This window comes from Mesorhizobium sp. CO1-1-8 (genome assembly GCF_020164875.1).
Classification (GTDB): domain Bacteria; phylum Pseudomonadota; class Alphaproteobacteria; order Rhizobiales; family Rhizobiaceae; genus Mesorhizobium.
The window spans coordinates 167507-279161 of record NZ_JAIUGZ010000008.1; the positions used below are offsets into that span (position 1 = coordinate 167507).

Genomic DNA, 111655 nt, shown 5'->3' on the forward strand with positions numbered 1-111655 from the left:
CCAGCCCTTTCAGGTCACGCGCGAAGACCTGACGCGAGAGATAGCCGCTGTCGGAGGCGGCCGGAAACAGGAACGGACTGTCGGCAAAGGCGGGCACCCTGGCACGGGCTGCAAGCCAGGTCTTCATCGCCGCGCGTGCCTTGGCGGAGAGCGGCACCATACGCTCCTTGTCGCCCTTGCCGCGCACCATGAAGAAACGGTCGTCGCGCCGCGCCACCGTCACCGGCAGGCCGACCAGCTCGGAAACGCGCAGGCCGGTGGCGTAAAGCACCTCGACCAGCGCATGCAGGCGCAGTGATGCCAGACTGTCCCCATCGCCCGACGAGACATCGCCGGCCTCAAGCGCCGCACGGTCGATCAGCCGGCCGGCGTCCGCCTCGCTCATCGTCTTGGGCAGCGGGCGGCCCTTTTTCGGGCTGTCCAGCGTGCCGGTCGGGTCATCGCCGCGCAGGCCTTCGGCGTAGAGGAATTTGAAGAACTGGCGGATCGCCGACAATTTGCGCGCCTGCGACGTGGCTGCAAAGCCGCGGGCGGCAATGTCGTCGAGATAGGCTCGGATATCGGCGGCGGCGGCACTGGCCAGCCCGCCATCGATCGCTTCAGAAGCGTCCTCGAGGTCGCGGCGGTAGGAGGAAAGCGTGTTTTCGGCCGCGCCCCGCTCGGCGCTCATCATTTCCAGGAAGGCTTCGATGCGGGCGGCGCTGTTCATTCAGCTTTTCTTGTCATTCAGCTTTTCTTGGGATTGAGCTTTTCGGGAGGGATGCGCACGCTCATTTCCCCCTTCCTTGGCTCGACGAACATCACCAGTGCGAACATCGTACCATAGGCAATGCCAGCCAGAATCGCTGTTACCACGACAAAGCGAAACAGTGTCGGCATCAATTTTCGCCCGTCTTCTTGTTCTGCGTTTCCAAACCCTGTCCCCTTATGGGACGCCAATCCGGCCAATTCAAGGAAGAAGCTGAGGCCTGTTAGCAACTTCTGATGCAGACCCTGCCGGTCCATATCGGGTTCAAGGCACTTGCCATGCTTGACGCAAACGGGCTTTTCATGTCGATACGCCGGCAAAGAGGGCCTTCGAAACATCCGATGAACGCGCTGCCAGCAAATCCTCCAGACGAGACCCACGCCGCGTTGCTTGGCCGGCTGGGTAGCCGTTCCGTCGTCTTCGTCGGATTGATGGGTGCCGGCAAGACGGCGATCGGCCGCAAGGTGGCAACCATGCTGGCGCTGCCCTTCATCGACAGCGACCAGGAGATCGAAAGCGTCTCGCGCATGACCGTTCCGGAACTGTTCGAGCGCTACGGCGAGACCGAATTCAGGGCGCTGGAGCAGCGCGTCATCCTGCGCGTGCTGGAAAACGGCCCGCAGGTGCTGTCGACCGGCGGCGGCGCCTTCATGAATGCGCAGACGCGCGAGGCGATTGCAGCGCACGGCGTGTCGGTGTGGCTGAAGGCAGAGCTCGATCTTCTGATGGACCGCGTCTCCAAGAAACAGAACCGGCCGCTCCTGAAAAGCGCCGACCCCCGCGCCGTGCTGGAGCGGCTGATGGGCGAGCGCTATCCGGTCTACGCGACATCGGACGTCACAGTGCCGACCCGCGACGACCGCAAGGAAGTCATCGCGACCGAGGTGGTGGACGCGCTGTGCCGGCATTTCGGCATCGATCAGGCCGCTGCGACGGGCGAGGTGGAATCGTGAGCATCGATGCACCCGTTGCTGTCGAAGTCGGCCTTGGCGACAGGACCTATGACATTCTGATCGGCTCGGGGTTGCTGGCCCGCGCGGGTGCGGAGATTGCGAGCCGGCTGCCGGGCACGCGCGCCGCGGTCGTCACCGACGCCAATGTCGCGGCGGCGCATCTCGCTGCCCTTCAGGCCAGCCTCGAAACGGGCGGCATCCAGACCGCCGTGATCACGTTGCCGCCCGGCGAGAAAACCAAGAGTTTTGCTCATCTCGAAGAGGTGGTAGACGGTGTGCTGGCTGCGAAACTGGAGCGCGGCGACATCGTCATCGCCTTCGGCGGCGGCGTTATTGGCGACCTTGCCGGCTTTGCCGCCGGCATCGTGCGGCGCGGCATGAATTTCGTGCAGATCCCGACCTCGCTGCTGGCGCAGGTCGATTCCTCGGTCGGCGGTAAGACCGGCATCAACAGCCCACGCGGCAAGAACCTTGTCGGCGTCTTCCATCAGCCGAAATTGGTGCTGGCCGACACCGGGGTGCTCGACACGCTGCCGATCCGGGAATTCCGAGCCGGCTATGCCGAGCTCGCCAAATACGGGCTCATCGACCGGCCGGAATTTTTCGCCTGGCTGGAAAAGAATTGGGTCCAGGTTTTTGCCGGCGGGCCGGAGAGGGCGCAGGCGATCGCCGAAGCCTGCCGCGCCAAGGCCGAAATGGTTGCGCGCGACGAGTTCGAGACCGGCGACCGCGCGCTGCTCAATCTCGGCCACACTTTCGGCCACGCGCTGGAAGCCGCCACGCAGTATGACGGAGCCCGCCTCGTCCATGGCGAGGGCGTCGCTATCGGCATGGCGCTGGCGCACCGGTTCTCGTCGCGGCTCAACCTGGCCAGCCCCGACGATGCCGCGCGCGTCGAGGCGCATCTGCGCGCCGTCGGCCTGCCTTGGCGGATAGCCGACATCCCAGGCGATTTGCCCGATGCCGAAGCACTGCTGGCCTTCATCACCCAGGACAAGAAGGTATCACGCGGCGCGCTGACCTTCATCCTGACGCGCGGCATCGGCCAGGCTTTCATCGCCAAGGATGTTCCGGCATCGGAAGTGCTGTCGTTTCTGACAGAAAACCATCCGGACCAGCAGAAGATGCGGCCGAGATGACCAACGAGCCCGGCTGGATCGTCGTCGCCGTCCTTGCCATCCTCATCGTGCTGCTCGTTGCCGTGCGCACGCGCCTGCTTGCCATGTTCGGATACGAGCTTTCGCGCATCGAGCCGCAGCGTTCCAGCCAGGACGAATTGCGCGGCGCGGTCGACGATTTCCGCCGCGACGGCCAGGTGGTGCGCGAGGATCGCGACCGCGTCGGCGGCCTGTTCGATCTCGCCGAGCTCGAAGTCTCCGACATCATGGTCCACCGCACCAACATGCGCTCGGTCAATGCCGACAATGCACCCGAAGCGGTGGTGCGCGAGATTTTGCAAAGCCCGCACACCCGCATGCCGCTGTGGAAAGGCTCGCTCGACAACATCGTCGGCGTGCTGCATGCAAAGGATCTGCTGCGCGCCTTGAACGAAGTCGGCAACGATTTCTCCCGGATCGACGTGATGAAGATCGCTTCGAAACCCTGGTTCGTGCCCGACACCACGACCTTGCAGGAACAGCTCAACGCCTTCCTGCGCCGCAAGGCGCATTTCGCCGTCGTCGTCGACGAATATGGCGAGGTCGAAGGGCTGGTGACGCTGGAGGACATTATCGAGGAGATCGTCGGCGAGATCGCCGATGAGCACGATGTCGACATCCAGGGCGTCAAGCAGGAGGCCGACGGCTCCGTCGTCGTCGACGGCACGGTGCCGATCCGGGACCTGAACCGGGCTCTCGACTGGAACCTGCCGGATGAGGAGGCCACCACCATTGCCGGCCTCGTCATCCACGAGACGCAATCGATCCCCGATGAGAAGCAGGCTTTTACGTTCCACGGCAAGCGCTTCATCGTCATGAAACGCGACAAGAACCGGATCGCAAGGCTGAGGATCAGGCCGGCCGGCGACGCCTGATGCGCGCCCGGAGACCGGGGTGCCGTCATCCCGCGATCTGGCTCGTCGAGCGTTCGTGAATCGTCGCGCCGGTCTCGGCATCTATGGCGGCCAGGCTGACTTCATAGCCCCAAAGCCTGCGGATGTGACGAAGCGTGGCGTCGCGGCTGGCATCCTCGAGAAGGATGCCGTCATTGACCTTGTGCTGCAGCCGCAAATGGCGGTCGCCGAGCAGATCGACATCCACCACCTGAATGTCCGGCCGGTTCGCGCCGAGATCATAACTGTTGGCGAGCGTGGCGCGTATCTTGGCGTAGCCGCGCTCGTCGTGGATGGACGCGACCAGACAATGCGGTTGGTCGGCAGCGTCGCCGAGCACAAAAAACCGCCATTTCCGGATCAAGGCCGGACTGAGGTACTGGCGGATGAAGGATTCGTCGCGATGATCGGCCCAGGCGTCAAGCAGGACCTCGCGCCAGTTGCCCTGGCCGGCGATGTCGGGGAACCAATCGCGGTCCTCGGCCGTGGGTTTGGTCGAGATGCGCTTGATATCCTGCATCATGTCGAGGCCGAGAGCATAGGGGTTGATGCCTGAAAAACGCGGATCGTCGAAGGCCGGCTGAAAGACCACGTTGGAATGATTGCGCAGGATTTCGAGCATGGCGCCTTCGCTGATCTGGCCGCGGTCAAACAGCATGTTCATCAGCGTATAGTGCACGAAAGTGGCACAGCCTTCGTTCATCACCTGTGTTTGCCGTTGCGGGTAAAAATATTGCGCGATGACGCGAACGATCCTGATGATCTCACGCTGCCAGGGCTCCAGGACCGGGCTGTTCTTTTCCAGGAAATAGAGCAGGTTTTCCTCAGGCAGGTTTAGCGATTTCTTCCGCTCCGGGTCCTTGCCCTTGTCGTTGGCCGCTTGCTGCGAAGGCGGCAGCGTACGCCACAAGTCGTTGTAGGAGCGCTCCTCGTATTCGAGACGCTCGCGAATTCCTTCGCGTTGCCGTTCCGACGACAGCCTCGGCGGCCGGTGATAGCGAAACACGCCCTGATCCATCAGCGCGTGGGCGGAATCGAGAACAGCCTCCACGGCGGCGAGGCCGTGCCGCTCCTCGCAACGGACTATGTAGCCCTTGGCGAAGTCCAGGTAGCTGAGGATCGCACCCGCATCCGTCCACTGTTTGAACAGCTGATTGTTCTTGAAGAAATGATTGTGGCCGAGCGCTGCATGGGCCGTCACCAAGGCCTGCAGGGCCATGGTGTTTTCCTCCATCAGATAGACGATGCAGGGATTGGAATTGATGACCAGTTCATAGGCAAGCCCTCGCCCGCCCTTGCGATAGAGCAGATCCTGGTGGAGGAAATGTTTGCCGAAAGACCAGTGACGGTACATCAGTGGCATGCCGATGGACGAATAAGCGTCGAGCATCTGCTGCGACGAGATGATCTCCATCTGAACGGGATAGGTGTCCAGATGAAGCTCTTCGACCGCAAGTGCCTCGATCGCGTCATAGGCCCGCGACAATGTTTTGAAATCCCAGTCGGACCCTGAGAAAAGCAGGCTGGATTTGCTCGCTTGCCTGGCCATCGGGAACCCTCACGCTCTCTTGAGGGAGGCCGGCTGCCTGCCGAAGAGCTGGCGAAAGACCGGGTAGATATCGGCGGGCGTGGCGATGCGGCTCATCTGGAAATTCGGCCATTTCTGGTCGATGGCGTTATAGGCACGCCACAGCGATGTCCCGTTTTCGGTCGAGCCGAAAATATGGGCTTCACGCTCGTCGATGATCTCGACATAGGCAAAATACTGGCACAGCCGCATGAGCTCGCCGTTGAGAAGCGAAATGCATCGCTCGGAATCGCCGGCGAAATTGTCGCCGTCCGAGGCCTGGGCGGCATAGATGTTCCAGTCGTGGGCCGGGTAGCGGCTGGCGATAATACGGTGCATTTCCTCCAGCGCGGTGGAAACGACGGTGCCGCCGCTTTGGGTGTTGTAGAAAAATGTCTCCTCGTCGACCTCCTGAGCCAGGTGCGTGTGGCGGATGAAGACAATCTCGATGCGGTCGTAGCGTCGTTTCAAGAACAGGTGCAGCAGCACGAAGAAGCGCTTGGCCAAATCCTTCTCGCGCTCGCCCATGGACCCGGACACGTCCATCAGGCAGAACATGACGGCATTGGCGTTCGGCACCGGCCGGGGATCGAAGCGGTTGAAGCGGATGTCGACCGGATCGACATAGGCAATCCGGCGGCGGCGGCGTTCCAGCCGATCAAGCTCTTCGCGCAATGCCGCAATACGCTGGCGCGCCGCGGTGCTGGATGGCGCCTCCTCGAGCGAGGCGATTTCCTCGAGGATTGCATCCAGCTCGACCTGCTTGGGGCGCCTCAGCGCAATGCGGCGGCCGTGGCTGTTGCGCATCGTGCGGCCAACGGCGATGTTGGTCGGCGAACCGGTGGCGGCGAAGCCGGCCCTGCGCGGCTTGAAGGCAAGGATCTCCTTGAGGTTGAGCTTGACCATGTCCGGGAGCTCGAGATCCTCGAAGAAAAGATCGAGCACTTCCTCGCGCGACAGCACGAAACGAAAGTCGTCTTCAGATGCCTTGTCTCCTGGGGACGATGCTCCCGCGCCGCCCCCGGGCTTGGGGATCAGGTCTCCAGCGGAGAAATGCCTGTTGCCCGGCAAGATGTGCTGGCGTTTGCCGCTGTCGCGGGCGTTGTTGAAGCTCGGCTCGCTTGTGCCTCTTTCAGGCATGCGCACGGCGTGCTCGGAATCCGCGTCGGCGATCCTGCCGGTGCGGATCTGGTCGCGTATGCTCCGTTTCAATTCCTCGCGCGCGCGTCGGAGGAAGCGTTGGCGATTGCCGAGACTCTTGTCTTTAGGGTTCAGGCGGCGGTCGATGAAGATCGGCATGGAACCATCCGGGTTGTCTAACCCGCCCTATTCACCCGCATGTACCAGTCCACAAGGCGACGAACCTGCCGATCGGTGTAGCCGCGCTCGACCATCCGCTGCACGAATTCATTGTGCCGCTTTTCCGTGACGCTGTCCTGCTTGGAACCGAAGCTGATCACCGGCAGGAGGTCCTCGACCTGGCCGAACATGCGTTTCTCGATGACTTCCCGCAGCTTTTCGTAACTTGTCCACGCCGGGTTGCGGCCATGGTTTCTTGCGCGGGCGCGCAGCGTGAATTTCACCACCTCATTGCGGAAGTCCTTGGGATTGGCGATGCCGGCCGGTTTTTCGACCTGTGAAAGCTCGTTGTCCAAAACCTCGCGGTTGAGGATCTGGCCTGTGTCAGGATCCTTGTAGTCCTGGTCCTCGATCCAGGCGTCGGCGTAGGCGATGTAGCGGTCGAAAAGATTCTGGCCGTACTCGCTGTACGATTCCAGATAGGCTTTCTGGATCTCATGGCCGATGAATTCGGCATACCGCGCGGCCAGCTCGGACTTGATGAACTCCAGATAGGCGGCTTCCGTCTCCTTCGGAAACTGTTCGCGCTTGATTGCCTCCTCCAGGATGTACATGAGGTGCACGGGGTCGGCGGCCACCTCTTCGGTGTCGTAGTTGAAGGTCTGCGACAGGATCTTGAAGGCAAAGCGCGTGCTGACGCCGGCCATGCCCTCGTCGACGCCGGCGGCGTCCCGATATTCCTGAACCGACTTGGCCTTGGGGTCGACTTCCTTGAGGTTCTCGCCATCATAGGCGCGCATCTTGGTGTAGAGCGGCGAATTGTCGTGCTCGGCCAAGCGGGTCGAGACGGTAAACCTGCTGAGGATGTCGAGGACCTCTGGAGCGCAGGGACTGGCGGCCAATTCGCTCTCCCGCAGCAGTTTCTCGTAGATCTGCCGCTCTTCGGTTATTCGCAGGCAATACGGCACCTTGACCACGAGGATGCGATCGAGAAAGGCCTCATTGTTCTTGTTGTTCTTGAACTGCAGCCATTCCGACTCGTTGGAATGGGCTACAATGATTCCCTGGTAGGGAAAGGAGCCGAAATTTTCGGTGCCGTTGTAGCTGCCTTCCTGGGTGGCGGTCAGCAGCGGATGCAGGACCTTGATAGGCGCCTTGAACATTTCGACGAATTCAAGCAGGCCCTGGGTGGTCCGGTTCAGTCCACCACTATAGGAATAGGCGTCCGGATCGGATTGGCTGAAATTTTCCAATTGCCGGATGTCCACCTTGCCGACCAGGGCCGAGACGTCCTGATTGTTCTCGTCGCCGGGCTCGGTCTTGGCGATGCCGATCTGGCGCAGTCGCGAAGGCATCAGCTTGACGACGCTGAACTTGGAAATGTCGCCGGAAAGTTCGTCGAGGCGCTTGGCCGCCCATGGCGAAATGAGGCCATTCAACCGGCGTCGGGCAATGCCGTATTTATCCTCCAGCAGGTCGCCCATGCGATCGGGATGGAAAAGGCCAAGCGGCGATTCGAAAACCGGGCTGACCTGGTTGCCGACCTTCAGCGTGTAGATCGGGCGCTGTTCCATCAACTTCTTCAGCCGCTCGGCAAGGGAGGATTTGCCGCCGCCCACGGGGCCGAGCAGGTAGAGGATTTGCTTGCGCTCCTCGAGCCCCTGGGACGCATAGCGAAAATAGCCGGCAATGCGCTCGATTGTGTCCTCCATGCCGTAGAAATCGGCAAAGGAGGGGTACACTTTCAGGGTCCGGTTGGAGAAAATACGGCCGAGCCGCTCATCCTTGCTGGTGTCGACCAGGTTCGGCTCGCCGATCGCCTCGACCATCCGTTCAGGCGCCGAGGCATACATCGACTTGTCCTCGCGGCAGGCAAGGAGATACTGCTGGATGCTGATCTCTTCCTGCGCCGCGTTGGTGTAAATTTCCGAAAACAGATCGAAGACGTCAGACTGGTTCTCTCGCATGATGCTTTGCCCTCGGAGCCGCTGTGGCTTCCATTCGGCTCACCTCGCATTCAACTGTCGGGAGGTACCGTTTGTTCCCTTCATGTGAGGAGGTGGCTGCGATCGTAAGGATTGGGGCCGCTCCGAGATCAAGGCGCTCGTTGCGGAGCGGTATTCGTTGCGGGTAGCGGTTGCGAATCCCCGACTGGACGGCTGGGGCAGCCGCGTGCAGTCTTGCCGCCAGGAGACAGTGATGATCGATCGACGAAGCCTGATCATTTCCTCCGTGGCGGCGATGCTGCCATTGGAAGCATCGGCCGCGTGGGAAACACGCCGTCCCATGCCAAAAACCTTCGACTACGGGCCGGCCAAGCTCGACATCTATGCGCCCGATGGTGCAATCGGCCGGCCGGTCGTGTTTTTCGTTCATGGCGGTACCTGGCAGTTTGGCAAACGCAGTCAGGTGGACGCCAAACCGGCCTTCCTGCTCGCCAACGGCTTCTGCTTCGTCTCCATCGATTACCGCATGTTGCCAGAGGCCGATGTCGCCACCCAGGCCGGTGACGTCGAAAAGGCCTTCGCCTATATCAGGGCCAACATCGCCCGGCATGGCGGCGACCCCAACCGCATTGTCGGCATGGGCCATTCGGCCGGCTGCCATCTGATTGCCCTGACCGGCATGCGCGGTGGGCTGCCGGGCATAGCCGCGCTCATCCTCGACGACACCAGGGCCTATGACCTTGCATCGCTTGCCAAGAATGGCGGCATGGTCCGGGCCTATGCCCGCGTCTTTTCCGATCCCGCGCAATGGGCGGCACTTTCGCCGGCCAGCTATGTCGACGGCCGCAAGCACCCGCCGACTTTCATCGCCTATTCGCGGGCATCCGGTCGGAGCGAGGATTCCAAGGCCTTTGCCGAGCGCCTGCGCGCCACGGGCACCCAGGTCACGCTGTTCGACGGCAGCGCCTACACGCATATGTCGATCAATCGCGATTTCGGCGAGGACGGTGACGCGCTGACCGCTGCCGCGCTGGCATTCCTGAAATCGGCGGTCGGCTGATCCTTACGGCGCTGGATCAGATCAAAAGTGGCGGCGGGATATTGCTGTGCGGGCGCCCCGGTGCAAGTGCTCTTCGATCGTGAGCGGGAGGGAATTGCATGAACGGCGCCGATGTCCTGTGTAACGTGCTTCTGGCCAATGATGTGACGGTCTGCTTCGCCAATCCCGGCACCTCCGAAATGCACTTCGTTGCAGCACTTGACCGCAAGCCGAAAATGCGTTGCGTGCTCGGGCTGTTCGAAGGCGTGGTGACTGGTGCTGCCGATGGCTATGCGCGGATGACCGATCGGCCGGCCGCGACGCTGCTGCATACCGGTCCCGGCCTGGCCAATGGGCTAGCCAACATGCACAATGCCCGGCGCGCCTTCAGCCCGATGATCAACATCGTCGGCGACCATGCCTCCTACCATTTGCCGCTCGATGCGCCGCTCACCAGCGATATCGAAGGCCTTGCGCGGCCGATGTCGAACTGGGTGCGCCGCATCGGTGGCCCCGACGATGTCGCGCCGGCGACCGAGGCGGCCTTGCACGCATCGCTGACACCTCCCGGCGTCACGACACTGATCCTGCCGGCGGATGCCGCCTGGGGCGAAGTCGGCGCAGTCTCGGTCAGCAAGGTGAGCCTGGCGCCGCCGCCCGCCGTCGACATGGGCGCGGTAAGAAAAATCGCCGCGGCGATCCGCGCCGCTCCGGGTCGGATCGGCATGGTGGTTCGCGGGAAGGCCGCACGAGCCGATGCGCTCGCCATCGCCGGGCAGATCTCGACGGGCAGCGGTGTCCGCCTGTTCAGCGAGGTCCTGATCGCGCGGATGCAGCGCGGGCGCGGGCGCGTGGCGCCGACACGCATTCCCTATCCGGTCGATGCGGCGACGGCTGTGCTCAGGGATGTCGACGTTCTGATCCTGGTCGGCGCGAAGGAGCCGGTTGCCTTCTTCGCCTATCCGGGAAAACCGGGGCGGCTCGTTCGGGAAGGCTGCGAGGTGCTGACACTGGCCGCCCATGGCGACGATCTGCATGCGGCGCTGGAGGCGCTTCGCGACGAACTTGGCATCAAGCCGTCGCAACAACAGGTGCTCGCGGCCGCTTTTCCCGACGAGGCAACGCCGAACGGCAAGCTGACGGAAGATGCCATCGCGCTCTCGGTGGCGCGCAAACTGCCGGCCGAGGCGATCATTTGCGATGAAGCGATCACCTCGGCCAGGCGTTTCTTCGCGCTGTCGGCCTTTGCCGCGCCGCACGACTACATGATGGGCACGGGCGGATCGATCGGCGGCGGCATCCCCATGGCGACCGGGGCTGCAATCGCCTGTCCGGACCGCAAGGTGATCAATCTCGAAGCCGACGGCAGCGGCATGTACACGGTGCAGGGATTGTGGACGCAGGCGCGGGAAAAGCTCGATGTGGTGACGATCGTGTTTTCCAACCGAACCTATGCGATCCTGCATGGCGAGATGAAGAATGTCGGCGCCGGCGCCATCGGCGAGAGCGCCAGGCGCATGCTCGACATCGACCATCCCTCGCTCGACTGGGTGTCGCTGGCCAAAGGCATGGGCGTGGAAGCGGCTCGCGCCGATACGTGCGAGCGCTTCGACGCGCTGCTGGACAGCGCCTTGTCACGGCGCGGCCCGTTCCTCATCGAAGCGGTGCTCTGAGCGCGGCGAAAACGGCAGGCGGAACCGAGCTACCAGCGCGTCTTTTCGCCGGGAGCCGCCGGTTCGATCGCCAGCGCGTGCACGCCCGCCTGCAATTCGTCGGCAAGCAGTTCATTGACGGCGCGGTGACGGTCGATGCGGCTCATGCCGGCAAAGGCGGAAGCGACGACGCGGACGCGAAAATGCGTCTCGCCGGTGCCGTCGTAAGTGCCGTGGTGGTCGGAGCCGTGATGGTGGTGGCCGGCATGGAGATGGCTTTCATTGATGATGACCAGCCGCTCCGGCGAAAATGCCTTGTTGAGCTTGTCTTCCATGGTCGTCTGTATGGACATCGCCGTTTTCCTTCACCACATATGGCTCGCGCCTCAGCCTGGAAACCAAATCGGTCTTCGCAAAAGCGCTGCCGTGCAACAAAATCCGCCATTCGCCTGCTTTATGCCGCGATTCAGCGGTTAGGGCGATGATCGCGAAAATGTCAATTCTTGTTTCGCATCTGCGAACGCCCCATAAATGGGTAAGATGAAGCCGTACCCCAAATATTTCGAGAAGATTCGCGTCCGCCCCGACAAGGACGCGGAGCTGAAGTCGCACTCGCCGATCTGCCAGTGGGACGGCTGCAAGGAGGCGGGCACCCATCGCGCGCCGGTCGGGCGCATGAAGGAGGGTGAGTATTTCCGCTTCTGCTTCGACCATGTGCGCGAGTACAACAAGGGCTTCAATTATTTTTCCGGCGTGCCGGATACCGAGGTCGCGCGCTTCCAGAAGGAAGCCATGACCGGCCACCGCCCGACCTGGAAGATGGGCGCCACCGGCCCCTCGACGCGGTCGTCCCCGGATATGGCGCAGATGCGCTCCGGCCGCGCCGGCTACTACAACCGCATGCGCGACCCATTCGATCTGTTCAAGGGACCGAAGGATCCGCGCGAGGCGCGCGAGCGCAAGGCCAAGCCGCTTGAGGCCAAGGCGCTGGAAACGCTTGGCCTTGATACAAAGGCGACTGGCAAGGAGATCAAGGCGCGCTATAAGGAACTGGTGAAACTTCACCATCCGGATGCGAATGGTGGCGACAGAGGTTCGGAAGACCGGTTCCGCGATGTGCTGCAGGCCTATCGCGTGCTCAAACAGGCGGGCCTGTGCTGAGCGACCATACGGTTCGTGTCGTTTTCCAACTTTCATAAGGTTGGAAAAGGCTCTAAGACCGCCCCCGGACAAAAACGATTGCCGGCGAAATCAGACGTTTCGCCCGTGGAGACGTTGAGAGATATGAACAAGGTCGATCGCGACATCGCCAACCTGCCCGACACGACGGTGTCGGTGAAGGAGAAATTCGGCTTCGAATCCAAGATGGTGGTGCCGGCCTATTCCGTGACATCGGAGCATGTGCCCGACATCGACCCGGACTATCTGTTCGACAAGAACACGACGATGGCGATCCTTGCGGGCTTTGCCTACAACCGCCGCGTCATGGTGTCGGGCTATCACGGCACCGGCAAGTCGACCCATATCGAGCAGGTCGCCGCCCGCCTCAACTGGCCTTGCGTGCGCGTCAACCTCGACAGCCATGTCAGCCGTATCGATCTCGTCGGCAAGGACGCGATCGTGGTCAAGGACGGCCTGCAGATCACCGAATTCCGCGACGGCATCCTGCCCTGGGCCTACCAGCACAATGTCGCGCTGTGCTTCGACGAGTACGATGCGGGCCGCCCGGATGTGATGTTCGTCATCCAGCGCGTGCTGGAATCGTCGGGCCGGCTGACTTTGCTCGACCAGAGCCGGGTCATCCGCCCGCATCCGGCCTTCCGGCTGTTCTCGACCGCCAACACGGTCGGCCTCGGCGACACCACCGGCCTCTATCACGGCACCCAGCAGATCAACCAGGCGCAGATGGACCGCTGGTCGATCGTCACCACGCTGAATTATTTGCCGCACGACAACGAAGTCGCCATCGTGCTGGCCAAGGCCAAGCACTATCGCGACGGCAAGGGCAAGGACATCGTCAACAAGATGGTGCGCGTCGCCGACATGACGCGCTCGGCCTTCATCAACGGCGATCTGTCGACCGTGATGAGCCCGCGCACGGTGATCACCTGGGCCGAGAATGCCGAGATATTCGGCAATATCGGCATGGCGTTCCGTCTGACCTTCCTCAACAAGTGCGACGAACTGGAGCGCTCGGTGGTGGCCGAGTTCTACCAGCGCGCCTTCGGCGAGGATCTGCCCGAGAGCGCCGCCAACGTGGTGCTGGGCTAAGCAGGGTCTCGATGGCGGGTCCGGGCGACAACACGCGCAACAAGTCGAAGACGGGGTCTGAAGCCGACAGCTTCAAGCGTGCCGTCACTGTCTGCATGCGCGCCATTGCCGGCGACAAGGAACTGGAAGTCGGTTTCGCCAAGGACCGGCCGGCGCTCGCCGGCAGCCGTGCCCGCTTGCCCGAATTGCCGAAGAAGGCGTCGAAAACCGATATTGCGATTACCCGCGGCCTCGGCGACTCCATGGCGCTGAAGCGCGCCTGCCACGATGTGCGCATCCACACCAAGCTGGCGCCGGAAGGCAAAGCCGCCCGCGCTATCTATGACGCGGTCGAGCAGGCCCGTGTCGAGGCGATCGGCTCACGCGCCATGCAGGGCGTCGCCGACAATATCGGCTCGATGCTGGAGGACAAATACGCCAAGGCCAACCTCGTCGACGTCAAGGACAAGGCCGACGCGCCGATCGAGGAAGCGCTCGCGCTGATGGTGCGCGAGAAGCTGACCGGCCGCCCGGTCCCGAAGAGCGGCGAGCGGCTGGTCGAACTCTGGCGCCCCTGGGTGGAGGAAAAGGCCAAGGCCGATCTCGACGGATTGTCGGCCAAGCTCGGCGACCAGCAGGCCTTTGCCCGGGTCGTGCGCGAGATGCTCGCCTCCATGGAAATGGCCGAGGAACTCGGCGATGACCAGGAGACGGAAGACTCCGAGGACAATGACGACAACCAGCCGCAAGGCGAGGAGCAGAGCGAGGAGGGCGGCGAAGAGGATTCCGGCTCCGAGCAGTCGCAGTCCGAGGATGCCGAAGCTTCGGCCGATGACGAGCAGTCGGCCGAAACGGAAGCCTCCGACGCCACCGCCGACGATTTGTCCGACGATGACGACGCCGATGCCGAAACACCCGGCGAGGCGCGCCGCAATGACAATCCCTTCACCAATCTGCCGAAGGAAATCGACTACAAGGTCTTCACCACCGCTTTCGACGAGACGGTCGGCGCCGAGGAGCTTTGCGAAGAAGAAGAGCTCGACCGGTTGCGCGCCTTCCTCGACAAGCAACTGGCCAATCTGTCCGGCGTCGTCGGGCGGCTGGCCAACCGGCTGCAGCGCCGGCTGATGGCGCAGCAGAACCGCTCCTGGGATTTCGACCTGGAAGAAGGTTACCTCGATCCGGCAAGGCTGGTGCGGGTAGTCATCGACCCGATGCAGCCACTGTCGTTCAAGCAGGAGCGCGACACCAAGTTCCGCGACACGGTGGTGACGCTGGTGCTCGACAATTCCGGCTCGATGCGCGGCCGGCCGATCACGGTCGCCGCCACCTGCGCCGACATATTGGCGCGCACGCTGGAACGCTGCGGCGTCTCGGTCGAGATCCTCGGCTTTACCACGCGGGCCTGGAAGGGCGGGCAGGCGCGCGAGAAATGGCTGAAGGACGGCAAGCCGCCGAACCCAGGGCGGCTCAACGATCTGCGCCACATCATCTACAAATCGGCCGACCATCCGTGGCGGCGGGCACGGCGCAATCTCGGCCTTATGATGCGCGAAGGCCTGCTCAAGGAAAATATCGACGGCGAGGCGCTGCTGTGGGCGCACAACCGGCTGATCGCCCGGCCCGAGCAGCGCAAGATCCTGATGATGATCTCGGATGGTGCCCCGGTCGACGATTCGACGCTGTCGGTCAACCCGGGCAATTACCTCGAGCGCCATCTGCGTGCCGTCATCGAGTTGATCGAGACGCGTTCGCCGGTGGAGCTATTGGCCATCGGCATCGGCCATGACGTCACGCGCTATTACCGCCGTGCCGTCACCATCGTCGATGCCGAAGAACTGGCCGGCGCCATGACCGAGCAGCTGGCTTCGCTGTTCGCCGAGGAAAGCGCGAAAGATACGCGACGCGGCGGTGGTATGCGGCGCGCCGGATGATCTCCAGGCGCGGCGGTTCCAGAGCGGTTCATCGTTTCACGGAAATGCCGAACCGCTCTAACTCTTTGTTTTGGCGCAATTCCGGACGGAAAACCGTTTCACACTTTTCCTGGAATTGCTTTCAGCAGACGCTTTTCGCCGCCATCGCCCTGCTTTCCGGCGTCGCTTCGGCGGCAGCCGGTTCGCCCGGCTCAAGTTCGGTCGAACCGGTCGAAATCTCGGCCCGCCCGATCACCGAATTTCACATTGGCCATGCCGACAAGCAGTTCGGCCCGCTTGAATTCGTCGGCGGGCTGGAGATGACCTCGCCGACTCGCGATTTCGGTGCGCTGTCGGCCTTCCGCTTCCTGAAGGCCGGGAGTGACTTCATCGGCGTTGCCGACACCGGCTTCTGGTTCTTCGGCACGGTGGTGCGCGACGCCGACAAGCGGCCGTCCGGCATCCAGAATTTCCGCATGCAGCAGATGGTCGACGAGGCCGGCCGGCCGATCGACAGGAAATGGGAGGTCGATGCGGAAGGCCTCGCGGTCAAGGACGGCATCGCCACCGTCGGCTTCGAGCGCGATCACCATGTCGCCCAGTTCAAGATCGACCCGACCGACATGAAGGCGCCCTTCAAGCAGCTGGATTTCGTGGTTCCGGCCCAGGAATTGCGCCAGAATCGCGGCTTCGAGACTGTCACCCATGCCGATGCCAACGGCCAGCATGAGGGCGGGCTTGTCGTGGTCTCCGAGAAGAGCCTGGACAAGGCCGGCAACATCTATGCCGCCATCATCGAAGGGCCGCACAAGGGCGTCTTCACCGTCAGGCGTAACGGCGATTTCGACATCACCGACGGCGCCTTCCTGCCGGATGGTGACCTATTGCTTCTGGAGCGCAGTTTCTCGATGGCGAGGGGCGTCAAGATGCGGCTGCGGCGCATCTATGGCGAAAGCGTCGAGAAGGGCGCGGTCGCCGACGGGCCGGTGCTTCTGGAGGCCGACATGGGCTACCAGATCGACAATATGGAAGGGCTCGACGTCTGGACCCGCGATGACGGCGCGCTGATGGTGTCGCTGATCTCCGACGACAACCACTCGATCCTGCAGCGCAACCTCTATCTGGAATTTGTTCTCCACCAGGATTGAGCCCGCCGGCTTTACGTCCTGGCGGCGATCCAGATGACATGGCGCGCGCCGCGCTTGCCGTTGGCGCGCGTGCTGACCTCTTCGACCGTGAAGCCTGCCTGCTTCAAACGCCGCGTGAAGCTGCTGTCGGGCCCTTGCGACCAGACCGCCAGCACGCCGCCCGGCTTGAGGGCGTTGCGCGCAGCGCCCAGGCCCTGCAGGCTGTAGAGCGCATCGTTGGATTTGTGGACGATGCCTTCCGGGCCGTTGTCGACATCGAGCAGGATGGCGTCCCAGGCTGCGGGGCGCGAGCGTATAAGATGCCCGACATCGATCTCCTGGACCGTGACCCGGGGATCGTCGAGACAGCCGCCAAACACTTCCGCCATTGGGCCGCGCGCCCAGGCAACGACCGCCGGCACCAGTTCGGCGACGACGATTCCAGCATCATTGGCCAATTCTGCAAGCGCGGCGCGCAAGGTAAAGCCCATGCCAAGCCCACCGATCAGGATTGTTGGCTGCCTATGGCCGGCAATCCGCTCGCAGGACAGTTTTGCCAGCGCTTCCTCCGAACCGCTGAGGCGGCTGTTCATCAGCTCGTTGGTGCCCAGCATGATCGAGAATTCGGTGCCGCGCCGCTTGAGGCGAAGTTCTTGTCCGCCGTTCGGGGTCTTCGCCGAATCGAGTTGGACCCACGGGATCATGATCTTTGTCCGACCATGATCTTTTCCGAAAACCGGGTCCCACTTTTCGAGATCATGGCTTAAGCCGCAACCGCGGGCTGGCTCCAGCGGGCGGCGAGCAGCCGGTAGGGGATGAGTGCGACGACGGCGATGATCAGTTTCACCGAGAGATCGCCAAGCGCCCAGGAAATCCAGCGCATCGCCTCGACATGGAAGACGCCCATCAAGGGTGCGTTTTCCAACGCAAAGCCGTCGTTTGGTCCGGCGAAGGCAAAGGCAGCCGAGAAAGCGACGGTGAAGAACACAGCGGTGTCGAACACCGACCCGACCAGCGTGCCGATGATCGGCGCGCGCCACCAGCTCTGCCGGCGCAGCCGGTTGAACACGGTGACATCGAGCAGTTGCGCGCTGAGGAACGCCGCTCCGGACGCGGCCGCGATGCGCACCAGCCGGCCGGCGGCGGTCTCGAATTCGATCAGGCCGTGGCGGAACAGGAAGGGCGGGACAAGGATCGAGCAGATCACCGCCGTCATGAAGCCGACAAAAACGATCCGACGCGCCACAGTGGGTCCGTAGCGGCGGTTGGCGAGGTCGGTGACCAGGAACGAGAAGGGATAGGTGAAGGCACCCCAGGTCAGAAGGTCGGCCAGCGAGAGGCCGCCGATCTGGCCCCGCATCGGGAATTGCACGAGAATGTTCGATGCCACGACGACAAGCGCCATGGCGGCCACGAATGGCAAATACCGCGAGAAGGAAGTCATTTTTTTATCCTGGGTAATGGAACCAGCCAAGCATCATGCCCATGCGGGCGATACTCGCCTTTGTATGTGGGCACCGGATTGCCGAAACCTTGCGGCTTCGATCCGATGCTCAGGGCCAACAAGAGGTTAGCCAGAGGCCAACAAGATGTTGGCCTGAGGCCAACAAGATGTTGGCCAGGGCGGTCGTCCCCCGCCTTTGAACGAATTAAGCGGCAGCCTGTTCGGCGGTCTTCTTGGCGATCTGCTTCTTCAGGAGACGAGCGCGCTGCGACAATTCCTTGACGTCGGCCTTGGCCAGGAAGGCGTCGAGGCCGCCGCGATGTTCTACCGAACGCAGCGCGTTGGCCGAAATGCGCAGGCGCACGTTCTGGTTCAGCGCTTCCGAAATCAGCGTCACATTGACGAGGTTCGGCAGGAAGCGACGCTTGGTCTTGTTGTTGGCGTGGCTCACATTGTTGCCGGACATGACTGCCTTGGCAGTGAGTTCGCAGGTGCGGGACATTGTTCTAACCTTCAGTTCTCGGGGTCTGCCCAAACACTCAAGCCACGCCAGGTGGCGCGCGGTTCTGGTCAGGCGGCCTTATGGAAAAAGTTGGCGTTCCATAGTTGCATTTCGCCGAGGCGTCAAGCTCCGGCTCGCCCACGAACGCGCCCGGCATTCCATATTAAGGCCGGAATTCATCCTATAAGCGGTCTCATAGGGACATGCCAGACCGGAGTTGCCCGCCTCCGGCCGAAAATCAAGGACCCGATCCCGCCATGCTTCGTTCGTCACATGCCCTTGCCGCCATGCTTGCCATAGCCTTGCCGTCCGCTGCGTCTGCTGCCTCGCCGCAGTCGTTCAAGGGCGAGTACACGGTGTCGTTCCTCGGTCTTTCGATAGCGAGATCAACGTTTTCCAGCCGCTATGAGAACGGCGCCTACGCGATCCAAGGCAGTGTCACCGCGGCCGGCCTCGCCAAGCTGTTCGACGACACGCGCGGCACGATCTCATCCAAGGGCACGATTGCGGGCAAGAAGATGGTGCCGCAGGCATTCCGCGCCGATTACACCTCCGGCAAGAAGGCGTCGGTGGTCGATATCCGCTTTGCCAATGGCCGGGTCACCTCGACGCAGGTCGTGCCGGCACCGGGCAAACGTGATCCCAAGAACTGGGTACCCCTCGGTGCCGGCGACCTGGCATCGGTGCTCGATCCTATGGCCGCCACCGTCATTCATGCCGACAGTCTCGACCAGGTCTGCGGCCGCACGGTGAAGTTCTATGACGGCGAGATGCGTGCCGACCTGACGCTGACCTACGCGTCGAAAGGCACGATCTCGGTGCCGGGCTACAAGGGCGACACCGTCACCTGCCAGATGGGCTTCGAGCCGGTGGCCGGCTATCGCAAGGGCCGCAAGGCGCTCAACTATCTCAAGAACAAAAGCCGCATGATGGTGACGTTTGCACCGCTTGGCCAAACCGGGGTATATGCGCCGATCCATGCCACGGTGGGCACGCAGATCGGCACCTTGACCATCAGCGCCGGGCGTTTCGAAGCCGTACAATAGCCAGGCGCAGAATTGGCGCGCCACTGGAGACAGAATGGGGCGCGCAACACTGATCGGCTTTTCGGCGGTCGCCATGTGGGCGCTGCTCGCACTGCTCACCGATGCGTCGGGCCAGGTGCCGCCGTTCCTCTTGTCGGCGATCACCTTCTCGATCGGCACCGGCGTCGGGCTCGTCGCGCGGCTGTTCATGCCGGCACCCGACAAGAGCCAGAAGATACCGCCGCAGGTGTGGCTGATCGGCATTGCCGGCCTGTTCGGCTACCATTTTTTCTATTTCACCGCGCTGCGCAATGCGCCTGCGGTGGAGGCGAGCCTGATCGCGTATCTGTGGCCGCTGCTGATCGTGCTTGGTTCGGCGCTGATGCCGGGCGAAAAACTGGCGTGGAACCATGTCGTCGGTGCGCTGCTCGGCCTTGCCGGCACCGTGCTGATCGTCACCAAGGGCGGTGGCCTCGCCTTCGACGCCCGCTATGCCTTCGGCTATGCGATGGCCGCCGTTTGTGCTTTGCTGTGGTCGTCCTATTCGCTGTTGTCGCGGCGCTTCCCGTCGGTGCCGACCAGCATCGTCACCTGGTTTTGCGCGGCGACCGCGGTGCTGTCGCTCGCCTGCCATCTGGCGCTGGAACAAACGGTGCTGCCAGACGGCGCCGGCCAGTGGCTGGCCGTGCTCGGCCTTGGCCTGATGCCGGTTGGGGCTGCCTTCTACGCCTGGGATATCGGCGTCAAGCGCGGCAACATCCAGGTGCTGGGTGCTGCAAGCTATGCGGCGCCGCTGTTGTCGACGCTGGTGCTGATCGCGGCCGGTGTCGCCGAGCCGTCGCTGCGCATCCTCGCCGCCTGCGTGCTCATCACCGGCGGCGCGGTGCTCGCCGCAAAATCCTTATTCCTGCGCAAGCCTGCCGCGACCGAGAGCCGAGCTGGGGCATCCGAAGACGGCGCCCGGGCATGACGATGCCGTTTGCGGGCGGCATCGACGCCAATGCCAATGCGACACTGATTTTTTCGTTGGCGGCGGCGGTGATCTACGCCTTCACGCTTGGCATGCCGCCGACGCTCGCCCGCTCGGCGGCAAAGACGCTTGCCGTGGCGATGCTTGCCGTGCTGGCCGGGCTGCAGGGCGGCCCGCAGCTGCTGGTCGCAGCCCTCGCACTCAGCGCCGTTGGCGATGCCTTCCTGTCGCGCGACGGCGAAAAGGCCTTTCTCGGCGGGCTGGCCAGTTTTCTTGTCGCTCACATCGTCTATGTCGCGCTGCTCCTGCGCAGCGGTGGCGGATTGGGAGTGCTTGGCGCCGAGTCGTGGCGCGGAGCGATCGCGCTTGCCCTGGCGGTGTTTGCGATCGTCATGCTGGCGGCGTTGTGGCGGCGCGTCGGTCCCGGCCTGCGTATTCCGATCACCGTCTACGTCGCTGCGATCCTGGCGACGGGCATCTCGGCGCTGACGACAAGCAATATGTGGGTGATCGGCGGCGCCATCCTGTTCATGGCATCGGACGGGCTGCTCGCCACGGAGAAATTCCTGGTGGCCGCCATCTCGCCCCACCGCGCCTGGATGCGCTTCGCCGTCTGGGCGCTCTACTACGCCGCCCAACTCGCGATCACGCTAGGCTTCCTGCTAAATCAAGCTTCTTATTGAGTTAGGACTGTCCAGGCTGCCAGCCGGGTGCCGCCAGCTCAAAAGCGGCAAACTCGAATCCCGGCGCGACGGTGCAGCCGACCAGCGTCCATTCGCCCAGGCTGCGCGCCGATTGCCACCATCCTGCCGGCACGACGATCTGCGGCCGCTCACCGGCTGCGAGATCGATGCCCAGCACCTGTTCCACAACGGTGCTGCCTTCCTCCCACATCGACAGCGCCAGCGGGGCGCCGTCATGGAAATGCCAGACCTCGGCGGCGTCCTTGACCCGGTGCCAGGCCGAAACCTGATGCTCCTCAAGCAGGAAATAAATGGCGGTCGAATGGCCGCGCGCGCCGCCGGTGCTATCGCGGAAGGTCTCGGCATACCAGCCGCCTTCCGGATGCGGCTTCAGCCCGAGCGTCGCGATGATTTCGGCGGAGCTGGTCATGGCGTCGACGATATCACGGGCTCTAGAAGTTGTCCTTGCGCTTGCGGATTTCGGCAAAGACCTCGGCGTCGGAAGCTTTCTCCAGCCCAAGATGCTTGCGGATCGCCGGATCGTGCCAGCGCAGGAAGGGATTGGTCGACAGTTCCTCGCCGATCGTCGTCGGCAGCGTCGGTTTGTCGACGGCGCGCAGCGCCTCGATCCTGGCGGCTCGTTCCTTCAATGCCGAATTGGACGGGTCGACGGTCAGCGCAAAACGGGCGTTGGCGAGGGTGTATTCGTGGCCGCAATAGATGACCGTCTCAGCCGGAAGTGCGGCCAGCTTCTTCAGCGAATCATACATCACCGGCGGCTTGCATTCGAACAGCCGCCCGCATCCCAGAGCAAACAGCGTGTCGGCGGTGAACGCCACACGCGACGCCGGCAAATAATAGGAAACGTGGCCGGCGGTGTGGCCAGGCGTGGCGATGACCTCGATCCTCTCATCGCCAAGATGGAGGACCGAGCCATCTTCGACGGTCTCGTCGATGCCGGGGATCTTGGCCTTTTCGGCCTCCGGGCCGACGATGCGCAGCTTGAAGCGCTCCTTCAGCGCCAGATTGGCCTCAACGTGATCCATGTGATGATGCGTGGTCAGGATCATCGTCGGCGTCCAGCCGGTGCGCTTTATCGCAGCCAGGATAGCCGCTTCCTCGGGCGCGTCGATGATCGCGGTCTGGCCGCTTTTGGGGTCATGCACCAGCACGCCGAAATTGTCGCTGCGGCACATGAACTGTTCGATTTCGACCGGCATCACATCTCTCCGTTATGGCCGCAGACATAGGGCGCTTGCGGGTCGATGTCATCCCGGATGTCGAATGACATTCCCGAAATGTCGGGTCGTCGTGGCCCTTTGTTGAAACCTGGCGGCATCACGGCTACATCCCTGCCATGCATTCCGACATCGTCGATCTTCGCTCCTTCTATTCGACAACGCTCGGCCGGTTCGCCGAGCGTTCGATCACCATGGCGCTGTCGTCGATATGGGCAGCGGTGCCCAACGAGCGGCTGGTTGGTCTGGGTTACACCTTGCCCTGGCTGGAGCGGTTCGGCACCGATGCCGAGCGGGTCTTTGCCTTCATGCCGGCAACGCAAGGCGCGGTGGTGTGGCCGGCGACAGGGCCGTCGGCGACGGCACTGGTCTTCGACGAGGAACTGCCGCTGGTCGATTCCTGCATCGACCGCATGCTGCTCGTCCATTCGCTCGAACATGTCGAGAACCCGCGTGAGACGCTGAACGAGATCTGGCGCGTGCTGTCGCCGGCCGGCCGGGTGGTCATCGTCGTCCCCAACCGGCGCGGCGTCTGGGCACGCTTCGAGCACACCCCATTCGGCAATGGCCGGCCTTTTTCGCGCGGCCAGCTTACGGAACTGCTGCGGGAGGCCAATTTCACGCCCGCCGCCTGGTCCGATGCGCTGTTCTTTCCGCCGTCGCGGCGCCGTTTCATGATGCGGTTCCACAATGTGCTGGAACGCGCCGGCCGGCGGCTGTGGCCGATTTTTTCGGGGGTCATTGTGGTCGAGGCGCAGAAACGGCTCTATCAAGGCGTGCCGGTGGCGCAGCGCGCGTCGCGCCGCGTCTTCGTACCGGTGCTGTCGCCGCATGGCGCCACCCGGCTTGGCCGTCACAAAGCCGATGCCAAGCCCTCGGCCGCGCAGGTGACGGCTTCGTGATCGCGGCAAGCGTGCCTGACGTCGTTTCCCTGCCTATCTGTCGCAAGCGGGCCCACAGCCTATCCGGCAGCCCATACGAACGCCTGTCAAGTTTCTCCATCCGGTTTCAGCACTGACGCAAGGACCTCGGCCATGGCTGATCAACCGGACAATGCCGCCGCCGCTCAGCCAGTTGCCGTGGCGGTCGAAGCCAGCAGCCTGCGCGATCAGGTGGCGACGATCAGGCGGGCGCTGGCGGGATCGCCGGTTCGCAAATGGTTGCTGTGGACATCGGTCGGCATCATGGCCGTGATCATCGCAACGTCGATCGGCCAGGTTCTGCTCAACCGCTGGAACCAGCCTTTCTACGATGCGCTCGCGCGCCGCGATATGGCGGCCTTCCTGCACCAGCTCCTCGTCTTCGCGATGATCGCCGGCGGGCTGCTGGTGCTCAATATCGGCCAGACCTGGCTCAACCAGATGATCAGGCTCAAGCTGCGCGAGGCGCTGACGCTGGACCTGATCGAACAGTGGATGCGGCCGGCGCGCGCCTTCCGGCTGGCCAATGCCGGCGCCATCGGCGTCAATCCCGACCAGCGCATGCAGCAGGACGCCGCGCATCTGTCCGACCTTTCAACCGATCTCGGCGTCGGCCTGCTGCAGTCGTGCATCCTGCTCGTGTCCTTCGTCGGCGTGCTGTGGGAGCTGTCCTCGGGCTTCGTGTTCCACATCGGCGGGACCTCACTGGCCATACCGGGCTACATGGTCTGGGCCGCCATCCTTTACGCCGGTATCGCCTCCTGGCTGAGCTGGCTGGTCGGCCGCCCGCTCATCCGCCTGAACAGCGACCGCTATACACGCGAAGCCGAGCTGCGCTCCTCGATGGTGCGCGTCAACGAGAATGTCGATGCCATTGCGTTGTATCATGGCGAGGCCGACGCCAGGCGGCGGCTCGAACTCGATCTCGGCACGGTGCTGGGCGCTATGCGGCGCATCTACACCGCCCAGATCAATCTGTCCTGGGTGACCGACACCTATGGCTGGATCACCGTCGTGGCGCCCATACTGGTTGCTTCGCCTGTCTATTTCTCAGGTGATATCAGCTTTGGCGGGCTGATGATGGCGGTCGGCGCCTTCAACCAGGTCCACTCTTCCCTGCGCTGGTTCATCAACAACATCGGCAGCATTGCCGATTGGCGCGCCACGCTGATGCGCGTGGCCGATTTCCGCATCGCGCTCGATGAAACCGATGCGCTGCACGACACGGAAAAGCGCATCGCCTTCGGCCAAAACGTCAATGGCAGCCTGACTTTCGAGACGCTCGAAGTGGCCTCGCCTGAGGGCTGCACCAGGCTCGCCGACCCGCATATCGAAATCCGCCCCGGCGAGCGCGTCATGATCACCGGCGACCCTGGTGCGGGCAAGACGCTGTTCTTTCGTGCCATTGCCGGCCTGTGGCCATGGGGAAGCGGCCGGATCGGCCTGCCGGCGGGAGAAACCCCCATATTCGTGCCGCGCGTGCCCTATTTTCCGGTCGGCACGTTGCGCGAAGTCCTCGATCACCCGAACGGACCAGCGCCGGCGAGCGACGCCGACATTTCGGCGGTGCTTGCCGAGGTCGGTCTGGGACGGCTGTCCTCATCGCTCGACCGCGCCGGGCGTTGGGACCATGAGTTGGGCGATGACGAACAACGCTCGCTGGCCTTCGCCAGGCTCGCGTTGCGGCAGCCGAAATGGGTGATCATCGACGAGGCGCTGGATGCGTTCGACGGCCCGTCGCTAAGACGCGTGCTGTCGATGCTCGAGAAGCGTTTGCCGGGGACAGCGATCCTCAACATCGGGCGCGGCCAGCACAACAACCACTTCTTCCCGCGCGCGTTGACGATCGTCAAGGATTCCGGTGCGCCGGCGCTGAAGCCCGCCCGCGTCAGAGCCGGCGCGATCGAACCGCCGCCAGCCGCCGCCCGCCGCAGGAAATGAGCTGATACCCGGACGGGGGGAAGCAAAGCTTTATTTTGCCGCGATCACGAGGGAAGCTCTTCGGGAGAACAATCCTGGCGACGGCCATGCTTGATGCTCTGCGCCTGCTTGCCTGTCTTGCCTGCGCCCTGGCTGCTTCCGCCGCCTCGCCGCGGGATGCGCTCGCCGTCGACGTCGAGCTGGTGCTGGCAGTCGACATCTCGCTGTCGATGGACGAGAAGGAGTTCGCGCTGCAGCGCGCCGGTTATGTCGAGGCGCTGCGGCATCCCGACTTCATCAAGGCTGTCCGCGCCGGCGCCACGGGCCGCATCGCGCTGACCTATTTCGAATGGGCCGGCACGGTGCGCGATGACGCGGTCATCGGCTGGCAGATCATCGACAGCGCCGAGAGCGCCAACAGCTTCGCCGACAAGGTCGCGGCTCGCCCGTTCCGCAGCTTTCGCGGCACTTCGATTTCCGGCGCGCTGGCCTTCGGCACCGAGCTTTTCGACCGCACGTCTTTCCAAGCCGAACGTAGCGTCATCGACATTTCGGGCGACGGACCGAACAATATCGGGCCGCCAGTCACCGCGACGCGTGATGCGGCGATCGCCAAAGGCATTGTCGTCAATGGCCTGCCGATCCTGATCAGCCCGTCGCCCACCTTCAGCCATCTCGACCAGTATTACGCGCAGTGCGTGACCGGCGGACCCGGTTCCTTCGTGCTGCCCATCTATGCCGCCGCGGAGTTTTCGACAGCCATCCGGCGCAAGCTGATCCTCGAAGTGAGCGGCATTCGGGACAGAGCGAGAATGACCCCGGTCGACGCGGCCAGGGCGATAGACTGCCTGCAGGGCGAACGGGACAGGCGGTTTCTATCGGATCCGTATTTTCCCGAACTTGACCGCTGAGCTTTCGATAGAGCGGTTCACGCAATCCGGAGGGAAAACCGTTCGATAATTTTCCTGAAATTGCTCTGGGTTCAGGCGGGCCGGGCGCCAAATTGGTTGCGAAACTCGATGGAGAGATCGCGGCGCCAGCGTCGGCCATGGACATAGCCTTGCATCAATTCCGACAGCGAGTAGCCAAGCGCTTTCGACGAACGGTTGGCCATGTAGCCCTGAAATGCCTCCGGTATCCTGCCTCGCAGGATGTCGGCGATGAGCTGCCGCGAGATCATATAAGGTGGAATGTGCGGGTAGGCATGGGCAATATGCGGATGTTTTCCCATCAGATTCGCATAGGCCTCGACATAGCCGTCACGGCGGCCGGAAATCGAGTTCTCCGAATTGTATTTCGTCCAGTCGAGGTCCCTGGACAGTTGCGCACCGAAGCGCCGGGCAAGGCGCAGCAGCAATTCGCGATCCTGCATGCGGGTGATGTCGCTGTCGTAGCCGCCGATGGCCAGCAAGGCTTCGCGGCGAGCAGTGATCGCGGAACCGGCGATGAAGATGGTCTGCCCAACCAGCGTCCGCTCAAGCATTGCGGGGCTCACGAATGCCTCGGGGTTGACGCAGTTTGTGATGCGACTGCCTTTCAGGGAGACGAACGAACTGATCAGCACCTGCAGTGAAGGATTTTCATCGAACCAGGTCAGGCTTCGTTCAAGCCGGTGCGGCATGTAGATGTCGTCGGAATCGAGGAACGTCACCAACGGTGCCCGCGCCCGCTCGATGCCGGCATTCCTGGCGGCGTTGGCGCCTCGCCATTTCGCCCCGACATAGATCAGCCGCGGGTCCTGGATGCGGGCCAGAGCCGCTTCGGTCCCATCGGTCGAACCATCGTCGACGACAATGTGCTCAAGCCTCGACATGCTCTGGGAGAGTACGCTTTCCACGGCGCGCAACACCGTTTCGCGTCGGTTGTGGGTCGGCGTAATGACCGTGATGAGAGGTGTTGGATCGATCCCGGCCATGTCTGTCAGCTGTTTCCTGCGCTGGGTTGCGCGTCTGTCCAGGACTTTTCGACTTTCAGAACGGTCGAATGGATTGGACTTCCCTTCCTCTACACCGCATCACAGTCGGCGCGACGCTACAAAAAACGACTGCCCCTGTCACCCCACCGTGCCGGTACTCAATCCGCGCGAGACAACGAATCCCCGCTGCTAGCGTTCCAATTGCAACAGCACCGCCACACATAGCATTGCGAATCACGATGGAAGCAACCCATCATGGCAGACAGCATACATCCCATTACCTCAGACGTAATCGCTTGGCGCTCGGCGTTTGGTCAGATTTGCCATGCGAGGCCGGCAACTCGGCTTCGACGACAAGGGAATTCAGTCATGGCCGCTTACGCCGTCGCCCATATGCGCCAAGCCGCAATGGGTCCGCAGATCGTCGAATACCTGCGCAAGATAGATGCCACGCTGGAACCTTTCGGCGGCCGTTTTCTGGTCCATGGCGGCGATGTGGAGGTGATTGAGAACGACTGGCCTGGCCATCTGATCATCATGGAATTTCCCGACAGGCAGCATGTGCATGGCTGGTACAATTCGCCCGCCTACCGGGCGATGCTGGCGCTGCGCACGGACAATTCGGAGGCGGATGTGGTGTTCGTCGACGGCGTCGAACATCCGCACAAGGCCACGGATGTTCTGGAGCAATCGACGGGTCAAGATCAATTGGACGCTGAAGTGCGGTTCAAGGAATGGCGGTAAAGCGTCTAGCTATGCCCAACATAGTCGGGGACAGTTTCGATTTTGTCACGAACCATGCCAGTTGCGAAACTGAACTGGCCCCAAAACGCCAAACCATAAAATGCCTGGCCGACAATCAGAGAAAAGGGAACCTGCCAAAGCGGCATCCCCGTTTCCCGGGCATGGCCTACGATCCGTCGTGTCGTGCGCCATGACATGGTGAGCCACCGGCTGAAAGACTTGATTATCCGTCGCGTGCGGCTCGGCGAATTGAGCGCAACGAACTTCCTGTCAGCGTCGCGACCTGTAACCAGGGCGCGCCAGTAAAAGAACCGCCAGCCCCGCGGCGAATAGTGATAAACGCGTGCGTCGACATTATGAATTTTGTGGCCCTCCCGCAGCAGTTCGCGCATCAGCAAAGTGCAGGAAACCTTGAAGCCGTTATGTTTTGGAAAAGGATGGCTGACGATCCACTCGCGTCGAAACGCTACATTGTTAGCGTTGATCGCTCGCTTTGAGGCAAATCGCATGTCTCCACGGGCCATCGGGAAAAACCAGATCAACGCAAACGTTCTTGAAAAGAAATCGTCGTATGAAAGGTATGTATATCCGTTTACGCAGATAACTTCAGAGTTTTCAAAGGGCTCAAGCAGTCTTGGTAGCCATCCTGGTTCCGCGACCACGTCGGAATCCATAAAGATGACGATATCTCCGTCCGATGCCAGCATGCCGTTGTTCTTCAGGTCGTAATATCGACCGCCAGGGAAAGCCGTGAAGACGAGTTCGGCAACCTGACCGAGTTGCGGGGCCTCATTCGAAATCTCACGACGCAACGCATCTTTGTCCGACTCTGCTCCCCCGTGAGAAATAACGATCCTTGGTCGCGCCAAGCCGGTTGCTGAAACCGATGAGATTTCCCGAGCCAAGGCCTTCATCCCAACGCCGATCTCGTCCCAGTCGATCGATTTTGCATTCTCCATTTCGACGACGAGTGAATACGTTGGACGCTCTTGAGCCATATCTGAACCGATCAGGTTATTAGTGCCGATGTGGCTATAACGCTCCCGGCGGGCTGTCAAACCAGCGGGCAATAACAATTTGTGCTCGTGATCGCCATGGACGGCGATGCGCTTTGATCAATAACATCGCATCTCTGGCGCCCCTGGATGCTTCGTGCTCTCGTACAGTGCCGTTCGATCAGATCGCGAACCTTGCGCTCCTCTTTTTAAGAAAACCGCGACGGTAATTGTTGGCATGGAAGTTCGACGTGTCAGAATATTCCGCCAAGAACCGCTCTCTCCACTCCTCACTGATGGTGTCTCGTTGAATATCGAGGCCCGAACCGAGATCCGACCCGGGTTCCAAGACAAGCTTGGCGTCGACCAGAGATGCAGCCCTTTCAAGGCAGGTCCGTGGATGTTCAAGGAGTTCTTCGTATGTCAGTGATAGGAAGGACAATCCGTTCTTTGCAAACCAGACATCCCAGGCCAGATTTTCCAGGACGATCTTTTCAAGCGAGTCCGCGATTGCTTTGCCGTCGTAGCATGGTCTCTTCTGATCGGCCTCGGTAGAGCGGAACCGACCACTCTGACGAGCGCGGGTCCACGAAACTGCTTGACCAACGAGGTCCCTACGCGTCAGCCGCATATAGCGCAGCTTTGGAAGGCTTGCGGGAAGATCCACGGTTTTGGCAACCTGTGAAAACTGGCTGGCAAACAGTTTGACCGCGTAAATCCCGGAGGAGGACCGCCCGTCCTTCAGTGCACGTAAAACCTGGGAACGGGGATCGCGGGGATAGTTCGGCAATTCTAGAACACGGCGGCCCCCGAACCACTCGAGTGGGTTGCCAAGCCCGGTGGCTGCCATCAATCCGGCGAGGTGGTTGCTGCCACTGCGCGGTGAGGTGCAGATGAGAATTCCGCCTTTTAACCCAGCCAGCATATCCGGTGGGACTTCAACTGGCAGAGGGCGCCTACGAAAGAGATACATGGCGATCAACACTACCGTTTCAGCAAGAACACTGCCTGCTGGCCGAAGAAGTTCCAGAACCACCACGGCATCGACAGGCCGATCTTCTGCCCGGCGGCGTCGAGGGCGGTTGCCTTCTCCACTGTCGCGCCGAGTTCGTCGCACAGATTGACGAAATCGCGGATGGTGCAGAAGTGGATGTTGGGCGTGTCGTACCAGGAATAGGGCAGGTCCTTGGTCACCGGCATGCGGCCATTGATGAACAGCGACAGGCGCACACGCCAATGGCCGAAATTGGGGAAGGAGACGATGGCGCGGTTGCCGATCCTGAGCAGTTCGTCGAGCACCAGCTTCGGGTTGCGGGTGGCTTGCAGCGTCTGCGACAGGACGACGAAGTCAAAGCCCTTGTCGGGATAGAATTCGAGGTCCTTGTCGGCATCGCCCTGGATGACCGAGAGGCCGCGCGCCACGCATTCGTTGACGCCGCGCTGCGACAGCTCAAGTCCACGGCCGTCGACCTGCTTGGTGTCCTGCAGCAATTCGAGCAGCGAGCCGTCGCCCGAGCCGACATCGAGCACGCGCGACTGTGGCGGGATGAGGTTGGCGACGACTTCGAGGTCGACGCGCTGGTCGCGGTTGACGCTCATGGCTTCGCCTCCTGCCTGGCGCATGATCCCGATCCGGAGAGCCTGCAATTTTCTGGGGTCATGCGCTGAGCCCTCTCGCCCGGGCCGCCGAGCCGATGAAGCCGTTTATCGCGGCAAACAGTTCCGGCTCGTCGAGCAGGAAGGCATCGTGGCCCCGGTCGGTCTCGATCTCGACGAAGGATACCGATGCGCCGGCGGCGTTGAGCGCATGCACGATCGAGCGGCTCTCCTCGGTCGGAAACAGCCAGTCCGAGGTGAAAGACACCAGGCAGAAGCGGGTTTTCGTGCCGGCGAAGGCATCGGCCAACCGGCCGCCATGGTCGGCGGCAAGGTCGAAATAGTCCATCGACCGCGTCATGTAGAGGTAGGAATTGGCGTCGAAGCGATCGACGAAGGTCATGCCCTGGTGGCGCAGATAGCTTTCGATCTGGAAGTCGGCGTCGAAGCCGAAGGTCAGCGCTTCGCGATCCTGCAGATTGCGGCCGAATTTGCGATGCAGGGCGGCTTCCGACAGGTAAGTGATGTGGGCGGCCATGCGTGCTACAGCCAGGCCCTTTTCCGGGCGTTTGCCGTGCTCGAAATATTTGCCGCCATGCCAGTCCGGATCGGCCATGACCGCCTGCCGGCCAACCTCATGAAAGGCGATGTTCTGCGAGGAATGGCGCGCGCCGGTGGCGATCGGCAGCGCCGAGAAGACGCGCTCCGGATAGCTCGACGCCCATTCCAGCACCTGCATGCCGCCCATCGAGCCACCGAGCACGCAGAACAACTTTTCGATGCCGAAATGGTCGATCAGCATCTGCTGCGCGCGCACCATGTCGCGGATGGTGATAATGGGCAGGTCAAGCCCATAGGGCTTGCCGGTGGCGGGATTCGTCGAGGCCGGGCCGGTGGACCCAAGGCAACCGCCGATGACGTTGGAGCAGATGACGAAGAAGCGATTGGTGTCGATGATCTTGCCGGGGCCGATCAGCACTTCCCACCAGCCCGGCTTCCCGGTCACCGGATTGGTGCTGGCGACGTGCTGGTCGCCGGTCAGCGCATGGCAGACGAGGATGGCGTTGGAGCGGGCATCGTTCAGCGTGCCGTAGGTCTGGTAGGCGATCTGGAACGGCGACAGCAGCGTGCCCGCGTCCAGTTTGAGCGGCTTGTCGGAGCCAAAACGCAAAACCGGGCTCGACGGCTGGTCGGCCTCGTTGTTGGTTTTGCGGGCGCGCAGAACGGCCATGACATCCATCTCACACTTTGAGCCCACGCATCGCGCTTTTCGAAAATCGATGCCGATATGGGTGTCCGGCCGGCACGGACAACAAAAAACCGGCATTGCAGTCGCAAAGCCGGTTACAGGATGCAAACGGCCCTTTAGCAAGTTGTTTAACGTGGCTGCAAGCCGACCGGCCAAATCACCACGGAAGTTCGCACCCCTTCTAGGGCTGTGGCACGCCGGCGTCAACGGCCAGCCTTGGTCCGGTGGCTGTCACCTCTCGACATTGCGGGCCACGGCTTGTATTTCCGCTGCGGCTTCCCTCAGGAAGCGTTCTCGACGGATTTTGCGACATGAGCCAGACACCGGACCAGGCACGTCCAACCCCGCGCGCGGGCATCATGGACATAGACGCCTATGTGCCGGGCAAGAGCACGGCGCCCGCCGGCGTCGCCAAGGTCCACAAGCTGTCCTCGAACGAGAATCCCCTAGGGCCCTCGCCGAAGGCGATCGAAGCCGCGCGCGAGATTGCCGGAAAGCTCGATGTCTATCCAGACGGCACCGCCAGGCGGCTGCGCGAAGCGATCGCCGAGGTGCATGGCCTCAACCCGCAGAATATCATCTGCTCCAACGGCTCCGACGAGATCCTCGGCCTGCTGGCGCAGACCTATCTGGCGCCCGGCGACGAGGCTGTCATCACCGAACACGCCTTCATGGTCTACAAGATCTACATTCAGTCGGCGGGTGCCGTTCCGGTGACGATCAAGGAAACAGATGAGCGCGCCGACATCGACGCCATCCTGGCCGCCGTCACGCCCGCTACCCGGATCGTGTTCCTGGCCAATCCCAACAATCCGACCGGTACCTATGTGCCGTTCCAGGAGGTGCGCCGCCTGCATGCCGCACTGCCGAAGAACGTGCTTCTGGTGCTCGACGCCGCCTATGCCGAATATGTCCGCCGCAACGACTATGAGGCCGGCATCGAGCTGGTCGGTGCCGCCCAGAACGTGGTGATGACCCGTACCTTCTCCAAGATCGGCCTTGGCGGGGCGCGGATCGGCTGGATGTATGCGCCGATGCACATCGTCGACGCCATCAACCGCGTGCGCGGTCCCTTCAACGTCAATGCGACGGCGATCGAGGCCGGCATCGCAGCGATCCGCGACCGCGCCCATGTCGAGCGCAGCGTGGCGCACAACGAGACCTGGCTGGCCTGGCTGAGCGAGGAATTCACAAAGCTCGGGCTGCGGGTGACGCCCAGCGTCGGCAATTTCATCCTCATTCATTTTCCCGAGGACCAGAAGCATTCGGCGGCGGTGGCGGACGACTATCTGACGGCGCGCGGCTATATATTGCGGCGCGTTTCGGGCTATGGCTTTCCCAACGCGTTGCGCATGACCGTCGGCACCGAAGAGGCCAATCGCGGCGTTGTCGCCGCTCTCACGACATTCCTGAAAAGCTAGAACACCATGACCGCACCGATGTTTGAAAAGATCGCGCTGGTCGGCATCGGCCTGATCGGCTCGTCGCTGGCCCGCGTCATCCGCCGCGAGGGCCTGGCTGGTCACGTCGCCATCTCGACGCGCAGTGCGGCGACGCTGGCGCGGGCTGAGGAGCTTGGGCTGGGCGATAGCTATACCGCCGACGCGAGGGAAGCTGTCCGCGATGCCGACCTAGTCATCATTTCGGTGCCGGTCGGCTCGTCCGGAGCGGTTGCCGAGGAAATCGCGCCGGCGCTGAAGCCAGGTGCGATCCTCACCGATGTTGGTTCGACCAAGGCGTCTGTCATTGCGCAGATGCAGCCTTATGTGCCTGAAGGCGTCCATTTCATTCCCGGCCATCCTCTGGCGGGCACGGAAAAATCCGGCCCCGACGCCGGTTTCGCCAACCTGTTCGACAATCGCTGGTGCATCTTCACGCCGCTGCCCGACACTGCCCCGGACGCGCTGGAGAGGCTGTCGGAATTCTGGCGCCGCTGCGGTGCCAATATCGACACGATGGACCCGCAGCATCACGACATGACGCTGGCCATCGTCTCGCATTTGCCGCACATCATCGCCTACAACATCGTCGGCACCGCCGATGATCTGCAGTCGGTGACCAAATCCGAAGTGATCAAATATTCGGCTTCCGGCTTTCGCGACTTCACCCGCCTTGCCGCCTCCGACCCGACCATGTGGCGCGACGTGTGCCTGCACAACAAGGACGCCATCCTCGAAATGCTGGCACGGTTCTCCGAAGATCTGGCGTCGCTGCAACGCGCAATCCGCTGGGGCGACGGCGAAAAACTCTTCGACCTGTTCACCCGCACCCGCGCCGTACGCCGTTCGATCATCGAGGCCGGCCAGGACATCGACGTGCCCGATTTTGGCCGCCAGGCCGTCGAGCATCCCGCGAAGGGCTAAGTCTGTTTCAGGCAGGCCATGTCGCGGCGACCATGGCCAGCGTCTCGGCCCGGTTCGGCGCACCAAGCCTGCCGCCGAAGCGCAGGCATTTGAGCGCGGCGGCCGCACTGGCAAAGCGCAAAGCCTGCTCGACCGGCATGGCTTCCGCCAGCCCGACGGCGAAGGCGCCATGAAAGACATCGCCGGCGGCGAGCGTATCGACCGCCTTGATCTTCGGCGCCGCGACATGGCGCGCGCAGCCTGCACGACGGTCGTGCCACCAGCTGCCCGCCGCGCCGCCTGTCACTGCGACAAAAGCGTCGGTGCGGCTGGCGAGATCGGCGCAAGCCGTTTCCGGATCGAGCGCCTGGCCGCAGACAATGCGCGCCGCCGGTTCCGAAGCGACGATGTGCGTGGCGAGCGGCACCAGCTGTTCCAGGATCTGCAACGGTGCGGTATCGGCATCGAGGATAGCCGGCCGGCCGATGGCGCGCGCCGCTTTCAGGGCAAGCGCTGCCGCGCCAGGCCAGCGGACATCGACCAGTACGGCGTCGAATGCCATGAGGTCGGCGACCGGCAAGGCTTCGGGATCGGCTTGGGCAAGCCTGTCATAGAAGGGCACGATGATGCGCTCGCCATGCGCGTCGACCAGGATCGAGGCCAGCGCCGAGCGGGCGCCTCTGACGCGCCGCACAAAGGTGCAATCGACGCCTTCGGCCTCGATGCCGGCGATGAGCTGGTCGGCGACGGCATCGTCACCCGCGCTCGCCCATAGCGATACCTCGGCGCCCAGGCGATGCGCGGCGCAGGCGGCACTGGTCGCCATGCCCGAGGCGATCTGGACGCCGTCGGAGGCCATGAACTTGCCCTGATGCACGGGCAGCGCCTCGACGCGCAGGATCGTATCCAGCGTCAATGCGCCAACGCTCAGCAGCTTCACGGGTCTTGCCATGGTTGAGCTATTCGACCGGCTTGATCTTGCCCAGCGGAATGAAGCCGAGCGAGGCCTTGCCCCTGACCACCTTCAGCGGCATCGACGGTTCGTTGCCGAGCACCGCCAGGGCAGAAAAACCCTGCTCGATCTGGCTTTTCTGCTCGGGTATGGCGGCGCCGAGGATGGCCGCCACCGCCTTCGGGTCCTTCAACCTGATCATCAGGTCGGCGTTGACCAAGCCCTCGGCATCGACCGAGAGCGGTCCCGAAACGGTGATGCGCGCCGTCCCCGACGACAGGTCAAGGTTGCGGATTTCGATCGCCTGGCCACGAAGGCTCTTCACCTGCGTGCCGATTAACGCGACACCGTTCTTCAATGTCACGTCGCCACTGGCATCGAGCGGCGGCAGCACGCGCCCACCAATCGCGTCGGGGTCGATCTCGAGATCGCCGAAACTGCCGAGATAGTTGATATCCTCACCGTTGGGCTGCAACTGGCCTGATGCCTTGCCGGCGCTGAACAGTTGCACCGGATCGGTGTCGTCGGCCGGATCGGTCTGGCCGGAAAGGCCCTCTGCCTCCAGCGAAATCCGCTGCGGCAGCGGCCACCACAATTTGAAATTGGCTTGCAGATTGTCCCAGTCGATCCACAGCGGCACCATGTCCGGAATGGCGGTCCTGAGCGGGCCGCGCAGATTGGCAACCGGCGACAGAGGCTGGATTATCTGGGCGACTGCGTTGAAACTGCCGGCTGAGGCTGCAATGTTCTTGGCATCGTCCTCGTAGGCGAGGTTGTCGCAGGAGACGGTAAAGCTCAAGGGATAGCCGCTGACCTGGAGATTGGCGCAGCCGGCCTCGACGCCATTCTTGTTGAGCGTGGCAACCGCCTTGCCGGCCTCGCTCCTGACGCGGTCAGCCAGATACAACCAGCCGCCGCTGTAGAGGGCGAACAGCACGACGATGAATGCCGCAAGCCAGACCAGGCGGCGACGTTTGTTCGGCTGGCGTTCGTCACTTGACGTCATGCTTTGGCTCTCGTTAACGCATGGGTGTTGCGGACGGGTAGTCGATTCCGCCAGGTAGACAGACGAATAGTTAGACGGGACGGGCAGAAAAAACACCGGTCCGGGTGCGGTGTTGGCATCTTTTGCAATCAGGCGCGGCGATATGGGCGATTTTTGGGTGTTTGGCTATGGCTCGCTGATCTGGCGGCCGGGATTCGCGCATGTCGAAACACAGCGTGCCCGCCTGCATGGCTACCGGCGCTCGCTCTGCGTCTATTCCTTCGTGCATCGCGGCACGCGCGAGCGGCCGGGGCTGGTGCTCGGCCTCGACCGTGGCGGGTCCTGCGTCGGCCTCGCATTCCGCGTCCCCGGCGACTTGCGCGACGAGGTCATGGCCTATCTTCGCGAGCGCGAACTGGTCACCAATGTCTATCTGGAGCGCATGCTCAAGATTCGCCTCGACGGGGGCGGTACGGTCGACGCAGTGGTCTACATTGTCGACCGCCAGCACGAGCAATATGCCGGAGCGCTTGACGCTGCGGATGCGGCGGCAGTGGTGCGCGGTGCGGTCGGCCAGTCCGGCAACAACGAGGACTATGTGCTGAGCACGCTGGAGCATCTCGAGGCGCTTGATATCCGCGACCACTGGCTGGAGGATGTCGCCAGGCAGGTCGCGCCTTTGTGAAGCTGGCTCTGCGGAAAAAGACGGCCAGGCCTTTGACCTCGTTCAGGCAAGACCTAGGTTAGGCTCCGAACCTCAGCCTGCGGGCGCCATTTGCCCGCCCCAATCATCCCGGAGATCCGCCTTGCAGAAACGCCGTCTCGGTCGCACCGACCTGTCCATCGCGCCGCTGGTTCTGGGCGGCAACGTCTTCGGCTGGACCGCCGACGAGAAAACCTCGTTCGACCTTCTCGACCGCTTCGTCGGCGCCGGCCTCAACGCCATCGATACGGCGGATGCCTATTCGCGCTGGGTTCCCGGCCACAAGGGCGGTGAATCGGAGACCATCATCGGCAAATGGATGAAAGACCGTGGCAATCGCGACAAGGTCGTGGTGATCACCAAGGTCGGTTCGGATATGGGGCAGGGACACAAGGACCTCTCCGCCGCATACATCGAAAAGGCCGTCGACGCATCGCTGAAGCGGCTGCAGACCGAAGTCATCGACCTCTATCTGTCGCACTGGCCGGATCCGACGACGCCCTATGAGGAAACCCTTGGCGCCTACGAGAAGCTGCTCGCCAAGGGCAAGATCCGCTATGCCGGCTGCTCGAATCTCGACGCCGGCCAGTTGCGTGCCGCACTCGATGTGGCGAGCTTGCGGAGCCTGCCGCGCTACGAGGTGCTGCAGCCGGAATACAATCTTTACGATCGCTCATCCTTCGATGGACCGTTGCGCGATCTGTGCGTGGCCGAGGACATCGGCGTCATCACCTATTTCAGCCTGGCCAAGGGTTTCCTCAGCGGCAAATACCGCAGCGAGGCCGATCTCGGTCAAAGCCCGCGTGGCGGCGGGGTGAAGGACTATCTCAATGCGCGCGGCATGCGCATCCTTGCGGCACTCGACGCGGTTTCATCAAGGCATTCGGCCAAACAGGCGGAAGTCGCGCTTGCCTGGGTTATCGCTCGGCCGGGCGTCACCGCGCCGATCGCCAGCGCGACCAAGCCTGAACAGATGGACAGCCTGATCAGGGCGGCGTCGCTGAAACTGACCGCCGACGACATGGCCGAACTCGACAGAGCGAGCGGCTGAAGTTTTCGGGCAGCCATCGAGTCCGGCTGAATGTTGCGCGAAAGCCTTCGCTTCAGGCTTTCGCGCCGAGTTCCCGCAACCGCTTCACCGCCGTTGACGGCAAGGCCGGCGGATTGGGCGACCGCGAGGCCTCGATGAGGAGCTGGTCGCAGGCAGCCTCGGTCTCGCCGATCAGCCGGGCCATGAATTCGTCCTTGCTCAGTCCCGGTGGGATCGGCGGCAGGAAACGCGCCTTGACGGTGCCGGGATAGCGCAGGAATTTCCGGCGCGGCCAATAGAGACCGGCGACATGGGCAACCGGCACCACAGGAACGCCAAGCTGTGCATAGATTTCGACGATGCCGTATTTGTAGGCCGGCTCGTCGCCCGGGGCGCGTCTTGTCCCTTCGGGGTAGATGATGAGTTGGCGAGGGTTGCGCGCCATCTCCTCCTTGGTCGCGGCGACCACGGCCTTCAGCGCTTTCGAACGGCTGCCGCGATGAACCGGGATCATGCGCATCTTCATGATGTACCAGCCGAAGAACGGAATCCAGGTCAGCTCGCGCTTCAGGATGTAGAGCGGGTCCTGGAGGAAGGGGAAGAAGGCGATGGCGTCCCAGAACGACTGGTGCTTGGGCGCCAGGATGAAGGAGCCTTCGGGAAGGTTTTCCTGGCCGGTGATGTCGCTCCTGGTGCCGGCGATCTTGTCATAGAGCCACATCGAGGTGCGCGACCAGAATTTAGGCACGAACCAGGCGCGGTGACGGGGCGACAGGAAATAATAGGGGGTCCAGAGGATCATCTGGACGATCAGGTTGACGTAGAAGACGAAATTGAACGTCAGCGATCTGAAATAGAGCATTGGGGGGAGGCCCGGTGAGGAGGTGAGCGTTGGTTACACCAAGCGCGGGAAAAAAGGAAATGGCCGCAGGGTGCTTTGGTTGGCGACGAAGAACGTCGCCAATGGGGTTGGCCTGGTTCCGCTACATCAGCCGCGCCAGCCGCTCCTTCAGACGCGGAGCGGCAAAATCGAGGAAGGCGCGCAGCTTGACCGGCAGCAGGCCGTGGCCCGCATGCACCAGGCTTACCGGCCATGGCGCCGGCTCGAATTCCTGCAGCAGGACGCGCAGCGCGCGGGACCGCTGCGCGGCCTCGATTTGGTAGGAAAGCACACGCGTCAGCCCAACGCCGGCAATCGCCGCATCGATGGCCGCTTCGGCGGTGTTGACCTGAAGCCGCGAGCGGACCCGAACCGGGATTTCGGCCTTGCCCTTGATGAAGCTCCAACTGGCGCCGGAGGCAAGCCCCTCGAAGGTGATGCAACTGTGTGTTTCCAGGTCCTCCGGGGTCGTTGGCGTGCCGTATTCGGCCAGATAGGCCGGGCTGGCGCAAACGACGCGGCGGATCGTGCCGACTCCGATGGCGACCAAGCTCGAATCGGGCAACCGGCCGATGCGGATGGCGAGATCGAAATGATCCTCGACCAGCTGGGTGATGCGGTCGGCCAATGTCAGGTGGATGTCCACGTCGGGATAGGCGACGAGAAAGCCGGTGACGACCGGCAGCACGTGCAGGCGGCCAAAGACGACCGGCGCAGTGATGGCCAGTTCGCCGGTCGGCGCGCTGTATTCGCCGGCGGCCGTGCGTTCGGCCTCGCCGACCTCGTCGAGGATGCGGCGGCAGGCGGCAAGATACGCCTGACCGGCATCGGTGGGCGTCACCCGGCGCGTCGAGCGGTTCAGGAGGCGTGTGTTCAGATGGCGCTCCAGATCGGAAATCTTGCGGCTCACCGTCGCCAGCGGAATGCCGAAACGGCGGCTGGCCGCGGAAAGGCTGCCGGCCTCCACCGCGGCGACAAAGAGCGACATGGCTTCGAGACGATCCATAGCTTCTTCCAGAAAATGGAAGGATAGATTACGAATATGGCATCTGCATTTGAATGATGGAAGGCTTTATATTGGGTTTGTCGGCCTGCCTGCAGCACGGCCTCGCAAAGGAGTTGCCATGTCCGAAGCCCGCCCGCCGCTGCCGCCGTTTACCGCCGAGACCGCTGCACAGAAGGCGCGCATGGCCGAGGATGCCTGGAATTCACGCGACCCGGCGCGGGTTGCGCTCGCCTATACGGAGGACAGCCGCTGGCGCAACCGCGCCGAATTCCTGCAGGGCCGCGACGCCATCCAGGCGTTCCTGACGCGCAAATGGAGCAGGGAACTCGACTACCGGCTGATCAAGGAGGTCTGGGCCTTCCACGGCAACCGCATTGCCGTGCGTTTCGCTTACGAGTGGCGCGATGACAGCGGATCATGGTTCCGCAGCTACGGCAACGAGAACTGGGAATTCGACGAACACGGGCTGATGCGTCTGCGCATCGCCAGCATCAACGACCTGCCGATCGGCGAGGCCGATCGTAAGTATCACTGGCCGCTCGGCCGGCGGCCGGACGACCACCCGACACTGTCGGAGCTCGGACTTTAGCATCTTGCCGCAAGGAAGCTTTCTATGAGCGCGCATGCTTTCACCAGCGACGTTGCCTTCACGCCGACCGTCAAGGCGATCCAGGCCCGCAAGGGCTCACGTCAGTCCTATGCCCGCGTCGAGGAGCGTGGCGGCTGGCAGGCCGGCATCACCCCGGACCTTGCCGCCTTCATCGAAATGCAGACCAGCGTCTTCCTGTCGACCGCCAATAGCGAGGGACAGCCCTATGTCCAGCATCGCGGCGGGCCGGCCGGCTTCCTCAAGGTGCTGGATGAACATACGATCGGCTTCGCAGATTTTTCCGGCAACCGGCAGTTCATCACGCAGGGCAATTTGGCCGACAATCCAAGGGCGTTCCTGTTCCTGATCGACTATATGCACCGCCAGCGCATCAAGATCTGGGGCACGGCGCGGGTCCACGAGAGTGACGTCGAGCTGATGGCGAAACTGATGCCGCAAGACTACAAGGCGCGCCCTGAGCAGGTCATCCTATTCACGGTCTCGACCTGGGATGCCAATTGCCCGCAGCACATCCCGCAACGGTTCGAGGCAGCCGACGTGGCGGCGGCACTCGGCGAGCGGGACAAGCGTATCGAACGCCTTGAGCAGGAGATCGCACGGCTCAGGGGAAATTCGGGCGCGGCCGCAGGGGAATAATCGGTAGCAGGTCAGTTTGAAATTACGGCTCCGTAGCGGGCGACCTACTCAAGCCTCGTGCGTTGGCGGGTTGACCGCTGACACGTATTTCTCCTCGATCCAGATCGAATGCATGTAGGCTGGTTCTCCAAAGACCTCACCGACCTTCAACTCCAGCAAGTGTGTCCCTGAATCATTCGTGACGCTGATAACCTCAAATTTTCGCCCGACACATCCGAGGAAAAGCTCTTTGGTGCGCATCTCATCGCCCGGAAGATCATCCTTGAGGTCCTCAGGCACACCTATGACGGTCACTATGGTGCCCGCCGAAATCATTAAGACGCCTCCAACGCTGAGAGCTTAGCACGCGTGCGAATAATCAGCCGCCGGCCGCGGTTTCGGCCAGTGCGATGCCGTTGGGCGTCGGCTTGACCGGCACGATGCCGCGCGCCAGCGCCAGCAGATATTTGTTGTATTCGGTGAACAGCACGCGCAATGCCCGCGGCTTGGTCAGCCAGCCGCCATTGTCGAGGTTGGAATTGACCACCGGATAGGGCTCGAGCTTGGCGCCATGCAGCAGCCTGCCCATTTCCAGCAGGCTGCGCGGCATATGATAATTGTTGGTGACGAGAATCACCGTGCCATAGGCGTGGCTCTCGACCCATTTGGCACTTTCCTCCGCATTGCCGATCGTGTCGAGCGCGGCGCGGTCGATGTCGACGCAACAGGAAAACAGCTTCTTGTCGCCGCCGGTCGCCGCCTGCAGCTGGCGACGGCTGGCTGAAGGGTGGACGCCGCTGATCAGCAGCCGTTCGCCCTTGCCGGACGCCAGCAGTTCCATCGCCGCATCGAGGCGGGACTGGCCGCCGGTCAGCACGATAATCGCGTCCGCCCTAGCCGGATTGGCGGGCGTGGTCAGGTGACTGACCTTGTTGGCGAACCAACCGAAACCGCCGGCAAACAGAGTTGCGAGGATGAGGACGGAGAGAGCGGACAGGCGCAAGGCGGCTCTTAAACGGCTCACAGCTCGGCGGTCATGCGAACGGACAACCACCACTGGCATCTGCCCAGCCGTACCGGTCGAATCCCGCGCGTCCATCGCCATATGGTTAATCCTGAAATGCGACTTTGGGTAGGTAAAAGACGCACTTTGCGTTACGTGAATTCTCCATCCGTGATCACCCTGTTTTCTTCATGTCGTTGTCCCCACTGTTGGGCGACATGAATTAGCCTGCATCCGGTTGGCGGACATCGATGTCGCTGAGATAGGCAACGACGGTGGCGTGGGACGTGGCAGCCGTCAGTCCGCCGATCACCAGCACCATCAACACGACACCCAGATAGCCTGCTGAACCGATGGCGAAATTGCCGAACAGGGCGGTCGCCTGGTCGGCCTGCGGCGTCGCCATATTGCGCGACGACCACCAGGAAAAGACGATGAACACGAGCACTGCGGCGGCACCGCCGGCCGCCGCTCCCTTCATGCCGGTGACCAGGAAATGCCGGCGGAATTCGCGTGCGATGAATTGTGCCTCGGCGCCGACGAAATGCAGCACCTCGATGATGTGGCCGTTACCGGCCATGGCGCCGCGCGTCGCGAACACCACGGTCAGCACGGTTGCCGACAGCATCAGCGCCAGCACAGCGATGCCGATGGTCACCGTGGTGCGGGCCATGGCGACCAGCCGGTCGACCCAGGTGCGGTGATCGTCCAGCGATGCGCTCGGCAGTTTCGGGGTGATCGCGGCGCGTATGGCGGCGAAATCGGGCGGGCTGTTCTCGTCGATGGTGACGATGATCAGGCGCGGGACCGGCAATTCGTCGATGTTGAGGCCTGAGCCCAGCCAGGGCTCAAGGAGCCGCGCGGTCGCCTCGCGATCGATGATCCGGGTCGCCTTGACGCCGGGGAATTCGCCGGCGATCTGGGAGGCCTGGGCAAGGGCTGCTTCCATGTCGAGACCGTCGACCGGCTTGATCTGGATGGTCGCCTCGCGCGAAATCTGGTTCTCCCAGACGGACGCTGTGTCGCGCACCAGCGTCACCGCGCCGAAAGTCAGACAGGACAGGAAGGTCATAATGGCGATGACCAGTACCAGTGCCCGGCCGGCGATGTTCTGCGCCGGCACGATCGGCGCCATCCTGCGCTGGGCGCGCGGCTTTGCCTCGGTCGCCTCGGCGTCCTGCTCCCGTTCCACAAAATGTTCGGCGGACAGTTCAGTCATAGATGTCCAGCCTTCCGCCGGCCAGGATCATGCGGCGCGCGTCGACCTGTTCCATCAGGCCAAGATCGTGGGTGGCGATCACCACTGCGGTGCCGAGACGGTTGAGTTCGATGAACAGCCGCAGCAGACGTCGCGCCAGCGGCGGATCGACATTGCCGGTCGGTTCGTCGGCCAGTAGGATTTCCGGCTGCTCGATCAGGGCGCGGGCGATTGCGGCGCGCTGCTTCTCGCCGCCGGACAGCACCGGCGGCAGCACATGCATGCGCTCGCCCAGCCCGACCCACTTCAACAGCTCGGTGACATCGGTCCGGTAGCTCGCTTCCTCGCGCCCGCGCACGCGCAAGGGCAGCGCGACGTTCTCGTAGGTGGTCATGTGGTCGAGCAGGCGAAAGTCCTGGAACACCACGCCGATGCGGCGGCGCAGATGCGGCAGTTCGGTACGCGAGATGCGTGAGCGATCCTTGCCGAAGATGGTGATCAGCCCGCGCGTCGGTTTCAGCGACATGAACAACAGGCGCAGCAAGGTCGTCTTACCGGCGCCCGAAGGCCCGCTGAGAAACTGGAAGGAGCGCTCCGGAATGTGCAGGGAGATGTCGCGGAGGATTTCCGGACCCATGCCATAGCGGAGGCCGACATTTTCGAAACGAATCAATTTCGGCGACCTGAAATTCGGCACGGCAGCGAGCCGGCCTGTTCTGGGTAAAGACCATCGGCCGGCATGGTTAACCGGCGGTTAATTCCTGGACTCTTTAGGCTCGTCACGAGGGCTCCGGTGGGGAAGCGTTAACCATTTGTGTTTACGCAAAAGAAACGAAAAGCGAACACGTGCTGCAATGCTGGGGCCATGATGGCTGACGATCGAACCGCGCGCCCGGTTTCCGGCGAAATCATGGCCGATCCGGCGGCAATTGCCGCTACGGACCGGTTCATGCGTGGTTCGGTTGCCGACATCGTCGATGCCGACTACGTGGTGATGCCGCGTCTTGCCCCTGCCGTGGAAAGTGTTTCGCCGCTGCCGCGCGCGATCGTCACACCGCCCATCGAGGGCATGGACATGTTGCGCAAGCCCGAGGCCCCGGCGGAACGGCCGCCAGCCTCGCGCGGCGGGCCGATCTTCTGGATCGCCGGCATCGGCGCCGTGCTTGCTGCCTTCTGGGTTTCAGGCGGGCACGCGCTGGTGCGCCAGGCGCCGTTCCTGTCCGGCGCGCAGGCTTCGGCACTCAGCATATCAGGTGTCACGTCACGCATTGACGCTTCCGGGCCGAACCCCGCGCTGTTCGTCGATGGCGAGGCGGCCAATGACGGGGCGAAACCGGTGCAGCTGCCGCCGCTCGAAATCCGGGTGACCGGCAATGACGGGAGCACGACCCGCTATACGTTGGGGACATCCGGCCGCGCGCTGGCGTCCGGCGAAAGATTCGGCTTTGCCAGCCGGCTCGACGTGCCTAAGAACGGCGTAAGGACCGTTTTGGTCACTTTCGCCCGATAGGCGATCACCGGGGAAGACCAGCAATGCCCATCGTACGCGGCAAGGACATCGAAGTCCTGTTTTCGGCATCGGCCATCGCGCGGCGCAATCTTGAGCTCGCCAAGGAGATCGCCGGCCACGACTATCACGATCTGTTGGTGATTTCGGTGCTGAAGGGCTCGTTCATCTTCGCCGCCGATCTCATCCGCGCCATGCACGACGTCGGCCTGTCGCCCGAGGTCGAGTTCATCTTCATCTCCAGCTACGGCGCCGGCACCACCAGTGGTGAGGTAAGGGTGCTGCGCGACATCGACAATGAGGTCGCCGGGCGCGACGTGCTGTTGATCGACGACATTCTCGAATCCGGCAAGACGTTGAGCTTCACCCGCGCCCTGATGATGTCGCGGGGCGCAAAGAGCTGTTCCATCGCCGTGCTGCTCGACAAGCGCATGCGCCGCCAGACCGCGCTCAATGCCGACTATGTCGGCTTCGACTGCCCCGACTATTTCGTCGTCGGCTACGGCATGGACGTTGCCCACGCTTTTCGCGAGCTGCCGTTTGTCGGCGTCGTCAAAGGGGATGTCTGAGCGACTTCAAAAAGGTTTGTTGACACTGCGCGCCTTCAGGAAAAGTCAACTTTTCGGGCCAAATATGCCGGCCATGGCAAAGCTTCTGATCGTCGAGGATGATGAGTCCGTCCGCACCCTGGCGGCCCGCGCGCTTGAACGCGCCGGCCACACAATCGATATCGCGGCGGACGGCGCGCAAGGGCTTTCGCTGATCCAGGCCGCGCGTGGTGGCTACGATCTCGTCGTCTCCGATATCCGCATGCCGGAGATGGACGGCATCGAGATGGCGATCGCAGCGGCAGCGCTGTTTCCGGCGATGAAGATCGTGCTGATGACCGGCTATGCCGACCAGCGCGAGCGCGCCGAGGAATTGAACGGCATCATCCTCGATGTCGTGCAGAAGCCCTTCACGCTGGCCGAAATCCGCTCGCGTGTCGAGCGGGCGCTGATCTGCTTCGCCTGATCAGGCCGGGTCGGCAGCAGTGAGCACCGGTGGAGCGCTCTTGCGCCGTTCGGTGTTGAGCGCCAGCAGGCCAGCGCCGATGATCAAGGCGGCCCCGATCACGGTCGTCGACCGTGGTACTTCGGCGAAGAACAGGAAACCCCACAGCGGCGACCACAGGATGCCGGTGTATTCGAAGGTGGCAACGCGGTTGGCCGGAGCCATCCGGTAGGCCTGCGACAGCAGGATCATGCCGGCCGAAGCGACGAAACCGCAGGCCGCCATCTTGAGAAAATCGGGCAGCGTCGGCCACAGCCAGGGCCGCACCAGGAATTCCAGGCTGGGGTGGGCCGCATGGGTGATGCCGGCAAGGTGAAACGCGCCGGCAACCACGGCGGCGCCGACCAGGTAGGCACCGTTCTGATAGAAGGCCATGACAGTCGACGATTCGGTGTCGCCGATCTTTCGGGCCATCAGCTGCGAAAAACCATAGAGCGCCGCCGAGCCCAGCGACAGCAGCGCCGCCCAGTCGAACAGCCCGGCGCCCGGGCGCAGCATCACGACGACGCCGAACAAGCCGATCAGCACGGTTGTCAGCGTCCGCCAGGAGACGCGCTCGCCAAGATACGGCCCGGCCAGCACCATGATGAACAGCGGCGCCATGAAATAAAGCGCCACCGCATCGGCAAGCGGCAAGGCAGCGATGGCCAGGTAGTACATCGTATAGGAGGTGAACTGGATGAAGGCACGCACCGTCAGCATGCCGAATCGCTTCGACAGGATCGCCCGCAAGCCGACATCGGCATGGACCAGAACGATCAGGATCGGCAGAGCGACGATCGAGCGGATCGCCATCACCTCGGTCACTGGATAACCGCTCGACACGGCTTTGACGAGCGGATCCTGCAGCGAAAAGATCAGCACGCCGAGGCACAGGCTCAGGATGCCGCCTACCATCCGATTCTGCATCTGCATCCAGGCTCCTGCGCGTACGATCCGAAGCTGCCGCCTGCGGGGTAAAAAGAACCCGCCACCGTTTCGGGCAGCGGGCACGAGTGAGGACTCTTGATTGGTCCGCGGCTGATTTCGCAGCCGCATATCCAATGGGTGAGACGACTATCGTGCGCCATTTGACATGTTGCAAACGAATTGGAATGATGCCAGCAATCAAATTCTCTTATGGCGGATTTCATGCGGCCGACCCTCGACAGCGACCTGCTGCGCACCTTCGTGGCGATTGCCGAGACCGGCAATTTCACCAAGGCGGCAGAGCAGGCCGGCCGCACCCAGTCGGCGGTGTCGATGCAGATGAAGAAGCTCGAAGAGCTGATCGGCGACAGCCTGTTCGAGCGCGGTTCGCGCGGCGTCGCGCTGACGCGGCGCGGCGGCGAACTGATCGTCAACGCCCGTCGCATCGTGTCGCTGCTCGACGAGACGTCGGCGTCGATGGCGGCGCCGCCGCTGGGCGGGCCGGTGCGCATCGGCATTCCGGAGGAGTATGGCCACGCCATCCTGTCGCGCGCGCTCGGCGCCTTTTCGAAGCGCCACACGCAGGTCGAGGTCACTGTGCGCTATGCCCATTCCGGGGCGCAGATAACCGCGCTTGCCGCCGGCGAACTCGATCTGTGCGTGGTGTTCGAATGGCAGGATCCTGCCGGCGGCGAAGTGCTGATGCACGATCCGACCGTGTGGGTGACGTCGACCCTGCACCACATGCATGAGGAACAGCCGGTGCCGATCGCGCTCTACAACCGGGCCGGCTGGTGCAAGGACTTCGCCATCAAATCGTTGGAGCAACGCGATCTTGCCTATCGTGTCGCCTATACCAGCGACACCACTGGCGGCCTCAAGCTCGCCGTCACCTCGGGACTGGCGATTGCGCCGATTTCGCGCAGCAATATTCCTGACGGCTGTCGTGAACTGACGACCGCGGACGGGTTCGGCGCCATCGATTCCTCGAATGTGGTGATGCACCGCAACCCGAATACGTCAGGCGAGGCGATCGACGGCATGCAGGAGGCAATCCGCGAAGCGTTCGTCAACAGGCTCAGTCAGCCGGCGGCATCCTCGTAGAAATGCAGCCGATTGCCGAACGGATCGGATACCGATACCTCGCGGGTCTTCCACGGCGTCTCTTGCAGGCCCGGCCTGGCGAAGCGGTATTTTTTGCCGATCAGTTCGCGATGCAGTGAGGCGATGTCCTCGACCTTGATGCGCACGGCAATGCCGGGTGAACCGTCGCCGTGATGTTCGCTGAGATGCAGCACGCAGCCGTCACGGCCGACCGCCATGTAAAGCGGCGCGTCGTCGGCGAAGCGATGCTCCCACTGCACCTCGAAGCCGAGGAAGCCGACGTAGAATTCACGCGTCTTGGCGATGTCGAATATGCGCAAGATGGGCGTGACGGCGCCAAGTCTGGGCATGGTGGTGCAACCGTTCGAGAGGGTTTTCGGGCGGGGTGAGGCGGGGCGGCAAACCTTTGTTTTATCGCAATTCCGGACGGAAAACCGCTTCACACTTTTGCTGGAATTGCTCTATTTCAGCTCGAGCAGCCGTTCCAGATAGCTGCGTTCGATGTCAGGGCTCAGCGCATTGCCGAGCCGCTTGCGGATCGCTTCCAGAATCTGGCGGGCGCGCTGCACGTCGATCTCGTCGGGCACCTTCACCGAATCGCCGAAGTCGGGACCCGTGCTGGCGCGTGGCCGGCCGAGCGGGTCACGATCGGCGTTCTGCTGGCGGCCGCCTTCCTCGCCGCCGCCCTGGTCGCCCTGCATGGCCTGCATCTGCTTCATCATGTCCTTGGCGCCCTTGCGCAGCGCTTCCAGCGCCCGGCCCTGATGACCGACGGCCGCATCGCCTTCGCCCTCGCCGAGTGCCTGTTCGGCATTGCCCATGGACTTGCCGGCCTCGCCAAATCCTTCATTGGGCTCCATGCCCATGCCTTCGAGGCCCTTTTTCAGCTGCTCGAGGTCGCTTTGCAGCTGGCCCTGGCCCTGCTGCAACTGCTTCAGCGCATCGGCGAATTCCTGGGGTGTCATCGGCTTTTGCCGGGCTAGCGGATCGCGATCATCGCCGACGCCGGGTCTGTCCTCATCCTGGCCGCCTTCGCCGAGCTGCTCATCACGGTTCTGCCCGCGCTGACGCTCGCCGCGCTGCATCTGGTCCATGCGGAAGGTGTCGTTCATCATCTCCTGCTGGCGCCGCAGGATCTCGCCCAACTTGTCCATCTGCTGGCGCATCTCGCTGTCCTGCTGGCCGCCTTGCTGCTGACGACCGGCTTGCAGATTGTTCATCATGTCCTGCAGTTGCGACAGCAATTGCTGGGCCTTGTCGCGATCACCGGATTTCGCAAGGTTCTCGATCTGGTCCATCATGCGATCGATGTCGCTCTGGCGCAGTTCCTGGCCATTCTGCTGCATCTGCGGGGCGTTGGGATTCTGCTTGGCGCGCTCCGCGAATTCCTGCAGGAACTGGTTCATCGCCTCGCGCAGTTCCTTCATTGCCTTTTCGATTTCAGCGTCGCTCGCGCCATTCTTGATGGCGTCCTGAAGCGCCTGTTGCGCCTGGCGCAGCCGCTTTTCGGCGGCTGAAAGATTGCCTTCCTCGATGCCTAGCGCGATTTCCCAGAGATAGGAGACCTCGCTGCGCAATTGATCGTCGCTCTCGGCCATCTTCAGCCGGGTGCGGGCGCTCATGATGGCGAGGTAGTGGGACATGTTGTCGAACGTGTCTTCCGGCCGCAGCGTGATGGCGTCCATCAGGTCGAGCACGCGCGGCTTGGCGTTGGCGTCGAGCGCCAGCAGGCGGCGCTGCTCGATCACGGCGCGTGCCAGCGGATTGGCGAAAGGCCGCTCCGGCATCAGCAGCGTCTTGGTTTCGCTCGATGCGGTGTGCCCGGCATCGTCGGTGGCAACCAGCGTCAGCTTGATGCTGCTGCCGGCCCAGACATGTTCGGTCAGGTCCTTGGAGGTCCTGGCGGCGTTCGACTTGCCGCCGCGGCGCGGCAGCGTCAGCGGCATTTCAGGTGCACCGTACAGCGGACGCGCATTCGGCGCCTGCGGATCGGCGAGCGCGAACACCGCCTTGGCGGTGGCGGCGCCATAGTCGTCGTCGATCTGGTAGTTGAGCTCGAAGGCGCCGTTGGCGGCGCGCTTGGGCTCGCCGACGAACCGGATCTGCGGCGGCTTGTCCGATATGACCGCGAAGGCCCAGCGGCCGAGCTGGTCCTCGCCCGACGTCAGCGTCAGCGTGCCGTCGCCGGTCAGCTTGCTGGTGAACTGGCGCACTTTGGACGGCGTCGCCGGGCCTGCCGCCGGCTTGGCGGCCTGCGGCCCGGCCGGGTCGATGGCGCGGGCGTTGCCATTCTTGTCGACATAGCCGAGCATTTCCTCGCCTGAGCCGCCCGTCACGCGCAGCGAAACGTCACTGCCTGCGGGGACCGTAAAGGTCGGGATCGCCTGGTTGGCGTCGGCGGTCAGGAAGATCGGCGGCTTGCCGGTATAGGCCGGTGGCGTCACCCATGCATCGATGCGCGGCGGCACGACATCGCGCGCGCCATGGGCATTGAAGCCGTCGCTGATCCTGCCGCCCGTCGGCCCGAAGGAGAAGGCGAAGGCGGTAACGAGCAAAAGGGCAGCCACCGCGCGCAGTCCCCAGGGGTCGCGCTCCGGCACGCGCGTGCGCGGCAGGTCGGCGCCAAGGTTGTCGAGCTTTCCAGCCATGCGCTTCTGGTGTTCGCGCCACAGCGCCTGCGAGAAGCTGCTTTCCCTGCCGCTAGGCCGGTCGGTCTGCACCAGCACCGGGCTGTGCAGCAATTGATTGGCGGCCTCGATGCGGCGGTCGATTTCGCCGGCGCCCGGCAGCCGGAAGAAGCGCAGCGGATAGAGCGCGGCCAGTGCCGCTATGGCAAAAGCAGCGACCAGGCCGACGCGCGCCATATCCGGCAGCCGGGAGAGCAGGCCGAGCCAGGAGATGCTGAGGAACAGGCTGGCGATAATGACGAGCGGAAGCAGCAACGGCCAGCCGCGCTCGACCATCATCGAGACCCGCGTCGCCAGCCGGCTCAAGGCCAGGCGCCCGGCGAGGCCGCGATCGCTGCTGAAGGTGGGTCGTTGCGTCATCGGCCCTTCCTTGAGCCTATTGCATCCCGAAAACCGGGATGCGGCCCTATCCCTTTGAGCATGATCTGGTTCCGAAAGGGATTTCACTTTTCGGGATCATGCTGTGGAGCGGGCAGGATAGCCCGACGCCTCACGACTCAAAGAATACCAGCAAACACGGCAAAGGCGAGGCAGTTCAGAAAAACGTGAACTGGGCCGTTATAGTTCCATCCTGCATACCCTTCAGAAGGTAGTGGGTCCTTTAAAAGGTAGCGGGGTCCGCATTCGCCCCGCAGACCAGCACGGCGACCCGTTCGCCCGCCACCGGTGCATAGCGGCCGGACAGGACCGCGGCAAAGGCGGCGGCGCCTCCGGGCTCGGAGATGATGCGGGCCCGGTCCCACAGCGCCTTCTGCGCGGCGATGATGTCGTCGTCGCTGACCAGGATCGAGCGTTCGACATAAGCCTCCGCGATCGGGAACATCATTTCGCCGACGCGCTTTGGCGCCAGCGAGTCGGCGGCTATGCCCTCGGCCGGAGCGTCGACCGGGTGTCCGGCCTCGAAGGCGCGATGCAGCGTCGGCGCCCCTTCCGGCTCGACGGCGATGACCCGGATGCGGCCGGCGAACCAGGCAGCGATGCCGCCGATCAGGCCGCCGCCCCCGACAGCGACCAGCAGCGTGTCGATCCGAGGCAAATCGGCCTCGATTTCGAGCCCAAGGGTGCCTTGGCCGACGAGCGTTTCCTCCTGGTTGAAGGCATGGATCTGCAAGGCGCCGCTCTCCTCGGCGAACCGTTCGCTGGCCGCCAGCGCCTCGGCATAGCGGGCACCGCCGACGATCAGCTCGGCGCCATAGGAGCGGATCCGCTCCAGCTTGGCTGGCGGGCTCACTTCGGGAACGAAGATGGTCGCCTTTTGGCCGAGCCGCATGGCGGCATAGGCGACGGCCGCGCCATGGTTGCCGCCCGATGCGGCCACGACACCGGCCTTGGGAACCGGGCGCTCCAGCAGGTTGGTGAAGGCGCCGCGCGCCTTGAACGAGCCGGAATGCTGCAGGCATTCGAGCTTCAGGTCGACGGTCAGCGGCGGCCGATCGAAGTCGGCCATGTCGACGCGCAGCACCGGCGTGTGCCTGATATAGGGGCGGATGCGCGGTTCCATCGCGGCAATGCGCTCGCGTGTGACGGTGATACCGTTCGTCATGATTTGCTCCCTGTGACGGGTAGGTGTGTTTCCGCGCTTCTATGCAAGCCAGTCGGGGACGGAATCCAGCCCGATCAGGTCGTCATAGGTCAGACGTGGGCGCACGATGTGGAATCGGTCGCCGTCGACCAGCACTTCCGGCACCAGCAGTCGGGTGTTGTAGGTGCCTGCCTGCACCGCCCCATAGGCGCCGGCGGTGGAGACGGCAATCAGGTCGCCGGCCTTCAGCCTGGGGAGATCGCGATCCAGGCCGATATAGTCGCCAGTCTCGCAGACTGGGCCGACCACATCGACCATCATGCGCGGCGTGTCGGCCGGCGGCTGCACGACCGGACGGATGTCGTGGAAGGCATCGTAGAGCGTCGGCCGGATGAGATCGTTCATGGCGGCGTCGACGACGAGGAAGTTCTTGGCGTCGCCTTCCTTCACGAAGATCACTTCCGAGACGAGGATGCCGGCATTGCCTGATATCAGCCGGCCCGGCTCGAACATCACCTTCAGCCCGAGCTTGGTGACATGCTTCCTGACGATCTGGGCATAGGCATCGGGGAGGGGCGGCGGGTTGTTGTCGATGCGGTAGGGAATGCCGAGCCCGCCACCGAGATCGATATGCTCGATGGCATGGCCGTCACTGCGCAACGCGCCGACCAGATCGACAAGCAATGCGAAGGCATCGTCGAAAGGCTGCAGCTCGGTGATCTGGCTGCCGATATGGGTGTCGATGCCGGTGATCCTGATACCGGGAAGCTTAGCCGCGCGCGCGTAGACCTGACGCGCCTTCTGCCACGGGATACCGAACTTGTTCTCGGCCTTGCCGGTGGAGATCTTCTTATGGGTCCTGGCGTCGACGTCGGGATTGATGCGGAGCGAGATCGGCGCTACCTTGCCAAGCGCCACCGCTCGCGCCGACAAAAGCTCGAGTTCAGGCTCGGATTCTACGTTGAAGCAAAGGATGCCGGCGGCAAGGGCGAAGTCCATTTCGCGCGCGGTCTTGCCGACGCCGGAAAACAGGATCTTGCCTGCCGGGATGCCGGCGGCCAGCGCCCGGCGCAATTCACCTTCCGAAACCACGTCGGCGCCGGCGCCGAGCTTCGCCAGCGTCCGCAGGACGGCTTGGTTGGAATTGGCCTTCATGGCGTAGCAGACCAGCGCGTCGAGCCCGGCAAAGGCCTGCGCAAACACCCGGTAGTGCCTGGTCAGGGTGGCCGTCGAATAGCAGTAGAACGGCGTGCCGATCTGTGCGGCGATATCTGGTATCGCCACGTCCTCGGCATGGAGCACGCCGTCGCGGTAGTCAAAATGGTTCACGGGAGTGGTTCCGGAAAGTTGGGGCGCGATGGGATCGGGTTGGAAGGCCCCGCTCTTGTCGGCTCTAGATCAGCGGGTCGAGGATGAATTTCTTGTCCTTGACCGGTTTTTCCGGCTCCGGCGGCACGGGCTGGTGGGCCTTCGAGGCATCCTTGCGCGCCTGCACGGCCGCCTCATAGGGCGTGTCGAGACCGCCCCTCCTGCCGCAGGCCGAGACGGCCGCGATCGCCACCAGCAGCGTCAGCGTCACCAAAATCCTGCTTCCGGTCATCGATCCATCCGTCCGAAACGTTTTGTCAGCCGCCGCTTTTAGCCGAGTTCTCGGCGCATTGCACCCCGAGATATTGCTGGTCGAGATATCTGGGATATTGCTGGCGCAACAAGCAGCATTACGCTTTCGCCAGTCGCTTTTTCCAGGCGCGGATCTGCTTCCTCACTTCCGACGGCGCCGTGCCGCCGAAACTGGTGCGGCTCTTGACCGAGTTCTGCACCGCCAGCACCGAAAATATGTCGGCCGTAATGCCGGGATCGATCGACTGCAAATCCTCCAGTGAAAGCTTCTCCAGCCCCACCTTCTTGTCTTCGGCCAGCGCCACCGCCCGGCCGGTGACATGATGCGCCTCGCGGAACGGCAGGCCGAGCGTGCGCACCAGCCAGTCGGCAAGGTCGGTCGCTGTCGCGTGGCCGGAGCCGGCGGCCTTCTTCATCGCGGCTGCGTTGATCGTCATGTCCGAGACCATGCCGGTCATCGCCGCCAGCATCAGGTCGAGCGTCTCGGCGGCATCGAATACCGATTCCTTGTCTTCCTGCATGTCCTTGCCATAGGTCAAAGGCATGCCCTTCATCACCGTCAGCAGGCCGACAAGATGGCCGGTGACGCGGCCGGTCTTGCCGCGCACCAGTTCGGCGGCGTCGGGGTTCTTCTTCTGCGGCATGATCGAGGAGCCGGTGGAAAACGAGTCCGACAGTCTGACGAAGCCGAACTGCGGCGTCGACCAGATGATGATCTCCTCAGCCAGCCGTGACAGATGCGTGGCGCAGATCGCGGCAAGAGCGAGGAATTCGAGCGCGAAATCGCGATCCGAGACGCTGTCGAGCGAATTGCGCATCGGCTCACTGAAGCCAAGCGCCTTGGCGGTCCGGTGACGGTCGATCGGGAAGCTGGTGCCGGCGAGGGCCGCGGCACCGAGCGGGCTTTCATCCATCCGTTCGATCGCATCGCGCGCGCGCGACAGGTCGCGCGAAAACATCTCGACATAGGCCATGCAGTGATGGCCGAAGGTCACCGGCTGGGCCGCCTGCATATGGGTGAAACCCGGCATCACCGTCGCCGCATGCTCCTCGGCCCGCTCCAGCAGCGCCTCGATCAACCTCTTCAACGCCTCGGCGACGCGAAAGCACTCCTCCTTGACCCACAGCCTCAGATCGACCGCGACCTGATCGTTGCGCGAGCGTGCGGTGTGCAGGCGCCCGGCCGCCGGGCCGATCAGATCGGCGAGGCGCGCCTCGATGTTCATGTGGATGTCTTCGAGCCGCGTCGAGAACTCGAAGCTGCCGGCCTCGATCTCTTTCAGGATCGTGTTCAGTCCGTCAGCGATTTTTTCTTGGTCGGCCGCCGAAATAATGCCCGTTTGCGCCAGCATCTCGCTATGGGCGATCGAGCCTTTGATGTCCTGCGCATAGAGTTTGCGGTCGAAGGAGATAGACGCGTTGATCGCTTCCATGATCGCGGCCGGACCCGAGGCAAAACGTCCGCCCCACATCTGGTTGCTGGTTTTCTTGTCGCTCATGGCTATAACCCGTGCTTCGGAGCAGTTTTGAGAAAATGGCAGACGGTAGTAGATTCTTCCCGGCCCCGCGCCTGATCCTCGCCGCCTTGGTGGCGGGCGCGCTGGCGGGCGCGGTCGCGGTATATGTCAGCGAGAGCCGGTCTGGCAACAATGCACCGGCACAAGCTGCCGTGGGTGAGAGCAAGGACGACGTCGCTTGCGCGGCCAAGAGCGACCGCGCCAAGAAGGTCGCGGCGTCGGCCACCGGTGAGGTTGCGGCACTTTTGCCGGCCGATCCGCCACAATCCCTGAAGAGCCTTGCCTTCAACGGTCCGGACGGCAAGCCGATGACGCTTGCCGATCATGCCGGCAAGACGGTGCTGCTCAACCTGTGGGCGACATGGTGCGCGCCGTGCCGTGCGGAAATGCCGGCGCTCGATGCGCTGCAGAAGGAAAAGGGCAGCGAAGCCTTTCAAGTGGTCGCCGTCAATGTCGATGCCGGCGACGATGTGAAGCCGAAGAAGTTCCTCAGCGATACCGGCGTCGCGACGCTCGGCTATTACCGGGATTCGACGATGGCGCTGTTCAACGACCTCAAGAAGCGCGGCCTGGCGCTAGGCCTTCCCGTCACCATGCTGGTCGACGGCGAGGGCTGCCTGATCGCCCATATGAACGGCCCGGCCGAATGGTCGGGGCCGGACGCCAGGCGGCTGGTCGAGACGGCACTCAAGCCCGAAGGCCTCTAGTCTAAACCGCGTCGTCCCAAACCGCTACGCCCTTTCCGGCAATCAGGCCCTGTTCAGACCGAGCGCGGGTGCGGGTGCGAAGGCCAGAACGCTTCTGTCGCGCAAGGTGGCGGGTTTGCTGCCGACAGCGGGTGCGACGACACCGGTCAGCTCGCCGAATTCCTCGATGAGAGCTGGCCTGCCGATATAGTAGCCTTGGCCGATCTCGCAGGCTTCGGCGTCCAGGAATTTCAGTTCGCCGAGCGTCTCGACACCCTCCGCCAGAACCGGCAGGCCAAGACCGCGTCCAAGTCCCAGGACGGCGCGCACGATCGCCGCGACCTGGCCGTTCTTGTCGACGGACTTGATGAAGGAGCCATCAATCTTGATCTTGTCGAATGGGAAGGCGCGAAGGTTGGAGAGCGAGGAATAGCCGGTTCCAAAATCGTCCATGGCCACGCGCACGCCCAGTGCCTTGACCTGCCGCAAGGTGGCCAGCGCCCGCGGCATGTCCTTGACAAGCGCCGTCTCGGTGATCTCAAGCTCGAGTCTGCCGGGTGCGAGCCCGGTATTCAGCAATGTTTCGTGGACCTTGCGGCTGAAATTCGTGTTGTGGAGCTGCACCGCCGAAACGTTGACGGCCACCGTCAGCGGATTTTCCCAGCGGGCGGCTTCCTCGCAGGCCGCCGTCAGCACCCATTCGCCAATCTGGCCAATGGCTCCGCTGTCTTCGGCCACCGGGATGAATATGCTCGGCGACACGTCGCCGCGCGTCGGATGCCGCCAGCGGACCAGCGCTTCAAAGCCGACCATCTTTCCGCTGCTGATCTCTTTCTGCGGCTGGTAGACGAGGTAGAACTCCTGGCGTGCGACCGCCTGGCGCAGTTCGTGCTCCATCACGCGCTTGTCGCGGGCCTCGGCCCCCATCGAAGCTTCGAAATAACGGTAGGTGTCCTTGCCTTCGGTCTTGGCCCGGTAGAGTGCCGTATCGGCGTGGGTTATGAGGCTGGGCTGGTTTTCGGCATCCGATGGATAAAGCGCAATGCCGATGCTGGCCGACACCAGGCCGCCGCCGACAGAAAGCCGGTTTTCCTCGCGCATGGCGGTCAGCACCGCGTCGGCGATACGGCCTGCCTCCAACGGGTCCGTCAGGTTCGGGGCAATGATGGCGAACTCATCGCCGCCCAGTCGCGCCACCATCTGTCCTTGGCGAAGGATGCCGGTAACGCAGTGCGCAACCTTCTGCAGCATGGCGTCGCCAGCGCCGTGCCCATACAGGTCGTTGACCTCCTTGAACCGGTCGAGATCAAGCAGCAGAAGCGCGAGCTGGCCGCCTTTCCTGGTCCGGCCCATCGCAGCAATTTCCATCTCCAGCCGGCCGGAAAAGCTGCGGCGATTGGCCAGTCCGGTCAATGGATCGAAATGGGCAAGCCGCAGGATCTCCTGTTCCGCCTTCTTGCGCTCGCGAATGTCGCGAACCGCGACTACGTTGTGCGGTTTGCCACAGTAGTCAATGCTCCTGGCGATCAACTCGACGGGAATGCTCGTGCCATCGCGGCCGCTCAATTCGGCCTCCTGCGGCTGTTCGCCGAAGCCGGACATGTCGGATCCGAAGAGATCGCCAAGCTGCATTCCGTTCAGCGTCGCTGTTGCGATGCCCGTCAGTGTCGCAATGCTGTCATTGGCACTGATGATGCGGTTGCCGTCGCAGACGATCAGCCCCTCCACGGCGGCATTGGCCAGGCCGTGCATGCGGTCGACCTCGAGCTTCTGGCGACGGAAGCGCAAATCGATCCACAGCGCCGATGCCGACAGAACCAGGATCACGAGTGTGGCGGCGGCGGCCGCGAAAGCCTGCGAGGTCGGCTCGATCGTGTATTCGGATATGACGATCGAGGGATCGGGGAAGATCGAGACGGCACCCATACCGATGAAATGCAAGGTGCAGATCGCCAGCGTCAGCAGCACCGCGCCGCCGGATGTCGCCTTCAAGGAGGGGCGGCGCTGCACGACACGCAGCGCCAGCGCCGCGAGCGTCACGCCAGCCAGCAGGGAAACGGCGACAAGCAACAGGTTCCACTCGATGCGGCCCTGGACCTCGAACGCCGCCATGCCGATGTAGTGCATCGCCGCGATACCGCCGCCCAGCACGGCGCCGCCGACGAGATGATAATCGAACTCGTCCCGCAAGGTGGCGATCCACATGCCGGCTGCCGTCAAAGTGACCGAAGCAGCGAGCGAAAGCGCGGAGAGTGCGGGATCATAGGCACTGGGTATGCCCGGTGTGAATGCGAGCATGGCGATGAAGTGCGTTGCCCAGATGCCGAAACCGGTCGAAGTGGCCGCGATCATCAGCCAGGCAAGCCGGTTCCGATCTGTGGAGCGGCTTATGTGATGAAGCAGGTTGACGGCAGAGAAGCAGGAAATTCCGCAGATCAGCGCGGCGAGTGCGACCAGTCTCAGATCGTGCTCGTTGACGATACAATTGTAGACCGTCAGCATTTTATTTCACCTGATCTATTGGAAATAAACAGGGCAGCAGGATTGAGTAGCGCTTTGCCGTTGAGGGATCGATAAAGTCGCATGCAACTCTGACGTGTCTCTTCGGGTTGCAGCGGCTGCAATCGGGGCTGACACGCCGAAAGTCAGTTTGGCAGTCCCGACGGTGGTTCCTGGCGCGCTTGTTGTCCCGCCAAGCCGGCTAACCGCATCGCTTTCCGTGCCTCCAAGCGGAGGCGAGCGTTGCGTGAGGTAAAGGGTGAAGTTCGTCGATCTGCAACAAAACCGTTGTCTGATTGTCATGAGCGACACATATTGCCTTCGCGGGAGTGCCCCCTTTCGCCAATGACAAACGGGAGATGAAACATGAAGTCCTTCGGCTTCGCGGCCGGTGTTGCCGCCACCTTTATGCTGCTTTCCTCAACCTCCGCTTTTGCTGTCACGCAGATCAGCTGGTGGCACGCCATGACCGGCGCCAATGCTGAAGTTGTCGACAAGATCTCCAAAGATTTCAATGCCAGCCAGAGCGACTATGAGCTCGTTCCGGTGTTCAAAGGCACGTATCCCGAGACGCTGAATGCCGGCATTGCCGCCTACCGCGCGGGCCAGGCCCCAGACATTATCCAGGTGTTCGACGTCGGCACGGGCGTGATGATGGCAGCCGAAGGCGCAATCAAGCCGGCAGCCGATGTGTTGACCAGCGCAGGAATGACCTTCGACAAGAGCCAGTATCTGCCAGGCATAGTCGGCTATTATTCGAAGCCGGACGGCACCATGCTCTCCTTCCCCTACAACTCCTCCTCGCCGATCCTTTATTACAACAAGGATATCTTCAAGAAGGCTGGCCTCGACGTCGACAGCCCACCCAAGACCTGGAATGAGGTGTGGGAAGATGCCAAGAAGATCAAGGCGAGCGGCGCCGCCGCTTGCGGCTACACCTCGACCTGGCTGACCTGGATCCATCTGGAGAATTTCGCGGCGTGGAATGACGTGTCATGGGCCACCCAGCAGAACGGTCTGGCCGGCGGCGATGTCGAGCTCAAGATCAATGCGCCGATTTTCGTCAACCATTTCCAGGCGCTCGCAGACCTCGCCAAGGACGGCACCTTCAAATATGGCGGCCGCACCTCCGAAGCCAAGCAGATCTTCCTTGCGGGCGAATGCGGGATCATGACTGAATCCTCCGGCGGACTTGGCGATATCGTCAAGTCCGGCATGAATTACGGCATCGGCCAATTGCCCTATGACAGCGACGCCAAGGGCGCGCCGCAGAACACGACGCCGGGCGGCGCCAGCCTGTGGGTTTTCGCAGACAAATCCGACGAGGAATACAAGGGCGTCGCGGCCTTCTTCGCCTACTTGTCGAAGACCGACGTGCAGGAATACCTGCACCAGAAGTCGGGTTATCTGCCGGTAACGCTGGCGGCTTATGAAGCGACCAAGAAATCCGGTTTCTATGACAAGAACATCGGTCGCGAGACACCGATCCTGCAGATGACGGGTAAGGCGCCGACCGACAATTCGAAGGGCGTACGTCTGCCGAACCTGCCGCAGGTGCGCGATATCCAGAACGAGGAGTTCGAGAAGATGCTCGCCGGCCAGCAAACCGCGCAGCAGGCGCTCGACAATGCGGTTACGCGTGGCAATGCCGCAATCAAGGAAGCGCTGGGGAATTAGAGCGAGCGCAGGTCCTTGCTCTACGGCGTACCCACCTGTCCTGCCAGGCATCTCCCCTCGGCGAGGGGAGTTTTGCCGTGCCTTGCGATTTCGCCAATGGTCGATGATGCCGAATCCGAAACGCTCATCAAAGCCATCTTGGCGGAGAGGGGTGCCGCATGGTGCCGCCCGCCTCATCACCTCGGAGTGGCTCCGTGACCCCTCGCGTCGTGTTTCCCAACAAGGTCCTTCCCTACCTGCTGGTGGCGCCGCAACTGGCCATCACGCTCGTTTTTTTCTACTGGCCGGCCGGTCAGGCGTTCTACCAATCCATGCTCAGGCAGGATCCGTTCGGGCTGAGGACCAAGTTCGTCTGGTTCGCCAATTTCAGGAAAGTGCTTGCCGATCCGGCCTACCTAAACTCGATCAAGGTCACGGTGGTGTTTTCCCTTGCGACCGCTATCGTCGCCATGTGCGTGGCGCTGCTGCTTGCGGTCATGGCGGAGAAGGTGGTGCGCGGCAAAGGTCTTTACCGCACGCTCTTGATCTGGCCCTACGCGGTGGCGCCGGCGATTGCCGGTATGCTGTGGCTGTTCCTCTTCAACCCGTCGATCGGGTCGCTGGCCTACATGCTGAGGAGTTTCGGCATCGCCTGGGATCCACTGCTCAACGGCACCCACGCCATGATCCTGCTGGTGTCCGCCGCTGCCTGGAAGCAGATCAGCTACAATTTCCTGTTCTTCGTCGCCGGCCTGCAGGCGGTACCGAAAGCCTTGATCGAGGCGGCGGCCATGGACGGCGCCGGCGAGACCAAGCGATTCTGGACCATCGTCTTCCCGCTGCTTGCGCCGACGACCTTCTTCCTGCTGGTCGTCAACACCGTCTATGCCCTGTTCGACACGTTCGGCATCGTCCATGCCGTCACCGGGGGCGGTCCGGGCAAGACGACTGAGACACTGGTCTACAAGGTCTACAATGACGGCTTCGTCAATCTGATCCTCGGTGACTCGGCGGCGCAGTCGGTCATCCTGATGATCATCGTCATCTCGCTCACGGCCATCCAGTTCCGCTATGTGGAACGCAAAGTCCATTACGGCTGAGGGCGAGCGATGATCGGCCAGTCACCGCTCCGCACCGTCATCGCCCACGTCGTGCTGATCCTCGGCATACTGATCGTCGCCTTCCCGATCTACTACACATTCGTCGCCTCGACGCAGACGCTGCAAACGATCCTCAGGCCGCCATTGCCGCTCCTGCCCGGCGATCAGTTCTGGAACAATTACACCGAAGCGCTGTTCGGCGGTGTCGGCCGTATCGGCGGCGTCAGCGTTGGCAGGCTGCTGCTCAACACCACGGTCATGGCGCTCGGCATCGCGGTGGGAAAGATCTTCATCTCGATCCTGTCGGCCTACGCGATCGTATTTTTCCGCTTTCCGCTGCGCATGACCTTCTTCTGGCTGATCTTCATCACCTTGATGCTTCCCGTCGAGGTGCGCATCCTGCCGACCTACAAGGTGATGGTCGATCTCGGCATGATCGACACCTATGCCGGCCTGATCATCCCGCTGATTGCCTCGGCCACCGCCACATTGCTGTTTCGACAGTTTTTCATGACCATTCCAGGTGAGCTGGTGGAGGCGGCGCGTGTTGACGGCGCGGGGCCGTGGCGCTTCTTCTTCGATATCCTGTTGCCGCTGTCGCGAACAAATATCGCGGCGCTGTTCGTCATCCTCTTCATTTATGGCTGGACACAGTACCTGTGGCCGTTGCTCGTCACCAACAGCAGCAACATGAACACGATCGTCATCGCGCTCAGAAAGATGGTCTCCTTCGCCGATGCCGATACGCAATGGCACCTGGTCATGGTTACAGCGATGCTTGCCATCGTGCCGCCGATCCTGGTGGTGGTGCTGATGCAACGCTGGTTCGTTCGCGGCCTGGTCGATTCCGAAAAGTGAGAAGCTGATGGCGACCGTCGATCTAAAGGATGTGAAGAAGGTCTACCCCAGCGGTTTCGAGGCCGTGAAGGGCGTTTCAATCGCAGTTCCCGACAAGGAGCTTTGCGTGCTGGTCGGCCCATCGGGTTGCGGTAAGTCCACGCTGCTCAGAATGATCGCCGGGCTCGAAACCATCTCCTCGGGAACAGTTGCGATCGACGGCAAGATCGTAAACTCAATCGGTCCGACCGAGCGTGACATCGCCATGGTATTCCAGAACTATGCGCTCTATCCGCATATGAAGGTCTACGACAACATGGCCTATGGGCTGCGCAACCGCGGCACGCCGAAAGATGAGATCGACAGCCGGGTCCGCGCGACGGCGAAAATACTGGAACTTTCGGCGCTGCTCGACCGCCGCCCGCGCGAGCTTTCCGGCGGCCAGCGCCAGCGTGTCGCCATGGGTCGTGCCATTGTGCGCAACCCGAGGGTTTTCCTGTTCGACGAGCCGCTCTCCAACCTCGACGCCAAATTGCGTGGCCAGATGCGCGTCGAGATAAAAAACCTGCAGCGCTCGCTTGGCGTCACGTCGGTCTATGTCACACATGACCAGCTCGAGGCGATGACGCTGGCCGACATCCTCGTCGTCATGAATGCCGGACTGGTCGAGCAGGTCGGGGCGCCGCTCGACGTCTACGAAAGGCCGGCCTCGACCTTCGTGGCGTCCTTCATTGGCGCTCCGCCGATGAATCTGTTGCCCCTTTCGCAAGGGCCGGCTGGTCCGGCGCTGGCTGATGGCAAGACGATTGAATTTGCGCCTGCGAACGCCGTCACGCTCGGCTTCCGCCCCGAGGATGCCGACGTTGCCTTCAATGCGGAGGCACCGTCCGGCGCGCTCGTCCTGCCGGCGCTGGTCGAGGCAGTCGAACCGGTAGGCGCCGAAAGTTTCCTTCACTGTGCTGCAGGTGGCAGCAGGATCGTCGTGCGGGTCGCGGGTCGCGCCACCGCCACGGTTGGCAACCAATTGCGAGTGGTTGCCAAGGCAGAAAAGCTGCACTGGTTCGATCAGGCCGGAAAGCGCGTCTAACGCTTTGTTTTGACGCAATTCCGGACGGAAAACCGTGTCACACTTTCCTGGAATTGCTCTCCAAAAGATATGCCCAGGTTACCCGCGTACGGCCTTCAGGCGAAGACATGCGCCTTTCCCGATACGGTCAGCCGGACGATCTCGCCGACCGCCGGCGCGTCCATGCCCGGTTTGCGCAGGACTAGCGGCGTGTTGCCGATCGCTGCCGCATCGGGCGGATCGGCATTGTTCAAGAGCCGCACCGCGACCGTGCACATCGAGCCGGCGAATTCCGATTCCGTCACTTCGCCGAACAGCATGTCCGAGGTGCCGGACATGCCCTCACGCGACGTTCTCTTCAAGGCGATCTGCTCCGGCCGCAGCATGATGCGGGCGATATCGCGGCTGTCATTGGTGTCGACCGCGATGCGGCCGAGCGGCGAGTTGGCGAAGCCGCCCGATATCTTTGCCGGCAGGATGATGGCGTCGCCGAGGAATTCGGCGATCATCCTGTCCTTCGGCTTGAGATAGAGCTCGCGCGGCGTGCCGATTTGCGAGAACTTGCCGTCGCGCATCACAGCGACCTGGCTGGCGAAGGACAGCGCTTCGGCCTGGTCGTGCGTCACCAGGATGGTGGTGATGCCGGCAGCTTCCAGAAGCTCGGCCACCGCCTTGCGCATAGAGGCGCGCAGGCCGGTATCCAGAGCCGAGAACGGCTCATCGAGAAGCATCAGCCTGGGCTTCATCGCCATGGCCCGGGCCAGCGCCACACGCTGCTGCTGGCCGCCGGAAAGCTCGTGCGGGCGGCGTTTGAGGATCGCCTTGTCGAGGCCTACGATATAGGCGAGTTCGACGATGCGCTCAGCCCGCTTGTCCTCGCCACGGCCCATGCCGAAACCGATATTATCGCCAATGGTCAGATGCGGGAACAGGGCACCATCCTGCGCCACCACGCCGATGCCTCGACGATATGCCGGCACTGCAGCGCCGCCATTGGCCAATATCGTACCGTCGAGCGTGATGTGCCCCTGGTCCGGCGCCTCGAAGCCGGCAATCAGCCGCAGCAAGGTCGTCTTGCCGCAGCCGGAAGGACCGACAATCGCCGTGCGGCTGCCGCTGGCGACGCTCAGGTCGACGCCGGCAAGGGCCGCCACCGGGCCGTATTGCTTGTGCAGGCCGCTGATTTCGAGAAAGCTCATCGTCCGGCCATCCGTTTCGACTGGACATAGAGCAGCCAGGTCAAGGGCAGCGACATCGCCACCATGATGAAGGCGTAAGGTGCCGCCGAGGCATAATCAATCTCGCCGCTGTAGGACCAGAACGCCATCGCCAGCGTGCGGGTGCCGTTGGGCGCCAGCATCTGGGTGGCGGTCAGTTCGTTCATGATGCCGAGCGCCACCAGCGCCATGCCGGCCGCGGCACCTGGCGCCGACAGGCGGATCGTCGTCGACCACAGCGCCTGCAGCGGCGGCCGGCCGAGGCTGGAAGCGGCGCGCTCGAGTTCGACCGGTGCCTGCGCGATCGACGCCCGCAGGCTGACCAGCGCGCGCGGCAGGAACATCAGCGCATAGGCCACCAGGATGGTGAACAGGGTCTGGTAGAGCGGCAGCGCGATGCGCACGGTGATGGTGACCAGCGCCAGCGCAATGACAACCCCGGGCAACGAGCCGACAATGTAGTTGCAGCCCTCCAGAAGACGCTGCAATGGCCCCGGCGCGCGGATCGAGATCCAGGCTATCGGCATGGCGGCGACGGTGGCCAGCAAGGCGCCGGCGAGCGCCAGGAACAGCGTCTGGCCAAGCGCCAGGCCGATTTCGTCCAGGCGCCAGACGGCGGCGCCGCCGGCGGCAAGCCAGCCGCCAATGGTGACGAATGGCACGCCGAGCGCCAAAAGCGAGGTGACGACAAGCAAGAGCAGGCTCGGGATGGTGGCGCGTCCGAGGCTCGTGCGCTGCTGATGGCGCGCCGCGCCGGAGCCGACACGGGCATAGCGCTCCTCGCCGCGCACCAGCACTTCGAGGCCGAGCAGCACGAAGCAGCAACTGACCAGCACGCCGGCCAGCATGTTTGCGGCCGGTCCGTTGAAAGTCGACTGGAACTGGTCGACGATCGCCGTGGTGAAGGTGTCGAAACGGATGAAGACATAGAGGCCGTATTCGGCCAGCAGATGCAAGCCGACCAACAGTGAGCCGCCGCAGATGGCGAGCCGCAATTGCGGCAGCACGACCCGCCAGAACACGCGGCGTGGCCCAAGGCCGAGTGCGGCGGCGGCATCCTCAAGGGCGGGATCGAGACGGCGCAACGCCGCCGACACCGGCAGATACAGGAACGGGAAATAAGCGATCACGGAAACCAGCACGCCGGCCCACAGGCCGTGCAATCCTGGCACCATGGTGATCCAGGCATAGCTGTGCACGAAAGCGGGAATGGCAAGCGGCGCCACGCACAGCCAGGCCCAGAGCCGGGCGCCCGGCAGGTCGCTGCGCTCGGTCAGCCAGGCCAGCGCAACCGACAGCACGAGGGCGATCGGCACGGTCAGCAACACCAGCAGGACAGTGTTGACCAGAAGCTCGCCGACGCGCGGCCGGAAGACCAGCGCCGAGACGGTTTCCCAGCCGGTCTGCACCGCGATCCAGATGATGAAGGCAAGTGGCACCAGCGCCAGCAGCGCAACGAAGATGGCAGTGATGACCAGCCAAAGCGGTGCGCGTCGCCGAGCCCTTCGGCCTGTGCCCGAAGGCAGGCCCGAGCGCGCGAGATCGACTGCGGACTGCATCAGGTCAGACGCCGTGCCGTTGCCGTCCAGCGGCAGCAGTTGAAGGACCGTGATCGCGGTCGGGAACACAGCGTGTCGTCATCGACGAATGCCATCTCGAAAAACAAAATCACTCCCGCGGAAGGCGAATTCCCGCGGGAGCGTGGTTGGTTGTCCTTTTAGGAGGAATGGCAACTAAAGCAAGCCGGCTGCCGTCATCAGGTCGGTGACCTTCTTGGAGTTCAGCGTCGTGGCATCGACCTTCGGCGCCTGCAGGTCGGCGAGCGGCACCAGCTTCGGATTGGACTCCGCACCCTTGCCGACTGCGTATTCGAAGGAATCGCCCGTCTTCAGCACGTCTTGGCCGCCCTTGCCGGTCACCCATTTCAGGAAGGCCTGGGCTTCCTTTTGATGTTTGCTCGAGGCCAGCACGCCGCCGCCGGAAATCGAGACGAATGCGCCCGGATCCTGGTTCTTAAAATAGTGCAGCTCGACATTCCCGCTGTTTTCGCCGGTCTTGGCCTGATCGCCGAAGTAATAATAGTGGTAGATCACGCCGCCTTCGATCTCGCCGGCATTGACTGCCTTCATCACCGTGCTGTTGCCCTTGTAGGCGGTGAAGTTGGTTTTCATCGCCTTCAACCAGTCGGCGGTAGTGGCTTCGCCCTTGAGCTGGAGCAGGGCACTGACGATGGCCTGGAAATCGGCGCCCGACGGGGAGGCGGCCCAACGGCCCTTCCAACTCGGATCGGCGAGGTCAAGCATCGACTTGGGCAGTTGGTCGGCGGTCAGCTTGGTCTTGTTATAGGCAAAAACCGTGCTGCGCGCGGCGACGCCAACCCATTTGCCACTGGCCGGCTGATAGTCCCGGGGAACCTGTGCCAGCGTGTCGGCGTCGACCGGTGCGAACAGGCCTGATGTCTCGACCAGCACCATGGCCGGCGAGTTTTCCGTCAGGAACACGTCGGCTGGCGATGCCGTGCCCTCAGCGACGATCTGGTTGGAGAAGTCGCTGTCGCCGCCATTGCGCACGGTGACCTGGATGCCCGTTTCCTTGGTGAAGCCTTCGGCCCACGCCTTGGTCAGGCTTTCGTGCTGGGCGTTGTAGACAATGATGCCATCATCTTCCGCCATCGCCGGGCTGCCGATCAAGCTGATTGCCAGCGCTGTGGCGCCGACGAGGGTGGAAAGAGCGTATTTCATGGCATTGTCCTCGATCTCGGGTGTCTTCGGTATGTCACGGCTGCACCTATCGATACCTGACACCGGTAGTCAACATTGTTGATGTGCTTCAATCGGTCGCTGACGTGCAAAGGTCGGTACCGAACGGACAATTCCGCGTGATGCTCACGATTCGGCGGTGCCGCAAACTTTCGTGACTTGCCGACAGTTTGGCTTGGACATTATTTCGCCGGCCACGTAACAAATCAGCGCCGAGACGCGAAAATCGGGGGAGTGAACTCTTGTGAGCGGCAATGACGAGGCCGAACTCTCCCGGCTGATGCGGGCCGCGATCGCGGGAGATGAAAGGGCTTACGCCGACTTTCTGCACCGGATTGCCGCGCTGGTTCGCGGTTTTGCCAGGCGCAGGATCGTGCAGGGCGGGGTCGATCCCGAGGATGTCGTGCAGGAAACCTTGCTGGCCATTCATGTAAAACGACATACTTGGCGCCAGGATGCGCCGGTGTTGCCGTGGATCTACGCGATCGCCCGCTTCAAATTGATCGATGCGTTCCGGCGGCGCGGGCGACGCATCGAGATCGACGTCGACGAAATCGCCGAGACGTTCGCGGAGCCGGAAACCGAGACCGTCAGCGAGCGCGATATAAACCGTGCCTTGGACGGCCTGTCGCCGTCACAGCGCTCGGTGGTTTCGGCCGTGTCCGTGGAAGGCCGCTCCATCGGTGAGACGGCTGCCAGGTTCGGTATCAGCGAGACAGCGGTGCGGGTGTCGCTGCATCGCGGGCTTGCGGCGATAGCCAAGCGATTTGGACGGGAATGACATGAGGACGGACGATCTCATCAAGGCGCTGGACGCCGATGCCGGCAGCAAGGCAATGCCGCTGGGCATGGCCTGGTGGCTGGCCGCCGGCGCGGCAGCGGTGATCGCGGCCGTCGTCTTCCTCATAACCATTGGCCCACGCCCGGACTTCATGGCGGCCGCGCACACGATGCGCTTTCTTTCCAAATTCCTCTTCACTATCGTGCTTGCCGTCAGCGCCTTCGCCCTGATCCGCACCTTGTCGACACCGGGTGCTTCGACGGGCCGGGCGATGGCCTGGATGGCCGCGGCGCCAGTGCTGGTCGCCGTGGCGGTGCTTCTGGAGCTTTTCATGGTGCCGGAGGCGCTGTGGGGTACGCGGATGGTCGGCTCCAACATGATGATCTGCATGGGCTTCATCCCGCTGATCGGTATTGGCCCGCTTGCCATCTTCCTGTGGATGCTGCGCTATGGCGCGCCGACACGGCCGGTGCTTGCCGGTGCGGTGGCGGGCCTGCTCGCCGGCGGGCTGGCGGCAACCTTCTATGCCGCCCACTGCTTCGACGACTCGCCGCTTTTCGTTGCTACCTGGTACACCATCGCGATCGCGGCACTCGCGCTGCTCGGTGCGCTCGGCGGGCGGTTTTTCGTGCGCTGGTAGCGTGCCGCCACGATCGCGAGCCCATGCACACCGATCCTTAATCATGCCGGCATTTGTTTGTCGGTTAGCAACGGCGCCGGCAGGCCGGACGCAACCATTCCTTAAAATCGATCCGTCAAGGTTGGTGCGAGAACATGCGTTTGCGCACGGGGGTGGCACGTATCGTGATGTGGCGAGGATTGACCGGCCGAGAATCTCTTGGGCACGCAGGCTTCGCGTTGCTCGTCGCCGCCCTGGGCGTGGCGACCTCGATCCTGCTGTCGCGCCTGGACCTCGGCACCGAAGCCTTGAAGCTCTGCCTGCAGATCGCGGTGGCGATGGCGGCGGGCGCGCTGGTCCTCGCCGTCCTGTCCATCCGCAGGATCAGCAGGGGTCGCCAGCAGATCGCCGAGAGCGAGCTGCGCTTCCGCCGCGCCATGGAGGATTCTGCGATCGGCATCGTCGTTGTCGGTCTCGACGGTCGCATCCGCCAGACCAATCCGGCCTTCGCCGCCATGCTTGGCTACACAAGCGAAGAGATCGAGGCGCTGACTTTCTTCCAGATCACGCATCCCGACGATCTGCTGATCGGGCGGGAGACGATGGACGATCTGAAGGCGGGCACGGTCAATTCCTTCCATTTCGAGAAGCGCTATCTCCGCAAGGACGGAACGTCTGTCTGGGCTCATCTTGCCGGTTCGGTCATTCGCGATGAGACCAGCGGCCGCCCGCTTTATCTCGTCTCGCAAATCGAGAACATCGACGCGCGCAAGCAGGCCGAGGCGCGCATTGCCGAAGCGGAAACGCGTTGGAATTTCGCGCTCGCCGGCGCCGGCCAAGGGGTCTGGGACCTCGACATGCGCAAGGGCGGCACGACCTATTCCTCGACCTGGGTCAAGATGCTGGGTTACGCAGATGGAGAACTCGATGGTGATCCCGACCGCTGGCTGACGATGATCCATCCCGACGATCGGGAGGCCGTCATCGAAGCGGACCGGGCGCATCTTGACGGCGAGACGCCGTTTTTCGAAGCCGAGTTCAGGATGCGCCACAAGGATGGCCACTGGGTCTGGATCCTCGACCGCGGCAAGGCTATCGAGCGTGACGAGGACGGACGCCTGATCAGGGCCATCGGCAGCCTGACCGACATCACCCGGCGCAAGGAGGCCGAAGAACGCCTCACCGTGTCGGCGGCAATGCTGGCCGATGAAAAGGAACGGCTGAGGGTGACGCTGCAATCGATCGGCGATGCCGTCATCTGCACCGATGCCGCAAACCGTATCACCTTCATGAACCCGGTCGCCGAAAAGCTGACCGGGATTGCCGGCGGCGAGGCTCTTGGCAAGATACTTGGCCATGTCTACTGGGCGGTCGACGAGGAGACGGGGCGCAGGATCGGCGTGACCCGGCCGGCGGTTGGTGTTCATGCGCCCGCCGACCAGAACAGCCGCGCCGTCCTTATCCGGCGCGACGATACGCGCTGCAGCATCCGCCAGGTGGTGTCGCCGATCATCAACGAACGGAACGAATTCTGCGGGCTGGTCATCGTCTTCCAGGACTTTACCGATGCGCGCGCGCTGCAGCGCCAACTGGCGCACGCCGCGGCACACGATGCGCTGACCGGCCTTGCCAACCGCTCGAGCTTCATCCGCGCCATGGACGACCTGGTCGGCCAGGCGCGCAAGGACGGTGCCGCCAACACCACAAAGTCGGTCGGCGACACGACAGAGTCGACCGGCGACACGACAGAGTCGGTCAGAGGCGCCGGACATCAGTTCATGTTCATCGACCTCGACCACTTCAAACTGGTCAACGACACGGGTGGCCACGCGGCGGGAGACGCGTTGCTGAAGCGGGTTGCCGCGACGGTTCGCGGCGTGCTGGGTCCAGACGACATTGTTGCTCGTCTTGGTGGCGACGAATTCGCGGTCATTCTGAAATCGGGTTCGGCAGCCGGCGCCAAGATCGCGGCACGCTCCATCATCGATGCGATCGGCGGGCTGGACTTCACCTGGGACGGCCGTCCTCACGTGATCGGCGCCAGCATCGGACTGGCTGCGATCAACGCCAATTGCGGCGAGGTCGACGAGATCATCGCGAGAGCCGATGCGGCCTGCTATGCAGCCAAGGCGGCGGGCCGTGGCTGTGTTTGCGTGGCGCCGGACGCCCAGATCGTGGATGGCCGGACAGAGCCGCTGGCGGCGGCCTCCTGATCGAGCCTGTCACCGCTCGTCCGAAAGGCTTGTCCCTGATTTGCGCCGACGATCCGCTCAGCGCGTCGGAACGGGGTGCTCGCCACGATAGTCGTAGAAGCCACGCCCGGTCTTGCGGCCGAGCCAGCCGGCCTCGACATATTTCACCAGCAGCGGGCAAGGGCGGTATTTGGAGTCCGACAGGCCGTCATGCAGGACCTGCATGATCGACAGGCAGGTATCGAGCCCGATGAAGTCAGCCAGCTGCAGCGGCCCCATCGGATGGTTGGCGCCGAGCCGCATGGCGGTGTCGATGGCATCGACCGAACCGACGCCCTCATAGAGCGTGTAGATCGCCTCGTTGATCATGGGCAGCAGGATGCGGTTGACGATGAAGGCCGGAAAATCCTCCGAGACCGTGATCGTCTTGTCGAGCTGCTTCACATAGGTCTTGGCTGCCTCGAAGGTCTGGTCCTCGGTGGCGATGCCGCGCACCAGTTCGACCAGCTTCATCAGCGGCACCGGGTTCATGAAATGTATGCCGATGAACCGCTCCGGCCGGTCGGTCTGCGCGGCAAGCCGCGTGATCGAGATCGACGAGGTGTTGGTCGCCAGGATGGCTTCGGGATTGAGCTGCGGACAGAGCTGGGCGTAGATCTTGCGCTTGACCGTCTCGTCCTCGGTCGCCGCCTCGATCACCAGGTCCGCGCCGGCAAGATCGGCCATCGCGGGGGCGGCCGAAATGCGGCTCATCGCGTCGTTGCGCACCTTCTCGTCGAGCTTGCCGGACCCCACCTGGCGGGCCATGTTGCCGCTGATGGTGGCGATACCTTTCTCGATGCGGTCGGGCGATATATCGTAGATCAGCACCTTGTAGCCCGAAAGCGCGGAGACATGGGCGATGCCACCACCCATCTGGCCCGCGCCGATGATGCCGATCGTTTCGATCTTGCTCATTACACCGATCCCGTCCTGAGCCCTTCCGCATGAACTGCGAAAGCGCTCCACCTTTTTATTTTACCGCAATTCCCTAGGGAAAGCGCTACGCGCTTTTCCGGGAAAACCGCTGCGCACTTGCTGGAATTGCTTTTAGCCTTTGCGGCCTCTTTTTGTGCGGTGCAAACTAAAAGGGCGGGGCGACTTCGTCTACCCCACCCTCACCATTTAATACGCTTTGGCAGAAAAGCGTCAAAGCGCCTTTTGCAGTTCCGGCAGAATGACGAAGAGATCACCGACGAGGCCGTAGTCGGCAACCTGGAAAATCGGCGCCTCCTCGTCCTTGTTGATGGCGACGATAACCTTCGAATCCTTCATGCCGGCAAGATGCTGGATGGCGCCTGAGATGCCGACGGCGATGTAGAGGTCGGGCGCGACGACCTTGCCGGTCTGGCCGACCTGCCAGTCGTTCGGCGCGTAGCCGGCGTCGACCGCGGCGCGGGAAGCGCCGACAGCGGCACCGAGCTTGTCGGCGACCGGCAGGATAACCTCCTGGAATTTTTCCGCCGAACCCAGCGCACGACCACCCGAGATGATGATCTTGGCCGAGGTCAGCTCCGGACGGTCGGTCTCGGAGAGCTTGTTCTCGACGAAGGTGGAGAGGCCGGGATTGGCTGCCGCCTTGACGGACTCGATCGCCGCCGAGCCGCCCTCGGGGGCTGCCTGGAAGGAGGCGGTGCGCACCGTGATCACCTTCTTGGCGTCGCTCGACTGGACCGTCTGGATGGCGTTGCCGGCATAGATCGGCCGCTTGAAGGTGTCGGGCGATACGACTTCGATAATCTCGGACACCTGCGCGACATCGAGGAGCGCAGCCACGCGCGGCGCGACATTCTTGCCCGACGAGGTGGCCGGCGCGATGATGGTGTCGTAGGCGCCTGCCAGCGACACAATGAGCGCCGCCGTCGGTTCGGCCAGGCGCTCGGCAAGCTCGTCGGCCTCGGCCAACAGTACCTTGCTCACGCCCTTGAGCTTGGCGGCAGCGTCCGCTGCCGGCTTGGCGCCGTTGCCGGCAACCAGCACATGCACGTCCGAGCCGATCTGCAGCGCCGCCGACAGCGCCTTGGCGGTCTGATCGGAAAGCGTTGCGTTGTCGTGTTCGGCGATGAGGAGAATTGTCATTTTTCTTGTTCCTTTCCTGACCGCTTACAATACGCCGGCTTCGTTTTTCAGCTTGTCGACCAGTTCGGCGACGCTCTTGACCTTGACGCCTGCCTTGCGGCCGCTCGGCTCCTCGGTTTTGATGACCTTCAGGCGCGGCTTGACGTCGGTGCCGTAGTCGGCCGGGGTCTTCTCGTCGAGCTGCTTCTTCTTGGCTTTCATGATGTTGGGCAGCGAGGCATAGCGCGGCTGGTTGAGACGAAGGTCGGCGGTGACGATCACCGGCATCTTCAGTTCCACGGTCTGCAGGCCGCCATCGACTTCGCGCGTCACCTTGGCCTTGTCGCCGTCGAGCACGATCTTGGAAGCGAAGGTGCCCTGCGCCCAGCCAAGCAGTGCCGCCAGCATCTGGCCGGTCTGGTTGGAATCGTCGTCGATCGCCTGCTTGCCGAGGATGACGAGGCCGGGCTGCTCGGCGTCGACGACGCCCTTCAGCACCTTGGCGACGCCGAGCGGCTCGGTCTGTTCGTCGGTCTTGACCAGGATGGCGCGGTCGGCACCCATGGCGAGCGCGGTGCGCAGGGTTTCCTGCGCCTGCTGCGGGCCGATCGAGACGACGATGATTTCTTCCGCCTTGCCGGCTTCCTTCAGCCGGATTGCTTCTTCGACCGCGATCTCGTCGAACGGGTTCATCGCCATCTTGACGTTGGCGAGCTCCACGGCCGAACCATCAGCCTTCACGCGAACCTTGACGTTCGCATCCACAACCCGCTTCACGGGCACAAGGATCTTCATTTGCCTGTCACCTCTTCACGCTAGTTGGGCGCGCTATAACAGCCTGCGCCCGTTCTGAGTTGTCGAAAGCCGACATTTCGGATGGAAATTCTGGTCTTCTACCCGTCTTAGGCTGCGACGGAGACGTTTCCGTAGTTGCGGCGACCCTGCACGTCAATACGCTGCAAGCGGCTCAAATCGGTTCAGTCCGAACTGGAAGCGTTTCCTCGCCCCCAGCGCGGCGTCGCGGCGGGTGGTTCAGGCGCCAACGGCTCGGCAGTGGCCTGCGGCTGGTTGGGAGCGGCGACCGCGGCATCGTCGTCAGCGCCGGCAAACAGCGGCACGCCGCGGCTGCGCAAAACGAGCACCAGAACGGCGCCCGCGATGATGCCGCCGATATGGCAGGCCCAGGAAATCTGATCCTCGCCGCCGGCGGCAAACATCACCACCTGGAACAGCACCCACAGGATGAGCGGGATGAACGCCGGAATGCGCAACGGGATACGGGCAAAGGCCAGCACCCAGACCTTCACCCTGGGATAAAGGATCAGATAGGCGACGACCACGCCGGCGATGGCGCCCGAGGCGCCGATCAGCGGCACCTGCGAATCCCAGGCGACGAGCCCCTGGAAGGCGGCTCCGGCGACAGCGCACAACAGGTAGAAGATGAGGTAGCGGATGTGGCCAAGCGCATCCTCGACATTGTCGCCGAACACCCACAGGAACAGCATGTTGCCGCCGAGGTGGAAGATGTCTGCATGCAGGAAGGAATAGGTGAGGTAGCTCAGGCTTTCGGGGATGACGATAAAACGCGGATCGAGCTCGGCGGTGTCATGGACGACCGACGGGATGAAGCCCAGGCCAAGGACGGCGGCATTGGAGAAACTCTCGCCGCCAAGCGCGGTGGCGAGGTAGACCAGGGCGTTGACCACGATCAGCCCGATCGTCACATATTGCAGCCTGATGTGCCGCAGCCTGTTGGTGTCGTAAAGCGGGATGAACATGCCCCAGGCCCTCTTCCGCTTTCGACAATCAGCGGTTCTTGCCGGGAACCCATAGCACGTCGGCGTTTCCGTTGTCATTGACCGCCCGGGCGGCGACAAACAGGAAATCCGAGACGCGGTTGATGTATTTCAGTCCGTCGGGGTTGACGTGCTCGTCCGGGTCCTGGGCCAGTGCCACCATCAGCCTTTCGGCTCGCCTTGCCACGGTACGGGCAAGGTGAAGTGCCGCCGCCGCCGGCGTGCCGCCATTGAGCACGAAGGATTTGAGCGGCTGAAGTTCCTTGTTGAGCAGGTCGATGTCCTTTTCGACCCGGTCGGTCTGCACGGCGACGATGCGAAGCGGCTCATAGCCGAGCGGCTTGCCATCGTCGGGCACGGCGAGATCGGCGCCGAGGTCGAAGAGATCGTTCTGGATGCGGGAAAGCATGGCGTCGATCACAGGGTGGGTCGCGGCCGTGTGGACCCGGGCGATACCGATGCAGGCATTGGCCTCGTCGACCGTGCCATAGGCGTCCACCCGCAGGTCGGATTTCAGTCGCCGTTCGCCGGTGCCGAGACCCGTGGTGCCATCATCGCCGGTGCGGGTGTAGATCTTGTTGAGCTTGACCATTTCGCCTCCCCGGCCGCCGGCATCCTCATTTGCGGGTGAAATACACCGCCAGCAGGATCAGCACCAGCGCGACGGCCTGCAGCATGACGCGCGCCTGCATCAGCTTGTTGGAGGTGACGCCGGAACCGCCGCGCATCATGTTGATGAGGCCGCGAACCAACACGATCACCACGGCGACCATGACCAGAATGGCGAGAATATTGAAGACGGATGCCATGGTGTGTTCCCAGTTCGGTTGATTCAGGCGCGTTTGGCCAACACGCGGTAAAGCATCGATGCCGGCAGGATGCGTTTGAGCACCGCACCGATCCTGGCGGGCACTGTTACCACATAGTGCGGGCGTGGGCGCCGCGACAGAAGTGCATGGCGCAGCGCCGCATGAACCACTTCCGGCCCTGGCTTCAAGGCCGATTGGCTGCCGCCGGCCCGCAGCCGCTCGAGTTGCGCCGCATAGTCCACGCGGTGCACGGAATTCTCGTGGTCGATGTTGCCGAGAAACCAAATGAGGCCATTGCTGGCGATCTTCGACTTCACCGGTCCCGGCTCGATCAGCGAAACGTGGACGCCGCTGCCGGCCAGTTCCTGGCGCTGGCAGAGCATCAGGGCCTCGAGTGCATGCTTCGACGCCGAATAGGCGCCGCGGAAGCGCACCGGCACGAGGCCAAGGATCGACGAGCAGTGGACGATGCGGCCCTGACCCTGGCGGCGCATCACCGGCACCAGCCGGCGGGTCAAATCATGCCAGCCGAAGAAATTCGCCTCGAACTGCTGCTTAAGCGCCGCAACGGGCAGATCCTCGACGGCGCCCGGCTGAGCATAGGCGCCATTGTTGAACAGCGCGTCGAGCCGGCCGCCGGTGCGGTCGAGCACCGCCGTCACCAGCGCGGCAATAGAGTCCGGCTCGCAATAATCGAGATAGAAGGCCTCGATCCCATCGGCTTCGAGCGCGGCGATGTCCTGCGGCTTGCGCGCAGTTGCGAACACCCGCCAGCCTTCCGCCTTCAACGCGCGGGCGCAGTACGCGCCTATTCCCGAAGACGCACCGGTGATGATAATCGAGCGCAACTTGTGCGCCGGACTGTTCGTGGTTTCGCCAAGGGTTGCCATTTGCCGCAATCCCTTCCCATATTCCCGGCGTGGAGACAATTGGAGGGCGCGGTTCTTGTTGCGGAAGATCGTAGCCCTCAAGCGGGTCCTCTACGACGCGCTTGGCCATTTCAACACCGATGACGGCTGGGCGATGGCCAGCCATCTGGCGATCACATCGCTGATGGCATTGTTCCCGTTCCTGATCTTCGCGACGACGCTGGCGAGCTTCCTCGGCGCGCAGGCGTTCTCCGACACGGCCGTGCATCTGGTCTTCGACACCTGGCCCGAACAGATCGCCAAGCCGATCGCGCGCGAAGTGCTCAATGTGCTGACCGTCAGGCGCACCGACCTTTTGACTTATGGTGTGGTGCTTGCGGCCTATTTTGCGTCGAACGGTATCGAGGCGCTGCGCACGTCGCTCAACCGCGCCTATCGCGTCTCGGAAACGCGCGGCATCATCTACCGCCGGGTGCAGAGCATCATCTTCGTTCTCATCGCCACGGCCGGTTTCCTGGCGATCAGCGTGCTCCTGGTGTTCGCGCCGCTGCTGGCGCGGCTCGCCGAAGCCCATATCGACTGGATCAAGCCCTATATGGGCACCATCACCCTGTGGCGCTACGTCATCGCTTCGGCGGTCATTGTCGGCGGATTGTTTGCCGTGCATTTCTGGCTGCCGGCGGGCAAGCGCCGCTTCGTCTCGCTGGTGCCGGGCATCGTCTTCACGCTGGCGGCATGGCTTATCGGCTCGACCATCTTCGCCACCTATCTCGACCACTTCTCGTCCTATGTGACGACCTATGCCGGCCTGGCCTCGATCATGATCGCCGTGGTCTTCCTCTACATGGTCTCGGCGATCTTCATCCTCGGCGGCGAACTCAATGCCGCGATCAGCCGCTACCTGGAGGCGCGCGCCCGGGTCGGGTGAGTCGATGCTGGGCGGATAGGGAAAGAGGAATTGAAGAGTTGGAGAATTGAGGAATTGAGGAACCTGAGCAATTGAGGAACCCGAATTCTTCAATTCTTCAATTCTTCAGTTCTTCAGTTCTTCCAAATCCCTTGGTCTGCCGCGCCGTTGCCAGGCCAACGCCGAAGGTGGTGATGGCCATGCCGGCAATCTGCAGCGCGTTGAGCTGCTCGTCGAACAGGGCCCAGGCGATGATCGCCGTCACCGCCGGCACCAGGTAGAACAGCGAGGCCACTTTCGACATCTCGCCGTCGCGGATCATCACCATCAGCAGGAAGATGGCGCCGAGCGACAGCACCAGCACCAGCCAGGCCATGGCGAAGATCAGTTCGCCATTGATGACGACCGTGTGGGTCTCGAAGGCGAGTGAGGCGAGGAGCATCAGCGAACCCCCGCCGATATATTGCCACATGGTCGCCGCGACGAGGTCGCCGCCGGAAGCGAAGCGCTTCTGCCAGATGGTGCCGGCGCTCATGCCGAGCACCGAGACTAGAGACGCGGTCAATGTCGCCGCGGTCACGCCGCCGCCGAGCGCGCCGAGCTTCGGCCACAGCACGATGACGATGCCGATGAGGCCGATGCCAAGGCCAAGCCAGTGGCGCGGCAGGATCGCCTCGCCGAGGAACTTGCCGGCCAGCACCGCCGTGATCAGCGGCTGCAGACCGACGATGAGGGCCGAAAAGCCGGCCGGCATGCCCCTGTGGATGGCCCAGAAGACAGCACCGAGATAGACGCCATGCATCAGGATGCCGGCGCCGGTGGCATGCAGCGCCTCCTCGCGGGTGGCTCTTTTCGAACCCAGCACAAGCATCAGGACGGCCAGCAGGATCGCGGCGATGACGAAACGCGCGGCGAGGAAGGTGAACGGTTCCGCCCACGGCATGGCGTAGCGCGCGCCGATGAAGCCGGTGGCCCACAGGACGACGAAGGTGGCGGGGATGAACCGTTTGATGCTGTGCATGTTCCGGAGACCGCCGCGCTGGAGAGAATTGCCGTGGCGATGCTCTAATCCCGTTCGCCCCGGCGCGCAAAGCGAAACGGTTGATCCATAGATCACCGGAATTCAACGCCCGGCGCATCTGGGGGGTGGTTCCCTGGTCTCACCGGGCTCAAAGCCCGACCATCCGCCTGATGTCGTCAGGCGATGCGCCGGCATGGCGCAATACGGCAAGGCCGGTGTCACTGAAGCTCTTTGATAGCTTTCGTCCGTCCGGCCCGAGGATGAGGCGATGATGGAAATAGGCAGGCTGCGGCAGATCAAGGAGTTGCTGCAGCAGGCGCTGCACGCCGGTGGCGGAAAACAGATCCTGGCCGCGCACGACGTGGCTGACGCCTTGCAGCGCATCGTCCAAGACGACGGCGAGGTGATAGCTGGTCGGAATGTCGCGGCGTGCCACGATCACGTCGCCCCAGTCCTGCGGATGAGCGTCGACGGAGCGCGTCGCGGAAAGCGTCTCATCGACGAATTCGGTCCATGAAAGGTCCTTGCCGACGCGCGCCATGGCGGCATCGACATCCAGCCGCCAGGCGAAGGCTGTGTTCTCGGCAATCCGCCGTTGGCGTTCCTTCAGCGGCAGCGCCTTGTCGGCGGCGGGGTAGAGCGGCACGCCGTCGGGATCGCGCGGCCAGTCGCGGCCACGCTTTTCACTATCGGTGATGAAGGCGCGGATCTCGCCACGGCTCATGAAGGCGGGATAGACGAGTTCCTCCCGGACCAGCCGCTCGAGCACTGCCTGGTATTCGGCGAAATGCTCGGATTGGCGGCGCACCGGCTCTTCCCAGCCAAGCCCCAGCCATTTCAGGTCGGCAAGCACGCCTGCCTCGAATAGTGGCGTGCAGCGCGTCGTGTCGATGTCCTCGATGCGCAGCAGCAGGCGGCCGTCCGCCCTTGCCGCCAGCTTCTGGTTGAGCAGCGCCGAATAGGCGTGGCCGAGATGCAGGTCGCCGTTGGGGCTGGGGGCGAAGCGGAATGTCAGGAGTGTCATCTCAGCGGCGGCAATCGGGTTGTGCAGCGGTTTTGCCAATTGCTACCGTGCCGCCGGTTCAGGAACAAGAAAGCATGCAGCGCATCGCGACATCAGACGACATTGCCCGGGGGCTCGATGCGCTTTGCGTGATCGACCCGCGCCTGGAAAGAGTGCGCGGCATGGCCGGCGAGGTGCCGCTCAGGCTTTCCGAGCCTGGCTTCAGGAGCCTGGCGTCGATCGTCGTCTCGCAGCAGGTGTCCCGCGCCAGCGCCGATGCGATCTTCGGCCGGCTGACCAAGCTCGTCGATCCGCTGACGCCGCAGGCGATCCTGGCCGCCGGCGAGGACATGTTTCGCGAGGCTGGCCTGTCGCGGTCGAAGCAGCGCGGCCTGATCGCTGTTGCCCAGGCCGTGGTCGACGGCCTCGACCTGCATCACCTCTGTTCGCTCGATGCCGAGGAGGCGATCACGACGATGACGGCGGTGTCCGGCATCGGCCCATGGACGGCGGAAGTGTACCTGTTGTTTGCCGCCGGGCACCCCGACATTTTCCCCGCTCGTGACGTTGCGCTGCAGAGCGCGGTTGGCCATGCGCTCGGCATCGAGCCGCGTCCGCCGGAGAAAACACTGATCGCCTTAGCCGAATCATGGAGCCCGTGGCGAGGTGTCGCATCGCGGCTTTTCTGGTCCTATTATCGTGAAACCAGAGGGCGGGACGCGGCGCCGCCGGCCTGAATCCGCAAAAAATCATAAAAATCACGCATTTTTGGCGCTTAGGCGACGCGACAATCCGCTTCACATCCCTGTCATGTCGGGCTTACAGTATCCGCGCCGTTCGGGTCTAGAACCAAGGAGGTGAACACGTGACGGTTGCCGTATCTCCGGATGGGCTTCCAGCACTGGTGCTGAATGCGGATTACCGTCCGCTCAGCTATTACCCCCTGTCGCTCTGGTCGTGGCAGGATGCCATCAAGGCGGTGTTCCTCGACCGGGTGAACATCGTCGCCGAATACGAGCACGCCGTTTCCTCGCCGACCTTCTCGATGAAGCTGCCGAGCGTGGTTAGCCTGAAGGCCTATGTGAAGCCCTCCAGGCACCCGGCCTTCACCCGCTTCAACGTCTTCCTGCGCGACCGCTTCCAATGCCAGTATTGCGGCACGCCGGAGGACCTGACCTTCGATCACGTCATCCCCCGCCATCGCGGCGGCGCGACGACATGGGAGAATGTCGTTGCCGCCTGCTCACCCTGCAATCTCAGGAAGGGCGGCATGATGCCGGCGCATGCCAAGATGTGGCCGCTGCAGAAGCCTTTCCAGCCGACAGTGCACGATCTGCACAACAATGGCCGCCTGTTCCCGCCCAACCATCTGCACGAAAGCTGGATGGATTATCTCTACTGGGATGTCGAACTCGAACCCTGAGATCGTCCGAGAATTCGGCAGGCTGGCCGGCTGGAGCGATTGTCTGCGCTTCCGATGCTCACGGACCCAAATGTCCGCTCCGCTTCGGCTCTCGACAATTACTCCATACGACTCAGCCTGCCGAATTCTTTGAACGATCTCGCGTCGGCGCTATCGCGCTCAATCGCGCGTGAAAGCACCGCGGAAGGCGACGGCGGCGAGGATCAGGCTGGCGATGGCGTTCCAGCCGGCCAGCGACAGGCCGAGGATGCGCAAAGCTGCCTTGTCGCAGGATGGCGGCACGAATTTGTCGAGCGCGTCGAGCACGCCCTTGCCGCCTGTGTCGACCGGCCCGGCGCCCGCCGTGCAATCGGTCGGGCCGGCCCACCACTGCCATTCGACGCCGGAGTGGTAGACGCCGAGATAGAGGCCGTAGAGCATCAGGATACCGCCGACGGCCAGCAGGCCGCGCGTCAGCCAGCTGGGTGCGTGCAGCATCGACGCAATCACCGCCAGCACCATCAGCGGCACGCCAATGTAGTAGGGCGTGCGCTGTTCGAGACAGAGGTGGCAAGGGATATAGCCGCCGAGATACTGGAAGCCGAGCGCCGAGCCAACGGTGGCGGCCATGGCGACGGCGAGGAACAAGGCGGTTAGCGTGCGCTGGCGTCCGGTCTCGGCATTCATGGTCGCTGTCATCTCAATCGGTCCGTCCGGCTCGCAATGGTTCTGTTCACAACGCGTATTTGACCAGGATATAGAGCAAAATCAGGGCAACCGCGCCGGCGCCGGCGATGAGGCCGAGGCGCTTTTCGATGAATTCGCGGATCGGTTCGCCGTAACGGCGCAGCAGCCATGCCAGCAGCAGGAAGCGGCCGCCGCGGGCCACGATCGCCAGCACGATGAACAGCAGCAAATTGACGCCGATGACGCCGGAAAGGATCGTCACCACCTTGATCGGCGGCAGATGGGCAGCGCCCGACGTGATCAGCATCAGGACGATGAAGCCGACGCCTGCCCCTGCGCGCAGAGCTTCGAACTCGTCATACTTGCCGTAGAATTCGAGGATCGGCCTCGCCACCGCGTCATACGCGTAGTGGCCGATGAACCAGCCGGCGATGCCGCCCAGCACCGAGGCGACGGTGGCGATCAGCGCATAGCGGTAGGCGCGCTCCGGCCGCGACAGCGCCATCGGCAAATAGAGCACGTCGGCCGGCACCAGGAACACCGAGCTTTCAACGAAGGCGATGAAGGCCAGCCACCATTCGGCGGATTTGCGGGCCGCCAGCGACAAGGTCCAGTCGTAAAGTCCGCGAAGCATCGGCACTCCTAATGCGTGTCGTTCAATTGCGAAGGGCAGGTTGGGGTGTAACGGCATGCACCGAACAAAGACCCAGAGCACGCCATCCGTCCCCGCAGACGTGCCGCGCTTTGATGCGCCGCCTGTCTAGAAAGATTTTCCGCGCTGCACAATGGCAGCCCCGTCACGAAATCGAAAGGCGCAGTTTGGTCGCATCTTGAGGGCGCCGGAGAATTGGCCAGTTGACGAACAGCCCTCCAACCGTATAGTCCCGCGCCATCCAGGCCGCCCGGCCTGAGCCCCTATGGCGGAATTGGTAGACGCGCTCGACTCAAAATCGAGTTCCGCAAGGAGTGCTGGTTCGATTCCGGCTAGGGGCACCACCACCTTTCCTGCAGCCAATCCGTGCTTTCGGACTGGCGCTTACCGCCGTCCCAGCAAGCTCTTCATGCGGTTGCGCAGCAGGCGGGCCATGTTGCGGGTTTCGCGGTAGAGGTGCAGTTGCGAGGCGGCCTGGCGGGTGAGGCGGTCGGCGTCCGGCGTCAGGCCGATCACCAGCGTGCCCATCAGCTTGCGCTCGGCCCATAGCCGGCTCATCACCGGATGGTCGGGCACCGCGCAGGAATCGGTCATCATGATGTTGGGATCGTCGAGATGCTGCCTGGTCACCTCGATCATCAGCAGCGTGCCCGGCGAATAGCTGGCCAGCGTCTCGTCATAGGCGGTCTTCCAGGTGTAGGCGATGCCGGCTTCGACGAAGACGATCAGGCAGGCGATGGTGCGGCCGTCGAGCGTCAGCGAATGGATGCGGCACATGTCCTGCTCGGCCAGCCGGTGCACGGCTTCGCGGGCGAAGGCGGCGCGGAAACGGTCGATCGCCATGGCGGTGCGTTCGCGGCCCTTCCAGCCGGCCGCTTCCAGCGTCAGGAAGCCTTCGATGGCGTGGCGGATGTCCTCGGGGCCGCGCGCCACGACATGCTCCAGCCTGCCGAGGTCGCGGAGGCGGCGCTTCAGCCGGCGGAACTCGCGATAATGGTGCGCGCGCAGCGAGGCCTTCAGATAGTCATCGCCATCGAACTCGCTCTCGAGCGCCGGGCGCTGGCTCTGGCCGGTGGTGACCAGCGTCAGGCCGCGCGCCTCGGCCACGGTGGCAAGCAGGCTCGTCACCGGGCCATCGAGCCGGATGTCGGGCAGGACGAACACTTTCGGCAGCTTGAGATGCGGGCGCGACAGCATCGCGAAGAAGTCCTCGACGACGCCGACCGGGTCGTCGCGGTCGACCAGCGGCGTGCCGAGCGGACCGAACGGGCTCGACCATGTGCGCATGACCGGAACGCCGAGCGGCACCACCGGCCGTTCCACCGAGAACGGCACCAGAAGGCGCAGCCGGTTGCGGTATTCGTCGCCGTCGCGGATGACCGCCAGCCGCACCTCGCGATCCTCCAGCCGCGGCATGGCCGGGGCCAGGAAGCGCGGATTGAAGAACACGTTGGGCTCCACCGTGCGGGCGCAGAGATAGTCCAGTTCCTCGACCAGGTCGAAGCCGGCCGATGCCGGGTAGATGGCGAGCTTGCGCTCGGGCCGGTTGTTGGCGAGGATCTCGACATGGGCGGGGTCCGCGTCGCGGGTCAGCCCGGCAAGGCCGGACACCATGGCGCCGGCGGTGCCGCCGCTGGTTTCCTCAAGCAACGGGATGGCAGCCATCACGCGGCTCCTTTCGCAGGCACGAAGATAAGCATGACGATGCCGAGCTTGCGCCACACCGTGAAGGACAGCGCGCCGGCTTCGAAGATCATAGCAAAGGCGGTGGCCATTGCCGCGCCCCACAGGCCGAACATCGGGATCAGCACCACGTTGAGGGCGATGTTGAAGGCCAGCGTCATGGCATAGACGGCGGCGCAGATGTTCTGGTTGCCGCTCATCGTCAGCAGGCTTTCGCAAGGGCCGACGGCGGCGCGCGCCACCACGCCGAAGACGAGCAGGAACAGCAAGGGATAGCCTGATGTGAATTCCGGGCCGAACAGCACCAGCATCGGCTCGCCGAGAGCCAGCACCAGGAGCGCCATCAAAAGCGAAGGCCAGAACGTCCACGACACCGTCTCGCGGGCGAAGGCGGCGAGCCTTTTCGGGTCGCCATGGGTGAACTGCGCATAGCGCTGGGCCACGCCGGCCTTGACGGCGAAGTAGACGAAATGGACCAGCGCCAGCGTCTTCACCGTGGCGAAATAGACGGCGACGTCGTTGGGGTCCATATAGGCGCCGACCATCAGCACGTCGGCATTGGTCAGCAGGAAGAAGAAGCTCTCGACCAGGAAGATCGGCAGCGAGACGATGAACCATTGCGCGAAATGCACCTTCATCGGCCCGGCCGGAATCTGCCGTTCCATGCGCTGGGTGATACCGACGAGTTGTCCCAGCGTGGTGACGTAAGTGGCGGCGATCGAGGCGAAGATGGCGGTCCTGGCATCGGGTGCGTAGCCCGCCAACAGCATCAGCGCCATGAACAGCAGGATCAGCACCGGCCGCACCAGATAGGTCGGCGACAGGGCGAACAGCGCCCAGCTGTTGGCGCGTGCCAGGCCCGATAAAAGGTCGGACATGGCAATCATCGGCAGGCAGATGACGCCGAGAATGAACGGTATCACATAGTAGCTTTCGATCCATGGTGCCGCTAGCCAGACGCCGAGCGCGCCGAGCCCGGCGATCAGCGTGGAGGCGATCAGCACGAACAGGCGGCTGGCCAGCACGATGCCGCGCAACTCATCCATCAAGCCGCGCTCGCGGTATTCGGGAATGTAGCGGATGACGGAGGTGTGGAAGCCGAGGCAGGCGAGGTTGCCGACGATGACCATCGTCACCCAGACGAGGACGAAGATGCCGTACTCGAACGAGCCCATCCAGCGTGCCATCAGCACCTGGCTGACGAAGGCAATGACGGCGCTGACGATGCGGACCGAGAAGGCGATGACCGACATGCGGCTCGCCTCGCCGCGCTCGTCGGCGGTGAACAGCACGGCATCGATGCGGCCAAGCAACGGCTCCATGCGCAGCGCCCAACGCTGCGGCAAGAACCGCCCGGCAGTCGTGGCCGCGGAAAAGCGCACCCCGATTTCTCTCCGTTTTCCGCTTCTTTTTCGGGGTTCTGTGTAGCGGAGACACATTAAGAAAACGTGGGCGGGGTGCTTACTTCGCCCCGTCCCCATACGGGGAGAAGGTGCCGGCAGGCGGATGAGGGGCGGCGCAGGCGGTGGGAGATTTGCGCCGCTGTTTCATCGTCGCCGAGGCGCGCGGGGCGGAAACGCTGCCTTGGGATCAGGACAGCACCCGGCTCTACCGCAAGATCGTGCCGCAGATGGTGCTTTGGCTGCCCGAGGAAGAAGCCGCGCAGTTGAAGTTCGAGTTCGAGGCCGAAATGGTGCGGCTGAAGGCGGCTTAGTCGGCGGGACAGCGCCCCCCTCTGGCCTGCCGGCCATCTCCCCCTCAGGTGGGGAGATTGGCTAATTGCAAACGTGGGAGCTGCCCCTCATCCACCCTTCGGGCACCTTCTCCGAAAAAAAAGCGCGGGTCTTACGCGAACGCGCCATGGCAGTGCTTGTATTTCTTGCCGGAGCCGCAGGGGCAGGCTTCGTTGCGGCCGACCTTGCCCCAGGTGGCCTCGTTGTTGGGGTCGCGGTCCTCGGGGGCGACGACGGCGGTGACCTCCGGGCGGACCAGGAGGGCGGTCTCGCCGCCTTCGAAATCGTTCTCGCCGGTGGTGCCGTCGATATGGGTGCCGAACATGTCGGGGGCTTCCGGAGGCGGCGCTTCGGCGGCCTGGCGGACCAGTTCGACACGCATCAGCTGCGCGGTGACGGCCTGGCGCAGATTGCCCAGCATGGCCTGGAACAGCTCGAAAGCTTCGCCCTTGTACTCCTGCAGCGGATCGCGCTGGGCGTAGCCGCGGAAGCCGACGACCGAACGCAGATGGTCGAGATTGACGATGTGCTCGCGCCACAGATGGTCGAGCGTCTGCAGCACAACCGAGCGTTCGACGTAATTCATCACCTCAGGGCCAAAACGCTCGGCGCGCTCTTGTGCCGCGGCTTCGGCGGCCTGCGCGATGCGCTCGCGGATGTCGTCCTCGGCGATGCCCTCTTCCTTGGCCCAGTCCTCGACCGGCAGGTCGAGGTTCAGGAACTCGGCGATCTCGGCCTTCAGCCCGGCAACGTTCCACTGCTCGGCATAGGCGTTTTCGGGAATGGCCTTGGCGACGATCTCGTCGATGACGCCTTCGCGCATCTCGGCGATCGTTTCGGAGAGGCCTTCGCCGTCCATCAGTTCGATGCGCTGCTCGAACACCACCTTGCGCTGGTCGTTGGAGACGTCGTCATATTTCAAAAGGTTCTTGCGGATGTCGAAGTTACGTGCCTCGACCTTCTTCTGCGCCTTTTCCAGCGCCTTGTTGATCCACGGATGGATGATCGCCTCGTCTTCCTTGAGGCCGAGCTTCTGCAGCATGCCGTCCATGCGCTCGGAGCCGAAGATGCGCATCAGATCGTCCTGCAGCGACAGGAAGAACTTCGAGCGGCCTGGGTCGCCCTGACGGCCGGAGCGGCCGCGCAGCTGATTATCGATGCGGCGCGATTCGTGGCGCTCGGTGGCCAGCACGTAGAGGCCGCCGGCGGCCAGCGCCTTTTCCTTCAGCCGCTCGATGTCGGCAATAATTTCCTTTTCCCGCGCCTCGCGCTCGGGTCCGGCCGGCATGTCGCCCAACTCATCTTCGATACGCATCTCGGCATTGCCGCCGAGCTTGATGTCGGTGCCGCGGCCGGCCATGTTGGTGGCGATGGTGATGGCGCCTGGCTTGCCGGCCTGGGCGACGATCGCCGCCTCGCGCTCGTGATGGCGGGCGTTCAGCACTTCGAAATCGGTGAAGCCTTCCTTGCGCAGGCGCTCGGCCAGCTGCTCGGACTTTTCGATGGAAGTGGTGCCGACCAGCGTCGGCTGGCCCTTGGCGCTGGCTTCGCGGATCTCCCTTACGATCGCCTTGTATTTCTCCTCGACCGTCCGATAGACCTCGTCGTCCTCGTCGATGCGCACGACCGGCAGATTGGTCGGGATCTCGGTGACTTCGAGGCCGTAGATGTTGCCGAATTCCTCGGCCTCGGTCAGCGCCGTGCCGGTCATGCCGGAGAGCTTCTTGTAGAGGCGGAAATAGTTCTGGAAGGTGACGGAGGCCAGCGTCTGGTTCTCCGGCTGGATTGCCACATGCTCCTTGGCTTCGAGCGCCTGGTGCAGGCCTTCCGAATAGCGGCGGCCCGGCATCATGCGGCCGGTGAACTCGTCGATGATGACGATCTCGCCGTTGCGCACGATATAGTCCTTGTCCTTCTGGAACAGCCGGTGCGCCTTCAGCGCGTTGTTGACGTGGTGGACGATGGCGACGTTCTCGACGTCGTAGAGCGACTCGCCCTTGAGCAGGCCGGCGTCGCGCAGAAGGTTCTCGAGCTTCTCGGTGCCTTCCTCGGTGAAGATCGAGGTCTTCTGCTTCTCGTCGATCTCATAATCCTGCGGCTGCAGCTGGATGATGAAGGTGTCGATGGTGTTGTACATTTCCGAACGGTCCTCGAGCGGACCGGAAATGATCAGCGGCGTGCGCGCCTCGTCGACCAGGATGGAATCGACTTCGTCGACGATCGCGTAATTGTGACCGCGCTGCACCATCTGGGCGCGCTCGTATTTCATGTTGTCTCTGAGATAGTCGAAGCCGAGCTCGTTGTTGGTGGCGTAGGTGACATCGGCGGCGTAGGCGGCGCTGCGCTCCTCGTCGGACAGGCCGTGGACGATGACGCCGACCGAGAGGCCGAGGAATTTGTAGACGCGGCCCATCCATTCGGAGTCGCGGGTGGCCAGGTAGTCGTTGACGGTGACGACGTGGACGCCCTTGCCGGCGAGGGCGTTGAGGTAGACCGGCAGCGTCGCGACCAGGGTCTTGCCTTCGCCGGTGCGCATCTCGGCAATGCCGCCATTGTGCAGCACCATGCCGCCGATCAGCTGGACATCGAAGGGGCGCATGCCGAGCACGCGGCGCGCCGCCTCGCGGGCGGTGGCGAAGGCCGGCACCAGCAGGTCGTCGAGCGTGGCGCCGTTGGCGATGTCCTGGCGGAATTTCGCGGTGCGGCCGACCAACTCCTCGTCGGAAAGCGCCCGCATCTCGTTTTCCATGGCGTTGATCGCCTCGACACGAGGCCGGGTCGATTTGACCCGACGGTCGTTGGAGGAACCGAAAACCTTACGGGCGAGACCGCCGAGACTGACCATCCAATGGTCCTTTCGATAGAATTCTCAATCTTGAGATGAGCGCCGGCCGGCCCCATCAATTCCACGTGAACGTGGACAAACACAAAAAGCGTCCGGAAAACGGTTCTGGACGCAAAGACGTTGGACAGATAAGAGGGGGCTCAACTGATGTCAACGCCGCGCCGGCCCTGCTGGCTGCGCCAAATTCCGCCACAATCTGGCCGATCTGGAAGCACCCCTCTTAACAATCCCCACCGGAGTCACCCTATGTCCCTGTTGTTCCGCCGTGCGTCGCTCGCCAGCCTTGGCCTGGCCGTCGGCCTGTCGGCCCTTTCGCTCTCGCCGCTGATGGCGCAGCAAACCGCTCCCGCTCCGGCGGATGCAGCAGCGCCGGCCGCGGCACCGGTCGATCCGAATAAGGTTATCGCCACGGTCAACGGCCAGCCCCTGACCGAAGCAGATCTGGTGCTTGCCGAAGGGGAATTGTCGCAGCAGTTCGCGCAATTGCCGCCCGAGCAGCGCCGTGCCGCAGCCCTTTCGGCTGCCATCGAGATCCGCGTCATGGCCGCCCAGGCGGTCACCACCGGGCTCGACAAGGATCCCGACTTCCAGCGCCGCATGGCTTTTCTGCAGCAGCGCGCGCTGCATGGCGAGATGGTCGAGAAGGGTGTCGTCGACAAGGTCACCGACGCCGAGGTCCGCGCCCGCTACGACCAGGAAATCGCCAACACGCCGCCCACCAACGAGCTGCATGCCCGTCACATCCTCGTGAAGACCAAGGAAGAGGCCGAGGCCATCATCAAGCAGCTCGACGGCGGCGCCGACTTCCAGAAGCTCGCCAACGAGCACACCAGCGATCCGTCAGGCAAGACCAGCGGCGGCGATCTCGGCTGGTTCGGACCTGGCCAGATGGTGCCGGAGTTCGACAAGGCGGCCTCCGCGCTCGAGGTCGGCAAATACACCGAGCAGCCGGTGCAAACGCAGTTCGGCTGGCATGTCATCAAGCTCGAGGACAAGCGCACCAAGCAGCCGCCAGCCTTCGACGACGTCAAGGACCAGGCCAAGCAGGCGGTCATCCGCGACAAATATTTCGCGCTGGTCAAGTCGCTGCGCGCCGGCGCCAAGATCGAGATCCCCGACGCGAACCTGAAGAAGACGGTCGATACGCTGGAAAGCGCCAAGTAAGACTGATAACTTTTTGAAAAGGGCGCGGCAGCCAGGGGTTGCCGCGCCCTTTTTCATTGCCGTATTTTTAGGGGGCGGGCGCCGCTATGCCTCGCATCACGTAGTTGACCGCCTTGCCGATGGTCACCTCGTCCTCGTCGAGGCGGTTGGTCAACAGATATCTCCAGGCGAAGGAGGCGATCAGGTCGGCGACAACAGCTGAATCGACGCCGGCCGGGATTTCGCCCCTTGCCTTGGCGCGTTCGATGATCTGGCCGGTATGGGATCGTCGGCCCAGTGAGTAGTCGGCAAGGGCCGCGGCAGCGGCCTCGTCCGACTGCGCCTCGGCGATCAGCGACCGGAACACGCTTCCCGACGATGTCTCGCGCCAGTGGGTGAACAGGTTCTTCAGGAAACCGACGAGATCCTCCTCCAGCCGCCCGGTATCGGGAACATCGACGCGCTTCTGGCGCTGATAGACCTCAAGCAGCAACGCCGCCTTGCTCGGCCACCAGCGATAGATGGTGGGTTTGCCGGCGCGGGCCCGCCGGGCCACCGCCTCGATCGAGAAACCGGCATAACCGGCCTCGACCAGCACGGCCTCGGCGGCTTGGAGAATGGCATCGGCGCTGTCGGGGTTGCGCCGCGCACCGATCGATCTGCGCGCCGGATCGGCGTCCTCGGCCATTTCTGTCGTCCTCGCCCACACTATCGCCGGCAATATAGGTGACCCGACGCTCAAACGAAACGGCGCGTTTTCAAGCTGCTGGAGGCTGGCATGGTCGGGGCAGGGTCAAGTTGTTTTTCTGGAACCTTACCGGCGTGTTGGTGGCGAAGGCCCCAATGCAAAAATCCGCCGGGGCGGCGGCTCACTGGCGCAAATCAGCACCATGGACGAAAAGGTAGCATAGCTGCCCTCACGTATCAAGAATAAATTCCTATCGATAGAAGCGCGGCCGGCACGAACTGGCTGACACCGCCGGACCGGCGGTCGGGCGATGTCTACTGCATGGCTTGCGATGTCTCGGATTCGATACGCCAGCCGCCGTCGGCCTTGATCAGCCCAAGCGTGACGCGCGCCTTGCCGGTCAGGCGTGCCGCCGACTTGTCCTTCGGCACACGCCAACGGATTTGAGATGCAGGCCTAGCCCCGGGCGAGTTCGAACTCCCGGACAAGAGCGACGAAAACGCCCTTGCGCCCGCGCGGTCTATCGGGCAAACCGGCCTTCCCTTGCGATTTTCCCGCCCGAGGCCTCCATGTCCACGACGATTTCGCCGCTTGCGCCGAAGAAATACCCGAGAATGCCAGAAATCGAGGGGGTGCGCATCGCCACCGCCGAAGCCGGGATAAAGTACAAGAACCGCACCGATCTTTTGACCATGATCTTCGATGAAGGCACCGCGGTCGCCGGCGTGTTCACGAAATCAAAATGCCCCTCGGCGCCGGTCGATTTCTGCCGGCAGAATCTCGGCGCGGGCAAGGCGCGGGTGCTGGTCGTCAATTCCGGCAACGCCAATGCCTTCACCGGCAAGAAAGGCCGCGAGTCGACCGCGCTGACCGGCGAGGCGGCGGCGAAGGCGGCCGGCTGCACGGCAGCGGAGGTTTTCCTGGCCTCGACCGGCGTCATCGGCGAGCCGCTCGACACCAGCAAATTCAGCCATCTGCTCGCGGGGCTGGTCAGCAACGGCAAGCCTGAGCTGTGGACCGAAGCGGCAAAGGCGATCATGACCACGGATACCTATCCGAAAGTGGCGACCGCTACCGTCAAGCTCGGCGACACCGATGTCACCATCAACGGCATTTCCAAGGGCGCCGGCATGATCGCGCCCGACATGGCGACGATGCTCTCCTTCATCGCCACCGACGCGCCGATCGCCGCCCCTGTCCTGCAGGATCTGTTGTCGCGCGGCACGGCCAGGACTTTCAACGCGGTCACCGTCGACAGCGACACCTCGACCAGCGACACGCTGCTGATCTTCGCCACCGGCAAGGCCGCCAGGCGCGGCGCGCCTGAGATAACCGACGCCAAGGATGCGCGTCTCGGCGCGTTCCGCAGGGGGCTCGGCAAGGTGCTGAAATCGCTGGCGCTGCAGGTGGTGCGCGACGGCGAAGGCGCTCGCAAGCAGGTCGAAGTCACCGTCACCGGCGCCAAATCGGCGCGCTCGGCCAAGCGCATCGCGCTGTCGATCGCCAATTCGCCGCTGGTCAAGACGGCGGTCGCCGGCGAGGACGCCAATTGGGGCCGCGTCGTCATGGCCGTCGGCAAGGCCGGCGAACCCGCCGATCGCGACCGGCTGTCGATCTGGTTCGGCGACAACAGGCTGGCGCACGAAGGCGAGCGCGACCCCGGCTATTCCGAGGCCGCGACGTCGGCCTACATGAAGCGCGACGACATCCGCATCCGCGCCGATATCGGCATCGGCCGCGGCAAGGCGACGGTGTGGACCTGCGATCTCACCAAGGACTATGTCGCCATCAATGGCGATTATCGGAGCTGATGGTTTTGAGTTCCAGGCATCCGGCAAGCATGCTGGCGATCGTACGCCGCTACGAGGCGGCCGGCTTTCGCGCCTGGCCGGCGGCCGCCGTCCACTATGACGGCACCTGGGTGGTGCGGCTGACCGCCGGCCATCCGGCCAAGCGGCTGAACTCGGTCAATCCGCTCGATCCCGGCGACACCCAGCACATTGCCGACCGTATCGGCCGGGCCAGCCGCCGTTTCGATGCCTATGGCAGGCCGCTGACGTTCCGCATGTCGCCGCTGTCGGGTCCCGATCTCGCCGGCCATCTCGACCGCGAGGGCTGGAGCCGGTTCGACGAATCGCTGGTCATGCGGCTGCCGCTGGCCGACGCGCAACTCGACGGTGCCATGGATCAGATTCCGCTCAAGGACATCAGCCGCTTCATCGGCGCGTCGCTCAAGGTCAGCGGTTCGGATGTTTCGCTGCGGCCCGGCCTGTCGGAAATCATCGGCGCCATCCAGCCCGAAGCCGGGCTGTTCGCGCTCGAAGATGGAGCCGAAGCGCTGGCGACGCTGATCTGCGTGCATGACGGCGATCTCGCCGGCCTGTTCGAGGTCGCCACCGACAAGTCGGCACGCAACAAGGGTCACGGCCGCAACCTGATCCTGTCTGCACTGAAATGGGCACGGCTGCGGGGTGCGCGGGAGGCCTGGCTGCAGGTCGAGGCCAACAATGTGCCGGCGCTGGCGCTCTACCATTCGCTCGGCTTCGAGGAAGTCTATCGCTACCACTACCGCCGGCCGCCGGGTCATGAATGACGTCGTGACCGCCGGCAAGCGACTGCTGCTGGTCGCCGCCTGCGCGCTGGTCGATGCCGACGGCCGGGTGCTTTTGGCGCAGCGGCCCCAGGGCAAGCAACTTGCCGGGCTGTGGGAATTTCCCGGCGGCAAGGTCGAGCCGGGCGAGACTCCCGAACAATGCATCATTCGCGAACTGCATGAGGAAATCGGCCTCGAAACCGACATCCCGTGCCTGGCGCCGCTCACTTTCGCCAGTCATTCCTACGACGATTTCCACCTGCTGATGCCGCTGTTCATCTGCCGCCGCTTTCGCGGTATCGCGCAGCCCAGGGAAGGGCAGACACTGAAATGGGTGCGGCCGAAGCAGATGCGCGACTATCCGATGCCGCCGGCCGATGCGCCGCTGATCCCGTTCCTCATCGATCTTCTCTGAGGCTCCCGTCCGGCCGGTTCCTGGCCGAGGCGTTGTAGCAGCCAGCGTTAATGGAAGATTTATCTCGTCGTGAAAAATTGAAGCATGGCCGTTCGCGGCCGAGCCGTCGATTTGCCGGGAGCGATAGCATGAGCCTAGACAGGGATTGGGACTCGATCCGGCCCGAGCGCGGCTTTCGCGCCGCCGATGCGGGCATGGGCATATTGCGCATCACGCTTCTGTTCGGTTCGGCCGCGGTGGCGCTTGCGCTGATCGCAACCCCTTTCCTCGACAGCCAGACACGCTCGCTGTCGGCCCGTGATGGTTTCGGCGGGCTCGACATGGCGGCGACAGGCTCGATCGGCCATCGCGAAACCTACACGCTGCGCCGCAGCGTGCTGCAGCCGCAACCGAGCTCGGTCTGCATCATCAGGTCCAATGGCAGGAGCAGCGGCGACTGCTGACATGGTTAAGAGATTTCGGAAAGGCGGCGGTTTCACCGCCTGTTAAGCCTTTGCCGTTAACCTTTCTTAACAGGTCGGCTGTAAGGTCCCGGACAGAGGGGTTGAGGCCATGAAAGCAGTGCTGCAGGGTTTTCTGAACGACGAGACCGGCGCCACGGCCGTCGAATATGGCGTGATCATCGCCGTGCTGTCGCTGGCCATCGTCGGCGGCATCGGTGAGGTCCGCGACGGGATCATCTGGCTGTTCAGCGACAACAACAGCAGGCTTGCGAACGCTTTCGCACCCACTCCCTGATCCACACTTTTCCGCGCTTGCGGGCAGGGTCATTGCCCGTCGGGCGCCTCCAGGATTGCCTTCAGCGAAACCTTGGCAGACCCCGGCTTCAGCGGCTTTTGCTGCGAAGCGTCGGGCGCCCAGCCGGACATCCAGACAATCGAGAAACTTGCCCTCACGCGCCCGTCGGGATCGGAAAACCGCTCGGCGTAGATTTCCGCCGCACGGGCAAACAGCTTGCGCGAGCCCGGCCGCCGGCTGCGATCGGTGAGCGCATTGGTTTCGCCCATGGCCCGCAAATCCGCCATCAGGTTAAACAGGCTGGCATAGCGCACCGTCACCGTTTCGACGTCGGCGACCGGCAGAGCGAGACCGGCGCGCTGCAGCAGCGCACCGGCATCGCGCACGTCGGTGAACGGGGCGACACGCGGGCTGGCGCCGCCGTAAAGCTCGGTCTCGGCCGCAAGCAGGCTTTCGCGCAACTCGAACAGCGTACCGGCGCCGGCAAAGGCGCCGAGGAAAAGCCCATCCGGCCGCAACGCGCGGCGGATCTGGATCAGCATGCCTGGGATGTCGTTCATGGCCTGCAGCGACAAGAGCGACACCGCCAGATCGAGGCTTTCCGCTTCGAACGGGACGGTTTCCAGTGGCGCGATCAGGCCGGTGCCGCCACCGCTCAGGAAAGCCGTATCCGGCTCGACGCGGACAATGTCGGCGACCTTGCCGCTTTCGGCGAGCGTTTCGGCTGCAGCCGGCGTCTGGCAAAACAGCGCGGCCGCCTTGACGAACCTGCGCTCGACGGCGCCGAGCCGGTCGGCAAGGTCCTCGGCCGTGCGGCGCATGAGGAAGTCCGCGCCGTCAATCGGATGGGCAAGCGCGCGCCGCTTGTGCGCCAGCCACAGAGAGGTATCCATTATCGGCTGCAACGGGCAGATCCTTGTTTGTCCACGCCCTGATATAGTTGGTATACCTGGCACGGAGAACCAAGCACGTGGCCGATCCGATGCCCAAGATCAAGCCCAGCGAGATCAAGCGTTTCGCCCGGTCAGCCCTCGGCTGGCCGGCGCGTATGCTGTTCCCGCCGGTGTGCGCCGGTTGCCGCCGGCACGTCTCGCAGCCGGGCGTGCTGTGCGGCACCTGCTGGCCGAAGCTCAGGCTGCTGGAGCGGCCATGGTGCCCTGTCATGGGTACGCCGTTCACCCACCATATGGGCGAAGGCTTTCTGTCGGCCGAGGCGATTGCCGATCCGCCGCCTTTCGAGCGGGCGCGGGCGGCGGTCGCCTATACCGGCGTCGCCCGCCAGATGGTGCAAGGGCTGAAATACCAGGATCGCACGGATCTGGCACCTTGGATGGCGCGCTGGATGGTGCGTGCGGGTGCCGATCTCATCGCCGAGGCGGATGTGGTGGTGCCGGTGCCGCTGCACTGGCGGCGCTTTTTCAGGCGGCGGTTCAACCAGTCGGCGGAACTGGCAAGGGCGGTCTCGGCGCTCAGTCAATTGCCCTTCGCCCCCTCGGCGGTGCAGCGCGTGAAACTCACCCGCCAGCAGGTCGGGCTGGAGCGCAGCGAGCGCGAGGAAAATGTGCGGGCCGCCTTCCGGGTACCCGCCGAGGCGGAAATCGAGATCGCCGGCCGCAGGGTGCTTTTGATCGACGATGTCTACACGACCGGCGCCACGGTGCGTTCCGCCACCAAGGCGCTGAAAAGGGGAGGTGCGGGCGCCGTCGACGTGCTGACCTTTGCCCGCGTGTTGCCGGGGGACTTCCGGGCGGACGAGTCCGCGACTATATAAGTCGGCAACGAACAGCGGAAATTCGTCATGGCCGATGTCACCATCTACACCCGCATGATGTGCGGCTATTGCACGGCAGCCAAGCGGCTGCTCGAGCGCAAGGGCGTCACCTTTACCGAGCACGATGCCTCCTTCTCGCCGGAACTGCGCCAGGAGATGATTTCCCGCGCCCACGGTCGCTCGACCTTTCCGCAGATTTTCATCGGCGATACGCATGTCGGCGGCTGTGACGACCTCCACGAGCTGGAGGCCGACGGCCGGCTGGACAAACTGCTCGCCAACGGCGCGACGAACTGAGGGAATGACGATGGGTGATTTCAAAGCCGCTGCGATCCAGATGCGTTCAGGCGAGAGCCCCGAGCGCAACGCGGTCGATCTCGAACGGCTGGTGCGCGAAGCCGCAAGCCAGGGCGCGACGTATATCCAGACGCCGGAAATGACCGGCGCGCTGATTCGCGACAAGGAAGCGCGTGCCGCCTCCTTCACCTCCGAGGACAAGGACATCATCGTCTCGACCGCGCGCAAGCTGGCGAGCGAACTCGGCGTCTTCCTGCATATCGGCTCGACCGCCATCCTGCGCGCCGACGGCAAGCTCGCCAACCGGGCGCTGCTGTTCGGGCCGGACGGTGCCACGCTCGCCACCTACGACAAGATCCACATGTTCGACGTCGATCTCGACAATGGCGAGAGCTGGCGCGAATCCGCGGCTTACGAACCGGGCACGGAGGCCGTCGTCACCGAGATCGGGCGTGCAAAGCTCGGCTTCGCCGTTTGCTACGATCTGCGCTTTCCGCAACTCTTCCGCGCCGAGGCACTGGCCGGCGCCGACCTGCTTTCCGTACCTGCTGCCTTCACCCGCCAGACGGGTGAGGCGCACTGGCATGTGCTGCTCAGGGCCCGCGCCATCGAGAACGGGGCCTATGTCGTCGCCGCTGCGCAGGGCGGCTTGCATGAAGATGGCCGCGAGACCTACGGTCATTCGCTGATCGTCGATCCGTGGGGCCGTATCATCGCGGAAGCCGCGCATGACGAGCCGGCGGTGATCGTCGCCGAGATCGACCCGGCGCAGTCGCTTGCCGCGCGCAAAAAGATCCCCAATCTCAGAAATGCGCGGGATTTCGCCGTCAATGCCGGCTTGGGCGTAGCGCCGCGGCTCAGGGGTGCGGCCTCTTGATCCGTTTTGCCCTGATCTGCGAGCACGAGCACGAATTCGAAGGCTGGTTCCGCAGCAACGACGATTTCGACACCCAGAAGAAGCGCGGCTTTGTCGATTGCCCGAGCTGTGGTTCGCACAAGGTGCAGAAAGCGCTGATGGCGCCGGCCGTCTCCACGGCGCGCAAGCAGGAAACCATAGCGCTCGCCATGGGCGAGGCGCAGAAGCAGGCTCTGGCGCAGTTGAAGGCGATGGCCGAGAAGGTGCGCGAGAATGCCGACTATGTCGGCGACAAGTTCGCCGAGGAAGCGCGAAAAATCCATTTCGGCGAGAGCGACCCGCGCGGCATCTATGGCGAGGCGACGCTGGACGAGGCCAAGAGCCTAGCCGAAGATGGCGTCGAATTCATGCCGATCCCGGTGTTCCCGGACGATCGCAACTGAGTCTTTCGACGCCAGCGGGACAGCGCCCCCTCTGTCCGGAAGGACAGAGGGGGCGCAAAAGATCGCAACAGAAATTAGCTCACGCTCTCTATCAGCTTTTCCAGCAGCCGCGCGAGCGTCTCCTGTTCCGCCGGCGTCAGGCCCGCGAGAATCTCGTGCTCGTTGGCAACGTGGGCGCCAACAGCCTCGTCGATCAAAGCCAGCCCCTTTTCAGTCAGCCGCACCACAATGCCGCGCCGATCGTTGGGGTGCGGCCCGCGCAAGATCAGCCCGGACGTTTCTAGTCGGTCGAGCCGGTTGGTCATGGCGCCCGACGTCACCATCGTCGCTTCGTAGAGAGCGGTTGGCGTCAGCGCGTAAGGTGATCCCGAGCGGCGCAGCGTCGCAAGCACATCGAACTCTCCCGGCTGCAATCCATAGCGGGCGAACAACGGCGCGAGCCGCTCGCGGGCGATCAGCGAGGAGGCTTCGTTCAGCCGCCCGAGCACGCCCATCGGCGAGACATCCAGATCGGGCCGCTCCCGCTTCCATTGTTCGATCGCTCTTGCTGCCCTATCCAACTGTCTCACCATCATATATCTTGACGTTAAGAATCTTTCCATTATCTTACCGCAACATGCAATGCTGGCCAAGGGCCGCTCGCGACGGGATTCGATCATGAAATTTCTCTGGGATTCGGCGCTCGGCCTGCTGGTCGTCACCGGCGGTCTGCTCGGCCTGACGCTGCCGTTCGGCAAGCTCGCCACGGCTGCCGGCGTGCCGGCCATGGTCTGGGCCTTCGTCATCTCGCTCGGCGCCGGCGGGGTCTTGCTGTGCGTGCTTTTGGCTCGCGGCAAGCGGGTCCGGCTTACCGCGCACAAATTGCGCTATTTCTTCGTCACCGCTGCGGTTTCCTACGCCGTGCCGAATCTCCTGATGTTCTCGGCCATCCCGCATCTGGGCGCCGGCTACACCGGCATTATGTTCACGCTGTCGCCGGTCATCACTTTGGTGTTCTCGATCCTGCTGCGCGTCCGGCGCCCCAACATGCTGGGCATTGTCGGCATCGCCGTCGGCTTCGTCGGCGCCGTCATGGTCGCGGTGACGCGCGGCGAGGCCGGCCAGCCGGCCGATTTGTTCTGGGTGGCGATGGGGTTGCTCATCCCGGTCAGCCTTGCCGCCGGCAACATCTATCGCACGGTCGACTGGCCGGACGGCACCGGCCCGATCGAGCTTGCCGTCGGCAGCCATCTGGCGTCGGCGGCGATGCTGCTTGTCGGCATTCTCCTCTTGTTCGGCGGCAAGGCTTTCGTGCCGCTCGGCGTCGTGCCGCTGGTCGTCGTCGCGCAGGTCGCGTCGGCGTCGGCGATGTTTGCCTTCTTCTTCAGGCTGCAGGCGGTTGGCGGTCCGGTCTATCTCAGCCAGATCGGTTATGTGGCGGCGGCCGTCGGCCTGTTTGCCGGAACCATCTTCCTCGGCGAGCACTATCAGTTGCTGACCTGGGCAGGCGCGCTCATCATCACCGCTGGCGTGTTCATCACCACCAAGGCACAAAGCCAGAAGGCGTGAGCGGTCGCAGGGGATCGGATTACCTTCGCGCCCTGGTAACCGATCTCACCTGAATTTGTATCCAGATCTGCTTTATCTTCTTGTTTGAGCGTGATCTTTTTCAAGGACCTTTCCCTTTTTGGAATCGTGCTCTGGAGCAAGCCATGAACGAACCGAAGACATCCGAGGGGACCGCTGTCGGTGTAGCTGATTTTCGGGCCGCGATGCGGCTGATCGTGGGCAATGTCAGCGTCATCACCGCCGGCACTGGCGAGGATCGCTCCGGCCTGGTGGTCATTTCGGTCGTCTCGCTGTCGGCCGAACCGCCCAAGGTGATCGCCTGTGTCAACCGGTCGTCGTCGACCTGGCCGGTGATCGAACGCTACCGGCATTTCGGCGTCAACTCGCTTGGCCCCCAGCATCAGCGCGTGGCCGAGCGGTTCTCCGGTTTCGGCGGCATCAAGGGCAAGGACCGCTATGAGGGCGCCGAATGGATGACGCTCAAGACCGGAGCTTCATTGCTTTCGGACGCGGTGGCCGCCTTCGACTGCAGCCTCGACGAGATGATCGATCGCGGCACGCATTCCATCGTCATCGGTTCGGTCGAGGCCGTGCGCACGTCCGATGCCGGCCAGGCGCTGATCTACTGGCGCGGCGGCTACAGGCCGTTGAATTCTGAATAAGATCAGACCGAGCCTTTTTCCGCCAGGACCATGTAGTTGACGTCCATGTCCTTCGAGCGCGCCCAGCGGTCGGCAAGCGGATTGTAGGTGACGCCGGTGCGGTCGATGATGGTCAGGCCGGCACCGCCAAGCGCCTTTTCGAGTTCTTCCGGGCGCACCAGCTTGCCGAACTGGTGGGTGCCGCGCGGTAGCCAGCGCAGCACATATTCGGCGCCGATGATGGCTAAGCCCAGCGCCTTCAGCGTGCGGTTGATGGTGGCGACGAACATGATGCCGCCAGGCCGGACCATCTCACCGCATTTGGCGACGAACAGGTCGATGTCGGCGACATGCTCGACCACTTCCATGTTGAGGATGACGTCGAATTTTTCGCCGGCGTCGGCAAGATCCTCGGCCGTCGTGGCGCGATAGTCGACGCTGACATTGCCCTCGGAAGCGTGCAGCTTGGCCACTTCGATGTTGGTTTCGGAGGCGTCCGCGCCCACAACCTCGGCGCCAAGCCGCGCCATCGGCTCGCACAGAAGTCCGCCGCCGCAGCCGATGTCGAGGATGCGCAGGCCTTCGAAAGGCCTTGCAGCGCGCGGGTCACGGCCGAAGCGCGTGGCTATCTGGTCGCGGATATAGGCCAGCCGGACCGGATTGAATTTGTGCAGGGGGCGGAACTTGCCATTCGGGTTCCACCATTCGGCGGCAAGGGCGGAAAAGCGTTCCACTTCTCCGGCATCGATCGTCGATCGTCGGGGCTCTGGCATGGGTTGGTCTCCTCGACACTACAGCGCCGCGCGTCCTCCTGGAGGCACAAAGGACGCTGTAGCACTTTAGATTCTGCGCATGATCTTTCCGAAATCGACTTCGATTTCGGGGTCATGCGCTAGGAAGTCGGGCGTGAGGCCGCGAATGTCAAGGCAGCATTTTCCTCTGCCTGCCAGGCACCAGGCTCTGTCAGGACATGTCACCTGTCACGCACCTGCATCGAAACACAATTGGTCCGCCGGGCGAAAAGGAGACAGGATTTGAATTGGGGGAAACCATGATGAAACAGGAGACGGCTTCGATCCTTTGGCATCGCCTCGACGTGGAGGGTCACGACGCCTGTCTGTTGTCACAGACCAATGTCGGGCACAGTCTCGAGGGACAGGCCATCTTCATCCAGGACGGCAAGCCGTGCTGCCTTGGCTACGAGGTGATTTGCGATGTCGGCTGGCGGACGCGTTCAGCGCGGATCGACGGATTTCTCCGCACCAGCAAGCTGCATTATGCGATCGAACGCGATTCGGACGGCCAGTGGACGCTGGACGGCGAAATCCAGCAGGGCGTCGACCGCCTTGTCGATGTCGATCTTGGCTTCACACCGGCATCGAACCTGTTGGCGATCCGCCGGTATGGCCTCGGCATCGGGGAGGCGACGCCTGCCCCGGCCGCCTACCTGACTTTCCCTGAACTGGGCCTGGTTCGCCTCGATCAGACCTACCGGCGTCTCGACACGGTTCGCTACGCCTATGCCGCGCCGGTGTTCGGCTATGACGAGACCCTCAACGTCTCGCCGCACGGCTTCGTTGTCGATTATCCCGGCCTGTGGAGAAGCGCGGCTGCGTCAGACTGAAGCGATTGTGATCAATCCGCTGCGACCTGCGTCGTGCCGAGCACGTCACGCAGTTTCGCCGCCAGTTGCTCGATGGTGAAGGGCTTGGCGAGGAAATGCACGTCGTGGTCGAGCACGCCGTTGTGGACCACGGCGTTCCTGGTGAAGCCGGTGGTGAAGATCACCTTCAGTTGCGGCATGCGGGCAACGGCCTCTTCCGCCAGCTTGCGGCCGTTCATGACGGGCATGACGATGTCGGTGAACAGAAGGGCGACGTTCGGGCTCTCCGCCAGTTTCTGCAACGCTTCCTCGCCGCTCGCGGCATCAATGACGGTGTATCCGAGTTCGCGTATGGCCCCGGTGGTGGAGACCCTGACGCGGGCATCATCCTCGACGACAAGGATCGTTTCGGTGACCGGTGCGGCGGGGTTGTCGCCTCGCCCAGCGGGCACGGCCGGCTCTTCGGCGCCGAAGTACCGCGGCAAGTAGATCTTGATCGTCGTGCCTTCGCCGGGTTCGGAATAGATATTGACGTGGCCGCCCGACTGTTTGACGAAGCCGAACACCTGGCTCAATCCCAGGCCGGTGCCCTTGTTGACCGGCTTGGTGGTGAAAAAGGGTTCAAAGGCCTTGGCCAAGACATCGGGGGTCATGCCCGAACCGGTGTCGCTGACGGCGATCATCACATATTGGCCGGCCGCGACTTCGGCATGGGCGGCGGCGTAGCTCTCATCGAGATGGCTGTTGGCGGTCTCGATGGTCAGTTTGCCATCGTCGCCCATGGCGTCGCGCGCGTTGACGGCCAGGTTGAGAACGGCGTTCTCGATCTGGCTTGGGTCGGCATGGGTTTTCCACAAGCCTCCCGCCAGCACCGTTTCGATGCGGATGGTTTCGCCGAGCGCGCGCCGGATCAGGTCGGACATGCCGGTCAGCAGACGGTTGGCGTCGACGATCTGCGGCGCCAACGGCTGCTGGCGCGAGAAGGCGAGCAGCCGGGCCGTCAGATTGGCGGCACGGGTCGCGGCATCGATCGCCGCATCGATGAATTGTGCGATGTCGTGCTCGCCGCTCGCCAGCTTGCGCTGGGCGAGGTTCATGGCGCTGATGATCACCGCCAGCATGTTGTTGAAATCGTGGGCGATGCCACCTGTAAGCTGGCCGACAGCCTCCATCTTGTGCATCTGGCGAATCTGGGATTCGGCCTTTTCGCGCGTCTCGATCTCCTTGCCGAGGGCGACGTTCTTGCGCACCAACTCATCTTGGGCAAGGGCAACCTCACGGAAGCGGCGGCGCGATTCCCTGATCGCGTAACCGGCAAGCAGGAAGATCGCCAGCAGCGCCGCCAGCGAACCGATGCGTAGCCAGGTCTCGACCTCGTCGGTGTGCGCGTCGCGCGCGGCGACGGCTGCGGCGCTGATGCGTCGGACCGTATCCATGCTGGTCCGGATTTCCTCCATGACGGCCTTGCCCTGGCCGCTGCGAACCAGATCCAGCGCATTCGTCGCATTGCCCTGGTCGTACAGGGCAATCGTCTCGGCCAGTTCAGCCTGCTTTTGCGAAAGCGCGTCCTTGATATGGCTGATTTGCTGGACGAGCTGGTCGTCGGGGGCAGTCAAGCTGTCGATGCGGGCAAGTTGCCCCGGAATGGCGCCCACAGCACGCTGATAGGGATCGAGATAGGATTTCTCGCCGGTCAGCAGGTAGCCACGCTGCCCGCTCTCGGCATCTTGCGCCAGGGAAAGCAGGCCCGAAAGCAATTGCTGATATTCGATTGCCTCGCGCGCGGCGGCGCGGTTGGCCCGCTGTTCCTCGACCAGCATGGCCCGGCTGCCGACAATCAGCGCCAGCACGGCAAAGCCGGCGACAAGCGGGAGCGATTGCCATCGCATGGCACGTCGAAGACGAGCAATCATCATCTGTTATGCCGAACCAAAAGAATTCCCCGTAGGCAGCATTTCGTAGGCGGCGGCGGGGCGGAAGGCAATATGCCGGCTTCTGGAGCCGGCAATCGGCCGCCAGCCTTGCGAAACCCTCATCATTTGGCTAAGGAGGCCGCGCATTCAGCGGCCGGCGTCAGCCGGCCTTCCGCTTTTCGGGATTCCGGCTTTTGGCCGGGATTCGGCTTCAGGCAAAGGCATTTCGCTCCCATGGCGCGCATCGTGATGAAATTCGGCGGAACCTCGGTCGCCGACATCGCCCGCATCCGCAACGTGGCGCGTCACGTCAAACGCGAGGTCGACGCCGGCCATGAGGTGGCGGTGGTCGTTTCGGCGATGGCCGGCAAGACCAATGAACTGGTCGGCTGGACGCGTGAGGCCTCGCCGATGCATGACGCACGCGAATATGACGCGGTCGTCGCTTCCGGCGAGCAGGTCACGGCCGGCCTTCTGGCCATCACCTTGCAGAACATGGGCGTGCATGCCCGCTCCTGGCAGGGCTGGCAGATCCCGATCAAAACCGACAATGCGCATGGAGCGGCACGCATCCTCGAGATCGACGGCGCGTTCCTGATCAAGCGCTTCGGCGAGGGCCAGGTGGCGGTGATCGCAGGGTTCCAGGGCATCGGCCCGGACAATCGTATCGCCACGCTCGGCCGCGGCGGCTCCGACACCAGTGCTGTCGCCATCGCCGCGGCGGTCAAGGCCGATCGCTGCGACATCTACACCGACGTCGACGGGGTCTACACCACCGATCCGCGCATCGAGCCCAAGGCGCGGCGGCTGGCCAAGATCTCGTTCGAGGAAATGCTTGAGATGGCTTCGCTCGGCGCAAAGGTTCTGCAGGTGCGTTCGGTCGAGCTTGCCATGGTGCACAGGGTGCGTACCTTCGTGCGGTCGTCCTTCGACGATCCCGACGCGCCCGGAATGGGGGATTTGCTCAATCCGCCCGGAACGCTCATTTGCGACGAGGAAGAGATCGTGGAACAGCAGGTCGTCACCGGAATTGCCTACGCCAAGGATGAAGCGCAGATTTCGCTGCGCCGGGTCGGCGACCGGCCGGGCGTGGCCGCCGGCATCTTCGGGCCGCTGGCCGAGGCCAACATCAATGTCGATATGATCGTCCAGAACATTTCCGAGGACGGGAAGTTCACCGACATGACCTTCACCGTGCCGTCGGGCGATGTCGACAAGGCGCTGGCCGTGCTTGAACGCCTCAAGGCCTCGATCGGCTACGATGTCGTGCAGTCGGAAGCCGGCATGTCGAAGGTCTCGGTCATCGGCATCGGCATGAGGAGCCATGCCGGCGTCGCCGCCACTGCTTTCAAGGCGCTGGCCGACAAATCGATCAACATCCGCGCCATCACGACCTCGGAGATCAAGATTTCCATCCTGATCGACGGTCCATATACGGAACTTGCGGTTCGTACTTTGCATTCCGTCTACGGTCTGGATAAGCAGTAGCGAGAACGATTTGAGTTGTTGCGTGTGCGCCGGTCGCGGTGGAAACTGCGGCGGGCAGAATGCCCATTGGAGAACAAGCCGCGATGCGTGATCAGGCCAGTGGCCCGCGCGTTTTGCTCAAACGGCTCCGCGAGCTCATGCAGGAGCCGCTGGAGCCGCAGGAGCGGCTTGACCGGATTGTGCGCGACATCGCCTCGAACATGGTCGCGGAAGTCTGCTCGCTCTATGTGCTGCGCGCCGATTCGGTGCTCGAACTCTACGCCACCGAAGGTCTGAACCCGAACGCCGTCCACCTGGCGCAGTTGCGGCTGGGCCAAGGCCTGGTCGGCACGATCGCCGCCAGCGCGCGGCCGCTCAACCTGTCCAATGCGCAGGAACACCCTGCCTTCGCCTATCTGCCGGAGACCGGGGAAGAGATCTACAACTCGTTCCTCGGCGTGCCGGTGCTGCGGGCAGGGCGCACACTGGGCGTGCTGGTGGTGCAAAACAAGACCATGCGCCACTACCGCGACGACGAAGTCGAGGCGCTGGAAACCACGGCGATGGTGATCGCCGAGATGATCGCCACCGGCGATCTGGCGCGGCTGACCCGGCCCGGTCTCGAACTCGATCTGCGCCGTCCTGTCAGCTTCACCGGCCTGTCCTTCAATGAAGGCGTCGGGCTTGGCCATGTCGTGCTGCACGAGCCGCGCATCGTCGTCACCAATCTGTTTAACGAAGACAGCGAGGAAGAGGTCCGCCGGTTAGAGACCTCACTCAGCTCGCTCAGGCTGTCCATCGACGATATGCTGGAACGCCGCGACGTCGCCTTCGAGGGCGAGCATCGCCAGGTGCTGGAAGCCTATCGCATGTTCGCCAACGATCGCGGCTGGGTGCGACGGCTGGAAGAGGCCATCCGCAACGGCCTGACGGCCGAAGCCGCGGTGGAAAAAGTACAGAGCGACATGCGCGCCCGCATGCTGCACATGACCGATCCCTATCTGCGCGAGCGGATGAGCGATTTCGACGACCTCGCCAACCGCCTGCTGCGCCAGCTGATGGGGCGCGGGCCGGAAGATGTGGCGGCATCGCTGCCAAAGGACGCCATCATCGTCGCCCGTTCGATGGGGGCTGCCGAACTGCTCGATTATCCCCGCGACAAGATGCGTGGGCTGGTGCTCGAGGATGGCGCGGCGACCAGCCACGTCGTCATCGTCGCGCGTGCCATGGGCATCCCCGTCGCCGGCCAGATGAAGGGCGCTGTTTCCATGGCGGAAAACGGCGATGCCATCATCGTCGACGGCGAGGAGGGCGTGATCCATTTGCGGCCGCAGTCCGACCTCGAGGCCGCTTATGCCGAAAAAGTGCGGTTCAGGGCGCGCCGGCAAGAGGTCTACCGCGAGCTGCGCAAGAAGCCGTCGACGACCAGGGATGGTGTCCAGGTCGACCTGTTGATGAATGCCGGTCTTGCCGTCGACCTGCCGCAGCTTGCCGAAGCGGGCGCGGCCGGCATCGGCCTGTTCCGCACCGAATTGCAATTCATGGTCGCTTCCACCTTTCCCCGGGCGGAGGCCCAGGAAAAGCTTTATCGCGACGTGCTCGAAGCGGCGCGCGGCAAGCCGGTCACCTTCCGCACCATCGATATTGGCGGCGACAAGGTGCTGCCCTATTTCAAGGGAGCGATCCAGGAAGAGAATCCGGCGCTTGGCTGGCGGGCGATCCGCCTGACGCTGGACCGGCCAGGCTTGCTGCGCACCCAGATACGCGCTTTGCTCAAGGCCAGCGGAGGCCGCGAATTGAAGCTGATGCTGCCGATGGTGACCGAGCTTGGCGAGATCGCCCAGGCACGCGAGATCATCGACCGCGAGGTGCGGCATCTCTCGCGCTTTGCCCATCATTTGCCGACCAGCCTGAAGCTGGGGGCGATGCTTGAAGTGCCGTCGCTCCTGTTCCAACTCGATGAACTGATGAAGGCGGTCGATTTCGTCTCGGTCGGTTCGAACGATTTGTTCCAGTTCGTCATGGCCGTCGACCGCGGGAACACGCAACTGGCCAACCGCTTCGACACGCTGTCGGCGCCCTTCCTGCGGGTGCTCAAGCAGATCGCCGATGCCGGCATCCGCAACCATACGCCGGTGACGCTGTGCGGCGAACTCGCCGGCAAGCCGATTTCGGCGATGGCGCTGATCGGACTCGGCTTCCGTTCGATCTCGATGTCGCCGGCCTCGATCGGTCCGGTCAAGGCGATGCTGACGGAACTGCCGCTGGACGAGTTGGAGGCGTTCTTCGACGACAATCTGATGGCGCCGGCGCAAGGCTTGCCGATGCGGGCGCTGCTGCAGGCTTTTGCCGACGACCGTTCGATCCCGTTATAGCAGCCTCATCATGGTCAATTTGCCCCGCGATCGTATGGATCAAGTCGTCAAGCGTTTCGAGATGCTCGAAGCGCAGATGTCGGCCGGCCCGGCCCCGGATGCCTATGTGCGCATGGCGTCCGAATATGCCGAAATCCAGGACATGGTTGCCAAGGTCAGGGCACTGCGTCTGGCCGAGCATGAGCAGGCCGACCTGGAAGCCATGCTTGCCGACAAGGGCACCGATGCCGAGATGCGGGCGCTCGCCGAGGCAGAACTGCCGGAGGTCGAGGACCGCATCGAGGCGCTGCAGAAGGACATCCAGATCCTGCTGTTGCCCAGGGATGCCGCCGACGACAAGAACGCCATTCTCGAAATCCGCGCCGGCACCGGCGGAGACGAGGCGGCGCTTTTCGCCGGCGACCTGTTTCGCATGTATGAGCGCTACGCCGCCGAACGCGGCTGGCGTTTCGAGACCGCCTCGGCCAGCGATGGCGATGCCGGCGGCTTCAAGGAAATCATCGCCACGGTGTCCGGCAAGGGTGTCTTTGCGCATCTGAAATTCGAATCGGGTGTGCACCGCGTGCAGCGCGTGCCGGCGACCGAGGCGAGCGGACGTATCCACACGTCGGCGGCAACCGTCGCGGTGCTGCCCGAAGCCGAAGAGGTCGACATCGACATCAGGGCCGAGGACATCCGCATCGACACGATGCGCGCTTCGGGCTCGGGTGGCCAGCACGTCAACACCACCGATTCGGCTGTCCGCATCACCCATCTGCCGACCGGCATCATGGTGGTGCAGGCGGAAAAGTCGCAGCACCAGAACCGCGCCAAGGCGATGCAGATCCTGCGCGCCCGGCTCTATGACCTGGAACGCGGCAAGGCGGACGAGGAGCGCTCCGAATCGCGCAAGTCACAGGTCGGTTCCGGTGACCGCTCGGAACGCATCCGCACCTATAATTTCCCGCAAGGCCGCGTCACCGACCATCGTATCAACCTGACGCTCTACAAGCTCGACCGGGTGATGATGGGCGAACTCGACGAAATCATCAACGCGCTGATCGCCGATCACCAGTCGAAGTTGCTCGCCGACATCGGCATCGATGGCTGATCAACTGCCCGAGACGCTGGGGCAGTTGCTGCGGGAAGCACAGGCTCGGCTTGCCGCCGCAACTGTCGATGATCAGGCGCTCGATGCGAGGCTGATCGTCGAGCATTTTTCCGGCACGACCCGCACGCAAGCCATTGCGGACCCCGAACGCAGGCTCGGCGCCGGCGTTGTTGCCGAAATCGATGCTGCCCTGAGACGCCGCGCCGGCGGCGAACCGGTGCATCGCATCCTCGGCTATCGTGAATTCTACGGTTTGCGCCTGTCGCTGTCGCCGGAAACGCTGGAGCCGCGGCCGGATACCGAAACGCTGGTCGAGGCGATATTGCCCTTCGTCAAGGCAGTTGCGGCGCGAGAAGGCGAGTGCCGCATCCTCGATCTTGGCACCGGCACCGGCGCCATTGCGCTGGCGCTGCTCAGCGTCGTGCCGACGGCTAACGCTACCGGCGTCGATCTGTCCGCGGGTGCGCTGGCGACCGCGGCCAGCAATGCCGGGCAACTGGGCCTTGCAGGCCGGTTCACGGCGCTACAGTCGGACTGGTTCGAAAAAGTTTCCGGCCGGTACCATGTAATTGCCGCAAACCCTCCCTATATACCCACCGAGGACATTGGAAATCTGCAGGACGAAGTCCGCAATTTCGACCCGCGCCTGGCCCTGGATGGCGGCGCGGACGGTCTGAACCCCTACAGAACCATCGCCGCGGAGGCGGCAAGGTTTTTGGAAACTGAAGGCAGGATTGCGGTCGAGATCGGCCATACGCAACGCAACGAGGTCTGCGAGATATTCGTTGCAGCCGGCTACGTGCCGGGCGGTGCTTTTCGTGACCTCGGTGGAAACGACAGGGTTATTGTCTTTGAAAGGATAAAGCCTTGACGCAGTGCAAAAAAGCGCTTGGCAATGCCGGGGAATGCGGCTAGGGTCGCCTTAACCGGATGAGACGAAGCAGGCAGTGCTCTTAGCGATTCGGTTTTCCTTGGAAATAGCTGCCTTCTTGCGCAAACGATGCCCAAGCTTCGTGCGGGAATCGTCCGGCAAGTGATGTAACCGGAACAGGATGGCACGTGGCGCCAACGCAATCGATGCGGGCGAACGCCGGTGAAGAGACGAAACGGCTGGCTGCATGAGCGCCTCCGTTCGTGAAGAGTTTTTCGAAAATTTCAAAATGAAGAGAGTTTGATGAGGCCACAACAGCAGAACAGGCGCATGCGCGGTCGCAACAACAATGGCGGCGGCGGTGGTAACAATAACAACAATAACAACAACAACCGCAAGGGACCAAACCCCCTGACGCGCAACTACGAGAGCAATGGCCCGGATGTGAAAATCCGCGGTTCGGCTCAGCAGATCGCCGAAAAATACGCCACCCTTGCCCGCGATTCTCACAGCTCCGGCGACCGGGTCATGGCGGAGAACTATCTTCAGCACGCCGAGCATTACAATCGCATCATTGCGGCCGCACAGGCGCAGATGCCGATCCAGAACGCGCAGCAGAATCGCGATGATTTCGACGATGACGGCGACGAGGATCGCGACGATTTCGACAATAGCGGCAACAACAGCACCACTGTTTCCGATGCTCAGGTTCCGGTGGTCAACCATGGCGCCGGCCCGCAGCCGGTTATCGAAGGCATGCCAGCCGAGGTCGCGCTCAACCGGGAAGGTGGCCGCGAGAGCCGCGATAACAATGGCGGACGCAACAATGGTGGCCGCGACAACAATGGCGGGCGCAATCGCGATCGTCGCCCCAATGGCGGTTATGGCCAGAACGGCCAGCGCGACTTTGGTTCACCTGTGGAGCAGGGTGGTCAGCCCCAGAGCAACGAGCCCCCGGTTCAGGGCGAAGCCGTCTCGCCGACCGAATCTGTAGCGCCGGCCGAACCGGCTCCGTTGTTCGAGAACCTTTCCCCGGCAGGTCTTGCCGCTCAGGCCCAACTCAACGAGGCGGCCGCCGAAAGCGGGGCTGCCCGTCGTCCGCGTCGTCCGCGCCGCCCGCGCGTCAACGCCGATCAGGTTGATGGCGGTAGTGACAATGCCAGTTCCGTGGCCGACGCCGGCGAGGTGGCTGCGGCCCCCGTCGACAGCGGCAACGCCCAACCGGTCAACGTCGATATCGACAACTGATCGAACGGCATTTCAAGGCATTGAACGGCGGAGAGAAATCTCCGCCGTTTTCGTTTGGGCGGCCGTGCAATATTATGCGGTTGCCGATGTCCAGACGTCTTGAGGGTTCGGGGCCTGTGCACCATATCAGCCTCAACTGGACCCGGCTCGAATGGGCGGGTCCGTCACCGCAATCGGATCCGGTGCCGCAAAGCGGGCCGGTGATGGAAGGAGACAGATATGAACCTTGAGAAATACTCAGAGCGCGTGCGCGGCTTTATCCAGTCCGCGCAGACCATGGCGCTTTCCCGCAACCACCAGCAATTCACCCCTGAACATATCCTGAAAGTGCTCGTCGACGACGACGAGGGCCTGGCCGCGTCGCTGATCGAACGCGCCGGCGGTAACGTCCGCGACGTCAAGCTTGGCGTCGAGACGGCGCTCGAAGCGATGCCCAAGGTCGAGGGCGGCAATGGCCAGCTCTACCTGGCGCAGCCGCTGGCAAAAGTGTTTTCGACCGCCGAGGAACTGGCCAAGAAGGCCGGCGACAGCTTTGTCACGGTGGAGCGGCTGTTGCAGGCGCTCGCCATGGAGAAATCGGCCAAGACCGCCGACATACTGGCCAAGGCCGGCGTCACCGCGCAGGCGCTCAACCAGGTCATCAACGATGTCCGCAAGGGCCGCACCGCCGATTCGGCGAGTGCCGAACAGGGCTACGACGCGCTGAAGAAATACGCGCGCGACCTGACCGCCGATGCCCGCGCCGGCAAGCTGGACCCCGTAATCGGCCGTGACGACGAGATCCGCCGCACCATCCAGGTGCTGTCGCGCCGCACCAAGAACAACCCCGTGCTGATCGGCGAACCCGGCGTCGGCAAGACGGCGATCGCCGAGGGCCTGGCGCTGCGCATCGTCAATGGCGACGTACCGGAATCGCTGAAGGACAAGCAGTTGATGGCGCTCGACATGGGCGCGCTGATTGCCGGCGCCAAATATCGCGGCGAGTTCGAGGAGCGTCTGAAGGCCGTGCTCTCCGAAGTCACCTCGGCCAACGGCAATATCATCCTGTTCATCGACGAGATGCACACGCTGGTCGGCGCCGGCAAGGCGGATGGCGCCATGGATGCGTCGAACCTGTTGAAACCGGCTTTGGCGCGGGGCGAGTTGCACTGCGTCGGCGCCACCACGCTCGACGAGTATCGCAAGCATGTCGAGAAGGATGCAGCGCTTGCCCGCCGCTTCCAGCCCGTGTTCGTCGACGAGCCGACAGTGGAAGACACCGTTTCGATCCTGCGCGGCCTGAAGGAGAAGTACGAGCAGCACCACAAGGTGCGCATTTCGGATTCAGCGCTGGTGGCGGCGGCGACGCTGTCCAACCGCTACATCGCCGACCGCTTCCTGCCGGATAAGGCGATCGACCTGGTCGACGAAGCCGCATCGCGGCTGCGCATGCAGGTCGATTCCAAGCCCGAGGCGCTGGACGAGATCGATCGCCGCATCATGCAGCTCAAGATCGAGCGCGAGGCGCTGAAGGTCGAGACGGACGATGCTTCGAAGGACAGGCTCGCCCGCCTGGAAAAGGAGCTCGTCGGCCTTGAGGAGGAATCGACCGAGATCACCGCCAAATGGCAGGCCGAGAAGCAGAAGCTCGGGCTTGCCGCGGATCTGAAGAAGCAACTCGACGAGGCGCGCAACGACCTTGCCATTGCCCAGCGCAAGGGTGAATTCCAGCGCGCCGGCGAGCTCGCCTATGGCAAGATCCCGGAACTGGAGAAGAAGTTGAAGGAGGCCGAGGCCCAGGACGGCAAGGTCGGCATGGTCGAAGAGGTGGTCACCCCCGACCACGTCGCCCATATCGTCTCGCGCTGGACCGGCATTCCGGTCGACAAGATGCTGCAGGGCGAGCGCGACAAGCTGCTGCGCATGGAAGACGAGATCGGCAAGCGCGTCGTCGGCCAGGGCGAGGCGGTGCAAGCTGTCTCGAAGGCCGTGCGGCGCGCCCGCGCGGGCTTGCAGGATCCGAACCGGCCGATCGGCTCGTTCATGTTCCTCGGACCGACGGGCGTCGGCAA

111 protein-coding genes, 1 tRNA gene and 1 riboswitch (2 of these 113 cut by a window edge) are annotated in these 111655 nt (G+C 63.3%); of the genes, 58 read left to right on the plus strand and 54 right to left on the minus strand.

Going from position 1 to position 111655, the window contains the following annotated elements; all coding sequences use genetic code 11:
- Positions 1-709: the 5' portion of a site-specific tyrosine recombinase XerD gene (locus tag LB558_RS17925; protein WP_224698783.1), read on the minus strand. The gene continues 209 nt to the left of window position 1, outside the view; the window shows 709 of its 918 coding nt (coding positions 1-709); the start codon lies at positions 707-709; its stop codon lies beyond the left edge, outside the window.
- A 17-nt stretch (positions 710-726) separates the two neighbouring features.
- A complete protein-coding gene (locus tag LB558_RS17930; RefSeq protein WP_224698883.1) occupies positions 727-879 on the minus strand; it encodes a histidine kinase in 153 nt (50 codons plus the stop codon).
- Between the two features lie 210 nt (positions 880-1089).
- Here LB558_RS17930 and LB558_RS17935 point away from each other — a divergent pair, with 210 nt between their 5' ends.
- Genes LB558_RS17935 through LB558_RS17945 form a run of 3 tightly spaced genes read left to right on the plus strand, consistent with a single transcriptional unit; the run spans position 1090 to position 3733 of the window.
- On the plus strand, positions 1090-1701 hold the full coding sequence (locus tag LB558_RS17935; protein ID WP_224698784.1) for a shikimate kinase: 612 nt from the start codon (positions 1090-1092) through the stop codon (positions 1699-1701).
- Positions 1698-2840: a 3-dehydroquinate synthase gene (aroB, locus tag LB558_RS17940; RefSeq protein WP_224698785.1), complete on the plus strand. Its 1143-nt coding sequence runs from the start codon at positions 1698-1700 to the stop codon at positions 2838-2840. Before LB558_RS17935 ends, aroB begins: the two co-directional genes overlap by 4 nt.
- Complete coding sequence (locus LB558_RS17945; protein ID WP_224698786.1) at positions 2837-3733, plus strand: HlyC/CorC family transporter; 897 nt, start codon at positions 2837-2839, stop codon at positions 3731-3733. The genes aroB and LB558_RS17945 overlap by 4 nt, the downstream gene beginning before the upstream one ends.
- A gap of 25 nt (positions 3734-3758) precedes the next feature.
- Here LB558_RS17945 and LB558_RS17950 read toward each other — a convergent pair whose 3' ends face one another.
- From LB558_RS17950 to LB558_RS17960, 3 genes are read right to left on the minus strand one after another with little or no spacing between them, the layout of a single operon-like run.
- Positions 3759-5300 carry a SpoVR family protein gene (locus LB558_RS17950; protein ID WP_224698787.1) on the minus strand — a complete coding sequence of 514 codons (1542 nt, stop codon included), beginning with the start codon at positions 5298-5300 and terminating at the stop codon, positions 3759-3761.
- 9 nt (positions 5301-5309) lie between these two features.
- Complete coding sequence (locus LB558_RS17955) at positions 5310-6617, minus strand: YeaH/YhbH family protein (RefSeq protein WP_224698788.1); 1308 nt, start codon at positions 6615-6617, stop codon at positions 5310-5312.
- 17 nt (positions 6618-6634) lie between these two features.
- Complete coding sequence (locus tag LB558_RS17960) at positions 6635-8584, minus strand: PrkA family serine protein kinase (RefSeq protein ID WP_224698789.1); 1950 nt, start codon at positions 8582-8584, stop codon at positions 6635-6637.
- Between the two features lie 232 nt (positions 8585-8816).
- Between LB558_RS17960 and LB558_RS17965 the strand changes: the two genes are divergently transcribed.
- Positions 8817-9623, plus strand: a complete 807-nt coding sequence (locus LB558_RS17965) for an alpha/beta hydrolase (protein ID WP_224698790.1) — start codon at positions 8817-8819, stop codon at positions 9621-9623.
- A gap of 98 nt (positions 9624-9721) precedes the next feature.
- Positions 9722-11275: an acetolactate synthase large subunit gene (locus tag LB558_RS17970; RefSeq protein ID WP_224698791.1), complete on the plus strand. Its 1554-nt coding sequence runs from the start codon at positions 9722-9724 to the stop codon at positions 11273-11275.
- Positions 11276-11304: 29 nt separating this feature from the next.
- Here LB558_RS17970 and LB558_RS17975 read toward each other — a convergent pair whose 3' ends face one another.
- Positions 11305-11607 carry a BolA family protein gene (locus LB558_RS17975; protein ID WP_127261015.1) on the minus strand — a complete coding sequence of 101 codons (303 nt, stop codon included), beginning with the start codon at positions 11605-11607 and terminating at the stop codon, positions 11305-11307.
- Between the two features lie 178 nt (positions 11608-11785).
- Between LB558_RS17975 and LB558_RS17980 the strand changes: the two genes are divergently transcribed.
- The 4 genes from LB558_RS17980 to LB558_RS17995 all read left to right on the plus strand — a co-directional run bounded on the left by LB558_RS17980 (position 11786) and on the right by LB558_RS17995 (position 16565).
- Positions 11786-12415 carry a J domain-containing protein gene (locus LB558_RS17980; protein ID WP_224698792.1) on the plus strand — a complete coding sequence of 210 codons (630 nt, stop codon included), beginning with the start codon at positions 11786-11788 and terminating at the stop codon, positions 12413-12415.
- Between the two features lie 123 nt (positions 12416-12538).
- Entirely contained in the window at positions 12539-13525 is a 987-nt protein-coding gene (gene cobS, locus LB558_RS17985; protein WP_013529367.1) for a cobaltochelatase subunit CobS, read from the plus strand.
- 11 nt (positions 13526-13536) lie between these two features.
- Complete coding sequence (cobT, locus tag LB558_RS17990) at positions 13537-15438, plus strand: cobaltochelatase subunit CobT (RefSeq protein WP_224698793.1); 1902 nt, start codon at positions 13537-13539, stop codon at positions 15436-15438.
- Between the two features lie 44 nt (positions 15439-15482).
- Positions 15483-16565 carry an esterase-like activity of phytase family protein gene (locus LB558_RS17995; protein WP_412033477.1) on the plus strand — a complete coding sequence of 361 codons (1083 nt, stop codon included), beginning with the start codon at positions 15483-15485 and terminating at the stop codon, positions 16563-16565.
- A gap of 11 nt (positions 16566-16576) precedes the next feature.
- Here the strand turns inward: LB558_RS17995 and LB558_RS18000 are convergent, their stop codons facing one another.
- The 3 genes from LB558_RS18000 to rpmB form a co-directional block, all read right to left on the minus strand.
- A complete protein-coding gene (locus LB558_RS18000; RefSeq protein ID WP_224698795.1) occupies positions 16577-17248 on the minus strand; it encodes a spermidine synthase in 672 nt (223 codons plus the stop codon).
- A gap of 59 nt (positions 17249-17307) precedes the next feature.
- Positions 17308-17988, minus strand: a complete 681-nt coding sequence (locus tag LB558_RS18005; protein WP_224698796.1) for a queuosine precursor transporter — start codon at positions 17986-17988, stop codon at positions 17308-17310.
- Positions 17989-18193: 205 nt separating this feature from the next.
- Positions 18194-18490, minus strand: a complete 297-nt coding sequence (gene rpmB, locus LB558_RS18010) for a 50S ribosomal protein L28 (RefSeq protein ID WP_013529373.1) — start codon at positions 18488-18490, stop codon at positions 18194-18196.
- 257 nt (positions 18491-18747) lie between these two features.
- Between rpmB and LB558_RS18015 the strand changes: the two genes are divergently transcribed.
- From LB558_RS18015 to LB558_RS18025, 3 genes are read left to right on the plus strand one after another with little or no spacing between them, the layout of a single operon-like run.
- Positions 18748-19536 (plus strand): DUF3108 domain-containing protein, encoded by a 789-nt coding sequence (locus tag LB558_RS18015; RefSeq protein ID WP_224698797.1) that lies wholly within the window; start codon positions 18748-18750, stop codon positions 19534-19536.
- Positions 19537-19570: 34 nt separating this feature from the next.
- Positions 19571-20485 (plus strand): DMT family transporter, encoded by a 915-nt coding sequence (locus LB558_RS18020; RefSeq protein WP_224698798.1) that lies wholly within the window; start codon positions 19571-19573, stop codon positions 20483-20485.
- The gene (locus tag LB558_RS18025; RefSeq protein WP_224698799.1) at positions 20482-21168 is read left to right on the plus strand and encodes a lysoplasmalogenase family protein; all 687 of its coding nucleotides are present in this window, start codon (positions 20482-20484) and stop codon (positions 21166-21168) included. The genes LB558_RS18020 and LB558_RS18025 overlap by 4 nt, the downstream gene beginning before the upstream one ends.
- A 1-nt stretch (position 21169) precedes the next feature.
- Here LB558_RS18025 and LB558_RS18030 read toward each other — a convergent pair whose 3' ends face one another.
- A complete protein-coding gene (locus LB558_RS18030; RefSeq protein WP_224698800.1) occupies positions 21170-21598 on the minus strand; it encodes a cupin domain-containing protein in 429 nt (142 codons plus the stop codon).
- A gap of 22 nt (positions 21599-21620) precedes the next feature.
- Positions 21621-22388 (minus strand): hydroxyacylglutathione hydrolase, encoded by a 768-nt coding sequence (gene gloB, locus LB558_RS18035; protein ID WP_224698801.1) that lies wholly within the window; start codon positions 22386-22388, stop codon positions 21621-21623.
- A 137-nt stretch (positions 22389-22525) separates the two neighbouring features.
- Here gloB and LB558_RS18040 point away from each other — a divergent pair, with 137 nt between their 5' ends.
- The 3 genes from LB558_RS18040 (at position 22526) to LB558_RS18050 (ending at position 26157) form a co-directional block, all read left to right on the plus strand.
- Positions 22526-23308 carry a class I SAM-dependent methyltransferase gene (locus tag LB558_RS18040; RefSeq protein WP_127261004.1) on the plus strand — a complete coding sequence of 261 codons (783 nt, stop codon included), beginning with the start codon at positions 22526-22528 and terminating at the stop codon, positions 23306-23308.
- A 132-nt stretch (positions 23309-23440) separates the two neighbouring features.
- Positions 23441-25267 carry an ABC transporter ATP-binding protein/permease gene (locus tag LB558_RS18045; RefSeq protein WP_224698802.1) on the plus strand — a complete coding sequence of 609 codons (1827 nt, stop codon included), beginning with the start codon at positions 23441-23443 and terminating at the stop codon, positions 25265-25267.
- An 86-nt stretch (positions 25268-25353) separates the two neighbouring features.
- Positions 25354-26157 carry a DUF1194 domain-containing protein gene (locus LB558_RS18050; protein ID WP_224698803.1) on the plus strand — a complete coding sequence of 268 codons (804 nt, stop codon included), beginning with the start codon at positions 25354-25356 and terminating at the stop codon, positions 26155-26157.
- Between the two features lie 71 nt (positions 26158-26228).
- Here LB558_RS18050 and LB558_RS18055 read toward each other — a convergent pair whose 3' ends face one another.
- Positions 26229-27161, minus strand: coding sequence for a glycosyltransferase family 2 protein (locus LB558_RS18055; protein WP_224698804.1), 933 nt, complete (start codon positions 27159-27161; stop codon positions 26229-26231).
- Between the two features lie 369 nt (positions 27162-27530).
- On the opposite strand from LB558_RS18055, the gene LB558_RS18060 reads away from it, so the two are divergent.
- Positions 27531-27905, plus strand: a complete 375-nt coding sequence (locus LB558_RS18060) for a DUF1330 domain-containing protein (RefSeq protein WP_224698805.1) — start codon at positions 27531-27533, stop codon at positions 27903-27905.
- A 5-nt stretch (positions 27906-27910) separates the two neighbouring features.
- On the opposite strand, the gene LB558_RS18065 is transcribed toward LB558_RS18060, so the two are convergent.
- From LB558_RS18065 to metX, 4 genes are all read right to left on the minus strand, one after another.
- Positions 27911-28981, minus strand: coding sequence for a glycosyltransferase (locus tag LB558_RS18065; protein WP_224698806.1), 1071 nt, complete (start codon positions 28979-28981; stop codon positions 27911-27913).
- A gap of 100 nt (positions 28982-29081) precedes the next feature.
- Positions 29082-29936: a Stf0 family sulfotransferase gene (locus LB558_RS18070; protein ID WP_224698807.1), complete on the minus strand. Its 855-nt coding sequence runs from the start codon at positions 29934-29936 to the stop codon at positions 29082-29084.
- Positions 29885-30499, minus strand: a complete 615-nt coding sequence (gene metW / locus LB558_RS18075) for a methionine biosynthesis protein MetW (RefSeq protein ID WP_127260998.1) — start codon at positions 30497-30499, stop codon at positions 29885-29887. Before metW ends, LB558_RS18070 begins: the two co-directional genes overlap by 52 nt.
- A 58-nt stretch (positions 30500-30557) precedes the next feature.
- Positions 30558-31727 carry a homoserine O-acetyltransferase MetX gene (gene metX, locus LB558_RS18080; RefSeq protein ID WP_127260997.1) on the minus strand — a complete coding sequence of 390 codons (1170 nt, stop codon included), beginning with the start codon at positions 31725-31727 and terminating at the stop codon, positions 30558-30560.
- A gap of 114 nt (positions 31728-31841) precedes the next feature.
- A riboswitch (SAM riboswitch) is annotated at positions 31842-31919 on the minus strand.
- 137 nt (positions 31920-32056) lie between these two features.
- On the opposite strand from metX, the gene hisC reads away from it, so the two are divergent.
- Together hisC and LB558_RS18090 are read left to right on the plus strand one after the other, a co-directional pair.
- Positions 32057-33166, plus strand: a complete 1110-nt coding sequence (hisC, locus tag LB558_RS18085; RefSeq protein ID WP_224698808.1) for a histidinol-phosphate transaminase — start codon at positions 32057-32059, stop codon at positions 33164-33166.
- A gap of 6 nt (positions 33167-33172) precedes the next feature.
- Entirely contained in the window at positions 33173-34108 is a 936-nt protein-coding gene (locus tag LB558_RS18090; RefSeq protein ID WP_224698809.1) for a prephenate/arogenate dehydrogenase family protein, read from the plus strand.
- A 7-nt stretch (positions 34109-34115) separates the two neighbouring features.
- On the opposite strand, the gene LB558_RS18095 is transcribed toward LB558_RS18090, so the two are convergent.
- On the minus strand, positions 34116-35039 hold the full coding sequence (locus LB558_RS18095) for a sugar kinase (RefSeq protein ID WP_224698810.1): 924 nt from the start codon (positions 35037-35039) through the stop codon (positions 34116-34118).
- Between the two features lie 7 nt (positions 35040-35046).
- Positions 35047-36045, minus strand: coding sequence for a DUF2125 domain-containing protein (locus LB558_RS18100; RefSeq protein ID WP_224698811.1), 999 nt, complete (start codon positions 36043-36045; stop codon positions 35047-35049).
- A 142-nt stretch (positions 36046-36187) separates the two neighbouring features.
- Between LB558_RS18100 and LB558_RS18105 the strand changes: the two genes are divergently transcribed.
- Positions 36188-36709, plus strand: coding sequence for a gamma-glutamylcyclotransferase (locus LB558_RS18105; protein WP_224698812.1), 522 nt, complete (start codon positions 36188-36190; stop codon positions 36707-36709).
- A 121-nt stretch (positions 36710-36830) separates the two neighbouring features.
- The gene (locus tag LB558_RS18110) at positions 36831-37778 is read left to right on the plus strand and encodes an aldo/keto reductase (RefSeq protein WP_224698813.1); all 948 of its coding nucleotides are present in this window, start codon (positions 36831-36833) and stop codon (positions 37776-37778) included.
- Between the two features lie 52 nt (positions 37779-37830).
- Here LB558_RS18110 and LB558_RS18115 read toward each other — a convergent pair whose 3' ends face one another.
- Both LB558_RS18115 and LB558_RS18120 read right to left on the minus strand, forming a co-directional pair.
- Positions 37831-38619, minus strand: a complete 789-nt coding sequence (locus LB558_RS18115) for a lysophospholipid acyltransferase family protein (RefSeq protein WP_224698814.1) — start codon at positions 38617-38619, stop codon at positions 37831-37833.
- A gap of 121 nt (positions 38620-38740) precedes the next feature.
- Positions 38741-39643, minus strand: coding sequence for a LysR family transcriptional regulator (locus tag LB558_RS18120; protein WP_224698815.1), 903 nt, complete (start codon positions 39641-39643; stop codon positions 38741-38743).
- Positions 39644-39761: 118 nt separating this feature from the next.
- Between LB558_RS18120 and LB558_RS18125 the strand changes: the two genes are divergently transcribed.
- Positions 39762-40232, plus strand: a complete 471-nt coding sequence (locus LB558_RS18125; protein WP_224698816.1) for a DUF1348 family protein — start codon at positions 39762-39764, stop codon at positions 40230-40232.
- Positions 40233-40256: 24 nt separating this feature from the next.
- Positions 40257-40889, plus strand: coding sequence for a pyridoxamine 5'-phosphate oxidase family protein (locus LB558_RS18130; protein WP_224698817.1), 633 nt, complete (start codon positions 40257-40259; stop codon positions 40887-40889).
- Positions 40890-40937: 48 nt separating this feature from the next.
- Here the strand turns inward: LB558_RS18130 and LB558_RS18135 are convergent, their stop codons facing one another.
- The 4 genes from LB558_RS18135 to ftsE form a co-directional block, all read right to left on the minus strand.
- Positions 40938-41204 (minus strand): hypothetical protein, encoded by a 267-nt coding sequence (locus tag LB558_RS18135; protein ID WP_224698818.1) that lies wholly within the window; start codon positions 41202-41204, stop codon positions 40938-40940.
- A gap of 43 nt (positions 41205-41247) precedes the next feature.
- Entirely contained in the window at positions 41248-41973 is a 726-nt protein-coding gene (locus LB558_RS18140; RefSeq protein ID WP_224698819.1) for a YdcF family protein, read from the minus strand.
- A 121-nt stretch (positions 41974-42094) separates the two neighbouring features.
- Positions 42095-43090 carry a cell division protein FtsX gene (locus LB558_RS18145; protein WP_224698820.1) on the minus strand — a complete coding sequence of 332 codons (996 nt, stop codon included), beginning with the start codon at positions 43088-43090 and terminating at the stop codon, positions 42095-42097.
- Positions 43083-43742, minus strand: a complete 660-nt coding sequence (gene ftsE, locus LB558_RS18150; RefSeq protein ID WP_010911739.1) for a cell division ATP-binding protein FtsE — start codon at positions 43740-43742, stop codon at positions 43083-43085. The genes LB558_RS18145 and ftsE overlap by 8 nt, the downstream gene beginning before the upstream one ends.
- A 192-nt stretch (positions 43743-43934) precedes the next feature.
- On the opposite strand from ftsE, the gene LB558_RS18155 reads away from it, so the two are divergent.
- The 3 genes from LB558_RS18155 to LB558_RS18165 all read left to right on the plus strand — a co-directional run bounded on the left by LB558_RS18155 (position 43935) and on the right by LB558_RS18165 (position 45590).
- Positions 43935-44579 (plus strand): hypothetical protein, encoded by a 645-nt coding sequence (locus tag LB558_RS18155; protein WP_224698821.1) that lies wholly within the window; start codon positions 43935-43937, stop codon positions 44577-44579.
- A gap of 23 nt (positions 44580-44602) precedes the next feature.
- Positions 44603-45145: a hypoxanthine phosphoribosyltransferase gene (gene hpt / locus LB558_RS18160; RefSeq protein WP_224698822.1), complete on the plus strand. Its 543-nt coding sequence runs from the start codon at positions 44603-44605 to the stop codon at positions 45143-45145.
- Between the two features lie 73 nt (positions 45146-45218).
- The gene (locus tag LB558_RS18165) at positions 45219-45590 is read left to right on the plus strand and encodes a response regulator (protein WP_164754337.1); all 372 of its coding nucleotides are present in this window, start codon (positions 45219-45221) and stop codon (positions 45588-45590) included.
- Here LB558_RS18165 and LB558_RS18170 read toward each other — a convergent pair whose 3' ends face one another.
- Complete coding sequence (locus tag LB558_RS18170) at positions 45591-46538, minus strand: DMT family transporter (RefSeq protein WP_224698884.1); 948 nt, start codon at positions 46536-46538, stop codon at positions 45591-45593. It lies immediately after the preceding gene.
- A gap of 222 nt (positions 46539-46760) precedes the next feature.
- On the opposite strand from LB558_RS18170, the gene LB558_RS18175 reads away from it, so the two are divergent.
- Positions 46761-47642, plus strand: a complete 882-nt coding sequence (locus tag LB558_RS18175; RefSeq protein ID WP_224698823.1) for a LysR family transcriptional regulator — start codon at positions 46761-46763, stop codon at positions 47640-47642.
- On the opposite strand, the gene LB558_RS18180 is transcribed toward LB558_RS18175, so the two are convergent.
- From LB558_RS18180 to argH, 6 genes are all read right to left on the minus strand, one after another.
- A complete protein-coding gene (locus tag LB558_RS18180; protein ID WP_224698824.1) occupies positions 47621-47992 on the minus strand; it encodes a glyoxalase superfamily protein in 372 nt (123 codons plus the stop codon). The two genes, LB558_RS18175 and LB558_RS18180, sit on opposite strands and share 22 nt — an antisense overlap.
- 111 nt (positions 47993-48103) lie before the next feature.
- On the minus strand, positions 48104-50689 hold the full coding sequence (locus LB558_RS18185) for a TIGR02302 family protein (RefSeq protein ID WP_224698825.1): 2586 nt from the start codon (positions 50687-50689) through the stop codon (positions 48104-48106).
- Between the two features lie 241 nt (positions 50690-50930).
- A complete protein-coding gene (locus LB558_RS18190; RefSeq protein WP_224698826.1) occupies positions 50931-51872 on the minus strand; it encodes a threonine/serine dehydratase in 942 nt (313 codons plus the stop codon).
- A gap of 39 nt (positions 51873-51911) precedes the next feature.
- Positions 51912-53180: a diaminopimelate decarboxylase gene (gene lysA / locus LB558_RS18195; protein WP_224698827.1), complete on the minus strand. Its 1269-nt coding sequence runs from the start codon at positions 53178-53180 to the stop codon at positions 51912-51914.
- A gap of 64 nt (positions 53181-53244) precedes the next feature.
- Entirely contained in the window at positions 53245-53451 is a 207-nt protein-coding gene (locus LB558_RS18200; protein WP_013529409.1) for a lipoprotein, read from the minus strand.
- 118 nt (positions 53452-53569) lie between these two features.
- Positions 53570-54970, minus strand: coding sequence for an argininosuccinate lyase (gene argH, locus LB558_RS18205; protein WP_224698828.1), 1401 nt, complete (start codon positions 54968-54970; stop codon positions 53570-53572).
- Between the two features lie 35 nt (positions 54971-55005).
- Here argH and tlpA point away from each other — a divergent pair, with 35 nt between their 5' ends.
- Positions 55006-55695 (plus strand): thiol:disulfide interchange protein TlpA, encoded by a 690-nt coding sequence (gene tlpA, locus LB558_RS18210; protein WP_224698829.1) that lies wholly within the window; start codon positions 55006-55008, stop codon positions 55693-55695.
- A 42-nt stretch (positions 55696-55737) separates the two neighbouring features.
- On the opposite strand, the gene LB558_RS18215 is transcribed toward tlpA, so the two are convergent.
- Positions 55738-58176, minus strand: coding sequence for an EAL domain-containing protein (locus LB558_RS18215; RefSeq protein ID WP_224698830.1), 2439 nt, complete (start codon positions 58174-58176; stop codon positions 55738-55740).
- 363 nt (positions 58177-58539) lie between these two features.
- On the opposite strand from LB558_RS18215, the gene ugpB reads away from it, so the two are divergent.
- The 4 genes from ugpB (at position 58540) to LB558_RS18235 (ending at position 62853) form a co-directional block, all read left to right on the plus strand.
- Positions 58540-59850, plus strand: coding sequence for a sn-glycerol-3-phosphate ABC transporter substrate-binding protein UgpB (gene ugpB, locus LB558_RS18220; RefSeq protein WP_127259863.1), 1311 nt, complete (start codon positions 58540-58542; stop codon positions 59848-59850).
- A 158-nt stretch (positions 59851-60008) separates the two neighbouring features.
- Entirely contained in the window at positions 60009-60929 is a 921-nt protein-coding gene (gene ugpA / locus LB558_RS18225) for a sn-glycerol-3-phosphate ABC transporter permease UgpA (RefSeq protein WP_050580468.1), read from the plus strand.
- A 9-nt stretch (positions 60930-60938) separates the two neighbouring features.
- On the plus strand, positions 60939-61787 hold the full coding sequence (ugpE, locus tag LB558_RS18230) for a sn-glycerol-3-phosphate ABC transporter permease UgpE (protein WP_127259862.1): 849 nt from the start codon (positions 60939-60941) through the stop codon (positions 61785-61787).
- Positions 61788-61794: 7 nt separating this feature from the next.
- On the plus strand, positions 61795-62853 hold the full coding sequence (locus tag LB558_RS18235; RefSeq protein ID WP_224698831.1) for a sn-glycerol-3-phosphate import ATP-binding protein UgpC: 1059 nt from the start codon (positions 61795-61797) through the stop codon (positions 62851-62853).
- 95 nt (positions 62854-62948) lie between these two features.
- Here the strand turns inward: LB558_RS18235 and LB558_RS18240 are convergent, their stop codons facing one another.
- The 3 genes from LB558_RS18240 to LB558_RS18250 all read right to left on the minus strand — a co-directional run bounded on the left by LB558_RS18240 (position 62949) and on the right by LB558_RS18250 (position 66790).
- Complete coding sequence (locus LB558_RS18240; RefSeq protein WP_224698832.1) at positions 62949-64031, minus strand: ABC transporter ATP-binding protein; 1083 nt, start codon at positions 64029-64031, stop codon at positions 62949-62951.
- A complete protein-coding gene (locus LB558_RS18245; protein ID WP_224698885.1) occupies positions 64028-65608 on the minus strand; it encodes an ABC transporter permease in 1581 nt (526 codons plus the stop codon). The genes LB558_RS18240 and LB558_RS18245 overlap by 4 nt, the downstream gene beginning before the upstream one ends.
- 174 nt (positions 65609-65782) lie before the next feature.
- Complete coding sequence (locus tag LB558_RS18250) at positions 65783-66790, minus strand: iron ABC transporter substrate-binding protein (protein WP_224698833.1); 1008 nt, start codon at positions 66788-66790, stop codon at positions 65783-65785.
- 262 nt (positions 66791-67052) lie between these two features.
- On the opposite strand from LB558_RS18250, the gene LB558_RS18255 reads away from it, so the two are divergent.
- From LB558_RS18255 to LB558_RS18265, 3 genes are all read left to right on the plus strand, one after another.
- On the plus strand, positions 67053-67589 hold the full coding sequence (locus LB558_RS18255; protein WP_224698834.1) for a sigma-70 family RNA polymerase sigma factor: 537 nt from the start codon (positions 67053-67055) through the stop codon (positions 67587-67589).
- A 1-nt stretch (position 67590) separates the two neighbouring features.
- Positions 67591-68229, plus strand: a complete 639-nt coding sequence (locus tag LB558_RS18260) for an NrsF family protein (RefSeq protein WP_224698835.1) — start codon at positions 67591-67593, stop codon at positions 68227-68229.
- A 134-nt stretch (positions 68230-68363) separates the two neighbouring features.
- Complete coding sequence (locus tag LB558_RS18265; RefSeq protein ID WP_224698836.1) at positions 68364-70421, plus strand: PAS domain S-box protein; 2058 nt, start codon at positions 68364-68366, stop codon at positions 70419-70421.
- A gap of 57 nt (positions 70422-70478) precedes the next feature.
- Here LB558_RS18265 and LB558_RS18270 read toward each other — a convergent pair whose 3' ends face one another.
- From LB558_RS18270 to LB558_RS18300, 7 genes are all read right to left on the minus strand, one after another.
- Complete coding sequence (locus LB558_RS18270; protein ID WP_027038144.1) at positions 70479-71357, minus strand: 3-hydroxybutyryl-CoA dehydrogenase; 879 nt, start codon at positions 71355-71357, stop codon at positions 70479-70481.
- Positions 71358-71588: 231 nt separating this feature from the next.
- Entirely contained in the window at positions 71589-72518 is a 930-nt protein-coding gene (locus LB558_RS18275; protein ID WP_224698837.1) for an electron transfer flavoprotein subunit alpha/FixB family protein, read from the minus strand.
- 24 nt (positions 72519-72542) lie between these two features.
- Positions 72543-73292 carry an electron transfer flavoprotein subunit beta/FixA family protein gene (locus tag LB558_RS18280; RefSeq protein ID WP_224698838.1) on the minus strand — a complete coding sequence of 250 codons (750 nt, stop codon included), beginning with the start codon at positions 73290-73292 and terminating at the stop codon, positions 72543-72545.
- Between the two features lie 182 nt (positions 73293-73474).
- Positions 73475-74275 carry a rhomboid family intramembrane serine protease gene (locus tag LB558_RS18285; RefSeq protein ID WP_224698839.1) on the minus strand — a complete coding sequence of 267 codons (801 nt, stop codon included), beginning with the start codon at positions 74273-74275 and terminating at the stop codon, positions 73475-73477.
- Between the two features lie 28 nt (positions 74276-74303).
- Positions 74304-74885, minus strand: a complete 582-nt coding sequence (locus LB558_RS18290) for a cob(I)yrinic acid a,c-diamide adenosyltransferase (protein WP_224698840.1) — start codon at positions 74883-74885, stop codon at positions 74304-74306.
- 25 nt (positions 74886-74910) lie between these two features.
- Complete coding sequence (locus tag LB558_RS18295) at positions 74911-75102, minus strand: twin transmembrane helix small protein (protein ID WP_056583538.1); 192 nt, start codon at positions 75100-75102, stop codon at positions 74911-74913.
- A gap of 23 nt (positions 75103-75125) precedes the next feature.
- A complete protein-coding gene (locus LB558_RS18300; protein WP_224698841.1) occupies positions 75126-75992 on the minus strand; it encodes an SDR family oxidoreductase in 867 nt (288 codons plus the stop codon).
- Positions 75993-76047: 55 nt separating this feature from the next.
- Between LB558_RS18300 and LB558_RS18305 the strand changes: the two genes are divergently transcribed.
- The gene (locus LB558_RS18305; RefSeq protein WP_013529430.1) at positions 76048-76899 is read left to right on the plus strand and encodes a YihY/virulence factor BrkB family protein; all 852 of its coding nucleotides are present in this window, start codon (positions 76048-76050) and stop codon (positions 76897-76899) included.
- A gap of 97 nt (positions 76900-76996) precedes the next feature.
- On the opposite strand, the gene LB558_RS18310 is transcribed toward LB558_RS18305, so the two are convergent.
- Positions 76997-77899, minus strand: coding sequence for a DMT family transporter (locus tag LB558_RS18310; RefSeq protein WP_224698842.1), 903 nt, complete (start codon positions 77897-77899; stop codon positions 76997-76999).
- Positions 77900-78047: 148 nt separating this feature from the next.
- Positions 78048-78923: a tRNA glutamyl-Q(34) synthetase GluQRS gene (gene gluQRS / locus LB558_RS18315; RefSeq protein WP_224698843.1), complete on the minus strand. Its 876-nt coding sequence runs from the start codon at positions 78921-78923 to the stop codon at positions 78048-78050.
- Between the two features lie 74 nt (positions 78924-78997).
- Here gluQRS and LB558_RS18320 point away from each other — a divergent pair, with 74 nt between their 5' ends.
- A complete protein-coding gene (locus LB558_RS18320) occupies positions 78998-79639 on the plus strand; it encodes a DNA-3-methyladenine glycosylase family protein (RefSeq protein WP_224698844.1) in 642 nt (213 codons plus the stop codon).
- Positions 79640-79767: 128 nt separating this feature from the next.
- A complete protein-coding gene (locus LB558_RS18325) occupies positions 79768-80325 on the plus strand; it encodes an HNH endonuclease (protein ID WP_006328497.1) in 558 nt (185 codons plus the stop codon).
- Between the two features lie 159 nt (positions 80326-80484).
- Here the strand turns inward: LB558_RS18325 and LB558_RS18330 are convergent, their stop codons facing one another.
- On the minus strand, positions 80485-81003 hold the full coding sequence (locus LB558_RS18330) for a disulfide bond formation protein B (RefSeq protein ID WP_224698845.1): 519 nt from the start codon (positions 81001-81003) through the stop codon (positions 80485-80487).
- A gap of 34 nt (positions 81004-81037) precedes the next feature.
- Entirely contained in the window at positions 81038-81625 is a 588-nt protein-coding gene (locus LB558_RS18335) for a YqaA family protein (protein ID WP_224698846.1), read from the minus strand.
- 277 nt (positions 81626-81902) lie between these two features.
- Here LB558_RS18335 and LB558_RS18340 point away from each other — a divergent pair.
- Positions 81903-81987 (plus strand) — tRNA-Leu (locus LB558_RS18340).
- A gap of 40 nt (positions 81988-82027) precedes the next feature.
- Here the strand turns inward: LB558_RS18340 and LB558_RS18345 are convergent.
- Together LB558_RS18345 and LB558_RS18350 are read right to left on the minus strand one after the other, a co-directional pair.
- The gene (locus LB558_RS18345; RefSeq protein ID WP_224698847.1) at positions 82028-83308 is read right to left on the minus strand and encodes a GNAT family N-acetyltransferase; all 1281 of its coding nucleotides are present in this window, start codon (positions 83306-83308) and stop codon (positions 82028-82030) included.
- The gene (locus LB558_RS18350) at positions 83308-84708 is read right to left on the minus strand and encodes a lipopolysaccharide biosynthesis protein (protein WP_224698848.1); all 1401 of its coding nucleotides are present in this window, start codon (positions 84706-84708) and stop codon (positions 83308-83310) included. Before LB558_RS18350 ends, LB558_RS18345 begins: the two co-directional genes overlap by 1 nt.
- 143 nt (positions 84709-84851) lie before the next feature.
- On the opposite strand from LB558_RS18350, the gene LB558_RS18355 reads away from it, so the two are divergent.
- Entirely contained in the window at positions 84852-85040 is a 189-nt protein-coding gene (locus LB558_RS18355) for a hypothetical protein (protein ID WP_224698849.1), read from the plus strand.
- Positions 85041-85171: 131 nt separating this feature from the next.
- Here LB558_RS18355 and secA read toward each other — a convergent pair whose 3' ends face one another.
- Positions 85172-87904: a preprotein translocase subunit SecA gene (gene secA, locus LB558_RS18360; RefSeq protein ID WP_224698850.1), complete on the minus strand. Its 2733-nt coding sequence runs from the start codon at positions 87902-87904 to the stop codon at positions 85172-85174.
- A gap of 246 nt (positions 87905-88150) precedes the next feature.
- Here secA and LB558_RS18365 point away from each other — a divergent pair, with 246 nt between their 5' ends.
- Positions 88151-89068, plus strand: a complete 918-nt coding sequence (locus tag LB558_RS18365) for a peptidylprolyl isomerase (RefSeq protein ID WP_224698851.1) — start codon at positions 88151-88153, stop codon at positions 89066-89068.
- Between the two features lie 67 nt (positions 89069-89135).
- Here LB558_RS18365 and LB558_RS18370 read toward each other — a convergent pair whose 3' ends face one another.
- Positions 89136-89735 carry a TetR/AcrR family transcriptional regulator gene (locus LB558_RS18370; protein ID WP_224698852.1) on the minus strand — a complete coding sequence of 200 codons (600 nt, stop codon included), beginning with the start codon at positions 89733-89735 and terminating at the stop codon, positions 89136-89138.
- A gap of 569 nt (positions 89736-90304) precedes the next feature.
- Here LB558_RS18370 and argJ point away from each other — a divergent pair.
- The 5 genes from argJ to LB558_RS18395 all read left to right on the plus strand — a co-directional run bounded on the left by argJ (position 90305) and on the right by LB558_RS18395 (position 93481).
- A complete protein-coding gene (gene argJ / locus LB558_RS18375; RefSeq protein WP_224698853.1) occupies positions 90305-91546 on the plus strand; it encodes a bifunctional glutamate N-acetyltransferase/amino-acid acetyltransferase ArgJ in 1242 nt (413 codons plus the stop codon).
- A gap of 29 nt (positions 91547-91575) precedes the next feature.
- A complete protein-coding gene (locus LB558_RS18380; protein ID WP_224698886.1) occupies positions 91576-92328 on the plus strand; it encodes a GNAT family N-acetyltransferase in 753 nt (250 codons plus the stop codon).
- Positions 92321-92743, plus strand: a complete 423-nt coding sequence (locus LB558_RS18385) for a (deoxy)nucleoside triphosphate pyrophosphohydrolase (RefSeq protein WP_224698854.1) — start codon at positions 92321-92323, stop codon at positions 92741-92743. Before LB558_RS18380 ends, LB558_RS18385 begins: the two co-directional genes overlap by 8 nt.
- Positions 92744-92871: 128 nt before the next feature.
- Entirely contained in the window at positions 92872-93186 is a 315-nt protein-coding gene (locus LB558_RS18390; protein WP_013529445.1) for a hypothetical protein, read from the plus strand.
- Positions 93187-93295: 109 nt separating this feature from the next.
- Positions 93296-93481, plus strand: a complete 186-nt coding sequence (locus LB558_RS18395) for a Flp family type IVb pilin (protein ID WP_224698855.1) — start codon at positions 93296-93298, stop codon at positions 93479-93481.
- Positions 93482-93510: 29 nt separating this feature from the next.
- On the opposite strand, the gene LB558_RS18400 is transcribed toward LB558_RS18395, so the two are convergent.
- The gene (locus LB558_RS18400; protein ID WP_224698856.1) at positions 93511-94386 is read right to left on the minus strand and encodes a methyltransferase domain-containing protein; all 876 of its coding nucleotides are present in this window, start codon (positions 94384-94386) and stop codon (positions 93511-93513) included.
- Positions 94387-94451: 65 nt separating this feature from the next.
- On the opposite strand from LB558_RS18400, the gene LB558_RS18405 reads away from it, so the two are divergent.
- Genes LB558_RS18405 through LB558_RS18420 form a run of 4 tightly spaced genes read left to right on the plus strand, consistent with a single transcriptional unit; the run spans position 94452 to position 96848 of the window.
- Positions 94452-95252, plus strand: coding sequence for a ComF family protein (locus tag LB558_RS18405; RefSeq protein ID WP_224698857.1), 801 nt, complete (start codon positions 94452-94454; stop codon positions 95250-95252).
- Between the two features lie 27 nt (positions 95253-95279).
- On the plus strand, positions 95280-95549 hold the full coding sequence (grxC, locus tag LB558_RS18410) for a glutaredoxin 3 (protein WP_224698858.1): 270 nt from the start codon (positions 95280-95282) through the stop codon (positions 95547-95549).
- A gap of 10 nt (positions 95550-95559) precedes the next feature.
- The gene (locus LB558_RS18415) at positions 95560-96426 is read left to right on the plus strand and encodes a carbon-nitrogen hydrolase family protein (RefSeq protein WP_224698859.1); all 867 of its coding nucleotides are present in this window, start codon (positions 95560-95562) and stop codon (positions 96424-96426) included.
- Positions 96423-96848, plus strand: coding sequence for a DUF1178 family protein (locus tag LB558_RS18420; protein ID WP_027038171.1), 426 nt, complete (start codon positions 96423-96425; stop codon positions 96846-96848). Before LB558_RS18415 ends, LB558_RS18420 begins: the two co-directional genes overlap by 4 nt.
- Before the next feature lie 74 nt (positions 96849-96922).
- Here LB558_RS18420 and LB558_RS18425 read toward each other — a convergent pair whose 3' ends face one another.
- Positions 96923-97408 (minus strand): MarR family transcriptional regulator, encoded by a 486-nt coding sequence (locus tag LB558_RS18425; protein ID WP_318011651.1) that lies wholly within the window; start codon positions 97406-97408, stop codon positions 96923-96925.
- 97 nt (positions 97409-97505) lie between these two features.
- On the opposite strand from LB558_RS18425, the gene LB558_RS18430 reads away from it, so the two are divergent.
- Together LB558_RS18430 and LB558_RS18435 are read left to right on the plus strand one after the other, a co-directional pair.
- Positions 97506-98396 (plus strand): DMT family transporter, encoded by an 891-nt coding sequence (locus LB558_RS18430; protein WP_224698861.1) that lies wholly within the window; start codon positions 97506-97508, stop codon positions 98394-98396.
- 143 nt (positions 98397-98539) lie between these two features.
- Positions 98540-99058: a flavin reductase family protein gene (locus tag LB558_RS18435; RefSeq protein ID WP_224698862.1), complete on the plus strand. Its 519-nt coding sequence runs from the start codon at positions 98540-98542 to the stop codon at positions 99056-99058.
- 2 nt (positions 99059-99060) lie between these two features.
- Here LB558_RS18435 and ubiG read toward each other — a convergent pair whose 3' ends face one another.
- Positions 99061-99810 (minus strand): bifunctional 2-polyprenyl-6-hydroxyphenol methylase/3-demethylubiquinol 3-O-methyltransferase UbiG, encoded by a 750-nt coding sequence (gene ubiG / locus LB558_RS18440; RefSeq protein WP_224698863.1) that lies wholly within the window; start codon positions 99808-99810, stop codon positions 99061-99063.
- 281 nt (positions 99811-100091) lie between these two features.
- Here ubiG and LB558_RS18445 point away from each other — a divergent pair, with 281 nt between their 5' ends.
- Positions 100092-100661 (plus strand): putative glycolipid-binding domain-containing protein, encoded by a 570-nt coding sequence (locus LB558_RS18445; RefSeq protein WP_224698864.1) that lies wholly within the window; start codon positions 100092-100094, stop codon positions 100659-100661.
- Between the two features lie 11 nt (positions 100662-100672).
- Here the strand turns inward: LB558_RS18445 and LB558_RS18450 are convergent, their stop codons facing one another.
- The gene (locus tag LB558_RS18450) at positions 100673-102529 is read right to left on the minus strand and encodes a CHASE3 domain-containing protein (RefSeq protein ID WP_224698865.1); all 1857 of its coding nucleotides are present in this window, start codon (positions 102527-102529) and stop codon (positions 100673-100675) included.
- Positions 102530-102787: 258 nt separating this feature from the next.
- Between LB558_RS18450 and LB558_RS18455 the strand changes: the two genes are divergently transcribed.
- The 6 genes from LB558_RS18455 to clpB form a co-directional block, all read left to right on the plus strand.
- A complete protein-coding gene (locus LB558_RS18455; protein WP_224698866.1) occupies positions 102788-104041 on the plus strand; it encodes an aspartate kinase in 1254 nt (417 codons plus the stop codon).
- An 83-nt stretch (positions 104042-104124) separates the two neighbouring features.
- A complete protein-coding gene (gene ptsP, locus LB558_RS18460; protein WP_224698867.1) occupies positions 104125-106395 on the plus strand; it encodes a phosphoenolpyruvate--protein phosphotransferase in 2271 nt (756 codons plus the stop codon).
- Positions 106396-106405: 10 nt separating this feature from the next.
- Complete coding sequence (gene prfA / locus LB558_RS18465; RefSeq protein WP_224698868.1) at positions 106406-107485, plus strand: peptide chain release factor 1; 1080 nt, start codon at positions 106406-106408, stop codon at positions 107483-107485.
- Entirely contained in the window at positions 107478-108356 is an 879-nt protein-coding gene (gene prmC / locus LB558_RS18470; protein WP_224698869.1) for a peptide chain release factor N(5)-glutamine methyltransferase, read from the plus strand. Before prfA ends, prmC begins: the two co-directional genes overlap by 8 nt.
- Before the next feature lie 303 nt (positions 108357-108659).
- Positions 108660-109604, plus strand: a complete 945-nt coding sequence (locus LB558_RS18475; protein WP_224698870.1) for a DUF4167 domain-containing protein — start codon at positions 108660-108662, stop codon at positions 109602-109604.
- 219 nt (positions 109605-109823) lie between these two features.
- Positions 109824-111655, plus strand: the 5' portion of a protein-coding gene (gene clpB / locus LB558_RS18480; protein WP_224698871.1) for an ATP-dependent chaperone ClpB. 775 nt of this gene lie beyond the right edge of the window; only the first 1832 of its 2607 coding nucleotides appear in the window; the start codon lies at positions 109824-109826; its stop codon lies beyond the right edge, outside the window.

What these genes read in the sequence shown, in the direction of transcription:
- rpmB (WP_013529373.1), bottom strand. Translation starts at nt 18,490, where the DNA reads ATGTCCCGCACCTGCGAACTCACTGCCAAGGCAGTCATGTCCGGCAAC.
- LB558_RS18240 (WP_224698832.1), bottom strand. Translation starts at nt 64,031, where the DNA reads ATGAGCTTTCTCGAAATCAGCGGCCTGCACAAGCAATACGGCCCGGTG.
- LB558_RS18270 (WP_027038144.1), bottom strand. Translation starts at nt 71,357, where the DNA reads ATGAGCAAGATCGAAACGATCGGCATCATCGGCGCGGGCCAGATGGGT.
- LB558_RS18025 (WP_224698799.1), top strand. Translation starts at nt 20,482, where the DNA reads ATGACGATGCCGTTTGCGGGCGGCATCGACGCCAATGCCAATGCGACA.
- LB558_RS18015 (WP_224698797.1), top strand. Translation starts at nt 18,748, where the DNA reads ATGCTTCGTTCGTCACATGCCCTTGCCGCCATGCTTGCCATAGCCTTG.
- LB558_RS17935 (WP_224698784.1), top strand. Translation starts at nt 1,090, where the DNA reads ATGAACGCGCTGCCAGCAAATCCTCCAGACGAGACCCACGCCGCGTTG.
- ugpE (WP_127259862.1), top strand. Translation starts at nt 60,939, where the DNA reads ATGATCGGCCAGTCACCGCTCCGCACCGTCATCGCCCACGTCGTGCTG.
- LB558_RS18260 (WP_224698835.1), top strand. Translation starts at nt 67,591, where the DNA reads ATGAGGACGGACGATCTCATCAAGGCGCTGGACGCCGATGCCGGCAGC.
- ptsP (WP_224698867.1), top strand. Translation starts at nt 104,125, where the DNA reads ATGCGTGATCAGGCCAGTGGCCCGCGCGTTTTGCTCAAACGGCTCCGC.
- LB558_RS18215 (WP_224698830.1), bottom strand. Translation starts at nt 58,176, where the DNA reads ATGCTGACGGTCTACAATTGTATCGTCAACGAGCACGATCTGAGACTG.
- LB558_RS17930 (WP_224698883.1), bottom strand. Translation starts at nt 879, where the DNA reads ATGCCGACACTGTTTCGCTTTGTCGTGGTAACAGCGATTCTGGCTGGC.
- gluQRS (WP_224698843.1), bottom strand. Translation starts at nt 78,923, where the DNA reads ATGACACTCCTGACATTCCGCTTCGCCCCCAGCCCCAACGGCGACCTG.
- cobS (WP_013529367.1), top strand. Translation starts at nt 12,539, where the DNA reads ATGAACAAGGTCGATCGCGACATCGCCAACCTGCCCGACACGACGGTG.
- LB558_RS18300 (WP_224698841.1), bottom strand. Translation starts at nt 75,992, where the DNA reads ATGGCAACCCTTGGCGAAACCACGAACAGTCCGGCGCACAAGTTGCGC.
- LB558_RS18095 (WP_224698810.1), bottom strand. Translation starts at nt 35,039, where the DNA reads ATGGCAAGACCCGTGAAGCTGCTGAGCGTTGGCGCATTGACGCTGGAT.
- LB558_RS18415 (WP_224698859.1), top strand. Translation starts at nt 95,560, where the DNA reads ATGGGTGATTTCAAAGCCGCTGCGATCCAGATGCGTTCAGGCGAGAGC.
- LB558_RS18200 (WP_013529409.1), bottom strand. Translation starts at nt 53,451, where the DNA reads ATGACCGGAAGCAGGATTTTGGTGACGCTGACGCTGCTGGTGGCGATC.
- LB558_RS18310 (WP_224698842.1), bottom strand. Translation starts at nt 77,899, where the DNA reads ATGCACAGCATCAAACGGTTCATCCCCGCCACCTTCGTCGTCCTGTGG.
- metX (WP_127260997.1), bottom strand. Translation starts at nt 31,727, where the DNA reads ATGGCCGTTCTGCGCGCCCGCAAAACCAACAACGAGGCCGACCAGCCG.
- LB558_RS18245 (WP_224698885.1), bottom strand. Translation starts at nt 65,608, where the DNA reads ATGCAGTCCGCAGTCGATCTCGCGCGCTCGGGCCTGCCTTCGGGCACA.
- LB558_RS18320 (WP_224698844.1), top strand. Translation starts at nt 78,998, where the DNA reads ATGCAGCGCATCGCGACATCAGACGACATTGCCCGGGGGCTCGATGCG.
- LB558_RS18030 (WP_224698800.1), bottom strand. Translation starts at nt 21,598, where the DNA reads ATGACCAGCTCCGCCGAAATCATCGCGACGCTCGGGCTGAAGCCGCAT.
- LB558_RS18185 (WP_224698825.1), bottom strand. Translation starts at nt 50,689, where the DNA reads ATGACGCAACGACCCACCTTCAGCAGCGATCGCGGCCTCGCCGGGCGC.
- LB558_RS18345 (WP_224698847.1), bottom strand. Translation starts at nt 83,308, where the DNA reads ATGGCTGCCATCCCGTTGCTTGAGGAAACCAGCGGCGGCACCGCCGGC.
- LB558_RS17950 (WP_224698787.1), bottom strand. Translation starts at nt 5,300, where the DNA reads ATGGCCAGGCAAGCGAGCAAATCCAGCCTGCTTTTCTCAGGGTCCGAC.
- LB558_RS17955 (WP_224698788.1), bottom strand. Translation starts at nt 6,617, where the DNA reads ATGCCGATCTTCATCGACCGCCGCCTGAACCCTAAAGACAAGAGTCTC.
- LB558_RS18190 (WP_224698826.1), bottom strand. Translation starts at nt 51,872, where the DNA reads ATGACGAACGGTATCACCGTCACACGCGAGCGCATTGCCGCGATGGAA.
- ugpA (WP_050580468.1), top strand. Translation starts at nt 60,009, where the DNA reads ATGGTGCCGCCCGCCTCATCACCTCGGAGTGGCTCCGTGACCCCTCGC.
- LB558_RS18130 (WP_224698817.1), top strand. Translation starts at nt 40,257, where the DNA reads ATGAGCGCGCATGCTTTCACCAGCGACGTTGCCTTCACGCCGACCGTC.
- LB558_RS18475 (WP_224698870.1), top strand. Translation starts at nt 108,660, where the DNA reads ATGAGGCCACAACAGCAGAACAGGCGCATGCGCGGTCGCAACAACAAT.
- prfA (WP_224698868.1), top strand. Translation starts at nt 106,406, where the DNA reads ATGGTCAATTTGCCCCGCGATCGTATGGATCAAGTCGTCAAGCGTTTC.
- LB558_RS18430 (WP_224698861.1), top strand. Translation starts at nt 97,506, where the DNA reads ATGAAATTTCTCTGGGATTCGGCGCTCGGCCTGCTGGTCGTCACCGGC.
- LB558_RS18100 (WP_224698811.1), bottom strand. Translation starts at nt 36,045, where the DNA reads ATGACGTCAAGTGACGAACGCCAGCCGAACAAACGTCGCCGCCTGGTC.
- LB558_RS18330 (WP_224698845.1), bottom strand. Translation starts at nt 81,003, where the DNA reads ATGACAGCGACCATGAATGCCGAGACCGGACGCCAGCGCACGCTAACC.
- LB558_RS18165 (WP_164754337.1), top strand. Translation starts at nt 45,219, where the DNA reads ATGGCAAAGCTTCTGATCGTCGAGGATGATGAGTCCGTCCGCACCCTG.
- LB558_RS18450 (WP_224698865.1), bottom strand. Translation starts at nt 102,529, where the DNA reads ATGCGATGGCAATCGCTCCCGCTTGTCGCCGGCTTTGCCGTGCTGGCG.
- LB558_RS18055 (WP_224698804.1), bottom strand. Translation starts at nt 27,161, where the DNA reads ATGGCCGGGATCGATCCAACACCTCTCATCACGGTCATTACGCCGACC.
- grxC (WP_224698858.1), top strand. Translation starts at nt 95,280, where the DNA reads ATGGCCGATGTCACCATCTACACCCGCATGATGTGCGGCTATTGCACG.
- LB558_RS18275 (WP_224698837.1), bottom strand. Translation starts at nt 72,518, where the DNA reads ATGACAATTCTCCTCATCGCCGAACACGACAACGCAACGCTTTCCGAT.
- LB558_RS18145 (WP_224698820.1), bottom strand. Translation starts at nt 43,090, where the DNA reads ATGACTGAACTGTCCGCCGAACATTTTGTGGAACGGGAGCAGGACGCC.
- metW (WP_127260998.1), bottom strand. Translation starts at nt 30,499, where the DNA reads ATGAGCGTCAACCGCGACCAGCGCGTCGACCTCGAAGTCGTCGCCAAC.
- LB558_RS18045 (WP_224698802.1), top strand. Translation starts at nt 23,441, where the DNA reads ATGGCTGATCAACCGGACAATGCCGCCGCCGCTCAGCCAGTTGCCGTG.
- LB558_RS18280 (WP_224698838.1), bottom strand. Translation starts at nt 73,292, where the DNA reads ATGAAGATCCTTGTGCCCGTGAAGCGGGTTGTGGATGCGAACGTCAAG.
- ubiG (WP_224698863.1), bottom strand. Translation starts at nt 99,810, where the DNA reads ATGCCAGAGCCCCGACGATCGACGATCGATGCCGGAGAAGTGGAACGC.
- LB558_RS18180 (WP_224698824.1), bottom strand. Translation starts at nt 47,992, where the DNA reads ATGCCCAGACTTGGCGCCGTCACGCCCATCTTGCGCATATTCGACATC.
- LB558_RS18135 (WP_224698818.1), bottom strand. Translation starts at nt 41,204, where the DNA reads ATGATTTCGGCGGGCACCATAGTGACCGTCATAGGTGTGCCTGAGGAC.
- LB558_RS18385 (WP_224698854.1), top strand. Translation starts at nt 92,321, where the DNA reads ATGAATGACGTCGTGACCGCCGGCAAGCGACTGCTGCTGGTCGCCGCC.
- LB558_RS18140 (WP_224698819.1), bottom strand. Translation starts at nt 41,973, where the DNA reads ATGGCGATGGACGCGCGGGATTCGACCGGTACGGCTGGGCAGATGCCA.
- LB558_RS18395 (WP_224698855.1), top strand. Translation starts at nt 93,296, where the DNA reads ATGAAAGCAGTGCTGCAGGGTTTTCTGAACGACGAGACCGGCGCCACG.
- LB558_RS17945 (WP_224698786.1), top strand. Translation starts at nt 2,837, where the DNA reads ATGACCAACGAGCCCGGCTGGATCGTCGTCGCCGTCCTTGCCATCCTC.
- LB558_RS18295 (WP_056583538.1), bottom strand. Translation starts at nt 75,102, where the DNA reads ATGGCATCCGTCTTCAATATTCTCGCCATTCTGGTCATGGTCGCCGTG.
- LB558_RS18170 (WP_224698884.1), bottom strand. Translation starts at nt 46,538, where the DNA reads ATGCAGAATCGGATGGTAGGCGGCATCCTGAGCCTGTGCCTCGGCGTG.
- LB558_RS18020 (WP_224698798.1), top strand. Translation starts at nt 19,571, where the DNA reads ATGGGGCGCGCAACACTGATCGGCTTTTCGGCGGTCGCCATGTGGGCG.
- LB558_RS18125 (WP_224698816.1), top strand. Translation starts at nt 39,762, where the DNA reads ATGTCCGAAGCCCGCCCGCCGCTGCCGCCGTTTACCGCCGAGACCGCT.
- LB558_RS18175 (WP_224698823.1), top strand. Translation starts at nt 46,761, where the DNA reads ATGCGGCCGACCCTCGACAGCGACCTGCTGCGCACCTTCGTGGCGATT.
- cobT (WP_224698793.1), top strand. Translation starts at nt 13,537, where the DNA reads ATGGCGGGTCCGGGCGACAACACGCGCAACAAGTCGAAGACGGGGTCT.
- prmC (WP_224698869.1), top strand. Translation starts at nt 107,478, where the DNA reads ATGGCTGATCAACTGCCCGAGACGCTGGGGCAGTTGCTGCGGGAAGCA.
- argH (WP_224698828.1), bottom strand. Translation starts at nt 54,970, where the DNA reads ATGAGCGACAAGAAAACCAGCAACCAGATGTGGGGCGGACGTTTTGCC.
- hpt (WP_224698822.1), top strand. Translation starts at nt 44,603, where the DNA reads ATGCCCATCGTACGCGGCAAGGACATCGAAGTCCTGTTTTCGGCATCG.
- hisC (WP_224698808.1), top strand. Translation starts at nt 32,057, where the DNA reads ATGAGCCAGACACCGGACCAGGCACGTCCAACCCCGCGCGCGGGCATC.
- gloB (WP_224698801.1), bottom strand. Translation starts at nt 22,388, where the DNA reads ATGCCGGTCGAAATCGAACAGTTCATGTGCCGCAGCGACAATTTCGGC.
- LB558_RS18115 (WP_224698814.1), bottom strand. Translation starts at nt 38,619, where the DNA reads ATGCTCTATTTCAGATCGCTGACGTTCAATTTCGTCTTCTACGTCAAC.
- LB558_RS17970 (WP_224698791.1), top strand. Translation starts at nt 9,722, where the DNA reads ATGAACGGCGCCGATGTCCTGTGTAACGTGCTTCTGGCCAATGATGTG.
- LB558_RS18040 (WP_127261004.1), top strand. Translation starts at nt 22,526, where the DNA reads ATGCATTCCGACATCGTCGATCTTCGCTCCTTCTATTCGACAACGCTC.
- LB558_RS18155 (WP_224698821.1), top strand. Translation starts at nt 43,935, where the DNA reads ATGATGGCTGACGATCGAACCGCGCGCCCGGTTTCCGGCGAAATCATG.
- LB558_RS17965 (WP_224698790.1), top strand. Translation starts at nt 8,817, where the DNA reads ATGATCGATCGACGAAGCCTGATCATTTCCTCCGTGGCGGCGATGCTG.
- LB558_RS18290 (WP_224698840.1), bottom strand. Translation starts at nt 74,885, where the DNA reads ATGGTCAAGCTCAACAAGATCTACACCCGCACCGGCGATGATGGCACC.
- ugpB (WP_127259863.1), top strand. Translation starts at nt 58,540, where the DNA reads ATGAAGTCCTTCGGCTTCGCGGCCGGTGTTGCCGCCACCTTTATGCTG.
- LB558_RS18050 (WP_224698803.1), top strand. Translation starts at nt 25,354, where the DNA reads ATGCTTGATGCTCTGCGCCTGCTTGCCTGTCTTGCCTGCGCCCTGGCT.
- LB558_RS18455 (WP_224698866.1), top strand. Translation starts at nt 102,788, where the DNA reads ATGGCGCGCATCGTGATGAAATTCGGCGGAACCTCGGTCGCCGACATC.
- LB558_RS18335 (WP_224698846.1), bottom strand. Translation starts at nt 81,625, where the DNA reads ATGCTTCGCGGACTTTACGACTGGACCTTGTCGCTGGCGGCCCGCAAA.
- LB558_RS18380 (WP_224698886.1), top strand. Translation starts at nt 91,576, where the DNA reads ATGCTGGCGATCGTACGCCGCTACGAGGCGGCCGGCTTTCGCGCCTGG.
- LB558_RS18000 (WP_224698795.1), bottom strand. Translation starts at nt 17,248, where the DNA reads ATGATCCCGTGGGTCCAACTCGATTCGGCGAAGACCCCGAACGGCGGA.
- LB558_RS18250 (WP_224698833.1), bottom strand. Translation starts at nt 66,790, where the DNA reads ATGAAATACGCTCTTTCCACCCTCGTCGGCGCCACAGCGCTGGCAATC.
- LB558_RS18390 (WP_013529445.1), top strand. Translation starts at nt 92,872, where the DNA reads ATGAGCCTAGACAGGGATTGGGACTCGATCCGGCCCGAGCGCGGCTTT.
- tlpA (WP_224698829.1), top strand. Translation starts at nt 55,006, where the DNA reads ATGGCAGACGGTAGTAGATTCTTCCCGGCCCCGCGCCTGATCCTCGCC.
- secA (WP_224698850.1), bottom strand. Translation starts at nt 87,904, where the DNA reads ATGGTCAGTCTCGGCGGTCTCGCCCGTAAGGTTTTCGGTTCCTCCAAC.
- LB558_RS18090 (WP_224698809.1), top strand. Translation starts at nt 33,173, where the DNA reads ATGACCGCACCGATGTTTGAAAAGATCGCGCTGGTCGGCATCGGCCTG.
- LB558_RS18105 (WP_224698812.1), top strand. Translation starts at nt 36,188, where the DNA reads ATGGGCGATTTTTGGGTGTTTGGCTATGGCTCGCTGATCTGGCGGCCG.
- LB558_RS18265 (WP_224698836.1), top strand. Translation starts at nt 68,364, where the DNA reads ATGCGTTTGCGCACGGGGGTGGCACGTATCGTGATGTGGCGAGGATTG.
- LB558_RS18435 (WP_224698862.1), top strand. Translation starts at nt 98,540, where the DNA reads ATGAACGAACCGAAGACATCCGAGGGGACCGCTGTCGGTGTAGCTGAT.
- LB558_RS18370 (WP_224698852.1), bottom strand. Translation starts at nt 89,735, where the DNA reads ATGGCCGAGGACGCCGATCCGGCGCGCAGATCGATCGGTGCGCGGCGC.
- LB558_RS18060 (WP_224698805.1), top strand. Translation starts at nt 27,531, where the DNA reads ATGGCCGCTTACGCCGTCGCCCATATGCGCCAAGCCGCAATGGGTCCG.
- LB558_RS18365 (WP_224698851.1), top strand. Translation starts at nt 88,151, where the DNA reads ATGTCCCTGTTGTTCCGCCGTGCGTCGCTCGCCAGCCTTGGCCTGGCC.
- argJ (WP_224698853.1), top strand. Translation starts at nt 90,305, where the DNA reads ATGTCCACGACGATTTCGCCGCTTGCGCCGAAGAAATACCCGAGAATG.
- LB558_RS17960 (WP_224698789.1), bottom strand. Translation starts at nt 8,584, where the DNA reads ATGCGAGAGAACCAGTCTGACGTCTTCGATCTGTTTTCGGAAATTTAC.
- LB558_RS18235 (WP_224698831.1), top strand. Translation starts at nt 61,795, where the DNA reads ATGGCGACCGTCGATCTAAAGGATGTGAAGAAGGTCTACCCCAGCGGT.
- LB558_RS18285 (WP_224698839.1), bottom strand. Translation starts at nt 74,275, where the DNA reads ATGTTCATCCCGCTTTACGACACCAACAGGCTGCGGCACATCAGGCTG.
- LB558_RS17980 (WP_224698792.1), top strand. Translation starts at nt 11,786, where the DNA reads ATGGGTAAGATGAAGCCGTACCCCAAATATTTCGAGAAGATTCGCGTC.
- LB558_RS17975 (WP_127261015.1), bottom strand. Translation starts at nt 11,607, where the DNA reads ATGTCCATACAGACGACCATGGAAGACAAGCTCAACAAGGCATTTTCG.
- LB558_RS17995 (WP_412033477.1), top strand. Translation starts at nt 15,483, where the DNA reads ATGCCGAACCGCTCTAACTCTTTGTTTTGGCGCAATTCCGGACGGAAA.
- LB558_RS18120 (WP_224698815.1), bottom strand. Translation starts at nt 39,643, where the DNA reads ATGGATCGTCTCGAAGCCATGTCGCTCTTTGTCGCCGCGGTGGAGGCC.
- LB558_RS18005 (WP_224698796.1), bottom strand. Translation starts at nt 17,988, where the DNA reads ATGACTTCCTTCTCGCGGTATTTGCCATTCGTGGCCGCCATGGCGCTT.
- LB558_RS18445 (WP_224698864.1), top strand. Translation starts at nt 100,092, where the DNA reads ATGAAACAGGAGACGGCTTCGATCCTTTGGCATCGCCTCGACGTGGAG.